Below are 114,852 nucleotides of genomic sequence, written 5' to 3'. Positions count from 1 at the left end.
CGATACGAACGTCATCAATGCGGGTCGTGTCTTGCGTGGAGTCGGCCTGGCCAACTTCACGGTCGTGGTGAGAATCGTCGATACGGGTCATTATTGTCTCGGGAGGAAGAGCCGCGCGCTCAACGGCTACTGCGACGGAGTCGGCAGCGGATCGAGCGGAGCGTGCAGGCGGGCTATCTGATGTGCGTTAATCGTATTCGGGTCAATCTGCGACGGGCGTGCGCAGCGTGACGAATTCCTCGGCGGCTGTCGGGTGGATGCCGATGGTCTCGTCAAAGACCTGCTTTGTCGCGCCCGCTTTCAGCGCGACGGCCAGGCCCTGCACGATTTCACCCGCGTCCGGGCCCACCATGTGGCAACCCAAAACGCGGTCGGTATCGGCGTCGACCACCAGTTTCATCAAGGTTTTTTCCTGGATACCGGTCAGCGTGAGCTTCATCGGGCGGAACCGGCTTTCGAAACGCTTGATGCGATGACCGGCCTCGAGCGCCGCCTCGGTCGTCAGGCCGACGGTGCCGATATTGGGCAGGCTGAATACGGCCGTAGGAATCAGGTCGTAATCGACCTTGCGGTACTCCTCGGGTTTGAACAAGCGGCGCGCGACTGCCATCCCCTCGGCCAGAGCGACTGGGGTCAGCGGCACGCGGCCGATCACGTCGCCGATGGCCAGGATCGACGGTTCGCTGCTGCGATATTCGTCGTCAACCCCGATAAAGCCGTCGTCGTTGAGTGTCACGCCGGTGTTTTCCAGCCCCAGATTGTCCAGCATGGGGCGGCGGCCGGTGGCATAGAACACGCAATCGGTTTCGATGACCTCGCCGCTTTTCAGGGTGACGCTCAGGGTGCCGTCATCGCGTTTGTCGATGCGGGCAATATCGGCGTTAAAGCGTAAATCCAGGCCTTTTTTTATCAGTTCGTCGCGCAGGTGCTCGCGTACGCTGCCGTCAAAGCCGCGCAGAAACAGGTCGCGTCGATACAGTTGCGTGGTTTGGGCGCCCAGGCCATTGAAAATCGAGGCGAATTCGACCGCGATGTAGCCCCCGCCCACGACCACGACGCGGCGCGGCAGTTCCTGCAGGAAAAAGGCCTCGTTCGAGGTAATGGCGTGTTCTTTACCTGGAATATCAGGGACTTGCGGCCAGCCGCCAGTGGCCACCAGGATATGCTCGGCCGTGTGGCGCTGGCCGTTGATTTCCACGGTGTGAGGGTCGACCAGCCGGGCATGGCCTTCGTGCAGGGTCACACCGCTATTGACGAGCAGGTTGCGATAAATGCCATTGAGACGTTCGATTTCGCGGTTTTTATTGGCGATCAGGGTAGTCCAGTCAAAACCCGGGGTCCCGACGGTCCATCCAAATCCGGAGGCTTGCTCGAAGTCTTCGTGAAAATGCGCGCCGTACACCAGCAGTTTTTTGGGTACGCATCCAACGTTCACGCAGGTGCCGCCGAGATAGCGGCTTTCCGCAATGGCTACACGAGCACCGAATCCCGCGGCAAAGCGCGCCGCGCGCACGCCGCCTGAACCTGCGCCTATGACGTATAAGTCGAAATCGAAAGCCATCACGAATCCTTGTTACGAGTCTGCTTGGTGGGACGCAGCCGCCCACATAATTTCTGAAAAGAACGGTATTAAACCGCTAATCTTAAACCGCCGTCCGGCGGGTATGCTGCGACCTGGCTTGTGGTGCCCTCAGCACAGGCCCCGCATATGGGATACATTCTGACGGTGGTGCCGCCGTATCGGGCGGCGTTCGGGGTGATTCCGTGATGGGAATGCATGCAGACTGAAACTAGTTTCTTTGGCTCGGTGGGCGCCGTGTTGGGCGAGGTGATCCGTGCCATTGTGTCAGGCATCCGCTATGTCTTTAGCGGCCTGGGCTCGGCGATCGGGGATTTTTTCTCGGGCCTGGCCGGCGCATTGGGCATGAGCTCGTCGATATTTCATTTCGCGCTGCTGCTCCTGGGCCTGGTCCTGCTGTGGTCCGCGGTCAAGGCCTTTATGGGGCGTTCCATTGTGGCGGGATTGTTCTGGCTGCTATTGGCCATGCTGTTGTTGTCCGGCCTGATCAGTTAGCGGGGCAGGGGGGCTGCCTCCGGCAGCCTCGGTTCTATCGGTAGGTTGAGCTTTCCCTCTATGCCGGGCGCCGCGCAGTGGTTTGCGCGATCAGCATGGTGAGCCGCTTGATGAGCGGTTCGAACAGATCCGCCGAGGTGTTGCCATAGCCCAGCACCAGGCCGTTGTCCTCGGCGGTCGGTTGCAGGGCAAAGGCCGACAGGGCGCTGGGCGCCATGCCCGCCTGCCGCGCTGCAGCGGCCAGTTGCCGGTCCTGAATTTCAGGCGGCAGTCTCACGGTCAAGTGCAGGCCGCCTTGTCCGCCTAACACCTCGTGCGAGACGGACAGGTGGCGCGCTAGGGCTGATCGCAAGGCGGATTGCCGGTCGCGATAGAGACGCCGCATGCGGCCCAGATGGCGGGCAAACTGTCCGCTTTCCATAAACTCCGCCAAGGCGAGTTGCTCATGCCGATGGCCGCCGCGCAGCAATTCGTGCACGGCCGTGTGTAACGAACCTGTCAGCCCCTCGGGTAATACCAGGAATCCAATGCGCAGGGCGGGAAACATGGTCTTGCTGAACGTACCGATGTAGACCACGGGTGCATTATCGGCGAGCCCTTGCATGGCGGGGATCGGATCGCCCTGGTGCCGGAATTCGCTGTCGTAGTCGTCCTCGATGATCCAGGCGTTGTTGCGCCGGGCGCGTTCCAGCAGGTCCAGGCGGCGAGCGGCGCTCAGCACGGCGCCCGTCGGATATTGATGCGAGGGTGAGGTGTAGATCATGCGTGGCGCATGGGTGTGCCAGAGCGTGGCAGGCGCCGCCAGGCCCTCGTCGTCAACGCGCACCGGTATCACCTGCAGGTCCCCTGCCTGGAGCGCGGCCTTGACACCCCGATACCCCGGGTCTTCCATCCAGGCGATATCGCCTGGATTACTTAGCAGCCGTACACATAGAGACAACGCCTCTTGGGCCCCCTCGGTAATCAGGATCTGTTCCGCGTGACAGCGTACACCGCGAGACAGACCCAGATGGCGGGCGATGGCGTCGCGCAGCGCAGGTTCGCCAGCGGGGTCGCCGTAGCCCAGCGTGCTGATGGGCATGTCGCGCAGCGTACGGTCCAGCGTGCGGCGCCACGCGCCGAGGGGAAAATGGCTGAGCGCCGGTGTCCCCGGGCGCAGCGCCACGGCGGCCTCGATGTGACGGGGAGACGCTATCAAGCGGCTGACGCGTTGTGCGGCACTGGCGTCCATGGGGGCCGGGCTGATAGGTTTGGGGAGGCTGATGCGGGCGGCTGGGTTGATGCCTGTGGCGGGGGCCATAGGCAGGAAGGCGACCCATGTCCCTTGGCGATCGGCTCGCACGTAGCCTTCCGCCGTCAACTGGCTGTACGCCAGCAGCACGGTATTGCGCGAAATGCCGAGTTGCTCCGCCAGCGCCCGCGAGGCGGGTAGCCGGCTGCCCGCGGGTAGCCGTCCGTCCAGAATGGACGCCTTGAGCCGTCGCAACAACTGACGTTGCAGTGTATTGCCGTCCTGGGGCGGCGACAGCGGGCTGTCCAGCAAGGGGGCTGGCGTATCCATGGCACCATCAAATAGTCTGATATTGGATCTTTTTACCATGCCACGATTCGGCTAGGCTTATGGCTTGTATTCGCGTAATGCCATTTCCCCTGAGCCTCAGAAGGATGTTTCGTATGCCGTCGACCAGTGCCGTGACTCAACAACCCGTGGGCGATTCCCTCCCGCATTGGACGGCGCGTCCGCGGCCCCCGCATGAGGCGATCGCGGGACACTACTGTCGGCTCGAACCGCTGGACGCGGCGCGTCATGGCGCTCAACTGTATGCCGCGTTTCGTCAGACGCCGGACGATGCCGATTGGACGTATACCCTGGCCGGGCCATTCGCCGACGAGGCCAGCTATCTGGCGTATGCGCGTACGGTGCAAACCTCTGAGGACCCACAGTTTTTTGCCGTTATTGACTCGGCTACAGGACAAGCAGTCGGCACTTTGGCCGCCATGCGCATTGATCCGGCCAATGGCGTCATCGAGGTAGGCAACGTGGCGTACTCGAATCTGCTCAAACGTACGCCTGCCGCCACCGAGGCCCAGTATCTGCTGATGCGCCGGGCGTTTGATCAACTCGGCTATCGCCGCTATGAATGGAAGTGCGACAGCCTGAATGCGCCGTCGCGCGCCGCTGCGTTGCGCATGGGATTTCAGTTCGAGGGGATTTTCCGGCAGGCCGTGGTTTACAAAGGGCGCAATCGAGATACCGCCTGGTTTTCCATCATCGATTCGGAATGGCCGGCCGTGCGCAGAGGCTTTGAGCAATGGCTCGCGCCGGATAATTTCGATGCGGACGGACGGCAGCGCCGCCGGCTGTCGGATTTGATCGAGTCGGCGCGGACGGCGTGACCGTCCGCGCTACGGGGTAACTGCCAGCCTGATCGTCACGGTAACTCCGCGGGGTAACTATCCAGCGCCAGACTGATCTGCTGGCGCAGATCCCATTCCGCCAGCGAGGCATTGACAGCACCGTAATAGGCGCCGTCGCGCACCAGGAACAGGGCGGGCAAATGAAAGACCTCGTAGCGCTCGACCAGCCCGCCGTTATCGCCCGCATCGATCCAGCACAGGCGCTCGACCGGCAGATCCAGCTCGGGTAACTGTTCCCGCGCCACGCGGCACGTGCCGCAGGTACGGCTATGAAAGGCCAGCAGCGACAAGCCGGGGGCATCCAGCAAGTAGCGGTCGGCAGTACTGTCGTTGAGTTCGATTTGTTGCATGGGATGCAGGCGGCTGAAAATCGATATGTTATCGGGGTTTACCCTGTTTTCGCGAAACGAACACAGCGGAATGCAGTACGCTCGACGACTTCTGAATTCGCGTCAAGACACTCGTGCATCTGTTCATCCTATCCTCGTTGACGATACAACAGACATACGATGTTGCATTCCTGATGCCCCGAATTGGTTCGGCGGGCGTGCGGGCAAGTAATATTGCGAAATCAGATAAATAGATGAAATGCGGGTCCTCATGGGGGACCCGCATCGTTTTTTTATTAAAGGAGATGGTCCCGATGAATAAGCCGTTCGACGGAGAAGTCGCCTCGCTTAACGTACCCGAATACGTCAAGCACAAGGGGTTGGTCGAGTGGGTGGCGCATGTGGCTGCGCTGACAAAGCCGGACAATGTGGTCTGGTGCGATGGTTCCCAAGAAGAATACGACCGACTGTGCGAGCTAATGGTGCAAGCGGGCACCCTGCGACGATTGAATCCGGAAAAGCGGCCCAATTCGTATCTGGCCTGGTCCGATCCCTCCGATGTGGCGCGGGTCGAAGACCGCACCTTTATCTGCTCGCAGCGCGCAGAGGACGCCGGTCCTACGAATAATTGGGCTGATCCCGCTGAAATGCGCGCCACGCTGGATGGCTTGTTTGATGGCGCCATGCGTGGACGCACGATGTATGTGGTGCCGTTCTCGATGGGCCCGTTGGGCTCGGACATCGCCCACATCGGTGTCGAGCTGTCTGACAGCCCCTATGTCGTGGTCAACATGCGCATCATGACCCGCATGGGCCGCGCCGTGTTTGACGTGCTGGGCAGCGATGGCGAATTCGTGCCTTGCGTGCATAGCGTGGGCGCCCCGCTGGCAGCAGGTCAGGCCGATGTGGTGTGGCCGTGCAATCCGACCAAATACATCGTCCATTATCCCGAAACGCGCGAGATCTGGAGCTTTGGCTCGGGTTACGGCGGCAATGCCTTGTTGGGCAAAAAATGCTTTGCCTTGCGTATCGCATCGACCATGGGCCGCGATCAGGGCTGGTTGGCCGAGCACATGCTGATCCTGGGCGTGACCTCGCCCAAAGGCCGCAAGTATCACGTCGCTGCGGCATTCCCGTCGGCTTGCGGCAAGACCAACTTTGCCATGTTGATCCCGCCCGAGGGCATGGACGGCTGGAAGGTCTCCACCATCGGCGACGATATCGCCTGGATCAAGCCGGACGCCGAAGGCCGCCTGCGCGCCATCAACCCCGAAGCGGGCTATTTCGGCGTAGCGCCTGGCACCAGCGAAAGGACCAACTTCAATGCCATGGCGACGTTGAAAGCCAATGTCATTTTCACCAACGTGGCGTTGACCGATGATGGCGACGTCTGGTGGGAAGGCATGACCGATACGCCGCCCGCGCATCTGATCGACTGGCAGGGCCAGGATTGGACGCCCGCAAGCGCGAAGGAAACCGGTCGCAAGGCTGCGCATCCGAACGCGCGCTTTACTGCACCCGCCTCGCAATGTCCGTCCATCGACCCTGAATGGGAAAACCCCAAAGGTGTCGTCATCGACGCGTTCATCTTTGGCGGCCGTCGTTCCACCACCGTGCCGCTGGTCACCGAAGCCCGTAATTGGGTAGAGGGCGTCTACATGGCGGCCACTATGGGCTCTGAGACCACGGCAGCGGCCGCAGGCCAGCAGGGCGTCGTGCGCCGCGATCCGTTCGCCATGTTGCCGTTCTGCGGCTACAACATGAGCGACTACTTTGGCCATTGGCTGAAACTGGGCAAACGCCTGCAGGATGCGGGCGCCACGCTGCCTCACATTTACTGCGTCAATTGGTTCCGTAAAGGGCCGGATGGCAAATTCGTCTGGCCGGGCTTTGGCGACAACATGCGTGTGCTGAAGTGGATGCTGGGCCGCATTGACGGCACGGCCAACGGTGTCGAGCAAGTGTTCGGCGTATCGCCCACGTATCAGGACATCGACTGGACTGGCCTGGAATTCAGCCCGGATCAGTTCCAGCAAGTCATCTCGGTCGATGTGAAATCGTGGCGTGATGAATTGGCGCTGCACGATACCTTGTTCCAGCAGTTGGCTCAGCGTTTGCCGGGTGAATTGCCTGGTGTGAAGTCGTCGATCGAGACGCGTCTGGCCGCTTGAGGCAAGGCGTGTTTTGGCATTAGCCGGGCTTGGCGCTGATTGCTGACGTAATCAAGCGCTGAGCCAAGGACGCGGCCATCGGGCTCTGCCGGAGTCAGATGGCCGCGTTTTTACGTGTTGATTGAAGGTTTTAACGGTGTCAGTTTTTCCTGACCAGATTGAGCCGATTGCCCCTCGTGTGCAAGGGTTCGCTCCGTTGATGGCATCGGGCGCACGCATCGTCGTGCTCGGCTCGATGCCTGGCGTCGCGTCGCTGCGGCGACAGCAGTATTACGCACATCCTCGCAATGCATTCTGGCCGATTGCTGCCGAGGTTTGCGGTTTTGATGCGCAGGCCAGTTATGACGCGCGCAGCGAGGCATTAGTATCGTCGGGGATCGCGCTGTGGGATGTGCTGCAGGCCTGCGAGCGTCCTGGTAGCCTGGATGCGAATATCGATATCCATAGCATCGTGCCTAATGACTTCGAGTCGTTTTTCCGCGAGAGCCCTGGCATCGTGCGTGTCTGTTTCAACGGTGGCAAAGCTGCAGCGTTATATCGACGCCACGTGTTGCCCGCATTGACGCTCTCGCGTGAACTGCAATACGTTGATTTGCCGTCTACGAGCCCGGCTCATGCTGCGATGAGGCGGGAAGAAAAGTTGGCGGTGTGGGAGCGTGCGTTGACGATTTCGCGGTGAGCTTCGTGCGTGGTGGGGATGAGTGCCATTGGACGTCGAGGCAGGGCAGTGACCGTGTTGCCCGGCCTCGACGTCCACAAGCACGCCAACGTCACCTTCACGCAAACACCTGATAATGTCCCCAACCCCATACCGCTTAACAGCAACAACGCTGTCAACAATCCTTCATCTACACCCGCTACGCTGTCAAAAACGGGCAAAGGACCTGACATCATGAATTTTGAAGACCGCGACGAACTGCGACGCCGCATCGAAAACGATTTGCTCGACAGCCTGGACGAAGAGCTGGAGCTGGAAATCGAAGATCGCGCCTATGATCTGGCACAGCAGGAGGGCGGTGCTGCGCCGGGAGGCGAAACTCACGCGCAGCGCGTAGCCTATTTCCGTGAGCTGTTTCGTCTGCAAGGCGAGTTGGTCAAACTACAGAACTGGGTGGCATCGACCCGGCAAAAAGCAGTCATCATTTTCGAGGGGCGTGATGCGGCAGGCAAGGGCGGCGTGATCAAGCGCATTACACAACGCCTGAATCCCCGCGTATGCCGCGTAGTGGCTTTGCCGGCGCCCAATGATCGCGAGCGTACACAATGGTATTTCCAACGCTATGTGGCGCATCTGCCCGCTGCCGGCGAACTCGTGCTGTTCGATCGCAGTTGGTACAACCGCGCAGGCGTCGAGCGCGTCATGGGGTTCTGTTCAGACGAGGAATACGAGGAGTTCTTCCGTTCGGTGCCGGAATTCGAACGCATGCTGGTGCGTTCGGGGATCAAGGTCATCAAATACTGGTTCTCGATCACCGACGAAGAACAGCATCTACGCTTTTTGGGCCGCATCCACGATCCGCTCAAGCAATGGAAACTCAGCCCCATGGATTTGGAATCGCGCCGTCGCTGGGAGGACTACACCCGGGTCAAAGAGGCGATGTTGGACCACACACACATCGATGACGCGCCATGGTGGGTCGTGCCCGCCGACAACAAGAAGCAGGCACGACTCAATTGCATCCACCATTTGCTGTCGCAATTTCCTTACCAGGAAGTCGAACGTGCCGAGGTGATCTTGCCAGAGCGCGTGCGCAACGAGGACTATATTCGTCATCCGGTGCCGACCGAGATGATGGTGCCGCAGGTGTATTGAGCTGGGACTTTAGTCCGGTTGGCGGCATTTGGGCCACCATCAGGGTTCTATCGGCGGCAGTTCATCCGCAATCAAATCGAGCCCTGCGCGCAGTAGCCGATCATAGCGCGCACGCTCAGCAGCGATGCTTTCGGGTGTCCACTCGTAAAAGCCTTGGCCCGCCTTCATCCCGTGCCTGCCGTCCGCGGCGCGTTCGGTGAGACAACGCGCGGGGGTATCGCTATTGCAAAACGAGGGATACATCGTAGCGCCCGCTGCCGCGTGTACCTCGATACCCGCGTGATCGCGCTGCAACACCGGGCCGGCGGCCAGAAACCGGAACCCAAAACCGAATCGCACGGCTGCATCGACATCCTCGGGCGAGGCGATACCGCGATCGATCAGATCAAATGCCTCGCGTGACAACGCGTGCTGCAAACGATTGGCCAGAAAGCCAGGCAAGTCTTTCAACACCTTGACCGGCACCATGCCGCAGCGGCGCATGAACGCAATCAGCGCATCGGCCTGCGCGGGATCGCTGGCGTCGCACAACACTACCTCGACCAGGGGCACGAGGTGCGCAGGCATGAAAAAATGCAGGCCCAACATGCGATCACGTGTCTTGAGCCCCTGGCCGATCGCACTGATTGGAAAGCTCGAGCTATTGCTCGCCAGAATGGCACGCGCAGGCGCACGTTGCTCCAGTTCGGCAAACAGGGCCTGTTTCAGATCCAATCGTTCGGGAATGCATTCGATCACCAGCCCGACGCTATTCCAGTCGACGCTATCCAGATCGGGCGCGGTTTGTACATAATCCGCCGCCTCTGCACGTCCGGCCGCAGCCAGATTGGCGGCGACGCGTGCAGGCAGGGCCTGGGCGCGCGTAGCATCGGGTTCAATGACCGTCGTGCGGCAATGCGCACGTGCCAGGACCACGGCAACGTCAGCGCCCATCGTGCCGCCACCCACCACCACGGCGTGCGCGGCGGCAGGGTTACTGAGCAGAGGTTGAGGTAATGAAGACATCATGTTTCCTTTGACGGCGCCGCGCTGAGTCATTGCGCACGTCTCGAATGCGTGGTGAAAGCAGGTGTGGTGAGAGGACTAAGCCTTGCCAGGCACGCTTTCCTTCGTATCGGTCGCACGCAGAAAATCGAAATCCACGCCTTGATCGGCTTGCGTCACACTCTGCATATACAACTTGCGATAGCCGCGATCGCCAGTGGGGTGCTCGATGGGATGCGCAGCGGCGCGGCGGGCGAGTTCCTCATCACTGATCAACACCGCGATTTCGCGATTTTTCACCGACAGACGGATACGGTCGCCCGTCTGTATATGGGCCAACGGCCCGCCCACCGCTGCCTCGGGTGTCACATGCAACACAATCGTGCCCGCTGCCGTGCCGCTCATGCGGCCATCGGAAATACGCACCATGTCTTTGACGCCGGCTCGGGCGAGCTTGCGCGGAATCGGCATATATCCGGCCTCCGGCATACCCGGGCCGCCGGTCGGGCCAATGCGCTTCAAGACGAGCACGTCATCCGCCGTGACGTCCAAGGCATCGTCGTCAATGCGATTGGCCATGTCCTCGGCGTCCTCGAATACGACAGCGCGGCCTTCATGTTCCATGAGTTGGGGGTTCGCCGCCGATTGCTTGATGATGGCGCCGCCGGGGGCCAGGTTGCCGCGCAAAACGGCCAGGCCGCCGACGGGATAGATTGGCGAGTCGAATGGCCGGATCACGTCTTGCACGAAGGCGGCAGGCGCAGCGTCGAGCTCCTCGCCCAAGGTACGGCCGGATACAGTCAGGGTATCCAGATGCAGCAACGGCCGCAGTTCACGCAGCAGGGCAGGCATGCCGCCCGCTTTGTGAAAATCCTCCATGTAGTGCTGTCCAGAGGGCTTCAGATCGACCAGCACGGGGGTCTCGCGGCTCAGGCGATCCAGCCCGGCCAGATCGATATCGATGCCCAACCGTCCTGCCATCGCGGTCAAGTGCACGATGCCATTGGTCGAGCCGCCTACTGACAGCAGCACCCGCAACGCATTCTCGAACGCCTTGCCTGTCAGAATCTTGTCGGGCGTCAGGCGGTTGATCGCCATGGCCACAGCAGTGGTGCCTGTCTGCTCCGCCACACGCATGCGGTCAGCCGTGACGGCAGGCGCCGAGGCGCCACCAAAAACCATGATGCCCAAGGCCTCGGCCAGGCATGCCATCGTGCTGGCCGTTCCCATCACCGAACAGGTTCCGACGCTGGCCACCAGTTGATTATTGACGTCGGTGATCTCCTCGGCGTCGATCTCCTCTGCACGGTAGCGGCCCCAATAGCGGCGGCAGTCCGTACACGCGCCCACGCGTTCGCCACGATGCGAGCCCGTCAGCATGGCACCCGTGACCAATTGAATCGCCGGTACGCCTGCCGATGCGGCGCCCATCAATTGAGCGGGCACGGTCTTGTCGCAGCCGCCGATCAGCACCACGGCATCCATGGGCTGCGCGCGAATCATCTCCTCGGTGTCCATTGACATCAAGTTGCGCAGATACATGCTCGTCGGCTGCGAAAAACTTTCATGCACCGAGATCGTAGGGAAATCGACCGGCAGCCCGCCCGCCAGCATCACCCCGCGCTTGACCGCCTCGATCAGCTGCGGGGCATTGCCATGACAGGGGTTGTAGCTGCTGCCCGTGTTCGCGATGCCGATCACGGGGCGCGACAGGGCGTCCTCGGTATAGCCCGCACCTTTGATAAAGGCTTTGCGCAGGAACAGCGAGAAGCCCGTGTCTCCGTAATTGGTCAGCCCCTTGCGCAGGCCGGTGGCGGGGGAATCAGGTTTTTTTGAGGAAGCCATTGTCATCTCAATAATATTATTGATAATCTATGGGCGATCATATCCGGGCCTTCTCGCGTAATGCAAGTACCGGACGGTGAATCGGCGCCAGAAACACATTCAACCACTAACCTGGCAGGAGACAAACATGTTTTTATCGAGCAAGCGTCCCCCCGCAAGGCGGGCATTTCTAGCCTGTGCCTTGACCTTTTGTGCGAGCCTGGGTCTGCCCACCGTCGCTGCTGCCGCGGGCTATCCCGAGCGTCCCGTGCGCATGGTGGTGCCTTATCCGCCCGGCGGGGCGACCGATGTGATCGGCCGCGTGATGGCGCAGGAACTATCGCTGGCGCTGGGCCAGCAGTTCGTCGTCGAAAACCGTGCCGGCGCGACAGGCAATATCGGGGCCGATCAGGTCGCGAAGTCCGATCCCGATGGCTATACGCTGTTGCTCGGCGCGTTGACGAGCCATTCCATCAATGCAGAGCTCTACAAAGGCAAAGTCCCTTACGACATCGAAAAGAGCTTTGCTCCGGTTTCTATCGTTGGCTCGGTGCCGCTGGTGTTCGTGGTGAATCCTTCGGTGGAAGCGAAGTCGCTGCAGGAGTTCATCGATTTAGCCAAAAAGCGCCCGGGCTATTTGACGATGGCTTCATCGGGCAATGGTTCGCCCCAGCATCTGGCCACCGAAATGTTCAAAAGCATGGTGGGTGTGGACGTCCTGCATGTGCCATACAAGGGCAGCGGCCCCGCGATGACGGATTTGATGGGTGGACAGGTGCTCAGCATGATCGAGACCGTACCCGCGGCGCAGGGGCACGTGAAAGCCGGTAAATTGCGGGCTCTGGCAGTGGCGTCAGATCAACGCGCCGAGGCCTTGCCCGATGTGCCGACGACCGCCGAGGCGGGGCTGCCGAATTTCCAGGTCAGTTCCATGTTCGGGATCGTGGCGCCTGCCGGAACGCCGGACGCTGTCATTCAGAAGCTGAATGACGCGCTCAAACAGATCCTGGCCAAGCCTGCAGTCAAGGCTGCGCTGCTGAATCAAGGTGCGGTGGCAACGTGGACAACGCCTGCGGACGCGGCTGCGCGCATTGCCGCAGAGCGGGCCAAATGGGCGAAAGTGATTGCGGACGCCGGGGTGAAAGGCGAGTAGCGAGGCAAGGCTGGCGGAACCCGCCAGCCTGATACTGCATCAGTGAATCGCAGCCATTAAACAGTGTGCGGTCTGGCGCGATTCATGGGCTGCCGCGGTTGCTGCTATCGACCGCACGCACAAAATCCCGCCAGGCGATGCCTGCCTCGTTTCCAACCTGTTCAAGCGCGCTCAACGTGTCAGCCGGCAGCAGCAGGCCATTTGCGCGGTGACGAAGGTCGGCTTCGGCCTCGATTTCGCCTGGGTAATAGACCTTGTCGTGACCTGCGGCGACGGGGACGCTCTTGAGAGAAGCGATGTACGCCTCCATGCGCGTTTGAAATTCGGCGATCGGCTGAAACGCGTCGATATTCAGGGCCATGATGAAATGGCCGGCCCGGCTGCGATTGACCGGATCGTATGGGCCGTGCACTTGATCCTGAAATCCGCTGCCTGACAAGACCCCTGACATCACATCGACCATGACGCCAATGGCATAACCTTTATGGCCGGCCATGGGCAGGATGAAGCCTTTGAGCGCCTCTTTCGGATCGGTCGTCGGGTTGCCTTGCGTATCGACCGCCCAGTTGGCAGGGATAGGCTCATGACGATTGTTCGCCAGATAAATCTTTCCCCGGGCGACTCCGGAATTGGCGATGTCCATGACCATCGGCGCATGCTTGCCGGCCGGTACGCCGATAGACCATGGGTTCGTGCCGATTTTCTTTTGCAAACCGCCCCATGGGGCCATATTGGGCCCGCCATTACTCATCATCAGCATGGCGCAGTTCTGCAGCGCGCCTTGCCGAGTGAAGTACATGCACGTGCCAAAATGGTTCGAATGCCGGACCGACACAATACCCACGCCATGCGCACGCGCGCGCCGTACGGCTTCTTCGGTAGCCTGATGCGCAATGACCGGGCCGACGCCGTCATTGCCGTCCAGTACGCCGACAGCGCCCGCATCGGTCACGGTCTGCAGGCGAGTCACGCCTTTCATCGCACCGGAGCGCAAGCGGGCGTAATACCAGCCCAATCTGAGCAGGCCGTGTGATTGGTGCCCCCATAAGTCCGCCTGGACCAGGGCGTCGGCCGCCAGGCCGGCGTCGGCAGGCGGTACGCCCGCCTGCTGGTACACGGCGCAGGCAAAATCTTTAAGCGCCTCGGCCGACAATGGCGTGCGCGACAGTTGGTCGATAGATGAGGATTGCATCGCGTGACTCATTTGTTGAGATGGATATTGCGTTCGCGGATAAAGGTCTGCCACTTGTCCAGATCTGACCGGAACAAGGCATTGAATTGTTCATGGGACAGATTGCCAGGCCGCAGACCTTCTTCGGGAAAACGAGCCTGAATGGTGGGATCTTTCAGCGCCTGGAGCATGGCCGTGTTGAGCTTGTCGACGATAGCGTCCGGCGTGCCTGCGGGGACGAATACGCCGAACCAGACGCTCATTTCGAATCCCGGATAGGTCTCTGCAATCGTAGGAACGTTGGGCAGCACACTGATTCGCTCACGGCTGGCGACGGCGACAGGTTTGAGTTTCTTGGATTCGATAAAATTGATGAACCCGGGTACTGTCCCGAAAGACATCATGATCGTACCGCCGACCAGGTCGTTGATCGAATTGGCCGTGCCCTTGTAATGAACCATCGTCAGTTTGGTATCGCTGGCTTGGCTGACCATCTCCGCGACCAGATGCGACATTTGGCCGGCGCCCGGTGTGCCCACGGTCACCTCATTCGGATGTTGTTTGGCGTATGCCACCAATTCGGGAACCGTGTTAAAGGGAACTGAGGGGTGAGCGGCGAGCAAAGTCGGCGCATCAGCCAGATAAGTGACGGGTATCAGATCCTTGCGCGTGTCGTAGGGCAGCGTTTGATACAGCGAGGGGTTGCTGGTGATCGCACTGTTGGTCATCAGGATGGTATAGCCATCGGGCGATGCCTTGGCGACCAGGTCCGTACCGATGATGCTCGACGCGCCTGGGCGGTTTTCTACCACGACATTCTGTCCCAGTAACGGGCCCATTTTTTCCGCGACGAGACGAGCCACCACGTCCGAGCCGCCGCCCGGAGCAAAGGGGGCTATCATGCGGATCGGTCTTTCTGGATAGTCAGCCGCCGAGGCGGACATGCTGCAGCCGAGCAAGAAGAGGGCAGGAAATAAGCCGCGCAGTATGGTGATGGGTTTCATGGTTGTCTCCTTGAGTTTTTTGTCACCGGGCCGTCCCACGGCAAGAACGTCGCCTTGGGGCACAGCGAGCTAAGGTGCAGCGTGGGGCCTTCCTTTTTATTTGCTGCGCCTGCACTATAGGAAAACCTGCCTGCGTCACAGTGCGGGTTTTTGAGCCGAATACATTAGAAGCGCTTAACAAAAAATGAAAAGCCTGGACATCGATCATCTACGGACATTCGTCGCTGTCGTGGATCGGGAATCATTCGCCGCGGCTGCCGTCGAGGTGTTGCGTACGCAATCGGCAGTGACGCAGCAAATGCAGCGTTTGGAGGCATTGTTCGGCAAACGGCTATTCCAGCGTGTGGGGCGCAACAAGCAATTGACTCCGGACGGATTGCGTCTGCTGGATTACGCGAGGCGCCTGCTGGCGCTAAACGATGAGGCCTGTGCCGCTATGCTGTCCCGGGAGGAGAGCGGCGAGTTGAGATTGGGCGCGCCTCATGACGTGACCGACAGCATCCTGCCCAATCTCTTGGCGCATTTTTCTCAGGCGTTTCCCCGAATGCGGATCGCGATTCATGTCGGACGCAGTCCGCATCTATTGCAGCGCTTGCGGCAAGGGGAAATCGATATGACGATTGCGGGATCGGATGCACCGGATCTGCGGCACATCACATTGCGTACCTCGCCTATCGTATGGATGTGTGCCGCCCGCTATCGTTACGATGCAGAGCAGCCCTTGCCGCTGATCGTGGCGGCCGAGTCCAGCCAGTTTCGCCGCATCGCGATAGAACACCTGGATCGCGTGGGCATTCCGTGGCGGATCACCTATACCTCTCCGACGGTGGTGGGGGTGCGTGCTGCAGTGAGGGCAGGGCTGGGCGTGACCGCGCGCAGTGTGGAAATGTTGGGCAGCGATCTGCGCGTGATGAGCGAGGCAGAGGCCTTGCCGAGATTGCCCGACGTCAGTTTCAGGCTGTATTTGAGCCCGCTCAGTGCGAACAGCGCGGCGCAGCGGGTGTTCGATTCACTGGGGCATTTGAACTTGTAGCCCGAGGTGGTCGAAAAGGCCCCGCGCTGCAGGCACGCTGGACCATTGCCATCAACCGACCGGCGTCAGCACTTTACGCTGCTGAAACCATCCATCCAGATTACTCAACACCAGATCGGCCATGGCTTGCCGGGTTTCTTTCGTGCCGCTGGCCAGATGCGGAAAGAGCACGACTTGATCCATGTCCAATAGCGCTTGCGGGACTTGAGGCTCGTGCTCAAACACGTCCAGGCCTGCACCAGCGATACGGCCGTCTTGCAAGGCCTTGATCAATGCCGATTCGTCGACGACGGTGCCCCGTGCCACGTTGATGAGATATCCCTTTGGGCCCAGCGCATTGAGCACCGCATCGTTGATCAGATGACGCGTTTCTGCACCGCCTGGTACAACCACCACTAGAAAATCGCTGTTTTCGGCCAATTGGATCAGATCGTCGTAATAGCGATAGTGATCCGGCACATCGTTGCGCGCGCGGCGGTTGTAATACGCAATGCTCATGTCAAAGGCTTCGGCGCGCTTGGCGACCTGCAGGCCGATGCTGCCCAGCCCGACAATGCCGCAGCGTTTGCCGCTGGGTTTGATCGTCAGAGGAAAGGCTTCATTGAGCCAGTGGCCCTCGCGCACAAAACGATCCGCCAGGCAGAGACGGCGCGACACGTTCAAGACCAGTGCGAGCGCAGTGTCCGCAACGCAATCGTTCAACACGCCGGGCGTATTGGTCACGACGACGCCGCGTTTTTTGGCGGTGCCGATATCGATGGGATCGTAGCCTACGCCTTGGCTGAAAATGCCTTCCAGATTGGGCAGGCTATTGATCAGTTCTGCCGATGCCCCATGGCGTCCGCTGGTGACAATGCCACGCACGGTTTGCCCTTGCGTTTGCAGAAAGCCGGCTTGGTCTTTGATTTCCCACCAGCGGTGCAAGCGGTAATGGCGATCGACGTGTTCGGTGATGGCGGGTGGCATGGGGCCCACCATCAGTACGTCGATGAGGTCCGTGGAGACAGAGTCAGTCATGAAAAATCCAATCTATAGGGTTTCAAGAACCCGCTTTGCCTTCGACGGTCCGGTCATGAAGGGGCAGCGGGTTCTCGCGTATGAAACTTCTTATTGTGCTAGCAGGCCGCGCGCCTTGATGATCTCGCCATAACGCGCGCGCTCACTTGCGGCCAGCTGTGCCAACTCTTCAGGCGTCGAGCCATGAGCGCCCGCACCCTGAGCCAGCAGCTTTTGCTTGATGCTTTCCTCGTTGGCGACATCGCGGATGGCTTTCGAGAGCTTGTCGACGATGGCTTGCGGCGTGCCTGTGGGCACCAGCACGGCGGTCCAGGATCCGCCTTGGGCATTCTTGATGCCGGCCTCGTCGATCGTGGGCACGTCCGGCATCGCGGGCGAACGCTTGTCGCCCGTGACGGCCAGCGCGCGCAGCTTGCCGGCTTGTACGAACGAATTGGTTTCCAGCACCGAGGCGAACAACATATCGACGCGGCCGCCCATCAGGTCGCCCATGGCGGGGCCACCGCCTTTATAGGGGACGTGCAGCAATTCCGTACCCGTGGCCAGTTGAAACACCTCTGCCGTCAGGTGAGGCGCGCCACCTGTGCCCGAACTGGCAAACGTATGCTGGCCGGGCTCGGCCTTGGCCAAGGCCACCAGGTCTTGCACCGTTTTGACGTTTAGCGAAGGCGGCACGACCAGCACAAAAGGCAGGTCCGAGAACAGCGACACCGGGGCGAACGCCACCGCCGGATCGGTTTTCAGCTTGTAGATCCAGGGATTGATGGACAGCATGCCCGAGTTTGCAAACAGCAGCGTGTAGCCATCAGGGTCAGCACGCGCGACCAAATCGGCCGCGATTTGCCCGCCTGCGCCCGCCTTGTTATCGACCACGATGGTCTGGCCCAACGTTTGTCCCAGGCGTTCGGCCAGAATGCGGGCGGAAATGTCAGTCCCGCCACCGGGCGAGAACGGGACGACCAGCGAAACAGGACGATTAGGGTAATCACCCGCCGCTTGGCTGGCGACGGGAAAACATGCTGCGACCGCCAGGGTCAGGGCGCCCATGACCTGGGCGCGAATACGAGAAATCCGCTTTGCTTTCATGCGTTTGTGTCTCCGCAATACCGTTTTTGAATTGATCTTTAACTGAGCCGCTCTCGCTGGGGTGCAGCGGGCATGCTGTCTGGTTTACGGCATCTTTGAATGATGCCAACGGCAAAAGTATAGGGGCGGGGGCACCATTCAATACCAATTGAGCTATAAATAACATTACCCGATACACATATTGAATGGATGGATGCGGCAGTATGGAACTGCGTCAATTGGAATGTTTTGTCGCCGTGGCCGAGGAATTGCACTTTGGCCGGGCAGCGGCGCGCTTGCGCATGACACAGCCGCCGCTCAGCAGGCAAATACAGTTGCTGGAACAGGATCTGGGCGTAACGCTGCTCGAACGCCATAGCCGCGTCGTGAGGCTGACCGCGGCCGGGCAGCGTTTGCTGCGCGACGCACGTCATCTGTTGGATTATTCGGCACGTGCAGCCCTTGCGGCGCGGCGAGCTGCGCATGGCGAGGCGGGGCATCTGACCTTGGGATATACCGCGGTGGCAGCCTATCGTTTGATGCCGGCGATGCTGATGCGTGCGCAACAGGTGCTGCCCGACGTCAATATCCAGTTGCGCGAAATGGTGTCCAGCGATCTGGGCCGCTTGCTATTGGCGGGCGAGCTCGACGTTGCGTTGACGCGGCATGTGCCTATGCATCAAGGGTTGGAAAAACGGTTGATGGAACGTGAAGCGCTGATATTGGCGCTGCCTGCCGGTTCTCCGCTGTGTGCGATGGATACTGTGCCGCTGCGTGCCTTGCATCAACAGCCGCTGATACTGTATTCGCCAGGGGACAGCCGATATTTCCATGACCGCATTGTCGGCGCCATGGGTCTGGCCAATATCGCGCCGCGCTATGTACAACGCGCCAGCCAAACGCATACCTTGGTCGCGCTGGTCAGGGCAGGGCTGGGATATGGCATCGTGCCGGATTCGGCGCGAGAGCTGCATTTCGAGGGCGTGGAATACCGCCCCATCGCGCAAAAGAACCTGTACGCCGACATCTATCTGGCGTGGCGGCAGCAGGCGGACAACCCTACGGTAGAGGCGTTCCTGGATCGCGTCGCGGGGCGGGATGGGATGAAGGACGGGCCCGATGCCACGCTGGATGAGGATTGAATCTGTCACGCAAAAAATAACGCCGGATTCGTTGGCGAACCCGGCGTTATCGTGGCGCTGTACAGCGTTTCTATCTAGGATCAGGGCTTTTGCGGCGCGCCGTCGACCAGACGCCACAGGCCCAGCGGATTGGCCTGTTGAACCGCCTCGGGCAGCAGCGCATCAGGCAGATCCTGATAGCAGACCGGACGCAAGAAACGATCGATCGCCGTCGTACCCACGGACGTGTACATCGCATTGGATGTCGACGGGAACGGACCGCCGTGCACCATGGCGTAGGTGACTTCCACGCCCGTGGGGAAGCCATTGGCCAGAATGCGGCCAGCCTTGCGTTCCAACACCGGCACGAGCGTACGAGCCGCCTCGACGTCGCTCGCTTCGATCTGCAGCGTGCTGGTCAACTGGCCTTCCAGGTGTTCGGCGATCTCGCGCATTTCCGCGACGTCGCGCACGCGGATCAGCAACGAGGCCGGGCCGAATACTTCGGCCTCTAACGCCTTGTCCTTCAAAAAGCGCTGTGCATCGGTGCTGTAAAGCGCGGCTTGAGCGCTGTTGGGGCGGCCTTCGTTGCTTTGGCCCTTGGCCACGCACGACACGCCTTCGACGGCGCTCAGTTGCGCCACACCGGAGTTATAGGCGTCAGCGATGCCCGGGGTCAGCATGGTGCCGGCCGGTGCGGGTTGCAGCGCTGCCGTCACCGCGGTCTCAAAGCGCTTCAGATCCGGGCCGTCGATCGCAATGACCAGACCAGGATTCGTGCACAGTTGGCCCACGCTGCCGGTCAACGAGGTCGCGAAGCCTTGCGCAATGCTTTCCGCGCGGGCAGACAACGCACCCGGGAACAGGAACACGGGGTTGATGCTGCTCATCTCGGCGTAGACCGGGATCGGCTCGGGGCGGGCATTGGCGGTGCGCACCAGCGCCAGGCCGCCTTGGCGCGAGCCGGTAAAGCCCACGGCCTTGATCGCGGGGTGCGCAACGAGCGCATCGCCCAGGGTGCGGCCTGCGCCGAACAGCAGCGAGAACACGCCCTCGGGCAGATTGTTGTCTTTGACGGCTTTTTGAATGGCACGGCCCACAAGTTCCGACAGACCGGGGTGACCGCTATGCGCCTTGACCACAACCGGGCAGCCCGCGGCCAGTGCCGAGGCGGTATCGCCACCGGCGACCGAGAACGCCAATGGGAAATTGCTGGCGCCGAACACGGCGACCGGGCCGAGCGGCACGCGCGCCAGGCGCAGGTCCGAGCGGGGCAGGGGCTTGCGTTCCGGTTGGGCCGGATCGATGGTGGCGTTCAGGAACAAACCATCACGCACGACTTTTGCGAACAAACGCAGTTGGCCGACCGTACGGCCGCGCTCGCCTTGCAGGCGGGCTTCGGGCAGGCCGGTTTCGGCCATGCCGCGGGCGATCAGTTCGTCGCCCAGCGCCATGATATTGTCGGCAATACTTTCCAGGAAAGCGGCGCGCTGAGCCAGCGGTGCGGCGCGATAGGGATCGAACGCCGCGGCGGCCAATTCGCAGGCGCGATTGACTTCGTCCTTGCCGCCCATGCCGAATTCAGGCTCGATATGTTCGTTACGAGCCGGGTCAAACGCGCGCTGTGCGCCCAGCGTGCCGCGCACGGCGCTGGCGCCGATGAGCATCTCACCAGTGATAGACATGGAAAAGTCTCCTGAAGCTGAATTGAATGGATTCCGGAGGGGAGTCCGTATAAACGTTCTAGTATAGGGAAAGATGGTGGCCGGCCTGAGGTTTCTTTTCTGATTCAGTCAGAAAAAACATCGATCTATATAAAAATTGGATTAAAGGCTGGCGCAAGCCCGGGAAAAGGAGGCGTTCCGCGCAGGAACTATTTGTCGTGCCGTGGTTACTTCACATGGCCGGCTGGTGATATGCCGACGGTACGTTTCCTTAATTCGCACAATGCGATTTCTTATACGAGTGAGCTTTCCATGGACTTGAATCCACCAACTTCAGCGGGCGCGCAGCCATCCGCATTGGGCACTAAGCCGCTGGCCGCCTATAGCGACAGCGAGGTCAGGGCCGAGTTCTTCGACGCGCTCGAAGACGGGAATATCAACCTCTGCCTCGAACTGTATGCCCATCCCGCTATTCATGGTGAGATTCGAAATGGTCAAGGGGAGACCATGCTTCACGTTGCCATACGGTCGGGCCATACGATGATCGCGAGGCGATTAACGCAGGAGTGTGACGGCGCTGTCGATTATCTCGACGCTATCGATGATCATGGATATACGCCATTAATGCTCGCGGTCCGGCTCGGTCAGCTCGAGCTGGTCGACGCACTGCTCGAGGCCGGTGCCAGCGCTGACGTGCCATTGACTGAGCAACGCGCCGCACTCGTCGATGAGGCCTCGGGCAAAAACTCGTCCATTGTTCCGTCTGCATTGCACTTGGCGGTGCATTTCCGCGCGTATGCAGAGAATTCTGATGATGTCCAGAAGGGCAAGGACATGATAGCCTCATTGACCAGGGCGCGTGCCGACTGCGCCGATGCGTTGATGAGGTCCATATCGATGGGAACGATAAAGGCCACACGAATCCTGATAAATGAACTGAAGGCCGATCCTTCGCGTGCGTTCTATCATGCTGCGATGGCAAAGCTGCCGAAGACTGCATACGCGTTGCAGTTCCTCGGCGCGGACGGCATCGCGGATCTGGCCGCTGCGGCGCAGCGCGGTGATGAGCGTAGTATCGGAGCCCTGCTGGGCCCCGTGTTGGCACGGAACATCGCCACTGCGGTTAACACCGTTGCGGCCACGGGAGATATCGCGGCCGTGCAATCGATACTGCTCGATAGGGGCATTTACTCGTATGCAGTCAGGCAAGCCATAAAAGCCGGGAAACCTGAAATTGTAAAAGTACTGATCGAGGCAGCAGTGACCTCTCCGTACGAGGGCCTGAACGACGCTGGAGAAGCAGACGCTGCGAAAGGTCATACTTTGTTTGATCCGATCGAAGACGACAACCCGCCTGATACCGATAAGTATGAGGAACTAGTTGAACACACGGTCAGCGGAAACCTCGAAGCGCTCACAGAGTTGAGCCGTGCACGCATATATGACGCTGATGCGTTGACCTATTTCGCCGAGACGGGCAACGCGGACAAAGGGAAAGTATTGCTGAACGTGCACAGGGGGGAGACCATTGGCTTGACGGCACTGGCGCAAGCGATCGTAGATAACAAACTCGACTCGGCAAAAGCGTTGATTTCCGTTGGTGCGAATGGGGAAAAACTGTTGATGCAGACGATCAACGGATCAAATGTGTGGATTGCGATGCCATTAATCGACCTGGGCGTCGATCTGTCGGCAGCGCTAATGTACGCGGTAGAATCCAAGAGCCAACGGGCGGTGGATGTGTTGTGCCTGCTCGGCGCCGAGTTCCCCGATGCGCTGCTATGCGCGGCAAAGCGTGAGAATACCGCGGTGGCAAAAACACTAATCGCCACCGGGAGCGTCAACGTTGCAGACATCGTAGAGCTCGTAGAGCTCGCGCGGAACAGCGGTGATGAGCGCGCGGCCAATTTCTTGCTGAGCCTGAACAACCCCATCGGCAAGCTTAGCAAGGCATAATCTGTCCGCAAACCAAGGCGCCCGAGGTCGGTGTGCTGCCGGGCCCTGGCGCCGAGGTCTTAGCATTAGTATTGGCCGACACCATTGTGAGAGGCACTGTCGAGCGGCTATCGAACAATCAATAGCCCCGCGACAATCTGCTTATCGGAAAGTCCGCCTATTTATTTCTTGGCATCGGCCGCGACCAAGGGGCATTCGCTCTTTGATAATGGGCGATACGCTTCGTCCCCTGGGATCGTGTCCAGGATTTTCAGGAGGTCCCAGTCGCTTTTGGACTCGCCCGGCGTTTTGGCCTGCGCCAAATACATGTCATAGACCATGCGGCCGTCCGCGCGAATTTTGCCGTTCTTGGCGTAGAAGTCATTAATCGGCGTTTCTTTCATTTTCGCAGACACGGCATCGGCATCGTCCGATCCGACGGCCTGGACGGCGTTCAGATAATGCAGCGTGGCTGAGTACGCGCCGGCTTGCACCATGGACGGCATGGACTTTTGCCGTTCAAAGTAGCGTTGCGACCATTTACGGGTTTCATCGTTGCGATCCCAGTAGAACCCCGTCGTGAATTGCAGCCCCTGTGCGGCTTGCAAACCCATTCCCTTGATGTCGTGCAGGAACACCAGCAATGTGGCGAGCGCCTGCCCGCCTTGCGTGATGCCGAACTCGGACGCTTGGCGTACGGAGTTCTGGGTATCGGTGCCCGCGTTGGCCAAGCCAATGACCTTGGCACGGGACGCCTGCGCCTGCAACAAGTAAGACGAGAAATCGGGGCTCGAAAGCGGTGCGCGTATTTGACCGAGAACCTTGCCGCCGTTTTCTTCGATGACCGCTTTGGTGTCGCGCTCCAGAGAATGACCGAATGCATAGTCGGCAGTGATGAAAAACCATGTATTGCCGCCAGCACGAGTGACGGCGCGGCCCGTGCCATGTGCCAGGGCGTACGTGTCATACACATAATGCACGCCATAGGGCGAGCATGATTTTCCTGTCAGATTGGAGGTGGCCGATCCGGCGAAGATGGTGACTCGTTTTTTTTCTTGTCCCAGGGCCTGCAGTGCCAGCGCCGATGCGGAGTCCGTCGATTCGATGATGGCGCTGACATTTTCTCTGTCATACCATTCGCGTGCTCTTGTCGCGGTGATATCGACCTTGTTCTGATAGTCGGCCGACAAGACTTCTATCGGACGGCCCAGGACTTTGCCCCCAAAATCTTCCACGGCCATTTTTACTGCGGTCACCATCCCCGGCCCGCCATGAGCCGAATAGACACCGGTCATGTCGACAATGGCTCCCAGGCGGAATGGCTGGTTATCTTGAGAATGGGCGGTCAGTGCAAACAGCATGCTGCCCGTCAGCGATACCAGGCGCAAGACGTTTTTCCTCATTGTGCTCCTCCTTATATTGGCATTCTTTTTGGTCTGGACCGAGTGCCGCTGCGCGTACTCGATGGTTGACCGACTCGTTACGGGATTCGTCCCTGGGAGGAGTCAAGCAACTTCTATGCCAATTTACATACGCGGAGGAGAGCCAGGAAAAGGCCGTTCAAACAGTGTGCATAGTGTCTTATGTTTGGACACTTGCCAAAAATACGGGACACTCCTGAGTACAGGTCAGGGGCGTGGGGGTGGACAGGGCTTCACTGATGTGCAGCAGAGCTGCGGACCAGTTGGGCGCCTTTTTCCCCGATCAGGATCGCGGCCGCATTGGTATTGGCCGACACCATGGCCGGCATCACCGATGCGTCAATGACGCGCAGCCTGTCCACGCCTTGCACCCGCAGCGCCGGATCGACGACGGCCTGTGTGTCGCTGCCCATACGGCAGGTCCCCGAGACGTGGAATACCGTCCCCCCGCGTTCGCGCGCGAACTGTGCCAGGTCCTGCTCTTTTTTTAATCCGCTGCCAGGCATGTACTCCTCGCCGGTGGCGAATTGGCGGAAAGCGGGTTGGTGATAGATGTCGCGCAGCATGCGCAGCCCTGCGATCAGGACTTTGATGTCGTGCGGTTCGGTCAGATAGTTGGATACGATGCGCGGGGGATCGAAGGGATCGGCCGAACGGATTTCGACCGTACCGCGAGAATCGGGCCGGCATTGGGTAGCAGATGCGGAAAAACCGGAAAACCCATGCAAGGGGTCGCCGGGCTTGTCTACCGATAGCGGCATGACATTGAACAGAATATCGGCCCGGCTATCGCGCGCATGCTCGGTACGCACCATGCCACCGACCTGTCCGGCGCCGACAGTCAGAGGGCCTGCTTTGTTGAACAGCCACTTCGCGCCCATGTTCGCGAGCTTGAACGGATTGCGCACGTCGTCATTGAGCGAGAGTTTGTCCTTGACCTTGACGATGACGCGCGCCTGGTAGTGATCCTGCAAATTGCAGCCGACTTCCGGTGCATCGACCTGGACGGGGATCTGATGCTTTTGCAACAAGCGGGCAGGGCCGACGCCGGAGAGTTGCAGCAGATGTGGCGATTGCAGCGCACCCGCGGCCACGATCACTTCGCCCGCTGCATGAGCACGCATGACTTGTCCGTGGTGCAGCCAGGTGACGCCGTGGCAGATGCCCCGTTCTATCAGTAATCGGGTGACATGGGCATCGGTCAATACCGTGAGGTTGCGACGTGCCCGCACCGGCCGTAAAAAGGCCGTGGCCGCACTGTCGCGCCAGTGCCCTCGCAGTGTCAGTTGGTAGCTGCCCAGGCCGCTATCCTGTGCGCCATTAAAGTCGGGACTGCCAGGCAGGCCTGCTTCGGCGCCCGCGCGCAACCAGGCCGCGCAGAGCGGGTGATCATTACGCAGGTCCGAGACATGCAGCTCGCCCTGATCGCCGTGATACTCGCTCGCGCCGCCCGCATAGCACTCGGATTGCTTGAAAATGGGCAAGACATCCCGATAGCTCCAACCCGTCGCGCCCAGTCGCGCCCAGTCATCATAGTCCGCGTGTTGGCCGCGGATATAAATCAGCCCGTTGATCGAACTGGACCCGCCCAGCACGCGGCCACGTGGCCAGACGATGGCGCGATTGCCCGTTTCGGGCTGGGGCTCAACGTCAAACTGCCACGAATAGCGAGGGTCATAGATCGAGCGGAAATATCCCACGGGCAGCTTCAACCAGAATCCCGTGTTTGCGCCGCCGGCCTCCAGCAGCAACACACGGCAGGCCGGGTCCGCGCTCAGGCGATTGGCCAGCACGCAGCCGGCGGAGCCGGCTCCCACAATGATGTAGTCATAGGTTTGGGACATGGCGCGTTGCGGCGAGGTTAGGCTTTCACGATGTCTAGGTAGGGCTTGGGATCGAAATAGGTGCTGGCGGGCACGGGGTTGGAGATATTGGCGGTCTTGACGAAAAAGTCCGTGACCTGCTGCAGCCATTTTGTGACGGTGCCATCGGCGTATTTTGCCCGCCATTCGCTGGAGGTGAAATACTTCGACGCCTTGAATTGATCCTTGAGATCGGCCAGGGGGACTTCGGGGTAGTGCTTTTTCTGCAGTGCCGCGATGGCCTCGTCGGTGTGAGATAGCAGGTGATCGTTGGCCTTGACCCAGCCTTTGATCAGGGATTGGATCAACTGCGGATTTTTTTCGTAGTAATCATTGCGCGCGGCCCAGCCGCCCACGATGGCGGCCTCGGGATAAAAGGCCGAGGCATCGACCAGCATGCGCGCGCCCTCGGCTTTTTGTTTGACGGTCACGTCAAACGGCACCCACAACGCCACGGCGGGCACAGCGCCCGAGATGAACGACGTGACGGCTTCGGTCATGCGTTGATTCACGATCTGCACGTCTTTGCCTTCTTGCAGATTGGCGCCTTGCAGTACCCGATTCAGGAAAACGTGTGCCGTGGTGCCGGCCGTGGTCGAGATTTTCTTGCCCTTGAGATCGGCGGCGCTCTTGATGCCGGAGTCGGCCCGTACCCAGAGTTGGGCGGTTGCATATTCCACGTTGTTCAGCAAAAAGACTTTGCCTTGGCCGCGCGCCGGGAAATTGGATACCACCGCGCCGGTGGACAGTACGTCGAGACTGCCGCCAATCATGGCCTGGAATAGTTCAAGCCCGGTGGTGAACTTGATCATCTGCAAATCCAGGCCTTGCTCGGCAAACGCTCGGGTTTCCAGGCCCGTCCAGATTTGACCATCTACGGCAGGGGTATGCAGGTAGCCCACGCGCACGGTCTGCGCGGCACGAGCCAACATTGGCATGCCTATACCCGACATGGCGGCCGCAAGGGCGCCGGTTTTCAATAAGGTTCTGCGCTGCGGATTCATGTGGAGGCTCCTTTTAGCAGGCGAAACGACGAAATAACAGGTTAGGGAAAACGACAGCAGTGAGGCACGTGAGACTCGCGCCAGCATTATTCAGATAGACGCACCGCCTGGCTAGCCTGCCGGGCGTATTCCTCCATGACCAGGCTGCGGATATGCGAACGCAGCTCCCCAAAGCGCGGGTCTTCGTGCAGATTCTCCGCGCGCGGATAGGCAAACGGCACGTCGATCACCGTGCGTATCCGCGCCGGCCTCGCCGTGACCACCACAATGCGCGATGACAGGTAGATGGCTTCTTCGACCGAGTGCGTGATCAGCATGACAGTCTTGTTTTCGGCCAGCAGCACTTGCAGCAATAAATCCTGCATCGCGCTGCGCGTCTGCGCGTCCAGCGCACCGAAAGGCTCGTCCATCAGCAAAAATTGCGGCTTGACGGCATAGGCGCGCGCCAGCGCCAGGCGCTGGCGCATGCCGCCAGATAAATGCTTGGGATGATGGTTTGCAAAATCGGCGAGCCCCATCAGCGTCATGTAGCGCTGGCAGATCTCGTCGCGTTCGGCGCGACTGACTTGATTGGCGCGCAGCGTCAGGCCGAAGGCGATGTTCTCTTTCACGGTCAGCCAGGGAAAGACGCCATACTCCTGGAAAATCACACCCCGGTCCGGTCCGGGGCCGGTAATAGGCGTTCCGTCCAGTTGTACTGTGCCCTGGGTAGGCTGCAAAAAGCCCGCCACCATATTCATCATGGTCGTCTTGCCGCAGCCCGATGGGCCGATAATCGAGACGAACTCGCCTTGGTGGATGTCGAGGTTGATACCGTCGAGCACCCGCATTGGCCCATGTGCCGTCGGATAGTCCACCGACACATCGGAAAATCGCAGTCGTACAGGCGTGTTCGATGTCATGCGATGCGCTCCTGCCATGCCACCAGACGGCGCGCCAGCGCGCGCAGAATCAGATCCATGATCAGCGCGATGACGCCGATGCAGATGATGCCGACGTAAATGATATCGAGCTGAAAGAACGACGACGCATCCTGAATCAAGGCGCCCAGTCCCTGCTGCGCAGCAATCAGTTCCGAGGCGACCAGCGTGGCCCAGGCGACACCTAACGCTACGCGCAATGCCGTCAACATATGGGGGATGGTCAGGGGAACGATGACCTTGCGAAAAATCTCACCATCGCTCGCGCCCAGGGTGCGCGATACACGCACGAATATGGGATTGATCTGCGCAATGCCTTCGTACATGACGATGACGCCGGCAAAGAATGACGCATAAAACAGGATCGCGATCTTTGCCGACTCGCCTATCCCAAAATACACAATCACCAGCGGAATCAACGCAATCGGCGGCAGCGCACGGAAAAAGTTGATGACCGGATCGACAAAACTGCGTATCGATTGATACCAACCCAGGACAAAGCCGACAGGCACGGCCAGCACAATTCCCAATACGACCCCGACCAATACCCGCTGGGTCGACATCAGGATGTCGTGAGGCAGCCGGGTTTGCATCAGTTCCAGGAATTTCGCCAGGACCTCGTGTGGGCTGGGGACCAGGGCAGGGCTGACCAGGCCGCTGGCTCGCACCGCATACCACGCCAATACGATGAGCAGCCAAGGGGCGGCAATCAACGCCACGCGTTGCACCACGGAACGATTGCGCAAGATGTCTCCTCCGTAAATAAAAGCGAAGGCGCTTGACCTTTTAAAGGTCAAATCGTACTGTAGACCATACGTTCAGCAAACAACATATGGCTATTTGTTTATGGCTATCAATTTTCACGACAGCCCTATTCCTCGCTATCTCCAACTGGCAGACCTGATGCGTCAGCGCATCGGCCGTGGTGTGTGGGAGCAGGGGCAAAAAGTCCCCTCGCTGGAGGAACTGGTCGCGGAGTTCGGAGTCGCACGGGTGACCGTCCGCCAGGCGGTAGATGTCCTGACTCGCGAGGGACTGGTCTCTCCCCAACAGGGGCGAGGGACCTTTGTGACGGGCCTGCCGCCCAATGACCGCTGGCTGCGGGTACAGACCACTTTGGCCGAACTGGCCAATATGTACCGGGATACCAAACCCAAGATCGTGACGATCGACGAGTCCATCCATCGTGCGCCGGTCACGCCGCAGGACGGCACGGCGGCCGAGCGCTATGTCTTTATGCGCCGCGTTCACGAACGCCAGGACCAGCCGTATTGCGTGATCAATATCTATCTGGCCGAGGATGTCTTTCGCCAGCACCCTGAGCGCTTTCGCAATGAAACGGTGATCCCTTTGCTGGTCTCCATGCCCAGCATCACGATTGCGCAGGCGCGACAGGCGTTGACCATCGGGACTGCCGATACCGAGGTCGCCCAGCATTTGCAGGTGGCGGTGAATACGCCCATTGCCGAGGTTCGCCGCGTCTTTGTGGATGCGGACGGGCGCGTGATTTATCTGAGCGAGGTCTCCTACCGGGGGGATTTCATCCACGTTGAAATGAACTTGATTCCCTGATTGTTCCAGAGCCATGACGAATAACGACCGCAGTGTCCATCCCGCCAAACTCAGCGTGCACGTGCTGCGCTACCCCTTGGAAAGCCCCGTGCGTACCTCGTTCGGTACGATGTATAGCCGTCCTGCCGTCTTTGTGCGTATAGAGGATCGTGACGGCGCGCATGGCTGGGGCGAGGTCTGGTGCAATTTCCCGTCGTGCGGGGCCGAGCATCGGGCATTGCTGGTCGAGACGGTATTGCAGCCTTTGCTGCTGGATCGCGAATACCAAGATCCCGCCGCCGCCTTTGCACATCTGACGGCAGCAACGGAAGTCCTGGCCCTGCAGTCCGGCGAACCGGGGCCCATGGCGCAGGCCATCGCAGGCATTGATCTGGCGCTGTGGGATTTATGTGCTCGCCGTGCTGGTCAGCCGTTGTGGGCTTTTCTGGGAGGCACGCATGATCAAGTCCAGGTCTACGCGAGCGGCATCAATCCCGATGATCCGGCCAGCATGGTGCGAAAAAAGTACGCTGAGGGTTATCGCGCCTTCAAGCTAAAACTCGGCTTCGGCCAGGAGCGCGATCTAAAGAACCTGCGAGATGCCCGCGATGTGATCGGCATGGATATGCCGTTGATGACGGATGCCAATCAAGGCTGGGACGCGCCGACAGCCGCCACCATGATGGCGGCGATGGCCGAATTCAATCTTGCCTGGTTAGAAGAGCCGCTGCGCGCGGATCGGCCATTCGAAGAGTGGCAAGCGTTGTCTCGCCACAGCGCGATTCCCCTGGCCGCGGGCGAGAACTATCTGGGTCTGCCGATGTTTCAGGCAGGCATCGGTGCGGGGTTCTTGCAAGTCGTTCAGCCCGACCTGGCTAAATGGGGCGGTATTTCGGGGTGTTTGCCCGTCATTCAGGCGGTGCGGGCCGCGGGCCTGCGTTATTGTCCGCATTACTTGGGGGCGGGCATCGGCCTGATGGCATCGGCCCATCTGCTGGCGGCTGTCGATGGTATTCACCACGGCGGCTTGCTGGAAATCGACGCGAACGACAATCCGCTGCGTACGCTGCTCAGCGAACCGTTGCTAAAACTGGATAACGGATTCGCCCATTTAGGCCAGGCCCCCGGCATAGGTGTCGAACCCGATTTGCAGGCGTTGCAAACCCGCTGTGCGAGATAGCTTTGCACGGTTGGCGCAGCGATTGTTTACGGGATCGCGGGCTGTGTGCCATTGGCGCGCAGCGCGGCATGAGCCCGGTATGTCGTACTCGTGACAATCCGGTTCGAGGTGTTACCACGCTGGCGTGCCGATGATAGTTCTCGTGGGAGAGAGCCTCATGGTGCAAGCTCCTCGATCGTCAAATTTTGTCGCACTCGCGTTGCCGTCTTTGCGTTGTTTGTCTTGTTGCTTGCTGCACGTGCCCGCTAGGATGACTGTGGTTTTATCAGCCTGGAGCACCGAATGAAACTGAATCATCGATATCTCATCAGCGCTGCGGCCCTCATCGCCGCACCGTTTTTTGCGACCGGCGCGCATGCGCAATTGATGGACGCTGTCAAAGGTCAACTGGGCGGCGACGCTGCACAGACCGGGTCTTCGACTGGCGGCGCGACGCAAGGTCTGGGCAGTGCTCTAGGCGGCGATAGCAGTTCGGCGTTGTCGGCTCTGGGCGGCTCGGCGGGTTCCGGCACGGCGGGCAATGCTGCAGGCGTGCTCGAGTTTTGCATCAAGAATAATTACCTGAGCGGCGGTGACGCGTCGTCGGTGAAAGATAAATTGGTCGGAAAGTTGGGTGGCTCAGAAAAGGCCTCGTCCGACGAGGGCTACACCAAGGGCGCCTCTGGCGTATTGACGGGTAGCGATGGCAAATCCCTGGATTTGAGTGGCGGCGGGATGAAAGAAGAAATCACCCGCAAAGCGTGCGATCAAGTCCTGGAGCACGGCAAATCGTTCTTGTAAGCGATCGACGCCCGAGCAGACCGAGGCTTTTGCGGTAACTACGAATAGCCGCCATTCTTCTCAACCAGCACAATCATAGGTTGCAGAAAAGGAATGGAAATGGACTTGGGAACATTTGCGTCAGCCGCTGTTGCATGTAACGGCTTTAAGGGCTACCATGTTGCATGTAACAGGGAGCATGTCGACATGGCTGACGTTAATTCACGCGTACAAAAGCACCGCGCCGCGCTGCGGATGGCTGGATTGCGTCCAGTGCAGATCTGGGTGCCGGACACACGGCGCCCAGGGTTTGCCGACGAGTGCCGCCGTCAGTCTCGGCTAGCCGCGCTGGCAGATCAGACCGACACTGTGCTGCAACATCTCATGGACGAGGCGCTGGGCGAGATCGAGGGTTGGACGGAATAATGCGCGGCGATTTCGTGAGTGTCGCGATGCAGGGCGATTTTGGAAAACCACGGCCGGCTTTGGTCATCCAGGCGGATCAGTTTGACGAGCACTCGTCAGTGGCGGTATTGCCCGTGACGAGCACACTGGTTGCCGCGCCTCTGCTGCGCATCACCATCCCACCGAGCCCTGAAAACGGTCTGCAGAAACCTTCTCAAATCATGGTTGATAAGTCGATAACCGTGAAACGCGACAAAATAGGACCCGCCTTTGGGCGGATTCATGCCGATGCGTTGCTGGAGGTAGAGCGTTGTCTGGCGGTGTTTCTGGGCATTGCCAAGTGATCCTCGGTACGCCTGTATATCGACGTACCGGGTAGCGGCTCGAGGGTATCAACTGTTATCGCGGATATCCGCCGTCGCGCCATTTTGCCTGACGGACTCGATACCGCCATCGCGCGCGGCCTCGGACGCATACATCTGACTGTTGCCGATGACCTGATTATTAGCGGCCCGCAACGAGAAATAGAATTTGCCATTCGATGATGTCGCCGATTTGTACCGGGCGCTGTCACCGCTATTCTTTTGTACCGAGGCGATGCCGTTCGAGGCCGAGGCCTTGGTCTCGTACATCTCACTGGTCAGGATGATTTCCCCATTTCCGGCTTTCAGGGAAAAGTGGAATTGTCCGTTGCTTGCTTTTTTTAGTTCAAACCAACCTGCCATGATGTGACTCCTTGGGTTGAAAGCGATGAGCGAAACGATACGTGCCGGGGGGGATCCCCCGCAGCGCTTCCCGATCATAGGGGAACGCAACGGGTTTTGCCTAGGCTCGGATCGCTGTTTTTGCGAGATTCGAGCCCTGGTTTTGCATTGCTTTACGTTGCCTGCTGCAGCGTGTTGCGTTGCCGATCCATTGAGACCGAAATCAACCAGAGTAAAAATCCGCCCAGAGCGAGCAGGGCGCCGACCCAGCCTGGTGCGTGCCAGCCGTAGCCCTGGGACAATGCCAGTCCGCCCAGCAGCGGCCCCAGCGCGTTGGCAGTATTGAAGGCCGAGTGGTTCAGCGCAGCGGCCAGGCCTTGGGCGTGTTCTGCCACATCCATCAGGCGTGTTTGCAATACCGTACCCAGTGCACCGCCGACACCGACCAGGAAGACGGCAGGCGTAATCGTCCAGATGCTGTCGATGCTGAACGTAAACAGCACCAGCGAGACCGCGCTGAATACCAACAACCCGCCCGCGGTCGGCATCAACGCACGATCGGCAAATTTGGGAATGATCAGATTGCCCGCGGTCATGCCGATGCCAAATACCCCCAATACCAATGGGACGGCATCGGGCGAGACGTGAGTCACCTCCAGCAGAATGTCGGCCAAATAGGTATAGACCGCAAACAAGCCGCCAAAGCCGATTGCGCCTATGCCGAGTGTCATCCAGACCTGAGCATGGCGTAACGCGCTCAATTCGCGCAGCGGGCTGGCCTTGGGGTCGGCGGGCGTGGCTGGCGCAAACAAGGCAACGAGCAATACGGTGAGCAGGCCGGTCGCGGCTACCAAGGCAAATCCCCAACGCCAGCCTACGACGTGTCCTAGCCAGTTGGCCATGGGAACACCAATGATGGTGGCTACCGTCAGACCCAAAAACATGCGGCCAACTGCTTGGGTACGGCGGTTCTCCGGCACCAGTGACACGGCGACCAGTGAGGCAATGCCAAAGTAGGCGCCATGCGGCAAGCCGCTCAGAAAGCGCAGCACCATCATCCATTCATAGGTAGGGGCAAAGGCGCATAGCCCGTTGAACAGCGCGAAACTGCCCATCAACAACAGCAGCAGTGCACGTCGAGGCAGCCGGGCCGCCGCCACGGTGATCAACGGTGCGCCGACCACTACCCCCAGCGCATACGCGCTGATGACGTGGCCCGCCGTCGGTGCATCAATACCGAGCGCGGGCGCAAAATACGGCAGCAGGCTCATGGTGGCGAATTCGGTGGTGCCAATGGCAAATGCGCCGATAGCGAGCGCAAACAGCACCAGGCCGGGCGAACGCGGCCCGGAAACAGAGGAGGTCATGGAGTGAATCTTGGGAAATGAAAAGGCGGAGGGGCGCCATGGCCCGCGGCCGAAAAACGCTTAATTGTAGCGCCCCTCATATGACAGCAATACAACGTCCTAGTGGGGACGATATAACGAGGACGATATAACGAGCAGAACTGAGCGGCAGTAGGGCGGGGCGTGGCCCCGCTTGCGCCGAAAAATTTTCAGCTTTCGGTCAGTATGGCATCGTCCTCCGTGTCCAATGCCCTGAGCGGGCGGCGTTGCTGCGCGCCATCGGGCAAGGTCAGGCCTTTGGTCAATTCCAGGGCTTGGCGCTCGAGCAAACGGCGATACAGGCCGCCTTCGCGTCGCATCAGGGCGTGATGATTGCCTTCCTCGACGATGCGGCCTTTATCCATGACCAGCAAACGGTCCATGGTACGTATCGTAGACAACCTGTGTGCAACCACCAGCGTCGTGCGCCCGGCCATCAGGCGTTCCATGGCTTGCTGGATCAAGGCTTCGCTCTCGCTGTCCAGGCTCGATGTCGCTTCGTCCAGTATCAGGATAGGCGCATTGGCCAGAAACGCGCGCGCAAGGGCCACTCGTTGGCGTTCTCCGCCAGAGAGTTTGACACCACGCTCACCCACCATGGTTTCATAGCCCTTTGGCAATGCCATGATGAAATCATGGGCACTGGCCTGGCGGGCGGCCTGTTCGATTTCCACACGCGTGGCGTCCGGCCGGGCATAGGCAATGTTTTCAGCCAGCGTGCGGTGAAACAGCACAGGCTCCTGCTGTACGATGGCGATCTGGCTGCGCAACGAGGCCTGCTGTACCTCAGCAATATCCTGGCCGTCGATGGCGATGCGGCCGCTGTTGATGTCATAGAGACGTTGGATCAGCTTGATGAACGTCGTCTTGCCAGAGCCTGAATGGCCTACCAGGCCCACGCGTTCGCCGGGCTTGATGCGCACCGAGAAATCGTCGTATAGCGCGACAGGATGTGCGCCATATCGGAACGTGACGTTTTCAAAACGGATCTCACCCGCCTGGATCGCAATAGGATGCGCATCGGGTTTGTCGCTCACGCCTAGCGGCTGTGCGTGCAGCGAGACGAGCTCTTCCATATCGTTGACCGAACGCTGCAGGTTACGAATGTGCATGCCGATATCGCGCAGATAGCCCTGCAGGATAAAGAACATCGTCAATGCAAAGGTGATGTCACCGACGCTGGCTTGTCCTTTGGCCCAGAGCAGCAGGGCAGAGCCCAGAATGGCGGCTTGCATGGCTGCGAGCATGAGGCCCTGTACGCCACCGTTGAGCGTGCCGCGCACCCAGCCCCGCCGGGTACGGTGGCGCCATTTGCCTAGGATGCGCTCCAGTCGGATCTCTTCGCGCGACTCCGCGCCAAAGGCTTTCACGACCGCATTGCAGGTCACGGCATCGGCCAAGGCGCCGCCCAGCCGCGTATCCCAGGCATTGCCCAGGCGTGCGGCGGGCGCGACAAAACCCAATGACAAGGCGGCCGTCACCGAGATGTACACCAGTGATCCCACGCCCACCACCAGCCCCATGATGGGCCATTGCACACCCAGCAGAATGGTCGCGCCCACCAGCATGCCTATCGATGGCAATAACGCTATCAACAAGGTGTCGTTGAGCAAGTCCAGCGCCCACATTCCGCGCGTGATCTTGCGCACCGTCGAGCCGGCGAAGCTATTGGCATGCCAATCCGTAGACAGTCGCTGTACACGATGAAATGCGCGCGAGGCAACCGCGGTCATCATGTTCAGCGTGAGCTTGATGATGTTGAAGTACACCAGTTGCAGAAAGATCGTGCTGCCTAGCGCCAACGCGGCCAACGCCCAGAATGCGGTCGTTGCCATATCCCAGGCGCCAGGGCCGCTGGAGATGCCCGCCGCCACTGCGTCGACCAGCCGTCCGGCAAACATGGGCGTCAACACATCCGCTGTGGCCGAGAGCAGCACCAATAGAATGATCAGCAGAACGCGCCAGGGCTGCTCGCGCCAATGCCGGAACGTAAAACCTAAAACGTCCTTAAACGCTTGTCCGCGAAAATCGATTTTTCTTCGAGCCATTTTTTATTGCCCGGTATCGTGAGGAATGCCGGGGCTTTCAACAAAAGCAATAGAAAGACACATTGCCGCGCGTCCGTAGAGGCGGATAGGCCGAGCAAAATGTCTGGAATGGGCGATAGGCTGCCGCAAGTGCGCAGAACGCGTACTTACAAGCGAAAAGAGCTTGGCGGGCGGCCCAGCGCCAGCGACGACTTAAAGGTGTCGCGGGTCCACGCTGGGGATAGCATTGCGAACGATGGACATCAGACGCCTCCCTGGTGGTGAGTGAAATGGTGGAAGAGGGGGTACAACAAGATGGGCGGCAAACACCCAAGGACAAATGATATCAGCCAAGGCTTGACAATGGCAATTCATTCAGTCCTGTTTCTGTGGTGGATGCAACACTGCCTCGCCGTGCCGGCGGGTCAGCAGCGCAGCGCTGGCATCAGCGAGCTGCGACGACCAGCACTTCGGCGATTTCCCGGCTGACGGTACGCATGCGATGGGGGAGTTCCGAGTCGAAATATACCGAGTCGCCGCAATCCAGCCGGAACTGCCGTTCGCCGACGTGGACCTCGACCGAGCCTTTCAGGACCAGCATGAATTCCTCGCCTGGGTGCGGGAATACGGCTTTATCTGCGGGAAACTTGCGCGGCGGGCGCACGACAAAGGGCTCCATCGTGCGGATCTTGCGCCGGCCGGCCATGGATTGGTAGTGGTAGCCGACATGGGTGCCATCGCGCACCAGAGGCTCCCGGTCTGCCACGCGCACGATGCTGGTGGTTTCTTCTTGTGCATCCATGTCTGCGCCGACCAGCTGCGACACACCGATATCGTAGGCCTGCGCCAGGCGGAGCACCGTGGAAATGGAGGGCTCGCTCAGGCCGCGCTCCAGTTTGGACAGGTAGCTCTTTGTCAGGCCCGTACGCTGGGCGAGTTGCTCCAGCGAGAGGTCTTGTTGGCGGCGCAGGGCGCGAAGTCGGTGTGGCAGGTCTTGCATAGGCAATTCGGATCAGGTCAGCACGTCAGTATGGGTGCGCAGGGCTCGACGTGCATAATACGCGAAGCCGATCTGTGACCGTTTTGGCGTCAAGATCCAATCGTGGGCCTCCGCGCCGAGCTCCGGCGGGATGGGCCGGATCGTGCCGGCGCTCATGGCCAGCAATTGCATGCGGGCTGCGCGCTCGAATTGCAGTGACAGCACGCAGGCTTCTTCGATCGTCGTCGCTGCTACCAACATGCCGTGGTGCGAGAGCAGGATGGCGCGCTTGTCGCCCAGGGCTGCCGAGATGATTTCGCCTTCTTCGTTTCCAACGGGCACGCCAGGCCATTTTTCCAGAAACGCGACATCGCCATACAGCGTGCAGTTGTCCATGTGCGAAACCTCGAGCGGGACCTCCAGCATCGACAGCGAGGCGACATGCAACGGATGCGTATGAATAATGCACTGCACGTCAGGCCGGGCGCGATAGATCCACGAATGAAAACGGTTAGCCGGGTTCGGCATGCCGTCGCCTTCTTGTACGTGCAGGTCTTCGTCGACCAGCAGTAGATTGCTGGCCGTGATTTCGTCAAAGCCCAGCCCCAGGCGCTGGGTGTAATAGCTGCCCGAGGTTTCTGCGCGCGCGGTGATTTGTCCGGCCAGCCCGGAATCATGGCCGCCGTCAAACAAGATGCGGCAGGTCAGCGCGAGACGTTCGCGCGGTGTCCACTGCGAGTCGGCGAATTGACGGCGCATTTCGGCCTGGGCTTTCTCGATCAGTTCTTGTTTGGACAGGTGCATGGTGTCTGCCATGGTGCTTCCTTTCGTGTGATGTTTTGCGTTGTGCGTTATGACTGATAGGTCGTGCTGCGCGATCGGCCATCCCTGATGCGCACGATGACGTGTGCCATGTCTCGGGACCTCAAGCGCGGTACGGCCATCAGTCCAATCGAATATGGGCCCGTTGGATGATGTCGGTCCATTTCGCTTTTTCGGCGGTGATGAACTGTTGATATTCCTCGTTGGTTCCTTTGTACATCTGCGTCCCCTGCGAGGCCAGGCGTTCACTCAGCGCAGGCGAGGACAGGGCCTTTTGCAGGGCTGTATTTAACGTAGCGGCAATCGGCGCCGGGGTGCCGGCCGGGACATACAGCCCATTCCAGGAACTGATTTGCAGTTGGGGAACATGCACGTCTGCGCTGGTAGGCACACCAGGGGCCGAGGGCAGGGGGCTGGGATTTGCCAGTACCAGCGCTCTGAGCTTGCCGGCCTGGACCTGCGGCATGATGACAGGGATAGCGTCCATGACGACGTCGACTTGGCCGCCCATCGCTGCGTTGACGGCTTCGATGCCGCTCTTGAACGGCACATGCGTAATGTCGACGCCGGACGTGAGTTTCAGCAGCTCCAGACCCAGGTGCGGTGAGCTGGCGTTGCCCGCGGAGCCGAAATTCAGCTGGCCGGGATGGGCCTTGGCATATGTCACAAACTGCGCAAAATCCTGAGCCTGGACGCTGGGATGAACGGCGAGCATAAACGGTGAGCTCGATACCATGCCGACCGGCAGAAAATCGCGATTCGGGTCATAGGAGATCTTGTCGCGCACGAGCGGATTCACGATCTGTGTGCCGACCGTACCCAGGAACAGGGTGTAGCCGTCCGGGGCGGACGTGGCCGCGAGTTGCGCGCCGATCACGCCGCCAGCGCCAGGGCGGTTTTCAATGATCACACTCTGTCCCAAGGCGTCTCCCAATTCCTTGCCCACCTGGCGCGCCACGATATCGGTGATGCCGCCCGCACCAAAAGGCACGATGAGCCGCACGGCACGCTCCGGATAGGGTTGCGCCGCGACGGTGCTGCAGCTGACCGCAAAAAAAAGGGCGGAGATAAGAAGCCTGGATATACGCATGATTTTTCCCTGATGCTGATTGTAGTTAAAAACGATTCCTTAATGACACGAAGTGTCCTATAGATTTATGTGTGTCATCAAGGCCCAATGCGTAGGGGATTTCCCGGAAGGGAGTGGGCAGGCTGGCCGCTTATGCCGATGCGCACGTCTCAGGGTTATTACTGATGTGCTCGTCTACGTCATTTCCGTAGGATTGACTTATTGTCATACAATCAGATAAAAGGAGACGGTCTTGGAAAACCAGGAAATTGGCTTTGTCGGGTTGGGGCGCATGGGTCTGCCCATGGCGCGGAATCTGCTGAAAGCCGGATATGCGGTGCATGCATTCGACGCCTCCGAGCAGGCTCGGGCCGCTGCGAAAGACAGCGGAGCTGTCTTGGCAGACAGTGTCAGGGCGCTGGCGGATCGAGTCGGGACGATATGTTTGAGCCTGCCGACACCGGCGATCGTGGAATCTGTCTTGCTGGAGTTACGGCAAGGCGCAAAGGTCCGCCGGGTGATCGATCTGTCGACGATAGGTATCAGGGCCGCGCGACGCGCCCAGGAGATCGTCAGTGAGCGCGGCATCGAGTGGATCGAAGCCCCGGTCAGCGGCGGTGTCACCGGCGCTGCGGCAGGGACGTTGACCTTGATGGTGTCGTGCGCTACGGGCGTTCGCCATCAGGTCGAGCCGATATTCCAGGCACTGGGCAAGGTGCTTTACGCCGGCGAGGCGGCGGGTCTGGCGCAAGCGGCGAAACTGGCCAACAACATGTTGTCGGCGGCGGCGTTGGTGGCCTCGTCCGAAGCGCTTTCCATGGCAACAAAGGCAGGCGTCGACCCGGCCGTCGCGCTGGAAATCATCAACGCCAGCAGCGGCCGTAATACGGCGACCACGCACAAGATCCCCAACGAGGTTCTGACCCGCCGTTTTCAAGTGGGATTTGCCAACAAGCTGTCCCACAAAGACGTGACGCTTTGCATTGAAGAGGCTGCGTCCATGGGCATTCCCATGCCTGTCAGCGTCGCGATACGCGAGATGCTGGCGATCACCACGGCGACCTTTGGCCAGGACGCCGATATTTCGGACGTCGCCCGTGTCATGGAGCAATGGGCCGGCATCACGATCCGCGGGCACGCAGATCCCCAGTAAATACCGGTGCGTTCGTGATTTTCACGATCTGCCGGGCTTGACGCCGCAGGCATTTCTTTCTGCGTGTCAGGCTGTTCCTTTTTGATTAACGCTTTTCTCACTGTCAAGGAAGACTATGAACAATGAACTGTACGAAAAAGGCCTGAAAGTCCGACGCGAAGTGCTGGGCGCCGAACACGTGGACAAGTCGATCGCCAATGCGACCGATTTCAATCGCATCGCTCAGGAAATCACGACGACGGCGTGCTGGGGATTGTGCTGGGCCAATGATGACCTGACGCGCCGTGAACGCAGTCTGGTAAATCTGGCCATGATCAGCGTGCTGAACCGTCCGCATGAGTTGTCGTTGCATGTCAAAGGTGCCTTGCGCAACGGCTTGAAAGAGTCGGAGATCCGCGGCGCGCTGACTCACGTGGCGATTTATGGCGGTATTCCGGCGGGGATGGATTCGTTCCGGATCGCCTCTGAAGCGATCAAGGAATATCGCGAAGCACAAGCCGCCGGGACCGAGAAATAGGCGTATCCGGCGTCTGAGGCCGGGGATGACAGCACAACAATAACTGAATTGGCCCCCTGCATAGACCAGCGCGATATGCAGCGTTGAACGGGGCCGTTCAGATCCGGCCGTTCATTTTTAATGCTGAACTGACATCCGCCTGAGACAAGGTGGAGGGAGACACTCATGCGTAAATTTCTTCGCCCCGTGCTGGCGACGACCCTGGTCGTCCTCGCGAGTGCGGCACACGCGGCGTATCCAGAGAAACCAATCACCATGGTGGTGCCTTATGCGCCAGGAGGCTCTACCGACGCGCTGGCCCGCATTGTCGCCGAGGCCATGGGCAAGGATCTCGGCACGACCGTTATCGTTGAGAACCTGGGCGGTGTCGGTGGCGTGCCAGGGGTACAAAAGTTCTTGCGCGCGGCCAACGATGGCTACACGATCATGTTCAGCAACATGGGTTCGTTTGCGATTGCGCCGACCCTGTATCGCAGCATGAAGTTCGATCCCAAAACGGAAATGGAGCCCATAGGCCTGGTTGCAGAGGTGCCGATGGTGCTATCGGTCAGTGCGGCCAGCGGCATCAAGAACCTGCCGGATTTGCTCAAACGATTGCGCGATCAGTCTAAGCCCAGCGTGAACCTGGGCAATGGCGGCCCGGGCAGCACGGCGCACATCGGGGCGGAATATTTTCTCTATCTGACGAAGACGAAAGCGCAGATGGTTCCGTATCGCGGCACTGGACCCGCCTTGGTCGATCTGATGGCCGGCACGGTCGACATGCTGATCGATCAGACCGTCGCCATGATTCCAGCCAGCAAAGGCGGGCGAGTGGTGCCTTTGGCGGTCGCCAGTCCCGAGCGTATTTCGCAAATGCCTGACACGCCGACGTTTGCCGAGGGCGGCGTGCCGGAGTTCGATATCGCGGTGTGGAACGCCTTGGCAGCTCCGAAAGATACGCCCAAGGATCGGGTGGACAAGCTCGTCAATGCCCTGAATTATGCGCTGGACGATCCAAAGGTAAAGGCCTCGTTGGATTCATCGGGAGCGTTGGCGCCGCAGGGCGAGCGGCGCGGCCCCGGCGAGATGGCGCGCTTGACGAGCAAAGACCTGGACCGCTTTGCTAAATTGATTCATGACGCGAATATTCCTATTAATCCCTAGGAATCGGATTTATTGGCTTGGGCAGCATGGACAAGCCGATGGTTTAGTGCTTGTTGCTTAAGCGCTGACTGGCGTTTTTTAATCGCTGTTGGTGTTGTGGGCGTTTGCTGCTGTTGATTGTCTCTCTGAAGGCGTCCCTGTCGCGTGCCTGGGCGTGGTGCCGGGCCTATCGCACGGACTCGGCCCGTGACCAGGGGCCTCGGTCCGCTGCGCGGACTAAATCCGTGCTCAACGGCCCGGCACCACGCCCAGGCACGCGACAGGGACTCATGATGAGGGAATGCAACGAGGGCTGATGGCCATCAGCTGTTTTTTGAAACCGGCTTTGGCAATGCGATGGGTTGAGCTAGCGCCATCCGGGTATCGTGAACGCAACTCAACAGCGTTGATGCAGCAAAGCGCATGACATCCGTAAATGGCAGCCATTGCGAGCAGGAGGTCGGCGTGTAAAAGCCCCGCCGGGCCGTTGAGCCGCGATTTAGCCCGCGAAGCGGGCCGAGGCCCCTGCTCATGGGCCGAGTCGCGGCGATAGGCCCGGCGGGGCTTTTACACGCCGACCTCCTGCGCCAAAAGAACTCCGCACTACGCATGCCACAGCCAACAACCACGGCAAAAAAAGCCCCCACGCCTCGACCGCAATGAACAACTCCACGCAAAAGAAATTCAAGCAATAATGAGGCCATGAGTATTCAATTTGAACGTGCCGAAGTCTCGCTGAAGAAACAGGTCATCGATAGCATGCGTAACGCTATTATCGATGGCACGTTTCTGCCAGGCCAGAAACTGGTTGAACGCGAGTTGTGCGAGCTATTCGATGTCAGCCGTTCTCTGATGCGCGAGGCCTTGCAGAAGCTGGAAGCCGAAGCGCTGATCACCATCGTGCCGCATCGCGGGCCTGCCGTGGCAGAGATCACGCTGGCAGAGGCCAAGTCCATTTATGCGGTGCGCCAGGCGCTGGAGGCATTGGCTGGCGCAGGTTGCGCGCAGCATGCGTCGGAGCAGGACATCGCTGCTCTGGAGGTCAGTTTGCAGCGTGTGGCCGCCTGTCAGGGAAATGTAGATCAGAAAGCCCTGGTTCAGGCCAAAAATGAGTTTTATCGTGTGTTGCTCAAGGCTTGTGGCAATCCGATTGTTCAGGAAATGCTGACAGGATTGAATAACCGCATTAATTCGCTGCGCCGGTTTTCCATGAGCCAGCCTGGGCGGCTGGACCATACCGTCAAAGAGCTGCAGGAAATCATCGCCGCTATTCGCAGCCATGATGCCGACCTGGCATCGAAGCTGTGTGCCGAGCATGTCGGCAAAGCGGCGGTGATTGCGCTGCGCGTGATGGCTGAACAGAAGCAACAGGTTTCGTCGGCACAAACCTAGTGGTATTGAGGTGACGTAGCGAGTGGCATCGCCATTGTCATCGTGCGGGCTGCATTTGTTAATGCAAATAAAAAACATTATCATGTTCGATCTTATCGATCCTCTGTCATGTCAGCCCGCCGATCTCGCCCGCAAGGTTTTCTCGCCTATTACGAAGAGCTGCTCGCGGTCTGGACCCGGAAATTGGGGTGCCGGGAGGCGGCGCGGGATTTGACGCATGACGCTTTGGTAAAGTGCCTGGAGACAGGCTCTGCAGACGTGGCCCAGCCACGGGCGTATTTGCACCAGGCAGCTCGCAACGCCGCCGTCGATGCGTTTCGACGCGATCGCGCCAAGGAATGGGTGCCGCTTGATACCATAGCGACCTATGCCGATCCATTACATGACCCAGTCTCTCAGGCCCGCGCCAGCCAACTCGGCCATGCCCTGGAGGCCGCGCTCCAGGAGTTGCCGCTCAAGTGCCGCCAGGTATTCGTCTGGCAGCGCGTGGAGGGCTTGACGCAGGCCGAGATTGCTCAACGCCTGGGTTTAAGCAAAAACATGATCGAGAAATACATGATTCGTACTGCCTTGCATTTGCGAGAGCGATTGGGGGCCTATGCGCCGGATTGAGTGTCCGCTCGTGATAGAGGTTTTGCTGTGAGCGCTGCCGTCGGGTCTGATCCCATTCGTGCCCAGGCGGCCCAATGGTTTGCGCGCGCCCATTCCGGCGAGTGGGACGATACGGCGCGGGCCGAGCGGGATGCGTGGCTGGCGGCCGATCCGCGTCATGCTTATGAGTATCGCGTCTTGGAATCCATTTGGCAGGTGGCGGCTGACATACCTGAGGAGCGCCTGCAAGCGTTGGCCACGGCGCGGCCACGCCGTTCGGGCGTGAATCGGCGTCAGGCTGCCGCGGCGTTCTGTACGGGCGCACTTGTGCTCGGACTGGCGATCTGGCATTGGCCGAGCCGTGTGATTGAGATGGAATATCGCACCGCTTTAGGCGAGCGGCAAAACGTGACCTTGTCAGACGGCTCTGTGGTGGAGTTGAACAGCGGCAGCCATATTCAGGTGCGATTTGATGAGACCGCGCGGCGTGTGAAGTTGCTGGCTGGCCAGGCGTTGTTCTCGGTGGAAAAGGACGCCAAGCATCCATTTCTGGTTGATGCAGGCATTGGCACGGCATTGGTTACGGGGACGCGGTTCGATGTGCGCCGCGATACTGATCAGTTGTCAGTGGTGGTCGAGTCCGGTTCGGTCAATGTGGCCGGGCGCGATGATACCGAGCCTGTCGCCGTGGTGGCGGGTAGCGCTGTTCGCATAGGCGCCAATGGCCGTGCCGGGGCCCCGCAGCACGTGGACGTGGCGGCGGAATTGTCGTGGCGCAAAGGGCAGATCGTGTTTCGCGGGACAGACTTGGCCAGTGCGGCGCGCGAGGTATCGCGTTATCGTCAGCAGCCCGTCGTCCTGGCCGCGCAGCCGTCATTGGGAAAACTGCAGGTCAGCGGCGTTTTCCGGACGGATGATACGGACGCGTTCCTCGCTGCCTTGCCGCATTTTCTGCCTGTGCAGGTACGTCAACTGGCCGACGGCCGTCGGGAAATCGTTGCTGCCACCGCTGTTACAAAATAACCGGCCCGGCGATTCAGGTTTTTTTCTGGAATTTCGTCTTCTCCCTGATTGAGCTAGGCGGCGTGGTTGCCGTCGTCAAATAGTATTGGAGTCGACAAGGTGAAGCGAAGGAAATCGGGGAGCAGGGCGCGGGTGAGTCCATACCTGGGGCCTGTGGGGGTGGCATTGATGTTGAGTCTGGGGGCCGTCAATGTCCAGGCACAGCCAGCGCCGGTCGAGATCAATATGCCTGCTCAATCGATGGACCAGGCGTTGCGGGATCTGGCCCAGGCGCATGGCCTGCAGATTTTCTACGCGCCGCAAACGGTGGCTGGTCTGAACGCTCCCGCGGTTTCAGGGCGCATGTCGCCGCAGCAGGCATTAGATGCCTTGCTCAAGGGAACTTCCTTGCATGCCCGGCGGGAGGGAGCGGCGATCATTGTCGAGGCTAATGCGGCTCCCGAGTCTGCAACGGCAGCGGATGCGGCGGTCATGGCGCCCATTGAAGTGTCCGCCTCGCGTACGTCGAGCAATCTGGTGAGTCCCGTGCAGCAGACGATTGTGCTGGAGCACGATGCTCTGCAAGAGCTGCGTACGGGATCGGGCAACTTGGCAACGGTGCTGGCAAAGGCAGTGCCGGGTATGGCGGATTCGAGCCGTACGATCACCGATTACGGGCAGACGTTGCGCGGCCGTGGCATCCTGGTGTTGGTAGATGGAATCCCGCTCAATACAAATCGGGATTCCTCCCGGAATCTGGCCAATATCGACCCCGCTACGATCGAGAGTGTCGAGGTATTAAGGGGCAGCAGTTCCATCTACGGTGCTGGTGCGACGGGCGGGATTGTGTCGATTACGACTCGTCCGGCAGGCGGGGAGTTTGTCTCGGAGACGACCCTGACCGGCGTGAGTCCGTTGACGCGTCTGCATGCCGATGGACTGGGCGGGCAGCTGCAGCAGCATTTCGCGGGCAGTGAGGGGATGCTGGATTATTCCTTTGACTTGGGCGCGCGTCACAATGGGGCCTCGTACGACGCTCACGGCCGACGCATTGCACCCGAGCCCAGCCAAGGTGATCTGTTTGATTCGAATATCTATAGCGTCGGCGGCAAGCTGGGGCTGCGCATCGACGAGAACCAGCGTGTGCAGCTTTCCGCCAGCTATTACAACGCAGACCAGGACTCTGACTACACCTCTGATCCATCGGTAGCGCGGCTCCCGCCGGGGACTGCGCGGGCATTACCCATGAGCGGTCTGGAGCTCGCCGATCAGAATCAGATCCGCAATACGTTGGTGAACCTGGAATACCAGCATTTGAATCTGCTGGGCAGCAAAATCACCGGGCAAATGTATTACCGCGACTACTTTACGCGTTTCACGCCGTTTGATGCTCGTGCAGTGGTCACCCGGGGAAATCAGGTCGATCAGGTGACGCAAAATTCCAAGGTGCTAGGCGGACGTTTGACGGTCGATACGCCTTTGGGGGATCAATCCAAAGTTCTCTGGGGCGCTGATTTCAATCAGGAACGCAGCGATATGCCGCTCGATATTTTCGATGCGTCGGCGTATGACGCCAGCGGTGGCCGGGTCTTTCGCAAGACGGGCCAGTTGACCTATATGCCCGAGTTGACCACGCGCAGCACGGGCGTGTTCGCCCAGTTGGAGCACCGTTTCAATGAGCAATGGTCGGCTCAAGGCGGCATACGTTATGAATATGCCACCGCAAAGTTCGACGATTTTGTGCCGCTGTCTCAATTGCGCGTGCCGTCGCCTGCAACCGTGGATGGTGGCTCGGTCAGCTACGACGCGTTTCTATTTAACGCGGGCTTGGCCTATGCACCTGTAAAGGGGCAGGAGTTCTATGCCAATTTCAGCCAGGGATTCCAACTGCCCGATATCGGCGTGCAGATGCGCAATGCGCGGCCGGGATTCGATATCGAATCGTCGGACCTGCAGCCAGTCAAGACCAATAACTACGAGTTAGGATGGCGCGGCGGCATAGGTAGCAACACCTCGGCCTCGTTGGCGGTGTTTTACACGACGTCAAAACTGGGGGATGTGCAGAGTTTCAACAATGGTCTGATCCTCACGCGTACGAAAGAGCGCATCTACGGTATCGAGGGGACTGTCGATTACCTCACGGACGACGAGAAATGGGGCGCAGGCGGTACCTTTACCTGGATGAAAGGCCGCGAACAGCCCGAGAATGGCGATTGGCAGGATATGACGGGTTTTCGTATTCCGCCGATCAAGCTCACCGCGTATTTACAGTACCGCCCCACTGAACGGTGGAGCACCCGGGTACAAGCGAACTACTTCGGCGCCGAGGACTATCGTCTGGATGGAAACGAGGGCTTTGGGCGCCGTGACGTGAGCAGCTATTTCACGGTGGATCTGATGAGCCGGTATGAGTTCACGCCCAAGGACACCTTGATCGTCGGCGTGGAAAATCTGTTCAATCGCGATTACTACCCGCTCTATAGCCAACTGATGCGCAGCAGCACGAACACCAGCCGTCTACCGGCATCGGGAGCGTTGTTGACGCTGACGTATCAGCATCGTTGGTGATACGAGTTCAATGCCCGAACCGTTCCGCGTCCAACATGTTCGGATCGGGACGATCCAGCGCGTTCAGTGCAGCGATTTCATCGTCTGATAGCTGAAAATCAAAAATATTCAGGTTCTGCGCCTGCCGAGCCGGGTCGGAGGATTTGGGCGCGGGCACGAAACCGCGCTGGGTATGCCAGCGCAACACGACCTGAGCCGGCGTGCGGCCGTGACGTTTTGCCACGGCGGCAATCGCCGGGTCGGCCAGCATGTCACCCCCGCGGCCGATCGGGCTCCACGTTTCCGTGACAATGCCGTGGGCTTGGTGCAGCGCGACGATGTCACTGCGTAGATGATATGGGTCCAGTTGGATCTGATTCACATGCGGTACCAAACCCTGGCCCAGCAGACGCTGTAAATGCGGCACAGTGAAATTAGACGTCCCGATGGCGCGTACCAGACCGGTTTCCAACAGTCGGGTCAGCCCTTGGAAAGCCTCGACGTAACGGTCTTGTTTGGGATTGGGCCAGTGGATCAACAGCAGATCGATATAGTCCAGGCCCAGACGTTTCAAGCTCGCCTCGCAGGCCTGTCGAGGGCCTTCGACGCTATGCCATTCGCGGTTGAATTTAGTCGTGACGAATAGTTGATCGCGAGCAACGCCAGACGCACGAATGCCTGCGCCTACGCCGGCTTCATTGCGATAGTTCTCTGCCGTGTCGATGAGCCGATAACCCATCTGCAAAGCACCGGAGACCGCACGCGTTGCTTCTGCATCGTCCATGGGCCATGTGCCCAACCCTAATTGCGGCATGGCTACACCATTGCGCAGTGCTATGGTGGGGGCGATGTTGTTGCTCATGGGCGGCTCCTTTGATGAATGCTCGTGCCATGATACGACGAGTGGCCTGAACACGAAATGACACGCGTGTGATCCAGCGTAGGCAAAGGCGCGATAGCGGCGAGCAACGGCGTGACGTGTTCAAAGCCTGATGTCTGGTCTCAACGCCTTTGGGCTGCGAGCCTGACCCGGTTTGCCGCATTCACCTTTTCTCAATCAAACTGACGCCCGCAATCACAGGCGTGCCTGTCTGCGGGTCTTGCATCAAGGTGCAGCGTACGCCATAAAGCGTTTCGACCAGCTCGGGCGTCACGATATGTGCGGGTGGACCTTGGTCCACGATCTTGCCTTGCTTCATCGCCACGATGTGATCGGCGTAACGGCATGCGCTGGACAGGTCGTGGACCACCATGACGACGGTCTTGCCGACGTGCGCCAATTGGCGAATCAGTTCAAAGACCTCGATCTGGTGCCCGAGGTCCAGCGCAGAGGTCGGCTCGTCCAGCAGCAGTAAAGGGGTGTCCTGCGCGATCGCCATCGCGATCCAGGCGCGCTGGCGCTGGCCGCCGGACATCGATTCCAGGGGGCGATCGGCCAAGTTGTTCAGATCGGCTACGTCGAGCGCAGCCTGGACCACGGCCTGATCCTGATCGCTCCATTGACGCAGCAAACCCTGATGGGGTTGGCGGCCAAAGCGAATCAGTTCTGACACGGTCAGTCCATCGGGGGCGCTCGCGTCCTGGGGCAAGAGCGCCAATAGGCGAGCGACTTCGCGGCTGGGCAATGTGTTGATGGCTTTGCCGTTGAGCAATACTGCGCCGCCCAGCGGTTTCTGCAAACGCGATAGCCCGGCCAGCAAGGTCGATTTGCCGCAGCCATTCGGGCCCACGATGGCCGTGACCTGGCCGGTGGGCAGGCTCAGGTCCAGTGAATCAATGATGAGCCGTTGGCCGTACCCCATGCGCAAGGCTTGGGTGGCCAAGGTCGCGCGGGTGTCGGCAGATGCGTAGAGCAGGGGAGAAATCGGGGTGTTCATAGTCGAATCACGGGCGTTTTTGCGCTGATTGGCGCAGGATGATCCACAGCAAGTATGGCCCGCCAATGATGGCCAGGATGATGCCTACGGGCAGTTCAATCGGGGCCAGTATGGTGCGGCCGACCCAGTCGGCAAAGACGGTCAGGATGGCGCCGGCCAGTACCGAGTTCAAGACAGGCACGCCATGTTGTCCGCCGAGGTAGCGCGCGGCCTCGGGCGCGATGAGCGAGACCAGACCGACAGGGCCGCAGACAGCGACGGCCAGGGCGGTCAGGCAGACGGTCACGATGAGGGTGCCGATGCGCATGGCTTGCAAGCGTATGCCCAGGCCGATGGCCACACTGTCTGTGAACCGCATGGCGGCCAGGCCGCGTGTCAACATCAGGCTGAGGAATAACAGGACGGGCAGGCTGTAGCCCAGGAGATGGACGGTGGCAGCCGGGCGCGCGTTCAGGCTGCCTACGGTCCAGGGATAGGCGGCATTGGCGGCGTCAATGGCGGCTCGGGCGAGCATCAGGTTTGTCAGGGCGCCAAAGAGGGCGCCTACTGCGATACCCACCACGATGAAGCGATAGCCGCGTGCGCCTGCGCCCGACGCGAGTATGAACGTCATGGCTGCTGCCGTGGCCGCACCGGACAGCGCTAAAGTAGACGGGGCCAGGCTGCTGGCGACTCCTACGATCGACGCCACGGCAAAGGCCGTCGCGCCGTTGTCGATCCCGACGATGCCCGGGGTTGCCAGTCGGTTGCGGGCCAGTGTCTGCATGAGGCAGCCCGCAGCGCCCAAGGCTGCACCACTGAAGAGGCCCGCCAGAATACGCGGCACGCGCAATTCCATGATCAGCAGGCGCTGCATGGGCGTGCCGCCGCCCAGCAGCGTGGCAAAGGTCTCGCTCAACGCCAGGGGCTTGGGGCCGCCGGCGCTGAGACAGAACACGCATACGAATGCCAACAGCAGCGACAACAGCAGAAAGACCCACGTACTGCGCTGGTGCAACAGCAGTGACACGCCGCCCGCACGCAGCACGATATAGCCATGAGGGCGGTGGAGGGAGGCAGAGTTAGACATCGGGAATCACAAACCAGGCAGCCGATGGCCACGCACTACGGCAATCAAAATCGGCGCACCTATAAACGCGGTCAGTACGCCCACGGGCAGCTCGTACGGGCGCACTGCTACGCGGGACACAATATCGGCCAGCAGCAGCACACAGGGTCCGAGCAGGACGCATAGCCCGAGGAGTTTGCGGATGTCCGTGCCGACCAGGCGGCGCGCGATGTACGGCACGATCAGACCCAGAAAAGCGATAGGGCCCGCTGCGGCATTGGCGGTGCCCACCAGCAAGGCGACCGATAACAGCGTGGCCAGCCGTACTACGTGCGGGTGGTGGCCCAGGCCTTTGGCCACATGCTCGCCCAACGCCAGCGCAGCCAGAGGGCGAATCAAAGGCAACGCGATCAATAGGCCCAGGATGAGCCCTGGTAGTGTCCAGGAGAAAGTTTCGAGCGGGCGTCCTGCCACACCGCCGACGACCCAGAACCGGATCTCATCGGCGGTGCGTTGATCGGAGAGCAGAATCATGCTGCTGCCTGCCTGCAGCAGGCCAGTAAAGGCTGCCCCTGCAAGAACCAGACGAATAGGGTCATCGCCGACACCGCGCATGCGCATGACGACCATGACCAGCATGCAGCCGGCCATCGCACCGATAAAGGCGGCAGAGAGATAGGTGGCGGCCGCTGACGCACCCAGCAGTATCGCCAGCACAACAGCGAACGACGAGCCTGCACTGACGCCCAATAAACCCGGCTCGGCCAAGGGGTTGCGGGTCACGGCTTGCATGAGCAGGCCGGCGACTCCCAGGGACACGCCCACCAATAACGCCAGTTCGGTGCGGGTCCAACGCAGTTGCAGGACGGTAAAGCGGGCATTGTCGGTCCCGCCTCCCAGTAACGCACGCAGGCTATCGGCAGGGCCGACATCGCCGGCACCCACCAATAAGCTCAGCAGACATAAAAGCAGCAGGCACAGCGCGCTAACGCCGAGCGCCTTCAGCGGCATCGTAGATTTTGTCGGGACCATCAGTGCGCCAGTACGTCGTCGTTACTTCGCCAGCGATTTCTCCACATCGTCGAGGATGCGCTGTGCGGCGAAATAACCCGAGCTGCTGCTCCAGATCTGGCCGTCGACGCTGACGACGTGCTGGTCTTGGGCGGCTTTCAGGCGGGTAAAGGCGGGTTGATTGCGAGCCTCCTCGACGGCCTTTTTACCATCGGGATTCAGTGTGGCCAGGAAGATCCAATCGGCGTCGGCTTTATTCAGATTTTCCAGACTGAGGATGTCGCTGTGTGGGCGTTGTGTCAGGCTTTCAGCCAACGCATTTTGCTTTAGGCCCAGTTTGCTCAACAAGGCGCCTGCGAACAGGCGGCTCGACATCATCTGGGGTCCCTGCGGATTCCAGCGCAGGACGGATACGGTCGTGTCGGCTGGAAGACGTTTGCTCAGGTCGGCGATGCGCGTTTCGACTTCGGCAATGCGCTTTTCAGCTTCGTCGGATTTGTTGACGGTCTTGGCGTAGAGCCGCAGCGTGTCTTCCCACGGATCGAAGGAGCCGCCCGGAGGTACGACCGTCGGCGCGATCAAGCTGAGCTTGTCGTACATCTCCTTGGTCAGGCCGGTGGCAGACAGTATCAGGTCGGGCTGCTGGGCCAGGATGGCTTCCAGGTTGGGTTCGCGCACGGTGCCCACGAGCGGCAATTGGCCAGTTTTGTCCTTTAAATAATTAGGGATGTCGGTGCCGCCGCGGCTCGCGAGCGCGCCGACGGGCTTGACGCCCAGAGCGGCCGTTGCGTCCAGTGCGTTTTCCCCCAGGGTGACGACACGGGTTGGCGTGCCTTCGATCTTGACGTCGCCAAATGCGGTTTGCACGGTCTGTTCGGCGGCCAGGGCTTGCGTAGTGAGGGCCAGACTGGCGATCAGGGCTGCAGCAACAGCGGGCAGGGCGCGAACGGGGGATAAAACGGCAAAACGCATGAGGTTCCTTCGGGGTAGAGCGGTCCAAACGAGCTTGGTCAGGGCGCAGCTGAGGCAACTGCCGGTAGGTCTAAACCAGGAATAAGTCTTATTTCCCGAGTTTACCTTCATTTACATCAAGCTGAATGGCAGGCGGGTAGCCACAAATATTGCATTCGATTACGCGGACACCGGGAGCGATGGCAGCGGCAATGAGAACCAGCGGCTTTTTGCACTGATATGGTGCGCGATCCATTCGCGCACAGTAGCGGTGCGCACGGTTCGTGTGCGTCAGCGGAATAGACGGGACTGGGTTGCAAAGGGGGCACCGGGTATTTCCTAAGGGCGACTCGCCATCTCGGCCATATGGCACGGATTTTGCATGACGGTATACAAGCCTGGATTCCCAACGAGTCCGCCCCTTGTTCGCTGTTATTGGAGTTCCCCATGAGTAAAGCTTGTTCCGCTACCCTGTTGGCCAGTGCCAGCCGTCGCCGCGTGTTGCGTTCCAGCGCCGCGTTGTTTGGCGTGCTGGCTGCTCCTGCGCTGGTACGAGCTCAGACCGCTCCCAAAATTCGCATCGGCTTCTGGCCGGTCGCATCAGGGTTGCCGTTTTATGCCGCGCTGGAAAAAGGCTATTTCAAAGAAGCGGGTCTGGATGTCGAAGGACAGAAGTTCGCCGGTGCTCAGCAGGTCATGGAAGCCATGCTGGCCGGCCGCTGCGACGGCAGCTCCAACGGTACCGGGTCGGCCAACCTGGGGATTGGCGAAATCGCGCAGCCCGGTCTGTTCAAAATTTTCTGCACCAATCCCACCAACGTCAAAGACGTATTGGATGAATTCATCGTCGCCAAGGAAAGCCCCTATAAAACCGTGGCGGATTTCAAGGGAAAGCGGATTGCGTGCGGTCCGGGAATTCAGAACGTGACGCTGGCCAAGACCATGCTCGAGCGTGCTGGAGCCGAGGGCGCGTCGGTGATCGAATTGCCCATCGGCCAGCACGTGGCAGCGGTTGCGGCGGGGCAGGTGGAAGGATGCTATACGCTGGAGCCTACCGGTACGGTAGGGCGGCTCAATGGCACAACTCGCGTGCTGGAGGCTGGTGTCGTGGCGCACTACATCCTGGGAGACCCCATGGCGCCTTGGCATGGCGGCTCGGCCAGCCTGACCAGCGAATTCCTGAAAAAGAATCCGGAAGTGGCGACCAAATTCATCGCGGCCTATCGCCGTGGCATCGATCTCGTGCGAAACCAGCCTGACGAGGCTCGGCAGTATATGAAAGGCTACACCGCGATCGAAGGCGCATTGACCAAGGAAGTCCCTCTGGCTGCCTACGTCATGTACGACGAATTCAAAGCCAGCGACGTGGAGTATTTCCAGAAATACTTCGATCTATTTACCGAGAAGCAGATCTTCGCGCGCAAGATCGATGTCGTTGGATTGATTTACAAGGCCTGACCTCATGGAAAAATCTGCAGTGTCTCCGGGAGCGCGCACGTGGGCTCCGCCTGCCTCGCATGATGCCGCGCCACCGCGTGCGCCATTTGGGGATCGGCTATTGCCCTTTGTCGGGCCGATCGTATTGTTCATCATTTGGGACCTGGTCGTGCGGATGGGCTTTATCAAGCCAATCTTGTTGCCAGGGCCTGTGGACACGCTCGTGGCGCTGGTGCAGGGGCTGGCCGGCGGCGATTTGTTGACGGATTTTCTCGTGACTGTCAGCCGCACGCTGCAAGCCTTTGCGATTGCCGCCGTGATCGGTATGCCCCTGGGTGTTTTGCTGGGCAGCAACGAGCGCGCTTATCGCAGTGTGGAGTTTTTGGTGGACTTCTTTCGGTCTACGCCGTCCTCCGCGTTGATTCCGCTGTTTCTGTTGATTTTCGGCGTGTCCGATTTCAACAAGGTGGCGATCGCGGCATTTGGTGCATTGCTGATCGTGATCTTTAACAGCGCCTATGGTGTGATTAATGCGCGTAAACAGCGCGTCATGGCGGCCAAGGTCATGGGTGCCTCTCGTTGGCGCATCTTCAAGGATGTGTTGGTATGGGAAAGTCTGCAGCCCAGTTTTGTCGGGTTGCGCTCGGCAGTGTCGATGGCGCTGGTGATCGTGATCGTGGCCGAGATGTTTATCGGTTCTGAAAACGGTCTGGGTCACGCCATCATCGATGCCCAGCAAATCCTGAATGTCAAAACGATGTATGCCGCGATTTTGGCAGCGGGCGCGTTGGGGTATGTCCTCAACATCCTGTTCCTGGTGATCGAGCGTCGCGTCGTACATTGGAGCGGACGATAATGAGTGCTGTATTGAATGTTCCGGCTTATGCCGACGTGCCTGCGCCGCGATTTACCCCTGGACCTGCGGGCACGCATATCACCATACGCGGTTTGACCAAGTATTTTGCGGGTTGGCCGCTGTATGAGAATTTCGATCTTGATATTCCGAAAAACCGCATCGTGTCGGTGTTCGGCCCCAATGGCTGCGGCAAGAGCACGCTGATCAATATGATCGCGGGCCTGATTCCCATTGATCGCGGTGAGATCCTGTTCGATGGCAAGTCGCTGAAAGACACTCGCATCGGTTATGTGTTCCAGAACTATCGCGAAGCGATGTTTCCCTGGATGCGCACGATCGACAATATTGCCTATCCCTTGATGCTGGAGGGCAAGACCAAGGTCGAAGTCGATCGCCGGATGGAGGAGCTGATCGCGTCGTTTGACGTGAAGTTCGATTTAAACCGCTATCCTTACGAATTGTCGGGCGGTCAGCAGCAAACGGCATCGATCATGCGTGCCTTGGCGCCAAAGCCCGAGGTCTTGTTTCTGGATGAGCCGTTCTCTGCATTGGATTTCGAGATGACCCTGTTCATTCGGGAAAAATTGCAGGAAGTGTTCATGCAAACGGGTACGACCATGCTGTTGGTGTCGCATGATCTCGAGGAGGCGGTCTATCTCGCCGATCAGGTGCTGCTGCTGACCAAACGGCCTACCCGCGTTGCCGAGATTCTCGATTATCGCGACGCACGGCCGCGTACGATCGAGACGTTGTCGCAGCCCAGTTTTATCGAGACCAAAAAACTCAGTCTGGAAATCTTTCAACGTGAGGTACGACGGTAATGGAAATCAACCTGCCAGAGGTTGTGGCCGAGGTGAAAGTGCAATTCGACCGCTATGAAAAGGCCCTCACGGGCAATGACGTCGCGGTGCTGGACGAATTGTTCTGGGACAGTCCGCATACCTTGCGCTATGGGGCAGGTGAAAATCTATACGGCTATGACGAGATCCAGGCCTTTCGTGCCGGCCGGCCGTCAAAGGGGCTGGATCGAGAGGTGCTCAAAACGGTGATCACGACGTATGGCCGGGATTTCGCCACGTGCAATATGGAGTTCCGGCGGGAGGGTGTCGCCGGAACCGGGCGCCAAAGCCAGACGTGGGTACGCACGCCTGATGGGTGGCGTGTGGCGGCGGCACATGTCAGCCAGTTGAAACCGTAGCAGCATTATTCTGTAGCAGATGGACAAAGGCATGGGCGATGGTGCTCAACGGGGCACGTTTGCGGTAGAGCACGCCTATCGTGCGGCGGCAATCTTTTCCCGGGAGGGCTTGCGCCTGCAAGCCCTCCATGTCGACTCCTTTCAGGGCACTGCTGGGTAGGATCGTGATGCCCATGCCGTTGCGCACCATGCTGACGGCGGTGCCCATATAAGCCACTTCGATGGTTGGCGTGATGCCGGGACGGTTGGCGAGAATCGCGCGATCTGCGGACCCCATGGTCAACATGATGAGTGGGTAGTCGCCAACGCGGTTCCATTTCAGCGGCTCGTCGAAGATCGCGTGCCGTATCGGGGCGACGACGACCAGGTCGTCGTGAAACAGTTGCATGAATCCCAACTCGGGGTCGCCGTTCAGCTCGGAGCCGACGCCCAGCTCTACCTCGCCACGCTTGACCGACTCGATGACCGCGACGTTCAGCTCCTCGCGCATGCGGATACGTACATTAGGGTAATCCTGATTGAATCGGCCCAGCACTTCTGTCAGCAGGCCAAAAGACAGCGAAGGCAAGGCCGACAAGAGCAGCTGGCCGCTGCGGCCGGCGCCCACGTCGATCGCACGGCCATAGGCCTGCCGCAGGTCATGCAGGATGGGCGCGATTTCTCGGTGAAAGGTCGTGCCTGCGGGCGTCAGCCGGCAAGAGCGCGTGGTGCGCTCGAATAATTGCAGGCCGAGATCATGCTCGAGTTCGCGTATTTGCACCGAAAAGGACGGCTGGGTAATGCATAGCTCCTCTGCCGCCTTGGCAAAGGATCCCAGTTTGGCGGCAAGCGTAAAGGCCTGCAGTTGCCGGTACTTGATGTTCATGCCCATTCCCCGTTTCAAGCGTCCGCATCAGCACAGGTCTTTGCTGCAGTGGCAGCGGCTAATACTCCGATATTCGAGACCGACTTGGGACTTAGTTTTTTTCGAATAATGCATGGATATTATCCAATAGTTATTTATTAAGTAATCCGGTTAACTACTCCCATGTTCACTAACTGGGAATGCAATCATGGCGTCGTCAGGTGCGGCCAGTCGGATCAACCCCTTGTATCTGCTGATGGCGCGCGATGCGGGCCTGGATGAAATCGTAAGCGCCTTTGAACAGGATCTGCTGGCTGCCGTGCAGTCGGCGATGCAGTTGCGCAACGTCTTGTTCACGCTCGATGATGTGAAGGCCGAGGTATGGCCACCGATGCAGGCGAGGAGTTGCCCGTGAACGATATTCATTGGATGACTGCCGGCGACCTGTCGCGTGCCTACCGTAATGGCGCCTTGACCCCTGAAACTGCCGTGACGGCGCTACTCTCGCGCATTGAACGCTATGACGGCGGCATCAACGCCTTTGTATCGCTGGACGCAGAGGGGGCGCTCGCACAAGCCCGGCAGGCAGGACGCGAGATCGCTGCGGGGAATTGGCGGGGCCCATTGCATGGCGTGCCGGTTGCACTGAAGGATCTGATTGACATGGCCGGGCAAGTCACGAGTTGCCATTCCCGTCTCATGCTCGATCAGGTGGCCGAGCGCGACGCGACGGTCGTCAAACGGCTGCGCGACGCGGGTGCGATCAGCCTGGGTAAGCTGGCGCTGCATGAGTTCGCTATCGGCGGGCCCAGCGACGATGCCGCCTATCCGCCAGCCCGCAACCCCTGGGATCCAGAACACCAGACGGGAGGGTCGTCTTCGGGTTCAGGCGCTGCGGTGGCGGCGGGGTTCGTGCCACTGGCGCTGGGGACGGATACGGGAGGTTCGATCCGTAATCCGGCGGGACATTGCGGGGTGGTGGGATTGAAACCCACCTATGGCGCTGTGTCGCGCCATGGCGTGTTTCCGCTTTGCTTTACCTTGGACCACGTGGGGCCTATTGCGCGCTCGAGCGAGGATCTCGCCATCGCCATGAACGTGATCGGCGGTCACGACCCCGAGGACCCAGGCAGCGCACGAAAAACGGTGGACGACTACACCGCCGAACTGACCGGTGGCCTGCGCGGCCTGCGGTTCGGTCTGGTGCGTCATTTTCATGAGCAGGACATGCAGGCCAGTCTCGAGGTGGTCGGCGCCATCGACGACGCCGTTCAGGTGTTGCGTCAACACGGCGCATCGGTGACGGACGTGAGCCTGCCGCCTCTGGCTCGCTTTACCACCGCGCAACGCGTGATCTTTCATGCAGAGTCCTGGGCGGTGCACGCGAATTGGCTGCGCGAGCGGCCGGCTGACTACTCGTATATCGCCCGGCGAAAACTGATTGTCGGCGCATTTCTCGGCGCGGGGGATTACGTCCAGGCGCAACGCTGGCGCTTGCAACTGATCGAGGCGGTTGACCGAGTACTGCGTGATGTTGACATCCTGATCGTCGCCAATTCTCTGGAGCCGGCGTCGGCGCTCGACGACGAGGTCGAGTTTGCTCGTACTTATGCTCGTCAGGCGCGTTCGCCGTTCAACTTGACCGGGCATCCTGCGTTGGCGGTGATGTGCGGCTTGTCCGGTAAAGGATTGCCTTTGTCGCTGCAATTCGTTGGCCGTTGCCATGAGGACGCCAAAGTACTGCGGGCAGGAGCAGGATTCGAACAGGTTACAGCGTGGCGCGGACAGCATCCCGCTATCGACCAGGAGGCCGCCTAGCGACCGCACACGAGACGCTTGAAAAGTGCGGGGGGAGCACTTTCAGGAGGGCATATCGACAAGAGGAAGATCACGACAACAAGCTGAGGCAAGTCAAACCAAATTGTTCAAGGGGAACGCGCATGTTTAAGCAGATCAAGGTACTGTCATTCGTCGCAGCGATGATGCTGGCCTCTACGGCTGGCGCCCAGGAAGAATTGAAAATCGGCGGCATCGGACCACTCTCGGGCGGCGGCACCGCCTGGGGGCTGGCCCTGCAGCGTGGGATCCAGATCGCGTTCGACGAGGTCAATGCGGCGGGCGGTCTGAAGGTAGGTGACAAAGTCTACACGCCGAAATTGGTCATGTACGATGATAAATACACCGCAGCGGGAGGGCGATTGGCGGCTGATCGGCTGATCAATGCCGACAATGTCAAGTTCATCATCGGTCCTATCGGGTCGCCATCGGTGTTGAGCGCGGTGGCGGTGACGAACCCGGCCAAGGTGCTGTTGTTGTCCAATGGCTTTTCGCCCACCATATTGAAGAACGAGTCGAAATCGCCCTACAACTTCCGTGCGATGAACAGTACGGTCGAGTTCGGGCCGCCGATGGTGAAGTGGTTTCATGAGACACATCCCGACGTCAAGAAAGTCGCATTGATTGCACCCAACGATGCGGTGGGACAATCGGTCGTGCCTCAATTGGCCGAGTACTACAAAGCCAATGGCATCGAAGTCTGGACCGAGCTCTACGATCGCGGCGCAAAGGAATTCACCCCCTTGATGGCGCGCATGATCGCTCAGAATGTCGACGCACTGGACTTGAACAGCAACGCGCCTGGCGAGGCGGCATTGCTGCTCAAACAGGCGCGCCAGAGCGGCTTTAAAAAGACCATCTGGCAGGTGGGGGGACCTTCGGTCGACGAGATCGTGGATATTGCCGGCCCCCTGGCGAACGGCTTTATTTCGCTGAATGTGTTCGACTTCGATTCGCCTGATGCAAAGGGTTTTATCGAGGCATACCGTAAAAAATATGGTGATGGCGTGATCAACGCTCAAGCGCCAGGCTGGTACAACGCCGCGAAAATCATGCTCGAGGCGATTCGCCGTGCCGGGACGACAGAGGTCACTGCGGTGCGTGATTCGCTGGAGAAACTCGACGACTACGACGCCGGACTGTTCGGGCCGGTGCGTTGGGGCGGGATGAAAGACTACGGCGTCGAACACCAATTGCTGATGAAGTTCTGGATCGTCGAGGTCAAGGACGGCAAGCAAGTCACTATCCAGGCATTGCAGCCCGAAAAGCGCTAAGCCGTCTTTGCAATGAGGTTGTGCCCGCGCGCCGCTTGACCCCTCAGAATGGTGGCGCCGGTATCTACTCGTCCGACCTAGTGAGATCCGCCGATGTTCTCTTTACCGATCCTGAGCCAGGTCTTCATCAACGGCCTGAGCCTCAGTTCCATCTATATCCTGGTTGCGCTGGGATTTACGCTGTTGTTCGGCATCATGCGAGTCGTCAATTTTGCGCATGGCGCCTTTGCCATGTTGGGCGGCTACGCGTTGTACTACTTGTACGGGATTTACGGTTTGCCGTATCCGATCGCCGTGGTGGGCGGCGCGCTGATCGTCGCGCTGTTGGCGCTGGTGCTTGAGCGCCTGGTATTCCGCTGGTTCTACCACAAGATGTTCCAAAGCATGATTGCACTGCTGGGCCTGAATATGGCGCTGGTCTATGCGGCGGTGCTGATCTGGGATGTCAACGAGCGTTCGTTGCCCGCTGTGACGGATACCATGCTCGATGTGCATGGCGTATTGCTGCCGATGGATCGATTGATCATCATGGGCATCGCCGTCGTGGTGCTGGGCTTGTTCTGGTTTTTCGTGACCCATACGCGGCAAGGCCTGGCCATGCGCGCGGCGGCGCTCGATTCCGATATCGCGGCTACACAAGGCATCAATACGCGATTCATCTACATGTTGGCTTTTTTCATCGCGATCTTTATGACGGCATTGGCGGGCGGTCTCTATGCGCAGACCTATGCACTGTCGCCATTCATGGGTGACCGTCCGCTGATGGTCGCATTCATCGTGGTGATTTTAGGGGGAATGGGCAGCGTATCCGGTGCGGCGCTGGGAGGCGTGCTGCTGGGCTTTGCAGAAAGTTTTCTGTCCACTTTCTATGGCGCGTCGGTGTCGTCGTTCGTCTCGTTCGGTGTGGTCGTCGCGTTGCTGATATTCCGACCCTGGGGGCTCCTTGGCAAACCTGAATGAATCCTTGCCCCTCGGCGGGCGAAGCACTATCCGAGCAGAGGGAACCATGCCCAAGCTACGTAAACACGGCCTCTCGCATATCGGCTGGATCACGATAGTGATTCTGGTGGTGGCGTTGTTGTGGCCCATTGTGGTCAGTAACTCCTTTTACATCACGTTGGGGACCATGGTGGTGCTGGCGATGATAGGCGCAGCCAGTCTGAACCTGATCATCCGTACTGGCCATGTGTCGTTGGCGCATGGCGCTTTTATGGGGGTCGCGGCGTATACGTGCGTCCTGTTGCAGGTCGAGATGGGATGGCCATTCCTGTTGGCGATGTTGGCAGGCTGTGCCGCTTCGGGCTTTCTGGCGCTGCTGATCGGTCCCATTGTGCTGCGGCTGACGGGTAAATATTTTGTGCTGGTTACCTTTCTGTTGGGCGAGATACTCCGTTTGGTCTTTGTGGAGTGGCAGTCGGTGACGGGCGGGGCCAATGGCATACAGGAAATCCCATTGGGACTGCCGTTTTTTGAGTCGCCGGTGGCGTTCTACTATTTCTCGCTGTTCATTACGGTGCTGTGCATTGGCATCGTCTGGCGCATTCTGTGCTCTGAAATCGGGCGCTCTATGGACGCCGTGCGCGAGGCGGACCGGATTGCCGAGAGCTCGGGGGTCCCCGTGATTCGGCTGAAGGTCATGATCTTTGTGATTGCCTGCGCGCTCGTGGGGTTGCAGGGTTCGCTGTCGGCGCAGTTGGTTCATGCGGTTGATCCGACGGGCTTTGACATGAATATCTCGTTGGGGATGGTGGTGATGAATGTGCTGGGAGGCATGTATTACCTGTTGGGCCCGCTCGTCGGCACGGTCTTTATGGTGGCCTTGCCGGAGCTGTTGCGAGGCTATGTGGAGCTGCAGCAAATCATCTTTGGCGTGATTTTGATCGTTGTCATGGCGGCATTGCCTGGGGGCATGATTGGATTGCTGTCCTTGATTCGTCACGGGCTGACGACGGTTTTCCGACGGAGGCAGACATGAGCCGATTGCTCGAGGTTTCCAATCTGTCGCGGCGGTTCGGCGGGCTGGTGGCGGTCAATAATCTCAGTTTCAGCGTCGATAAGGGCGAAATCGTGGGACTGATCGGCCCCAATGGTGCCGGCAAGACCACAGTCGTCAATCTGGTCAGCGGCATGATCCTGCCCAACACTGGAGAGGTTCGTTTCGATGGCCAGGACGTCACGCGGACGCCACCGCATGAGCGCGCCAGCCGCGGTCTGGTGCGCACGTTCCAGTCGACGGCGGTATACAAGAGCCAGACCGTACGTGAGAACGCCATCCGCGGGACTTATCTGCAATCCTACCCAGGCCATTGGGCGACCTTTCTGTCGACGGCTCGTGCGCGGCAGCTGCGAGACGAGGCCGCAGCACGCGCGGACCGTCTGCTCGCTTGGCTGGGGCTTGATGCGCTCGCTGATGCGCAAGCGGATTCATTGCCTTACGGTCATCAGAAGACCTTGGGTATCGTCATCGCACTGGCTGCCGAGCCGCGCATGATCATGCTGGACGAGCCAGTCGCCGGCCTGAGTGCCGAAGAAACCGACCACGTTCGCGAGACCATCTCGCGTGTGCGTGACCGCGGTATTTCGGTCATGGTGATCGACCACAACATGCGCTTTATCTCGGGACTATGCGACAGGCTCTTTGTTACCTCACAGGGGACAAAGATCGCCGAAGGCACGCCTGACGAGGTGCTTGCCGATCCACAAGTCATCGAGGCTTATCTGGGGAAGGCCTATGCCGCTACTGAACGTCAGTGATTTACAGGTGCGCTACGGCCATATCCAGGGCACGCAGAGCGTGTCGATGGCGATCTCGCCAGGCGAGACGGTCGCGTTGATCGGGTCGAATGGCGCGGGCAAGAGCAGTACCTTGAAAGCCATTCTGGGCATGGTGCCCTATGCCCGTGGCGATATCCAGTGGGAAGGGCACAGCCTGAAGGGCCGCAAACCGCACGAGATCCTCAGGGCTGGTATTGGTTTTTCGCCTGAAGGCCGCCGTGTGTTTGGGCAATTGACGGTACGCGAGAATCTGCGGGTAGGCGGCTATAGTCGCTCGGCCCACGAAATCTCGGCCCGTACGGAACAGATCTACCAGTATTTTCCGCGGTTGAAAGAACGGTACAAACAGGATGCGGGCAGTCTCAGTGGCGGAGAGCAGCAGATGCTGGCGATCGGCCGCGCATTGATGTCTTTTCCGAAACTGTTTTTGCTGGACGAGCCGTCGTTGGGACTGGCGCCCATCATCGTGGAGCGTATCGGCGAAATCCTGATGGAGATTCAACAGACCGAGAAACTGGCCATCGTCCTGGCCGAACAGAATGCCAATTGGGCGCTGAGCGTGGCGCACCGGGGGGTCATTCTGGAGATGGGGCGCAATGTCGACGCCGGTGATGCTGCCGCACTGCGCGACAGTCCAAAAATCCGCAGCGCTTATTTGGGGGTGTGACGATGAGCGAACAGAAATTGCGGGGCAAGGTTGCTGTGATTACGGGGGCTGCGTCAGGCATAGGGGCGGCATCGGCGCAGTTGTTTGCAGCACACGGTGCCCGCGTAGCGCTGGTAGATGTGGATGCGGAGGGATTAAAGGCGGTAGCCGCCGCTATTGAGGCGGACGCAGGCCACTGCGTGATCGAGGTGTGCGATGTGACGCAATCGGCGCAGGTCGATGCCGCGGCGTCCCGGATTGTCCAGACGTGGGGCGGGGTGGACGTCATGATGCCGTGTTCGGGCGTCTCAGTTGGCGGCACGGTCGTCACGATAGACGAGGCGCTTTGGGACCGCGTGTTCGATATCAACGTGAAGGGCTCGTACCTGTGGCTGCACGCGGTGCTGCCCTCGATGATCGCCAGAGGTGGGGGCTCGGTAATTTTGCTGGGATCGCAACTGGTGGCTTCCAGCGGAGGCAACAACGCGGCCTACATCGCATCCAAGGGCGCGATCGCGGCATTGGCAAAAACCATGGCGGTGGATCATGCGGCGCAAGGTATTCGCATCAACGCGCTGATGCCGGGAGTGACTGACACTGCCATGCTGCGCCGGTCATTACAGCGCTACGACAACCCGGAAGCTTGCCGGCAGCGCTGGATGGCTCGGCACGCCATGGGACGATTAGGGCGCGCCGAAGAGGTGGCGCGCGCAGCGCTGTTCCTGGCCAGCGACGATTCTTCTTTTACGACAGGCAGCCATCTCTACGTCGATGGCGGCTGGTCCGCAATGTAGCAAAGACAAGGTGCGACGCGATCTCTGTGCCGCGCTTTATTCCTATCACGCAGCATCGTAATTCTGGAGATTCGACATGGGAAAGAAACTCACGCAGGCGATGGTGGATCATTATGCTGATAAGGGTTTCGTTTGTCCGGTGGACGTTTTCAGCCGCGAGCAGGCCGGGGCCTATCTCGCCAAGCTCGAGGCGTTTGAGAACGCGCAGGGGCAGCAATTGACCAAGGGGTTTAATTTCAAGCCTCATCTGTTGTTTACCTGGGTGGACGAGATAGCCCGGCATCCGGCGGTGCTGGATGCCGTCGAGGACCTGATTGGCCCGGATATTCTGCTGTTTCACCTGTCTGTCTGGCCCAAGAACCCGCATCATTCGGCCTATATCAACTGGCACCAGGACGCGACTTATTTCGGTCTCGATCCCTCGACTCAAGTCACGGCATGGGTGGCGTTGTCGGATGCGCCTATCGAGGCGGGTTGCATGGAAGTGGTGCCGGGGTCGCATAAACTCGGCCAACTGCATCACGGTCAGAACCACACCGACAATATTCTGCTCTCTAAAGGGCAGACGGTAGATGTGCCCTTTGATCGTTCCCACACAGAGTTCATGCCGGTGAGGGCGGGCCAGATGTCGCTGCACGATACTTTCCTGGTCCATGCATCGGGGGCGAATAATACCGATCACCGGCGTGTGGGATTGGGCTTCAGCTATATCCCCGCCAGTTCGCGCTGTATCAGCAAGACGCGGCTCACCGCCTCGTTGGTGCGCGGCAAGGACTACGGTAATTTTGATCTGGAGCCGCCGCCACGGGTCGATGACGGCGAGCAGGAGCGTACATTTCACCAGGATGCCGTGGCGCGTTTTCGTGCCGCCAATGACGAGCTCGCCGCCAGATATTGAGTTTTGATCGAGAGGATCTCACTATGTTTGAACTGCCGCATCACGGTCGCTATGGGTATTCAGCGATCACCCGTCGTCCAGACTATTCCTGGCCAGAGGGCCGACGGTTGGCCATATATTTTGCGCTGAATATCGAGCATTTCGCTTATGGCGGCGGGCTAGGCCATGCGATGACCAATGAGTTGCCCGGACCCGATGCGCGCACCTTCGCGTGGCGCGACTACGGTAATCGGGTAGGGGTGTGGCGCATGTACGATCTGTTTGATGAACTAAAAGCGCCGGCCTGCCATCTGGTGAACACCGCGATATTTGACTACTGTCCCGAAGTGATTGAGCCCATCATGGCGCGGGGGGACGAGATCATCGCGCACGGCCGGACGAACGCGGAGCGTCAGGGGCAATGGTGGGAAGCTGACGAAAAGCGCTTGATCGAAGACGTACGCGACAAGATTGCCAGCCACACGGGGCGGGCTCCCCGGGGTTGGATGGGGCCGTGGATGTCGCAAAGCCGTGTGACGCCAGACCTGTTGCAAGAGGCCGGCTACCATTTTGAAATGGACTGGCCCGGCGACGATCAGCCGATATGGATGCAGACCCGGAACGGCCGGCTGATGTCTATGCCGTATTCGCTGGAAATCAACGACTCTCCGCAGATCCTGGTGCGTCATCACACTGGTGAAGAGTTCGCGACCATGATCGTGCATCAGTTCGAAGAGATGCTGCGTCAATCCGAGCGCCAACCGCTCGTATTGGGTATCGCGCTGCATACGATGATTGTGGGGCAGCCTTATCGCTTGTATGCCTTGCGGCGCGCCCTGGAGCATATCGTCAACCACCCGCAGGCGGATAAGGTATGGATCACGCGGCCCGGCGAGATCTATGACCATCTGCTTTCGTTGCCCGAAGGCACGGTGGTCTGAGCGTCGGGAGGTGATGATGGAGTCAGATGCGAGCAGGGGCCGCACACGCATACTCATTACCGGAGGCAGTGGATTTGTGGGGCTGGCGTTGGCGCAATCCCTGCTTGAACGAGGCGTGCAGGTGCGCTTGTTCGATCGGCGTCCACCGCCTGCTGCGTTCTTGTCGGCAATCCAGGCACTGAAGGGAAACCTGCAGATTCTGCAGGGGGACGTGTGTACGGACGCCGATGTGCGAGAGGCATGCGCAGGCGGTATCACGCACGTTTTTCATGGGGCGGCGATCACTGCGGGGCCAGAGCGAGAGGTGGCGCAGACCTTGCAGATCATCGAGGTGAATGTACAGGGCGCATTGCGTGTGTTGCGGGCCGCGGCCGACGCAGGGGTAAAGCGTTTTGTCTATCCGAGTTCCTTGACTGTCTATGGCGAGGCCGTCCATGGCGCGTCGCCGCTTACCGAGTCGGGGACTCCGCCTGCTCCGGATACGCTGTATGGCATCACCAAGTATGCCGCGGAGTGTGCGGTACTACGTCTAGGCCAGTTGATCGGCCTGCCGGTATGCGTGGGCCGAATCGGCTCGGTTTTCGGCCCTTGGGAAGGTGAAACGGGGGCACGCGATATGGTGAGCCCGTTCGCGCAAATCGCGGCAGCCGCTGCGCGTGGCGAGCCCGTTGTGCTGCCGGGACAATACCCGTCCCGGGAAATGATTTATGCGCCAGACCTCAGCGCTGGGTTGACGGCGCTTTTGTTTGCGACGAGGCCGGCCCATCCGTATTACAACTTGTCGGCCAATTTCGATTGGGATGGCGCGTTGATCCGCTGGTGCGAGACATTGGCGGCATGTTTGCCCGATTTCAACTGGCGTTATGCCGAAGCCGGGTATCCTTCCACGATTTCGTTTCACGGCGCGCGGCCGCGCGTGTCGATGAATGCCTCGCGCGCTCGCGGCGATCTTGGTTTCCGGCCGAGCTTTGCCCGTGATGACGCCTTGAAGCATTACGCAGACTGGGTTGCCGGGCATACCGAATTTTTCGCACATCGCGCTTGATAGAACACAGGACAAATATGGACATTGATATTCAGGCCCTGCCTCCCGCGGATCAGTATCGCTTGTTGTCGTCGACGGTGGTGCCACGGCCTATCGCGTTGATCTCTACGTATTCCGAGGAGACCGGCCACAACACGGCGCCGTTCAGTTTTTTCAATGTCATGGGCGAGGCCCCTCCTGTGATGGCGATCGGTCTGGAGGATAAACGCGGCAGCGGTGCATTGAAGGACACGACGATCAATATTCGCGCAACCGGCGAGTTTGTCGTGCATCTGGTCGATGAGGCGCTCGCGCAGGCGATGAATGTGTGCGCGATCGATTTTCCCCGCGATATCTGCGAGGCAACCGAGGCCGGCTTGACGTTGGTGCCATCCAGCGTAGTGCAGCCTCAACGCATCGCAGAGGCGCCCGTTGCTTTTGAGTGCCGCAAGATCGCGATGATCGAGATCAATCCACATCGGCATATCACCCTGGGCGAGGTCGTGCGGATGCATGTGCGCGAAGGCCTGTTCGATGCGGATCTCAAATATATCGACCCCGAGAAATACCATCCGATCGGGCGAATGTTTGGCCGGCTTTACACCACCACGCGTGGGCATTTCGAGATGGTCGTGCCTGAATATGATGTTTGGCGTGAGCGCGAGCGGTGATGATAGGTTCGATGGAACGGAGTATAAATAAATACGATCGTCAGCCAACGTTCGTTCGTAACATTGACACCGCCAAGTCCACAAATGCCCTGACTTTCGCGGGCGCCTGCCGCCCCTCTGTATAGAGTACGTGGATGGGCAAAGGCGGGTCTTCATGTTCGGCGAGTACGATCCGCAATTTGTCTTCGCGCAACGCCGGAGCGACCTGGTAATGCAGCACTCTGGTCAGGGCCAGGCCCGCTACTGCGGTCGCAATGGCCGCTTCGTTCGAGTTGGACTGCAGCCAGTTATGTATGGTCACCCGCTGGTCATTGGCGAAACGCCATTCCGGTGACACCCAGGCGGCGGTCGAGGCGGCGATACGGTGGTTCTTGAGATCGGCGGGGGTTCCGGGGAGACCGTGCTCCTGAAAATAGTCAGGAGAGCCACATACCACGCGCCGAACTGTGCCGACCTGGATCGCTGAAAACCCTGAATCCTGCAGCCGTCCGATGCGAATTGCGACGTCGATGCCCTCGTCGACGAGATTGACAGGGCGATCCAGGAATAACAGCCGTCCGTTGACTTTGGGATAGCGTTTCAAAAACTCATGCACGATGGGTAGGACGTACATCTGCCCGAACAGCACCGAAGCGGTAATCGTCAAGGTCCCGGAGGGCGCCGCATAGGACCCGGCCGCTGCGGCCTCGGCTTCGACGATGTCTGCCAGGATACGTTTGCAATCGTCCAGATAACGCTTGCCGGGTTCTGTCAGTTTGACTGAACGGGTCGTGCGCACGAATAGCCGTGCGCCGATCACGTCTTCGAGCGCGGCGATGGCGCGAGTCACGGCTGGCGGGCTCATGTGCAGCTCGCGGGCTGATGCCGCGAAGCTTTCAGTTTCCGCAACCTTGACGAATATCTTCATTGCCTGCCAACGATCCACCTTTTCGCCTCCCATATCTCGAGTTTATTTCTATAGCACGAGTTTCGGGAATCGTCACGGCTTTGAACTCGGTTTTAAAGTGCGAGGTGAATACGTTCGTCCGAGCCCGTTTGCTGTGCAGGGACGGCACAGCAGATCAGGACCTCGTCATCGGCAACGACTGCTGTCGGTGTCTTGATGTACGTGATGGCGCCTTTGACCAGTTTGGTGCGGCAGGTGCCGCAATTGCCTGCACGGCAACTGTAGTCCGGATTGAGGCCGCGTGCCTCTGCCAGGTCGAGAAAGGTCCCCGACTCTGGCGTCCAGCGCGCTTCTTTCAATGAATTGAGGAATGCAACAGGGACTGGCGTTGTCGCGGCGGGCAGGCGCACTGGTGCGGATGCTGGGGCGCCTGCATCGGGACTGCGTGTGAGCGAAGCCGGCCCGAATGCTTCCGCATGAATGCGGCGATCAGCCACACCATAGCTCCTGAGCCCGTCGTACAGCGCTTGCATGAACGCAGCCGGGCCGCAAAGGTAAAAATCATAGTCGTTGAACGACAGAAATCGGGTGAGTAATGCCATGTCGATGCGGCCTGCTGCGTCATAGTCCTGGCCGACGGTTGCGTCGGCGGTATCGCCCAGGACGCGAACGAGCCCTACTGCGCCGTTGGCATTGCCGAGCAGCTGGGACAGTTCTGCATCGAATGCGCGTTCAGCCTTTGACCGGGCAGCCTGAAATAGCACGGTGGGACGCACGCGCTGTTTGCGCAGTCCTTCGTAGACGACATGCCGCAGCATGGCGAGCATCGGCGTGATACCGACGCCACCCGCCAGTAATACGGCGGGGCGTGTTTCGTGCGCATCGATGGTGAATTCGCCAGCGGGCGCACGGGCCTGGACCGTGTCGCCTACCCGAATATGGTCGTGCAAGTAATGCGATACCGCGCCTTCGCGCTTGACGCTGATGCGATAGACGTTATCGGAGGGTGCGGCCGACAGGGTATAAGTGCGAATGAGCGGCATGGGGGTGTCAGGCATCGCAACGCGTATTGGCAGATGCTGGCCTGCCTCGTGCGCCAGCAGACTCAGTCCGTCGGCGGGCTGCAGATGAAATGACCGGATCGATGCGCTTTCGTCGACGATGCGCGTGACGGTGAACGGCCGCCAGCGCGTGGCCAATTCGCTTGCCTGCAAGCGGCCGGCCGCTTGAGTCCAATCGCCGGTCATCAGCGAGTTGGGCGACCAGCCGTCTTGCTGAAGCCGCCAGCGCAGTGCGAGGGCGCCCGGGCGGCGCACAATGCGGCGAGGACGGAACGTCCAGAGACGCTCTGCGCCCTGGAATGCGGCGATTTCCGGCGAATCCAGGATGACTTGTGCTTCGCCGGTCATCTGTAATACATCGCCGCTCTCATAATCGACAAAAAGGAGTCCGGCCTGATGGTTCAGGATAAAGTTGCCGAGCGTCGCAAAAAACAAATTGCCGTCGAAGTCAGGAATGGTGAGCATCCCGTCATCGTCGACGCGGACAAAACCGGCCTTGCCGCCGCGATGCGAAACGTCGACCTGCCGGCGGTCTTCCCGGTCGGCATACGAGGCGACAAAGAAAGTATCTGCGGTATCGATCATGGATCGAGCGGCGGGGTCGAGCTCGGACAGCTCTTCGCGTGCCGCTACGAACGGAGCATGAGGGTCGCGAACAAAATTGAAGTCGCGTAGCTGGATGTACCGCGGGCAGTTGCCAAAGCTCTGATCTACCTCGACGTGCAAGCCGTTGTCCGTGCTGGTTACGACGCCGTTCATCCGATTGCGCCGGCGAGTGTGCATTTCGATACCGAGCAGTCCGATCGGTGACTGCGCGTGTATGCCGCCATTCGCGGGATCGCTCGTGTCCGTATGAGTCTTGATGTCCAGCGTTGTCGGTGTAGGAGAACTCATGAAACCGGGCTCGCCGGACAGAATCGTGGCCCAGGCATTGTCATCCGAATCAACACTGCCCAGGACGATAAAGGGTAGCTGCGCATAGAACTCACGATGCTGGTCGGGCATGTAATCCCGTACGACCCGTTGACCGACGACGTGCATGCGTTCGGCGACGCCTACCTTTTCCTGTAGGTAAACCTCGCCCGCATGCCATACCGGTAGCCCTGACAGTTTCTCGGCCATTTCGGTTTCCTTGATAGTTCGTGACGCTGTGGACAGTGTTGATGCGGTGATCACAAGCGTGGATCCGGGCCTCGAACGCAAAGCCCGAGGTCGGCACTCTGACGCCAAGGTTTGAGCACTCAGGCCGTGAGTCCGGCCGAGGTCTGGACGAAAGGCGTGAATCCAGGCAGCGCTTCAATCCTGCGCAAAAAGGCATTGACTGTGGGATAGCCCGAGAGATCGACATTGCCCTCAGGTGCGCGCGCCACATAGCTGTAGAGGGCGACATCCGCGATCGTCGGATGGGTACCGACTAGCCACTCGTGATCAGTCAGATGATTTTCCACGCGGACGAGCAGGGTATGTGCTCGTGCAATGACTTCCTCGGGGTTGAATTTGGCGCCGAAGACGGTGATCAGGCGGGCAGCACAGGGACCATACGCCACTTCGCCAGCCGCGACGGACAGCCAACGCTGCACGGCAGCGGCACCCTGTGGGTCTTCAGGCAGCCATTCCGTCCGGCCCGATTTCTTTGCCAGATAGACGAGGATCGCGTTGGAGTCGGCAATGACGACGCCGTTGTCGTCCAGGACGGGCACTTGTCCAAACGGATTGAGCGCCAGGAATTCCGGGGTCTTGTGCGCGCCAGCTTTCAGGTCGACTTCGACGAGTTCGTGAGGCAGGCCTAGCAATGAGACAAACAGCTGGGCACGATGCGCGTGGCCGGAAAGCGGGTGGTAGTAGAGCTTCATATGTATCTCCTATGAGGGCCGGACCATGTGCCGCGCCGTTCACGAAGATTAATGAAGGACTGCTTTATACAGAATCCATTGATTTGGTACTTCACAATTTCAGTCGGAGGAATAATCTCTGCCGTGTTATTGCGGGATAAGGCGGCAGTTCAGGCGGTAGTTCATCGCGTTGCTTTAACACTTCGTACACAAAAATCCAGATAGACCTTCGCGGTCGTGATTTACCAAGCTGTGGTCGCTTGGTACCAAGACTCAAGGCCGGTGTTGACCGCAGAATCCGTCCTAGTATTTCCGCGTTTCCTTCCCCTACCTAGGTGATTGCCGGCTCGCAAAGGCAGGCAGCCTCATTATTCTGATAACAGCATGGCTAATCACGCATTTCCCTATTCGCTCACCACGCTTGCTGCGGCCATTGCGGGCGCATTGTTAAGCAGTGCCGCTGCGGCAGACACGACACTCTATTGTCCCGCCGCCAACGGCATGATCAGTTGCACCTATACCGGGACGAACTATTCAGAGCCCGTGGGGATCATGCGCAACAATACGGGTAGCGCGTATTCCGCACCCATGTACGTGACGACGAATTTCGACGTTAACGCGACGATCGTGCCTGAGTCGCAGGCGGGGCTGTGGATAGAGGCGATGGCAGGGACCGGGACGTTTAATAGCCCTAATGACGGCAATAACGCCGATGGCCTGACGCCAAATACGTCCGGAAACATCACGTTGACGGGTGGCGATATCGTTACCAATGGGGCGATTTACGGCCTGTTGGCAAAAATGAACGGGGGCAATGCGACGACTTCTGATGGTGGAGACGTCGGTGGCAATGGCGGCGTGGCGGGTGCCCAGGAAATACTGTATCTCGCCAACCAGGCCAACATCGACATGACGGGGTTGGCCCAGACGCAGATCCAAGGCGGAGCCGGCATTGCCGTGTTGAGCAAGGGTGGCAACGGAGCGAGTACGAACGATGATCACAACCCGTCGGGGGCGGGCGGTTATTCCAGCGGCTCGCGGCTCAAGAACGTCGGGCAGGTGTCGGCGACCGTGCAAGGGTCGACACGATTCTCGGGTTTGCAGGCCGCCAGCAATGGCGGCGAGGGCGCCACCCAGTACGACGGCGGGGCCAATTCGGGCGGCGACTCCGGCGACGTGTCGCTGCAGAACAGCGGGAACATCGTCGTTGACTGGACGTGGCGCAACGGGAATACCGCCAGCAATTCCAACGCGGCGGTATACGGCATCCTCGCCGAATCTCACGGTGGAAACGGCGGGGACACGACGACCGACGGATTGGGCAATGGTGGCGCGGGAGGCTATGCCAGCAGTGCGGTGATTACGCTGGAGACAGGCGGTTCGGTGCGCGTCATGCAACGCGGGACGCCGCCCAACACGGTTCAAGGGTCGCAGATTTTTCCCGGCGCTGGCGTGGCGGCTATTCTGCTGGGCGGTGACGGTGGTAACGGCTATGCGGATGAGGATCAGACGAGCGGCGGCAATGCCGGCGACGCCGGTACGATCGGCAGCTCGTCGCCCTCTTTGCAGATCATCAACACGGACACGAGTGTGTCCACCTCGGGCGATCCGTCTGCGGGCAGTTTTTCCCCGTCGGGGGATAAGCTGCCGGCCTTGCTCTTGTGGGCGAAAGGGGGAGAGGGGGCTGGTCTGTTCAATGACGATCCGCACTATTCCCGGCGTGATGGCGGCAATGGCGGCATAGCTGGTGACGCGAGTTTGACCGTCACTGCGCAGAATGCCGCAATCACCCTGTCGACCAATGGCAATTACTCGTCGGGCATACAGACGCGGCAGCAAGGAGGCGCAGGTGGTGCCGGAGGCCAATACAACGGTGACACTTTAGGGCTTGGCGACACGCATCCGTCCGGCATCGGGGGGGCGGGAGGCCAGGCGGGAGGCTCGACGATCTCTCTGACGGGGACGAGCGCATTACCGATCGCCATCACGACGCAAGGCCAAGAGTCTCATGGCATTTACGCCAGTCTGCTCGGCGGCGACGGAGGCGCAGGTGGTATATACGATGTCAACGTGGGCGGGCAGATAGCTGGAACGGCAGGGGCTGGCGGCTCCACCGGAAACATGAAAATCACGCTGAAGGGGACATCGATCTCTACGGTGGGCAGCCAGGCGTTCGGTATTCTGGCGCAAAGTCGCGGCGCAAATGGGGGCGATGGCGGCGAGGCGACTGGCGACGATGTGACGGGCGGGGCCGGCGGAGCGGGTGGATCGACGGGAACGGTCGACGTGTCGCTGGACGCCAATTCGAGCATTTCCACGCAGGGCCAGAGTGCCATCGGGATCCTGGCCCAGACCGCCAGCGGCGCGGGCGGTGACGGCGGTGGGGCGACGGGAGAGGGCTCCAGTACGGGAGGCGCGGGCGGCAGTGGTGGAAACTCCGGTGACATCACCGTCAACAACGCCGGCCAGATCGCAACGCGCGGCGTAGACGCCATCGGCATTTTGGCGCAGTCAGTGACAGGCGCCGGGGGAGCCGGCGCCGAATCCTATGGCATCCTGGATAGCAGCGGCGGCAGTGGCGGTTCGGCCGGTGTGACGGGGACCCTCACCGTGTCGAACTCGGGCCAGATCAGCACAAGCGGCGATATGGCGATCGGCGTCGTGATGCAATCCATTGGAGGCAGCGGCGGCACGGGCGGCACGGCGAGCGGCCTGCTCGTGGCCTTGGGTGGCAGCAGCGCCAGCAACACGTTGAGATCAGATGGCAGCAGCGTGAGGATCAATGGGTCGGCGTCCGGCTCCGTCACGACCAGCGGGGCAGGTGCGATCGGCATCCTGGCGCAGACCATCGGCGGTGGGGGTGGCGTAGGCGGCGGCTCCGAAGGCGCGGTCAGCATCGGCGCAACGGGTGGAGAGGGCGGATCGGGCGCTGTCGCCACCGCTGATCTCGATAGTTTTTTGATCTCGACCGGTGGCATGAACGCACATGGACTGGTGATTCAGTCGATCGGTGGCGGCGGCGGCAACGCCGGCAATGCCGGCAGCCTCGGCGTATTTGCTTCCGTGGCCATCGGCCAGGCAGGGGGCAGGGGAGGAAGCGGCGGCGCCGTTACCGCCAATCTTTCCAATAGCAAGGTGATTACCCAGAGTAGCAAGGCGGCGGGCATCGTGGCGCAGTCCATCGGCGGAGGCGGCGGAACAGGCGGCAGGGCGTTTGCGACCTCGGTGGGGGTGGGGGCCGACGGTGATGTCGCCATCGGTGGCTCTGGGGGCCTTGGCGGTCATGGCGGGCAGATCGGTTCTCAACTGGTGGGCAGCTACATTGCGACTGGTCAGGCGACGCAACTGACCACGGGCGCATGCAGCGGGACGTGCCTGCCATCGAATCAGTTGCCGGTTGATGCTTTCGGGGTAGTGATTCAGAGCATAGGGGGCGGTGGTGGCCTGGGCGGTAATGCCAGTTCGTCCGCGATCGCCACGGGGCTCGATGTCAGCGAGGATGCGCAAATCGCGCTAAGCATGACCGCATCGATAGGCGGATCGGGAAAAATCGGCGGCAATGGGGATTACGTGACCTTCGCTGCCTCGGACGGTACACAGATCACGACATCGGGCCAGGGCTCGCATGGCGTACTGATCCAGAGCATCGGTGGTGGGGGCGGCGCGGGCGGGGATTCCTCCGCCATGGCGGCCGCAGTGGATTCGGGTGATACCGCCTCCCTTTCCGTAGAGGGGAGTTTCGCATTGGGTGGCACGGGGGGCGCCGGGGGCCACGGCAGTTCCGTGTGGGCAGCGGTAGGGGGATTGATCAATGTCTCGGGCGGCACGGCGACGTTCACAGCCGATTCCAGTGGTATGTCTCCCAGCAATATCACGACCTATGGCGATTACGCCAATGGCATTACCGCTCAATCGATAGGCGGCGGGGGCGGCAACGCTGGGTTCGGCAGCGCCACTACGCACTCATTTGGCAGTGGGACCAATCTTGCCCCTACGGTCAGTTTGGGCGGATCCGGAGGAAACGGTGGTAGTGGCGGACTCGTGCAAGTCGAAGTCATGCCGCTGGGACAAGTGCAAACCTGGGGCTCCGGCGCAATTGGGGTATTGGCACAGAGCATCGGCGGCGGGGGCGGCGCGTCGCAGGGTGGCTCGTTCACGATCTCGGGCACGACGTCCGCCAAGACAGGAGGAATGACGCTGACATTTGGTAACGACGGAGCCGCTGGCAATGTGGGCGGGTCTGTGGTGGTCGACGTCGCAGGCCAGATCGCGACGCATGGTGGCGATGCACCGGGCGTCCAGGCGCAATCGATCGGTGGCGGAGGCGGGCAGGGTGGCTCCGCAGGGTCTGATGCCTCGGCCGACAACCCCATCATCGCCGCCGAGGAGGCCAGGTCTGCAACGAGCAATGTTGCTTCACAGTTGGCCAAAGTGCTCGCCGACGAGGATCCCAGCGCGCCTTCCCCCGTCTTTCAGGCGAACGTGACCATAGGTGGCACCGGCGGCTCGGGCAATACTGGTGGATCCGTCGGCGTGACGACGGCGTCCCCAGCCAGCATCATGACCGGGGGCGATTGGTCCACCGGCATTTTTGCCCAGAGCGTCGGGGGCGGCGGCGGCAAAGGCGGCAATGCGTTGGCCACGGGAACGGGATGGGTCGATCCCGGCAAATTCCGATTGAGCGCCGAATTGGCGTTGGGCGGTGACGGCGGCACAGGCGGCGATGGCGGCGCGGTGACGGTCAAACTGGGCGGCGGCTCGATTTCGACAAAAGGTTTCGGCGCGGCAGGTGTCCTGGCTCAGAGCGTCGGCGGCGGTGGCGGCCATGGGGCCGATGGATCCGATGGCTATATTGGTTCCGTGACGCTAGGCATGAGCGAGGGCGGTTCCGCGGGACCCGGCGGCGCGGGCGGGACGGTCGATGTCAGCGTTGACAACAGCCCTGTCAAGGTGACGACGAGTGGCGAAGCGGCGTTTGGCATCATGCTGCAATCGGTGGGCGGCGGGGGTGGCTTTGCCGGGGTCGGTTCCAGCGTCTCTGCTGGGGTGGGGGATTTCGAGATCGCGAAGATCAGTTTGAACACCTCTAGCGCCAATAACCAGATTGGCTCCAACGGAGGCACGGTCGAGCTGACGGGCGGCGGCACGGTGAATGTCGTGACCTCGGGCAACAACGCATATGGCGTCCTTGCGCAAAGCGTTGGCGGCGGCGGCGGGACGATCATCAATTCTCAAAGCCATCAGGCTGCGGCCGGCATCGAGGTGGGTGTACAAGGCTCCGGCATGAGCGTCGGTCAGCTCGGCGAAACCGACGGCGGAAACGTCACGCTGAATCTTGCCGCAGCCTCGGGTATCCGTACCTCCGGGACGGGCGCGCATGGGATCGTTGCACAATCGGTCGGCGGCGGTGGTGGCGTTGTGGGGTTGCCAGGTACCGGGGCAACATTGACGGTGGATGGGAGCAAAGCGCCGACTTCTTATGGAGGTACTGGCGCGGGTGGGAATGTGTCCATCACGGCCAGTGGCGGTATCTATACCGACGGAAATGGGGCGATCGGTATTCTGGCGCAAAGTGCCAGCGGCGCCGGAGGATTGCTGCTTTCGGATGATGGCCAGACGGTATATGCCGGTAAGGCAGTGACCGGCGGTTCGGCCAGCAATATGGGCTCTGGTACGGTCGACGTCACGGTTAATGCGAGTTCGGTCATTTCTGTCAACGGGACGAATGGCGTAGGCATCTTTGCGCAGAATGCCGGCTCGACCAATGGGGCAACTATTACGGTTAACGGCTCGGTCACGCTGGGCGCGACGGGCAATGTCGGCACGGCCATCTGGATGGACAGTGATCACAGCAGCACGCTCACCGTGGGCGAGACGGGCATCGTGCAAAGCTACGAAGGAACCGCGATACTCGGCACGGGCGGGCCACTGAATGTCACGAATAGTGGCTCGATTCAGGGCTCTGCGACATTGAATGGCGGCAAGATGACCAACGATGGTCAATATGCAGCAGGCGCCGTATTCGAGGGCGATCTGCTCAATAGCGGGCAGTTCATGCTTGGTGGATCAGAGGGGTTTTTGTCGGGATTGGATCGCACACGTTACGCCACCACGACGCTCACGGGTTCGTTTACGCAGACGTCGGCCGGTACATTGCAAGTGGGGGCGGATTTCAATGCCATGGAATCTGACGCGTTGATTATTAACGGCCCTGCCAATCTCGATGGCGCATTGCTGGTTGCGCCCCGGGCCTTGCTGCCCGAACGCGAGTTGGCGGTATTGACCGTCAACGGCGCGCAATCGGGTAGCTTGGCTGCTGATGACTCTCCCATTTTTGACTACGCGACACGGCAGTCCGGTAACACGACACATGTGCGTGTCGCTAAGGCAGACTTTAACGCCAGCGAGATGCAATTGAGCGCCAACCAGCGTAACGTCGCGAGTCATTTGCAGTACGGGTGGGACGATGGAGGGTCATCCGCGCTGGCGTCTTTGTATGCGCAGCTGGACACGGCGTCCCGCGCGGGGGCCGACGAGTATCAGCAGCGTGTTTCAGACCTGTCGCCGGGCGTCACGCTCGCGCCTGCTGCACAGATGCAGCTGGGCATGGCGCGCTTTACCAATTCAATGATGTCGTGCCCGGCTTTTGACGATGCGGGGGCGCTCACGACAGAGCAGAGCTGCTTCTGGGCAGAGGTGAGTTCGCGGCATACGAATCAGAATGGCGGTGACGGGACGGCAGGTTTCTCTCTGGACAGTGTGACCTATCAATTCGGCGGACAGCGTGAGATTGCGCCTCACTGGTTCTTCGGCGGTTCGATGGCCTATCAGAATTCCCATTTGCGCGGTGATGACCGCCGGGTCGGCGGGTCGGGCGATTCCGGATACGCCGGCATCGTGCTCAAACGTGAAATGGGCCCTTGGACGTTTTCTGGGGCGCTGGGTGGCGGCTACGGGTCTTTCGATCTGGACCGCAATCTGAGCATCGCGGGCTACGACAGCCAGGCGAAAGGTAAACCCGATGTGTATAGCTTCAGCGCACGGCTGCGTGCGGCACGCACCTTTGTACAGGGCGATTTCTACCTCAAACCCTACATGGATTTGACAGCTACCTACTCGCGCATGCCCGCTTATACGGAATCGGGCGATGCCTTGCGTTTGAAGGTGGATAGCAGCGATCAATTCGTGCTTGGCCTCGCGCCCGCAGTCGAGATCGGCGGACGTGTCGAACTGCCCAGAGGGGCCGTGTTGCGGCCGTTTGCCTACGCCGGTGTGTCGTTCCTGTCGGAAAACGGATGGAAAACCAAGTCGCGGCTGGATGGCTCGCCCGATGGGGGCGGCAGTTTCAGCACCAGGATGCCTACCGACAGCGTCATCGGCCGTATAGGCGCGGGTCTGCTGGTGTCGAAGGCTGCTGGAATAGATTTCCGCCTGCAGTACGACGGTGAGTTTGCGTCGCGTGGAAACAGCCACTCGGGGACGTTGAAGGTCGCTGTGCCGTTCTGAGGCGCGGCGCAGGCCGACCTGCCTGCGCCGCCCGTGGTAGTTGCTTGATTGGTCGCCGCGACGGTGGGTGGTATAAATTGAGTTGGTTTCCCACAGCATCCCGACATGGCAAACACCGACGCTTCTACTTTCCAGGCACAACTGCTGCGTCCGGCGAATCCGGGCGCGGATGATTCATGGGCGTTTCTGGTGTTGCCCAAAGCCGCTAGCGACACACTGCCCAGGCGAGGCAGGACGTCGGTGGAGGGGACGCTCAATGGGCAGCCTTTTCAGGCGACGCTTGAGCCGGATGGTCAATTGAGTCATTGGCTCAACGTCCCCCATGCGCTTCAAGAGGCAGCCGCCGCGTCGTTCGGCGATACGGTCACCGTTCAAGTCGTTCCGGCTGATCCCGAGCCAGAGCCTGCGATGCCCGACGACCTGCAGCAAGCATTGGCTGCGTCCACCGCTGCGACCGCCACCTGGAAAGACACCACGACGCTCGCACGTGTTGACTGGATCCATTGGATCGAATCTGCCAAGCAGGCCAAGACCCGTGCGCGCCGGGTGCAAAATGCCTGCGAGATGCTCGCCGAGGGCGAGCGGCGTGTCTGCTGTTTCGATCAGTCGGGCTTCTATAGCAAAAGCTTGAGCGCACCGAAAGCCAAAGGGTGAACGCTGCGCTTAGGAGGCGTCTTCTATGCCAGATATTGTGCAACTTCGCCCCGAAGGCCTGTACTGCCCGGCAGGCCAGTTTTACGTGGATCCGTGGCAGCCGGTGTCGACGGCGGTAGTGACGCATGGCCACGGCGACCATGCCCGCTCGGGGATGGGCAGCTATTACACCAGCCGCGAGGGGCTGCCTATTTTGCAGTGGAGACTGGGCGAGCAGGACTATCGAGCCTATAACTATGGCGAGGCCTTCACGCTGGGCGATGCTCGCGTGTCCTTGCATCCCGCAGGCCATGTGCTGGGATCGGCTCAGGTACGTATCGAGGCCGAGGGGCAGGTATGGGTAGTCTCTGGGGACTACAAACGTCAACCGGATCCGACTTGCCGTCCCTTTGAAGTCGTCCCTTGCGATACGTTCATCACCGAGGCGACGTTCGGTTTGCCCATCTATCGCTGGCCGGCCACCGCCGATGTAGCCCGTGAGATCGTGCAGTGGCGTGACCAGTGCGCCGCCCGTGGCGAGGCCGCCATCCTCTATTGTTATGCCCTGGGAAAGGCACAGCGGGTGCTCGCGGAACTCGCGCCGCACATCGACCGGCCAGTCTATCTGCACGGCGCCATCGCTGCCGGGGTAGATGTATATCGGCAGGCAGGGATCGCCATGGCAAACACGGAATTGGTAATGGAAACCGATCGTGCGACGAGAACGGGCGGCACGAATTTTGCTGGTGAGCTGATCATGGCGCCTCCCTCGGCGGCAGGCAGTCCGTGGCTGCGGCGGTTTCGCAAGGCGCAGCAGGGTTACGTCTCTGGCTGGATGCGATTGCGAGGCAATCGGCGGCGGCGCAATATGGACCGGGGGTTTGTGCTTTCTGATCATGCCGACTGGCCGGGTCTGTTGCGTACGATTCGTGAGACGGGGGCATCGCGCGTGATTGCGACTCACGGGGATACGCGCGCGTTGGTACGCACGTTGAATGAAGCTGGTGTGGCGGCTGAAACGCTGATGACGCAGTTCGAGGACGAGGAATAGGGACGCTGATGTCGCGATTCGTCTTGTTTAGACCTTCGAGTGAAGACAAATAGGGCGTGTATGAAACGATTCGCGGCACTCTATCAGGACCTCGACCGATCTACAGCCATCTTGGATAAGCGGGCCTCGCTGGTCGCGTATTTCCGTGACGCGCCATCACGCGATGCTGCCTGGGCGCTATTTCTGTTGGCAGGGGGCAAAATCACCAGCGCGCGCCGCAAGATCGCAGCGGTAGGCGAGTTGCGCGCATGGGTGGCCGAGGCCTCGAATACAGCTCCGTGGTTAGTCGAGGCCAGCTATGAGCAGGTAGGCGATCTGGCAGAGACGCTGGCACTGTTGGTGCCGGACCCGGAACAAGCAATTGCCGAACGCAGCCTGGCAGAGTGGATCGAAGAGGTCCTGGTGCCAGTGGCCAATCGGGACGAAGCCGAACGTCGTGATGTCATCGTGTCAGCATGGCGGGGCCTGCCGTTTGACGAGCGTCTCGTTTTTAACAAACTATTGACGGGCGCGTTGCGCGTCGGCGTATCGCAGCGCTTGGTGCAGCAGGCGCTGGCAGAAATGTCGGGCGTCCCGATCGCGCGTATCGCTCAACGCATGATGGGCGAATGGGCGCCCAGCCCGGCGTTTTTGCTGGCACTCCTCAGTACCGAAGCGTTGCCGGGCGATCGTCAGCAACCGTATCCATTTTTTCTGGCGTCTCCGTTAGAGAGCGAGCCGGAGACCCTGGGATCTATCGACGAATGGATGCTGGAGTGGAAATGGGACGGCATTCGCGCTCAGTTGATCCGGCGTCATCGCGAGGTGGCGCTGTGGTCGCGTGGCGAGGAGCGTCTGGATGGGCGTTTCCCGGAAGTCGAGGACGCTGCCGCTGCGTTGGACGCAGATTGTGTGTTGGATGGCGAGTTGCTGGCTTGGCAGGACGAAGCGCTAGGGCCCATGCCATTCTCTGCGCTGCAGACGCGCATTCAGCGATTGAAGCCCGGGCCCAAATGGCTGGCCGAGGCGCCAGTGCGGATGTTGGCGTATGACCTGTTGGAGCTCAACGGCAAGGACCTGCGCGAGCTGCCCCAGCTAGAGCGGCGCCGTCAACTCGAATCGCTGTTGCAGCAGTACCCGGATCCTCGGTTATGTCTGTCGCCATTGATACCTTTGTCCAACTGGAACGCAGCGACAAGGTTGCGAGAGGAATCACGTGAGCGTGGCGTAGAGGGCTTTATGCTAAAGCGCGCCAGTGCGCCATATCAGAGCGGCAGGCGGCGCGGCGATTGGTGGAAATGGAAAGTCGACCCTCTGACGATCGATGCGGTGTTGTTGTATGCGCAGGCGGGCCATGGACGGCGCAGCACGCTCTACACCGATTACACATTTGGCCTGTGGGACGGTGATACCTTGGTGCCGATTGCCAAGGCGTATTCCGGTCTGAACGACAAGGAAATCTTGGCGTTGGACCGGTGGGTGCGTGCGCACACGCTCGAGCGTTTTGGTCCGGTCAGATCCGTCAATCCCGTTCAGGTTTTCGAATTGGGTTTCGAAGGCGTCAATATCTCCAAACGCCATAAATCAGGGGTCGCGGTGCGTTTTCCGCGTATCCTGCGCTGGCGGCACGACAAGCCGGCTGCCGAGGCTGATCAGCTGGACACGCTAAAGGCGCTGGCACGATGAAAAGGATGCCGCGTCATTGGGACGCGCCGCTAGCCGCGTGGTTTCAAGCACGTGGCTGGAAGGCCGCCGCGTTTCAGTGCGAGGTCTGGCAGCGCTATCTGGCGGGCCAATCGGGCGTATTGCATACGCCGACCGGCAGCGGCAAGACGCTGGCCGCATTTGGCGGGCCGGTGCTGGAGGCGTTGGCCGAGCCTGATGCGACGCGGCCTGCAGCGGCACAGGGTCCGCGTGTCTTGTGGGTCACGCCGTTGCGCGCGCTTGCTGCTGATACCACGCAGGCACTGACCCAGGTCGTGACAGATCTGCAGCTGAATTGGACTGTCGCCATGCGTACGGGCGACGCCAGTGCACGTGACAAACGCCTGGCGCGGCAGGGAAAAGCCGATGTGTTGGTGATCACGCCAGAATCCTTGGCGTTGCTATTGTCCTATGCGGATTCATCGACCCGTTTTCACGCGCTGCGATGTGTGATCGTGGATGAATGGCATGAATTATTAGGGAATAAGCGTGGCGTGCTGCTGCAATTGTGCCTGGCGCGCTTGCGGCATTTGGCGCCGAGCCAGCGTACCTGGGGGCTGTCGGCGACGCTGTGCAATCTGGACGAAGCGCGCGCCGTACTGCTGCCTCACGCGCCCGATAGCATATTGGTGGCGGGTGCGAGGCCGCGCAAGGTGACGTTGTCGACGATGTTGCCTGCACCTGATCGAAGGCTGCCGTGGGCTGGTCATCTCGGGTTATCGCAGCTCGCCAACGTCTATAAACGCTTGTTCAAGGCAGGCACCAGCTTGCTGTTTACCAACACCCGAGCACAGGCCGAACTATGGCATCGCGCACTGGAATCGATATGGTTGGATGATCCCGCCACACTCGCGCTGCACCATGGTTCACTGGACCCGAAGCTGCGTGCCAACGTCGAACAGGGATTGCGCGAGGGTACGCTGCGTTGTGTAGTGGCCACCTCCAGTCTGGATCTGGGTGTCGATTTTCCAGCAGTAGACCAAGTCCTGCAAATCGGCAGCGCCAAGGGGGTGGCCAGATTGTTGCAGCGTGCTGGCCGCGCCAAGCATCGCCCTGGTACGTCTGGCCACGTTATCTGCGTGCCGACGCAGGCCTTGGAACTCATCGAGTTTGCCGCTGCCCGGCAGGCCATCGCCCGTGGGGATATCGAATCGCGCCGGCCATTGAGCGATTGTTGGGATGTGCTGGCGCAGCATGCGGTTACCTTGGCGCTGGGCGGCGGTTTCGATGCCAGGGCGCTTTATGACGAAGTCCGGCAGACACATGCATACGCCTCGCTGAGTCCTGCCGCCTGGCAATCAGTGCTGGATTTCATAGAGCAGGGCGGTAATGCGTTGGCCAACTATCCCGAGTTTCGGCGAGTGCAGCGCGACGAAGACGGCTGGTATCGCGTACATGACCGGCGCATCGCATTGCGTCATCGTCTTTCGATCGGCACGATCACGGCCGACGGGGCGATCTCGGTCAAGTATCTGCGCGGTGGCAGTCTGGGCTCAGTCGAGGAAGCGTTTCTCGCGCGACTGCGCCCCGGGGATCAATTTCAGTTCGCGGGCCGTACGTTGCAACTGGTGAGGTTGGAGGGCATGACAGCCTATGTGCGGCGAACGAAGACGGGAATCGGTCCGGTTGCCACCTGGCAAGGCGGGCGTATGCCGCTGTCTACTCAACTGGGCCGCGAAGTCGAACGTGTTTTTGCGCACCCTGGTACTCACCCGGAAATGCGGGTGGCGCAGTCGCTCTTGCGTATTCAGGCTCGCGCTAGTGCTCTGCCTGATCAGGACCGTTTAGTCGCCGAGTGCATTACTACACGGCGCGGTATGCATCTTTTTCTGTTCCCGTTTGCGGGACGAGCCGTGCACGAGGGGATGGCGGCCATGATGGCATTGCGGTGGGGGCGGCTGCAGGGTAATACGTTTTCTTATACCGTGAACGATTATGGTTTGATGTTGACCTTGGCCGAGCCCGCAGCGGTGGACGACGCATTGCTGCGGCGACTGCTCAGCGCAGAGGGGGTGAGCAATGACTTGAGCGAGGGCATCAATCTGGGCGAGCTGGCACGTCGGCAGTTCCGTGAGATTGCGCGAGTCGCGGGACTGTTGACGCCCTCTATGCCTGGGCGCGAAATGCGTTCGTTGCGTCAGGTGCAGGCATCCAGCGGTCTGCTGTACGACGTGCTGAGGCGCTATGACCCAGGGCACCTGTTGTTGGCGCAGGCCGAACGCGAGGTCTTTGAACAGCAATTGGACATGCCGCGGCTCATGGCAGTATTGGAGGAATGCGCGGCACGTACGTTGGTCCTGTGCGAGCCGCATGCGTTGACACCGCTGTCGTTCCCGTTATGGACGGAGAGCCTGCGCGGGCAACTCAGCACACAGACCTGGCAGGATCGCGTGAAACGCGCCGCTGCGCAATTGGAGAAACGCTATGCCCGCATTGCCTGAGGGCGCGCTGAGTGTGCAGCTGGCGGGAGAGCCTATGTTGCTGTTGGGCGAACGCGCGATGTTCTGGCCGGCGCGTCGACGTTTGATTATTGCTGACCTGCATTTGGGCAAAGGACATGTTTTCCGGCGAGCAGGTATCGCCGTTCCCCGTGGCGCTACTGAGGATGACCTGCGACGCCTGGCAGGCCTGGCGGTGATGACGGATGCCCGGGAATTATGGATTGTCGGCGACGTGCTGCACGGTCCGGCTACACAGGCCCAATGGCGCGACAGTTGGAGCCGCTGGAGACAGGCGCACGCGGCATTGCAAGTCGCGGCATTGACCGGCAATCATGATCGCGCGCTGGATGGCGAGGCCTTGGATATCCGCCAACTAGGAGAGTTTCAGGCCGATGGTCCATTCGTATTTCGTCATTTACCTCAGCGCGATGCGGATGGCCGCCATGTTATCGCTGGACATGTGCATCCACAGGCTCGTCTGTCCGGTGTGCCGCGTAACTGGCCAGTATTCTGGTTAAGGCCCGGCATGACGATTCTGCCTGCTTTTTCAGCATTTACCGGAGGACAACGGCCCGATATCGAGCGCGGCGATACCTTGATCGCCTGCGTCGATGGGACGGCTATTCCGATCCCGTGATTAGGACATCTGTGTCCTGAGAACGGTCGTTGATTAGCCCGTATAGCACAGATGGACGATCTTCCTTATTGATTGGCCAGTACCTCTTTCATACGAGCATAGTCCTGTAGATACTGCCGCCCCAATCGGATTTTTTGCCTATCGTTAAGAATCTTTCCAGAGATCTGAAAGAACTTCTTTTCCTCTTCGCGTAGATGATGACGGACCTCATCTGATAGTTTTTTCGCTTTGGACAGCCAGCTGCCGCCGCGCGTTTCGGCTTTGCCGAGGTCCTCGACATACTCGTCGATCTCATGATGCTCGGCCAAGGCATGACGCGAAGGATCCAGACCCATGTCGTCCATCAGAATAGGCGCATACAGAAACCGTTCTTCTGCCGCTGCGTGAGCGGCGAGCTCGATCTTCAGCTCCCGGTAGATTTCGAGACGGCGCTCGCTATGAGGCGCTGCGCGTAGCAGCTTTCTGCATAGTGAACGCTGAATCTCATGACTTTCGCGCAGGGCGTCATAGATAGTGGCAGCAGCCATAGTGCCTCCTTTTTTAACGAAGAAAAGCCGATTCCACCGGTGTCCTCGACACTGGAACTTTACATCCACTATCGAGGAGCAACCGCGCCTTAGCGATCGCGGGAGCGTCCGCCGATCGTCGCGCAGAAGCTTGCGACAAAAGCGCCCACCAGTAGCGACGCGAACGCCCACAACGAGAATCCTGCGGCGGCCTTGCGCGTGGCATCGGCAGTTTCGCGGACTTTTTGCTCTGCTTCGCGCGCGGTTTGTTCGGCTTGGTCCTGGATCTCCGTCAGGCGTTGCTGCGCTGTCGATTCATCTACGCCTGCGCGTTGAGCGATCAGCTTGACGAGGTAGTCCTGGTCTGTGTCAGACAGTGCACCGGTAGCGAGGCTGCGGCCGAGAATGCGCGATGCCTCTTGCCGAATATCCCCCTGGGCCGTCGCGACCAAGGGATCATTGGGGCGCAACAGGGCATCGGTGAAATAGTCCAGGGAAAAACTGTCTGAGCCGTCTTGCCCGGCTGTTGCCGTGACGGCGCCTGCACCGGCGCCCGCAATAGTGGCGCCCGCTTTGGCCGTGCCCGAGACCACAGACGCCACGGTGGTGCCCAGCAAAATCAGTCCAACGACAGCGCTCAAGGCCCAGACGAGAAAGCCATGGGCAGTATCCCGAAAATAGATCTCGTCGTCGTGGACATCGGTCCATTTCGTACGCAGCCGCCCCGCGACATAACCCGCGATCCCGTAGGCGACGATGTGTGTGAAAAAGAGCCAGATGATGGATCCCACCGCGAGAGCCGGCCCGGAGGCGCCCTCATCCCGCCACGGAGACATCGAGACGAGCCCGAGTCCTGTACCACCGATGACCAACATCGCGGATACCGCTGAGGCGATAACGGCGCCGGCGATGACGGCGCCCCACGATACGGCGGAGTGCGGCGACTCTACGCCGCTCAAATCATGAGCATAAGAAGTCACGGACTGATCATTCTGCATGACATTTCCTTGTTTTGGTTGAGGTCACCCGCACTGAATAGTCAGTGCCAGAATAGGGCTAGCAAAATGATGATGGGGATGGGTACGCCCAGCAGCCACAAAAGTATGGATCGCATATGGTCTCCTTGTTGACGGCAGTTATTGCGACTTTTCCTGAATCTTTTCCCCACCGCGTTCAATATCCTGTCCGGCTCCGTGCATGGTGTTGCAACCGGCAGTGAGGCTCGCGGCGATCAGGGCCATGATCAGAATGAATTGCTGGCTTTTCATGGTGCGTCCTTGGCAGAGTGTTGACGTGCCGTGCGTCAGCAAGTCTCGTGCCTGACCTGCATTGGTTGGGACAGGAGGTAGAGCTGCGTTTCTGTTCGGGCAGGCCGATGTGCTTCGACGAGACCGGCGCGCAACTGATATTGGTAATTACCCGATAGAACAGCTATATCACCATTTGTTCTATTGACGATACATTGGGACATGGACAGAATCTTTGTCTATGGGAACCTCCTTACCGCTACCGAAATATCACCAGATCTACCTCATCTTGCGCGAGCAGTTGCAAGAAGGGCGTTTCGATCAGGATGGCGTGCCAGGCGAACTCGCGTTGGCCACGCAGTTCGAGGTGGCGCGCATCACCATCCGCAAGGCGATGGAAATGCTGGTGGCGGATGGGCTCGTATCGCGCCGCCCGGGATTGGGCACGTGGCCGACACGGCACGCGCCCGCGGCGAGCACCCGAGACACGAACAGTGCGACAAAGAGCCCGCGCCAAAAGGCCCATCTGGTGGGCCTGATGGAAAACATCGTCAATATGGGTTTGCGCACGTCGGTGCATGTGTTGGATAGCGAGCTGGTCAATGCCTCGCCTGCCGTGGCCGAGTCGTTGGAAATTCCTGTGGGTACCCCCGTGCACAAGAGCTTGCGCGTGCGCAGCACCGAGGCGGGGCCCTTATCCCACATCACTACCTATGTGCCGCAGGCCGTGGCGAATTTCAGCCGTGCGGATCTGGAGCGTCAACCGTTGTTGATGTTGCTGGAGGCTGCAGGGGTCGAATTCGGCGGCGCGACACAAACCATCGGAGCCCGCTTGGCGGATGCGCAGATCGGCCGCCATTTGGATGTGGCGGTGGGGTCGGCGTTGCTGTCGGTGGTTCGTTTGGTACGTGATGTGAATGATCGTCCGGTGCAGCTGTTGCATGGTTTGTATCGCCCGGATCGCTATCAATATCAATTGCAGCTGTCGCGCGTCGGGGACATCGACGCCAAGGTCTGGGTCAGCGAAGAGCTCTCGGCCCAATTTCATTAAGTCTCTTTCGGAGTTTTTGCCATGACGACGCGCCGTACTTTTTTGACGCAGTCCGCCGCCGCGGCTGCTGTGTTATCTGCACCCTGGATGGTGCGTGCCCAGTCCGCTACGCCGGTGAAAGTCGGAATTCTGCATCCGGTGACGGGCGCGTTGGCATATTCGGGCCAGCAATGCCGCTTGGGGGCTCTGCTGGCCATCGAGGACATCAACAAGGCCGGCGGTATCAAGGCGCTGGGCGGCGCCAAGCTGGAGGCTTTGCTGGGGGACGCACAATCGCGTCCCGAGGCCGGCTCCGCCGAGGTGGAAAAAATGAACGCCGCGGGCGTGTCGGCGATTGTGGGTGCGTACGCATCCGCCATCTGTCTGGCGACGACGCAGACGGCGGCCAAATATGGACTGCCTCATGTGGTGGATGTCGGTGTGGCGGATCAGATCGTTGAGCGAGGCTTGAAAAATACCTTCCGTTTTGGGCCGGGCTATCGTACGTGTACTGAGCGCGCGATTACCGATCTGGTGGCGTTGAATGACGCGGCAGGCAAGCCGGCAAAGACCGTAATGATCGTGCACGAGGATTCGTTGTTCGGTACGGGGACGGCAGCGTTGTTGTCCAAGGCTCTGCCAGAGCATGGTTTCGAGGTGAAAGAAGTCGTCAAACACCCGAACCCGACCCGCGACTTCAACAATATTGTGCTGCGCATGCGTTCGGTGAATCCGGACATCGTGATTCCGGCAAACTACTACAACGAGTACGCCTTGCTATTGCGTGCGATGAAGCAGCAAAAGGTGAGCCCGAAGGCAATTTATTCCGTATTGGGCGGCGCAGCATCGAGCTATAAATTCCTGAAAGAATTCCCTGACGTGGCTAACGGGATCATCGATTGCAATCACTGGTTCAATCCCAAGGATGCCCGCGTCGCGCCGCTGAAAGCACGTGTCGAGGAAAAGGGCGCGTACTTCAGCTACGAGGTCTTCATGACCTATGTCAGCGTCTACCTGTTGGCCGACGCGATCGAGCGCGCCAAATCCACGGATCGGGCGGCGATCACCGAGGCATTGGCCAGCAGCACGTTCTCGGATCATTTGATGCCGTATGGGCCCACGAAATTCGTGAATGGCCAGAATACCGGTGCGCAGCCTCTGCTGACACAGGTGATCGGCGGCGATATCAAGGTGATCATCCCTGAGGCATACCGTCAGGCCAACGCCCAGTTTCCGGTAAAGGCCTGAGCGATGTTGTGGGATCCTGCCATTCTGTTGTCTGCCGTGCTCAACGGCCTGACCACGGGCGCGGTGTACGCGCTGGTGGCGTTGGGCTTGACGCTGATTTACGGTGTTTTGCACATCATCAATTTCGCGCACGGCGCTGCCCTGATGGTGGCGCTGTACGCCGTCTATCTGCTGAAAGAGCGTTTGGGGCTGGATCCCTATATGGCGCTGCCGTTCGTGATGGCGGGCATGTTTGTGCTGGGGTATTTCCTGCAGCGCGTCATCATCAGCCGCGCCAGCCACGGCAAGGACGAGAACATTCTCTTGGTGACCTTGGGGCTGTCGATCGTGCTCGAGAATCTGGCGCTGGTGTGGTTCAAATCGGATACGCGCAGTATCGATACCGCCTATACCTTGTCCACGGTCGAAATCGGGCCGGCATTGATCGCCTTGCCGAAAGTCATCGCCTTTGCAGGGGCGATGGTTGTAGCGGCCGTGTTGCTGTGGGTGATCCGCCGCACTGACCTGGGCCGCGCCATACGTGCCGTGGCAAAGGAAAAGCAGGGTGCCAAACTGATGGGCATAGATGTCGAACGCGTATACGCCTTGTCGTTTGCGATCGGTATGGCCTGTCTGGGCGCTGCAGCGTGTTTCCTGTTGCCCGCGTATTACGTCAATCCGCAAGTGGGCAGTGGCTTTGTGCTGATCGCTTTCACGATCGTGGTGCTGGGCGGCATGGGCAGTTTTGCCGGAGCCTTGGTCGGCGGTTTGTTGATCGGGGTAGTGGAGTCGTTGGGCGGCTTGTTCCTGGGCGACTCGCTGGGCCAGATGGGCATCTTTGCCATCTTTATTCTCGTGTTGCTGTTTCGCCCGCAGGGGCTGTTTGGGGCGAGGGCGTGACCATGAAGGATTTATACGGGATCCTGATTTTTGGCCTGGCGGTGGCTGTGGCGACGATGTTCGTGCAATCCGGCGTATGGCTGACATTCATCATGATGTCGCTGTATGCGGCGTTGCTGGCGCAGGCGTGGAATATTCTGGGCGGTTATGGCGGGCAGTTATCGTTTGGCCACGCCCTGTTTTTTGGTGTCGGGGCCTATGCCCAGGCGTTAGGGCAACTGAACTTGGGCATTAATCCATGGGCGGTGTTGCCGGTAGCGATCGTCTGTGGCGCGCTGGTAGGGCTGATCGTGGGGGGATTGACCTTTCGCTACGGCTTGCGCGGCTCATATTTCGCATTGGTGACCTTGGCCTTTGCCGAGGTGTTTCGCATCATCGCCGGATCGGTGCCGTTCACGGGTGGCGGTGTGGGTTTGATGGTGCCGCTGAAAGAGGGCGTGGCCAATATGCAGTTTGCCTCGCGTCACGGCTATATCTATTTGATCCTGGTGTTTGTGCTGTTGGCGCTGGGTGTCACGGCGTGGCTGCGGCATTCGCGTTTCGGCGCGTATTTGCAAGCCGTGCGTGATAACGAGGATGCGGCGCGCGCCATCGGCGTAGACCCGTTGAATATCAAGCTCAAGGGTATTGCGATCTCGGCAGCGTTCATGAGCGCGGCAGGCGCGTTCTACGTGCAGGTGTTTCAGTACATCGATCCATCGATTGCTTTTGGACCGGCAGTATCGGTCGAGGCGTTGGTCGGGGCGATTGTCGGCGGCATCGGTACCTTGTGGGGCCCGATTGCAGGCGCAGTGGCGCTGCACGTGTTGGCGGACTTTACGCGCAATCTGTTTGGCGAGTTACCCGGTATCAGCATGGTGATTTACGGCCTTGTCTTGATTGCCATCGTGATGTTTGCGCCGCGAGGATTATCGGGCTATGGCCAGCCAGTGATGCGCCTGTTTAGCCAAAAGGGGCGTAGCCATGGCTGATATCTTGCTTCAGGCAGAGAATCTCTCGATTACGTTCGGTGGGGTAAAAGCGGTACAGGATGTGAGCCTGGCCGTGCCGCGCGGCAGTTTGACCGCATTGGTCGGGCCCAACGGTGCCGGCAAAACGACGCTATTTGGTCTGTTGTCAGGCTTTTTGCGTGCGCAACAAGGGCGTGTCCTTTTTGACGGAGCAGACATTACCGGGATGGCCCCGCAACGCTCGGCACAGTTGGGGCTGACGCGCACCTTTCAGGTGGTGCAGCCCTTTGGCGCGCAGACGGTGCGCCAGAACATTGCCGTAGGAGCGCATTTGCGAGTCGCCAATCGCGCCCAGGCGCTGGAGGCTGCCGAGACGATTGCGAGACGCGTGAATCTGCATCGCCAGCTGGACAAACCCGCCGCCGATCTGACAGTGGCGGGCCGCAAACGGTTGGAATTGGCTCGGGCCCTGGCTACGCAACCTCGTGTGTTATTGCTGGACGAGGTGCTGGCGGGACTGAATCCAGCTGAGATTGACGAGATGATTCCGGTGGTGCGTCAGTTGACGGCAGATGGCATCACTGTCTTGATGATCGAACACGTGATGCGTGCCGTGATGAGCCTGGCAGAACATGTCTGGGTATTGGCGCAGGGGCGATTGATCGCCGACGGCGCGCCGTCGGTGGTGACTCGTGACGCGGCGGTGGTCGAGGCCTATCTCGGTCACGGCGCTGCCGCGCGCATCGCCGCTATGGAGATGCGAGCATGAGCGCGTTACTGGAAGTCAATGGCTTGCGAGCGGGCTATGGCCGTATGGAGGTCCTGCGCGGCGTCGATCTGCATGTCGAACAGGGCGAGATTGTCGTATTGCTCGGCAGCAATGGCGCGGGCAAGTCCACGTTGAACAATACGTTATGCGGCCTCTATCGCCCTTGGGAAGGACAGGTGCGCTTCGATGGCCAGAACTTGACGGGAAAACATTACCGCGAGGTCGTCAAGGCAGGCTTGATCCAGGTGCCGGAGGGGCGCCGGGTATTTCCTAATCTGAGTGTGCGGGAGAACCTGGAATTAGGCTCTTTCACACGAGCGCGTGAACGCCGTGGCGCAAATCTGGATCGGGTGTTGACGATTTTCCCCCGCCTGGGCGAGCGTCTGACGCAGTTCGCGGGGACGATGTCTGGCGGCGAACAGCAGATGCTGGCGATCGGACGCGGCTTGATGGCAGAGCCGCGCCTGTTGATTTTGGACGAACCTTCGTTGGGCCTGTCGCCGTTGATGGTGGAAGAAATGTTCGGTTTGATCAGCCGTTTGCACGAAGACGGTTTATCGATCCTGTTGGTCGAGCAGAACGTGGGCCAGTCGCTCGAGGTCGGGCAGCGTGCGTACGTACTGGAAGACGGCGCCATTCGCCATAGTGGCGGCTGTGCTGAGTTGATGGCCAGCGATGATGTGCGTCGAGCATATTTGGGGATGTAATGATGAAACAGACCCTGGCACAAAAACTGATCGCCGCTGCGAGCGGTCGAGATACTGTCGCCGAAGGCGAGATTGTGACTTGCTCCGTGGATCTGGCGATGTTCCATGATTCCAGCGGCCCTCGCCGGCTGGAGCCCATGTTGCGCGAATTGGGCGCGACGATCTGGGATCGCGACAAAGTGGTGCTGGTGATCGATCACTATGTGCCGGAATCAGACGAGGAATCGCGCCGCATCGTGCGTATTGCCCGGGATTGGGCGCGCAGCGAGCGCTTGCCGCATGTCTATGACAACCAGGGCATCTGCCATGTCGTAGTGCCGCAGGGCGGTCATCTGCGTCCAGGCATGTTCTGTGTCGGCGGGGATTCGCATTCACCGACTGGTGGGGCGTTTGGCGCGTATATGTTTGGCGTGGGCAGTACCGAGATGCTGGGCGTGGTCGTCACGGGGCAGATCTGGGTCAAGGTGCCACGGACCCTGATGATGCGTTGGAACGGCCGCCTCGCCGATGGTGTGACGGCCAAGGACATGATGCTGCACCTGATTGGCCGCTATGGCATGAATGGCGGACAGTATCAGGCGGTGGAGTTCTGCGGTGAGGCGGTGCGGGCCTTGTCCATGCCGGAGCGCATGACCCTGTCCAATATGAGCGCGGAACTCGGATCGCAAGTCGGTCTGGTGGCTCCGGACGAGACAACTGCAGCCTGGCTGCGCGAGGTCGGTGTGACCGAGCCGCTGGACGTGCAGCGCTGGCACAGCGATGAGGGCTGCGATGCCGAATGGTATGACTTTGATGCCAGTGCATTGGCGCCTCAGGTGGCTGCCCCGCATAGCCCCGCCAATGCGCGCGATGCGGGCAGCTATCGCGATATCGCGGTGCAGGCGGCGTATATCGGTGCATGCACCGGCGCCAAACTGGAGGACCTGCGGGCCGCCGCCCGCGTGTTGCGCGGCAAGCGTCTGGCAGACGGCATGCGCCTGATCGTCGCGCCAGCCAGCATGAAGGACCAAGCCGCTGCGGCACAAGAGGGCGTGATGCAGGTACTGACAGACGCCGGGGCGCAAATATTGCCTACCACATGCGGCGCGTGTGCCGGCTATGGCGGTTCGATCCCGGATGGGGCCACGGTGATTTCCAGCACGGCCCGCAATTTCAAAGGCCGTATGGGCTCGGAGTCCGCGCAGGTGTATTTAGGCTCGCCGTACAGCGTGGCGGCTGCCGCCGTGGCCGGCCGCATTATCGACCCACGCGAGGTGATGCAGTGACGACGCAATACCGTGATGTGTATAAGCGCTTGTGCCAGCCCGCGCTGGCTCAAAGCAGGAGAATCCAATGAGCGCGCGCGTATGGCGTGTCGGTGAGGATATCGACACTGACGCCCTGGCGCCCGGCGCCTATATGAAATTTGGCATCGACGAGATCGCGCGTCACTGTCTGCAACGGGTGCGGCCCGATTTCGCATCGGCGGTACAGCGCGGAGACGTCTTGGTCGCCGGACCTAATTTTGGTATTGGATCGTCGCGCGAGCAGGCGGCAGCAGCCCTGGTGCATTTAGGTGTAGCGGCGGTGATCGCACCGTCATTCAGCGGCTTGTTTTTCCGCAATGCCTTCAATGTGGGGTTATTGCTGTTGACGTGCGCGCAGGCCGAGCAATTGGCCGAGGGCGAGCAGGTCACCTTGGACCTCGATCAGGGCATCGTCTGCAACGAGAAAGGCCAGGCGCTGGCATGTGAACCCGTGCCCGATTTTCTGCTGGATATGGTGCGCGCGGGCGGTCTTTTGAATCTACTGAAGACGCGCAGCCGGCCGTCTTGATCACGACAAACTGGAATCGAATCATGCTTGACCCCGTGACCTTGGCCGTCCTGAAGGGACGGCTGGAACAAATCGCCGATGAGATGGATGCGACGCTGTATCGCAGCGCGTTCAATCCCATCATCGCCGAGGCCCATGATGCATGTCATGGTCTGTACGACGCCGAGTCGGGCGCGACCCTGGTACAAGGAAAATCCGGATTGCCGGTATTTGTCGGCGCGATGTCCTTTGCCGTGCAGGCGGCCGCGCGTGCCGCCGCCGAGCGTGGCGGAATGGTCGATGGCGATGTGTGGCTGTTCAACGATCCCTATGACGGCGGCACGCATGCCAACGATTTCAAGTTGGTGCGCCCCGTGTTCCGGAATGGCAAGCTGTTTTGTTTTCTGGCATCGGCCGCGCACTGGCATGACATCGGCGGTGCCGTGCCTGGCAACTACAACCCATCGGCGACGGAGTGCTGGCAAGAAGCCGTACAGATTCCGCCGGTACGTATCGTGCGTGCAGGCACGCTGGACGCAGACGTATTGGCGATCTTGAAGGCGAATACGCGCTTGCCCGATAGTCTCTGGGGCGATCTGAATGGTCAGTTGGCTGCGTTGGAGCTTGGGGCAGGCCGGCTGGATGGTTTGCTGGACGAGTATGGCGACAGCACGGTCAAAGAGGCATTGGATACCCTGCGCCTGCGAGCGTTGCGTCTGATGCGTGACCACATAGAACGTCTGCCGGATGGCGAGTATGCCTTTGCCGATACGTTGGACAATGATGGGGTCCGCGATGAAACACTGACCATTGCGCTGAAACTGCGTGTCGCGGGCGACAAACTGACTCTGGATTTCTCCGAGACCTCGCCCTCATGTGCGGGGCCGGTGAACATTTCGCGCGCCACGGCCATTGCGGCCTGCTATGTGGCGTTGAAACACGTATTCCCCGATGTGCCGGCGAATGCAGGGGTGTTGGACGCGGTGGACGTGGTGCTGCCCGACGGTTTGCTGATCTCGGCCGCGCGTCCGCGGCCCGTGGGCGGTTACACCGAAACCATTCTGCGCATGATCGACGTGATTTTCTGCGCGGTGGCCCAGGCTGCACCAGAGCGCGCACCGGCCCAGGCTTACGGCACCATCAATGCGTTGTCGATCGCGGGTTACCGCAGCGACGAGGCGCGCAAGGGGCAGCGCTGGGTGATGTTCAGCTTCTTCGGCGGCGGACATGGCGGCCACAGTGATGGCGATGGCTTGTCGCATGGCAATGCACCGATTTCTACGGCCACCATTCCACCGCTAGAGATCCTGGAGGCTGCCTATCCCGTGCGGTTTACGCAATGGGCGTTGCGTCCCGATTCGGCAGGCGACGGTCAGCATCGCGGCGGTTTGGGCGCCATCTATGAAATTGAGCTGCTGGAAGACAGTGCCGAGGCTTTTATTTTCGGCGAACGCGGACGCAGTGCACCGAAGGGTATCGCAGGGGGGGCATCGGCCGTTCCCAATGTCTTCAAGTATGAAAACGACGGGCAGTGGCATACCCCGCCCATGACCTCAAAAATGCTGGGCATACGCCTGAAACGCGGTGAGCGCGTGCGCCTGGAGACGCCGGGCGGCGGCGGCTACGGATCGCCGCAGGCCCGTTCGGAAGAGGCTCGCGAGCGCGACCAGAAAATGGGGTATGTCAGTCAAGCAGAACAGGAGCAGGCAGCATGAGCGCCGCGCAGCAATCGTTGGTGGTTGGGGTAGACGTCGGTGGCACGTTCACCGATCTTTTTGTACTGGATGAAAAGGCCGGCAGCGCCCGTGTGGTGAAAGTGCCCTCGACGCGTGGCGAAGAGGCTCGCGGCTTCATGAACGGCATCGAGCGTGTCGCCGATGGCGCCGATGCGATTGCGACCATCGTGCATGGTACGACGGTGGGCACCAACGCCTTGCTGGAGCGCAAAGTCGCTCGCACGGGCATCATCACGACCGAGGGATTCCGCGATGTGCTGGAGATGCGCCGCCGTGACCGTCCGCAAACCTGGGGCTTGCGCGGCAATTACGAGCCTGTGGTGTCGCGCGATTTACGTTTCGAGGTCAGCGAACGGGTCTTGGCCGATGGGACGATTCACACGCCGGTCGATCTGGACCAAGTAGAGACCGCGGCACGCGAACTGCTGGCCCTGGGCTGCGAGGCCGTGTGCGTGTTCTTTGTGAATGCCTACGCCAATCCCGACAACGAGGCAGCCGCAGTCGCCCGTGTGCGCCAAATCTGGCCGAATGCCAATGTCACGGCTGCGACCGAAGTGCTGCCGGAGATCCGCGAATTTGAACGTTGCTCGACCGCGACGTTGAACGCGTCGTTGCAGCCCGTCGTAGGCAGCTATCTCTCGCGCCTGGAGACCGATTTGAAAGGTCACGGGTTCGAGGGTGAACTGTTGGTGGTGCAAAGCAACGGCGGTGTGATGTCGCGCCAAACGGCATGCGACGTACCGGTGCGTACGGCACTATCCGGACCCGCAGCAGGCGTGATTGCGTGCGCAGCCATTGCACGTGCGGCAGGTTTGCCGGATGTGGTGACCGGCGACATGGGCGGCACGTCGTTCGACGTCTCGTTGGTCGCGGGCGGAGAGGCATCGCTGGCTGCACAGACGTCGATTGAATTCGGTATGGTGGTTCGTGCGCCGATGATTCAAATCGAGACGATTGGCGCTGGCGGCGGTTCGATCGCCAGCGTTGATGCAGGAGGTTTGTTGCAAGTCGGGCCGGAGTCGGCAGGCAGCATTCCGGGGCCGGCATGTTATGGGCGCGGGAATACGCGTCCGACGGTGACAGACGCCAATGTCTTGTTGGGCCGCATTGCTGCGGATCGTCCGTTAGGCGGTGGTCTGCTGGCGCAGATGAATGCAGAGTTGGCGCACACGGCGATCGACACGCACGTGGGGCAGCCGCTGGGCTTGGACGCGTATGCCGCGGCCGAAGCCATCCTGACAGTGGCGAATGCCAAAATGGCCGGTGCGATTCGTTTGGTCTCGATTGAGCGCGGCCATGATCCGCGCAAGTTCGCCTATATGCCTTTTGGTGGAGGCGGCGCATTGCATGTCTGCGCGATGATGCGCGAGGTGGGCTGCACGCGCGGCCTGATACCGCGCTTTCCCGGCGTGACCTCGGCATTGGGCTGCGTGATGGCGGATATGCGTCATGACGGTGTGCAGACGTTGAACGTGACGCTGGACGGCTTGAACATCGACGAGCTGGTCGCACGGATCGACGCCTTGGCCGAAGCCTGCCAGGCACGCCTGGATTCCGCGGGCGTGGCGTTCGAAGGCGTGCGCGAGAGTATTGAGCTGGATATGCTGTATGCAGGCCAGAGCCATACAGTGACGGTGGAGGTCTCGCGCGAGGCGCTGGACCGTGCGGCTATCGGCGCAGCCTTTGAGGCCGCATATCGCCGCGCGTATGGCCGCAGCTTGCCCGGCATCGCGATCCGTGTCCTTAACCTGCGCTATGCGCGGATCGGCCAGCGGCCCAAATTCGATCTGGCCTTGTTGGCTCCGACTGCGACTGACATGCCCGCGTCATTGGGCACGCAGCGTGTTTATCACAGTGGTCAATGGTGGGACGCGGTGCGTTATGAACGGCTCGCCTTGCCAATTGGCGCGCACGTGGACGGGCCAGCGATCCTGGAGCAACCCGACACCACCATCTGGCTCGAACCCGGATTCCGTGGGCAGGTAGACGCCCTGGGCAACCTCTTGATCGCGCGCCAGGAATAAGGAGCACGCTCGTGTCACGTTCAACTGCACTCATCATTGTCGACCTGCAAAACGACTTTTTGACGCCAGGTGGCGCGTATGATCGGGGCGGCGCTGTCAGTCCCGAGGCTCGCGCATTGCCGCCACGTGTTGCACCCGTCGCGCAGGCCGTCAAGGCAGCCGGGGGATATGTGGCCGCCAGTCAATTCACGTTGTGGCCGGATGCTCAGGGCGAGCCAATGATCTCGCCGCACTTGCGCCGCCTGCGCCCGTTTTTAAAGCGGGGAGATTTCGTGGCGGGCAGTCCTGGCCATGGTTGTGTCGCCGAGTTGGATGGCCTGGTCGACGTGTCGGTCTGGAAAGTCGCCTATTCCGCGTTTTTCAATACTCAGCTGGATTGGGTATTGCGCCGCACGGGCATCGATCATGTCGTCATTTGTGGCATTGTCACCAATGGCGGCGTGGCCAGCACGGCCCGCGATGCGCATATGCGTGATTATCACGTGACGGTATTGGCCGATGGATGTGCGGCGCCCAGCCCCGAGATGCACGATGCCGCGTTGGCCGATCTGCGTACGGTCGCAGAGATCGCAACGTGTGCGGAATTTATCGCGAGTCTGTCGAAATGAGTGTAGGCCACGTTTCGCAGGCGCCACAGCCCGCTGGCGATGATTTGTCTCGCATTGCGCAAGATCCGGCGCTTATCGATGATCATGGCCCTCGCGTTACCCGAGGACCAGCCCCCGCCGGTGGGCGCGTGCCCGTTGTGATCATCGGCGCGGGCGCCTGCGGGTTGACGGCGGCCTGGCGGCTGGCGCGCGCGGGGATTGAATGCGTGTTGATCGAGCGGGACGCGGTGCCCAGTGGCTCGACCGCGCTGTCCTCGGGTTTTATTCCGGCGGCGGGCACGCGCGCTCAACAGGCTGCGGGGGTGACGGACAGCCCGGCTGATTTTGCGGCCGACATTCATGCCAAGGCGCATGGCCAGGCAGCGCCTCATCTGGTGACGGCCTATACCGAGGCGATTCCTCTGGCTATCGATGCGTTGCAAGAGGCAGGACTGACGTTTGAGGTGCTGGACGGTTTTCTGTATCCCGGCCATCACGCCCGCCGTATGCACAGCCTGCCAGAACGTACGGGGGCTGCTTTGGTGGGCGCGCTGGCCAACACGGCCAGCGAGGCGGGTGCCTATCTGTTGACGGATACCACTGCGCGAGAGTTATGGTGCGACGCCGATGGCCGTATCACGGCCGTGGGGTGCGAGCGGCCTGATGGCGGCACGGAGGTGATAGGCTGCGATGTGCTGTTACTCGCTTGCAATGGTTTTGGCGGCAATGTCTCTATGCGCCGGGAATATCTGCCGGCAATGGCCGACGCCGTGTACGGCGGGCACGTGGGCAACGATGGCAGTGCCGTGCAATGGGGCCTGCAACTGGGTGCGCGATTGGCCGATATGGGCGGCTATCAGGGTCATGGCTCGTGGGCGATTCCGCAAGGCGCATTGATCTCATGGGCGGTCATCATGGATGGCGGCGTGCAGATCAATCGTGCCGGAAAGCGTTTTCACGACGAAACACAGGGGTATTCCGAGGCTGCGGTACACGTATTGGCTCAACCGGAGGGCGTGGCATGGAACGTGTTTGACGCGCACACATTGGCGCTGCTGCGCGAGTTTCCCGATTTCCAGGATGCCGAGGCGGGTGGTGCATTGCGCTGTGCTGCAGATGCTGCGGCATTGGCGGATCTCATCGGCTGCGACAAAGCAACGTTGGCGGCCACTCTGGCATCTATTTCCCCCGATCTGGATGACGTATTGGGCCGGCGTTTTACGCGCCATCTCGCGGCGCCGTACTACGCGATCAAGGTTACTGGCGCGTTATTCCATACGCAGGGCGGACTGGACATCGATGCGCAATGCCGAGTGTTGAATACGAACGGCCATGCTTTTGCCAATTTGCTCGCTGCCGGCGGCGCTGCTCGCGGCGTGTCCGGGAATGAGGTATCGGGCTATCTCTCGGGCAATGGCCTGCTGAGCGCCGTGGCAGGAGGGCATATCGCCGCAGCGACAGCCGCGGAATTGCTGGGCCGGCCGCTGTAACGGATTTCAAAAAAAGCCTTCCCAAATTTGCAGTCGCATGGGCAATAACGCTTATATCCCTGGCATGACTACTGAAGTTTCTCGGAGCAATGGATGAAAAAACTTGCACAACAGCTGGCCGAGGGCTGCGTTCTGGCCCCTGGTGTTTACGATGCCTTGTCCGCGTTGATCGCGGAGCAGGCCGGTTTTGATGCACTCTATCTGTCGGGTGCCTCGATCGCCTATACCCGATTGGGGCGTTCCGATGTGGGGCTGACCACCTATACCGAGGTCGAGGATACCTTGGCCCGCATCGCTGAGCGTGTCTCGGTGCCGGTGATCGTGGACGGCGATACGGGCTTCGGAAATGCGCTGAACGTGCAGCGCACGGTGCGCGGTTTCGAGCGCGCCGGCGCGGCGATGATCCAACTCGAGGATCAGACGTTTCCAAAACGTTGTGGTCATTTGGATGGCAAGACCGTGGTGCCGGTCCACGAAATGCGCGGCAAACTACGCGCTGCTGTCGATGCGAGGCACTCTGCCGACACGCTGATCCTCGCACGCACAGATGCCATCGCCGTCGAGGGCCTGGAGGCTGCCTTGGATCGAGCCGAACAGTACCTGGAAGACGGCGCCGACGCATTGTTTATCGAGGCGCTGCGGACTCCAGAGCAAATGCAGGCAGCCTGCTCGCGCTTTGCAGGACGCGTGCCGCTGCTTGCCAACATGGTCGAGGGGGGCAAGACCCCAGTCAAAGCCGCCTCGGAACTGGCCGATGTGGGTTTCCGCATCGTGATCTTTCCCGGAGGAACCGCACGCGCGGTGGCACACACTTTGGCTGGCTATTACGGCAGCCTGAAGCAAAACGGCAGCACCGCGCCGTGGCGCGAACAGATGCTGGATTTTGATGGGCTCAATGCGGTGATTGGAACGCCGGAACTGCTGGCTGCGGGAAAACGGTACGAGGGTTGACTGCGATCACTGCCACGAAGGATGTTGGAACGCATTGACCAAGAAATCGAGCATCCTGCGCATCTTCAACGACATGTGCTTACGGCTGGCGTAGACCACATGTATGCCGAGGGTAAAGGCATCGTAGCCGGGCATCAGTTCGACGAGCGTGCCTTGTTTGAGATCCTCGCCAATGAGAAAGTCGGGCTGCAGAATGATGCCCTGATGGGCTAATGCAGCCAGACGGCAGGTGTCGCCGCTGTTGGTGCGAATCCGCGGATTGACTTTGACGCGCACTTCACCCTGAGGACCAGCGAACCGCCAGTCATCCTTGCTGGTCAGATAACTATAAGAAACGATGTGATGATTGGCCAGGTCCTCGGGCGTTTTCGGACGGCCGTGTTTTTTGACGTATTGCGGTGAGGCGCACAACGCCATTCGGGTGCACGCCAACTGGCGGCTGATCAGGCGTGAGTCTGGCAGATTGGTGATGCGTATTGCGAGGTCGTATCCCTCGTCCACCAGATCGACAATGCGGTCATTCAGATCGATGTCCAGTGACACATTGGGGTTTTCTGCGAGAAACCGCGGCCATAACGGTGCCAGATGCAACAGGCCAAATGAGAGCGGTGCATTGATGCGCAGCATGCCGACGGCATGGCCGCCGTGCGAGACGGTTTCGGTTTCCAGTTCATCGAGTGCCGCCGCGAGCTCGATCGCCCTGGCGTGAAAGCGCTGCCCGTCCTCGGTCAACGATAGACGGCGCGTGGTCCGGTGCAGCAGGCGCAGTCCCAGGTGCGCTTCGAGGTCAGCCACATGCCGGGAAATGGCGGCCTTTGACAGGTTGGTCGCCTCGGCAGCGCTGACAAAACTCCCATGGCGGACGACGGCGAGAAAACTGTTGATCTGCTGGAGGTCAAGCATGGATTGTCTCTATTTTTGGGACAAACTGTCATTTTATTCCCTATTTATCGCCTCTCGTATTGTCAATAAAGTGTCGCTATCCCGAAACGCGGGCAAACGAATAAGGAAGTCGTCATGAATGCAACGTTCTCTTTGTTGGGCCGAATCGGCCTGGCTCTTATTTTCATAATTTCCGGCTGGGGCAAAATCACTGGCTACGCAGGCGCCGAGCAATATATGAGCGCTATGGGTGTATCACCTGCCTTGCTGCCGTTGGTGATCTTGTTGGAGTTTGGCGGTGGCTTGGCGATTGCTGCGGGCCTATTCACGCGCTGGATTGCAATCGCGTTCGCGCTTTTTTCCGTAGCTACCGCTGTTGTATTTCATGCGAATTTCGGCGATGCCATGCAAGCCATTAATTTCTGGAAGAACATCGCCATCGCAGGCGGTTTCTTGAGTCTGGCTGCGCAGGGAGCGGGAGCGTGGAGCCTTGATGCATTGAGAGGTTCGCGCAAGGCTTGAGCGGCACACTCTCAATGAGTAATGGGCGGAACGCCGCCCATTGTCGTTTTGCGCCACGTGCACGGACTTGCCGAGCACGTGGCGCAAATAGCACATTATTTTTGGGGTTTGATCAGGCGCACTTGGACCGATGTACACGAGGGGGGCTCAGAGGGCGCGGCTCGCCGCCGCCGCAAATAGCTCATTACGCAACCAGGAATGCGCGGCATCGGCGTCATGGCGCGGGTGCCATGCAGCCGTGAGTCCAAATCCGCCTACCTCCACCGGCAACGGCAGTAAATCCAGCCGGTCCGAGAACCGTTGCAGGAAGCGTTCGGGCAGGGCGCACACATAGTCCGTGGCCTCGATCACAAGCGGCGCCAAGTGATACTGCTGAACGGAAACGGCGACGTTGCGGGTACGTCCGTGGCGGGCAATGACATCGTCCATGAAACCGTGAAAATTGCCGCCATCGCCCGACACAATCACGTGGCCCAAGGCGCAATAAGCATCGAGATCAGGAGGCGCCAGCCCTCTCGGGTGCGCTTTGCGTTGTGCCATGACATAACGTTCGCTCAATAACTGCTGGCGACGCGCATCCGCTGGCGTTGAAAAATCCGCAGCGATGAGTAAATCCGCCTTGCCGTTGGCGAGCCAGGCGCCCGCCGTGTCGGCAGGGACGGTATGAAATGCGAGTTGTACATGGGGCGCGCGGCTGGCAATGCGGCGGACCAGATCCAGGCCGACCATGACAAAGCCGTTATCGCTGGCCAGGATTTGAAAGCGGCGCGAATCACGCGCGGGATCAAAATCCATGCCGCGCGCGAGCGCGGCATGCAGCTCGTGCAATGCTGCCCGCAGGGGTTCGCGGATGGCCAGTGCACGGGCGGTGGGCGTCATGCCACGGCCGTGTTTCGCCGGAACCAGCAGAGCGTCATTGGTCAACTCGCGCAGCCGGGCGAGCTGCGCCGATAGCGCGGGTTGGCTGAGATGCAGCCGCTCCGCAGCGCGGGTGACATTGGCTTCCTCCAGCAAAACGTCCAGAGAGCCCAGTAACGCCAAATCCGCTCCCCGCAAAGGCGATGGCATATCAGCCATTTGGATAGCTCCGATATTAATAATCGATTTCAAATATACCAAGTTCTTGCTCACACTACGGCTTGAAACGAGGGCTGGGCAAAGAGTCCCGCTCGGCATGATTCGGAGTCAACAGTGCGGACGAGCAAAGCGGATGAACCTGAGCGGCATGCCCTGCGTGCCTTGGCCAGCGCAAATTTTGCAGTGGGCGGGATGTCGTATGGCGTGGTTGGCGCCTTGCCTGCTTTAGTGGGCGCCTGGCAGATTTCTCCTGGGGACGCGGCACTATTGATGACGGCATTCTCGATCGCGTTTGCTGTCGGGGCGCCGGTGCTGCAGGTGCTGGTGGGCCACTCGCGTCGGCGGACGTTGTTGTTGAGCGGTTTGGTGGTGATGCTGCTTGCGACACTGGCCGGGGCGTTTACGGCTAGTTTTGCTTGGTTGTTGATGACGCGGATCGTGGCGGGCTTGGGCGCGGCGCTTGTCAGTCCGGTCGCTAATGCGATCGGGGCAGGGTTGGCTCCGGCCGAACGGCGGGGTAAAGCGTTGGCCGTAGTGTTTGTTGGGGTCACCTTATCCAGCGTCGTCGCGGCGCCGGTTGCTGCAGCATTGGCAGAAGCCTTTGGCTGGCGTGCCGTATTCATCGGGCTCGCGATGATTGCCTTGGGAAGCCTCGGCTGGATTATCGCTACGGTACGCGATACGTCATATGGTGAGCCGATGCGGCTGAGAGGATTGCTGCAGTTGCTATTGCGGCCGGCTACAGCGGCTGGGCTCGCTGTGGTTGTGTTGCAGACTGCGGCCTTTTTTGCGACTTATACGTTGATCTTGCCCTTGATCACTAAACATTTCGGAGCGAGTGCGGCAGAGGGCGGCGTTGCCTTGCTGTTGTTTGGATTGACGGGCATCGCGGGAAACCTGATCGCGCAGCGAGTGTCGCTGCATCATGCTGCCGATAGGCTGCTGCGTATCGTGATGATGACCATGATGCTCGTCTTTATCGTGATTGCAGTGTTGGGAGTGCCTTTCTGGGGCGATGTGCTCAGGCTGGGATTCTTGTTCCTGTTGCTTGTCATCTGGGCGGTGATGCAGGACGTGTTCTATCCGTCTCAATTGCGCCGTGTCGTTGCCCTGGAGCCCGATTATCGCGGGATGGTGATCGCACTGAATTCATCGGGCATCTTTTTGGGGATTGCATTAGGGTCGGGCGTGGGGGGACGCGTTGCCGATTCCGTTGGTTTACAGTGGTTGGCCCCGGCCTCGGCGGCATTGACGGCGCTGGCGCTTGGCGCACTGATTGTGTCAAGGCGCCTACTCGCCAGGATGCCAGGTGGCCAAGCCACGGTTGGGCAAGTTCGTGAGTGCCCAGCTCCATAGCATTGCGCCCGGGCGCAGGTGAAAATGCACCGTAGTGGTGCATTGAGAGAGGCGGTTTTTGCAAAATGCACCCAAACAGCGCATTCAGGCCCCGATAGATTGACTACAATCCTGTCCGGCCTGGTTTTGTTGCCGGGCCGCCCCAAGACAAAAACGCCCCTTGGGGGGCAGCAAGCCGGGGGCGCAGCAAGGGGGGGCTTTGTGTGACAGGTCGTGCGGCACGAGCATGCGGCATGCATTTTGCTTGATTCCGGGCGACTTTCACTCTGACCCTCGGGTCACTAACGCCAGTAGCCCCGCTACGTCGCCTGATGCCTGCCGTTTTCCCTCGTTGTTCAGATGCGCTTCGACTTGTGCCGAGGCGCCTGTGCCACGCTCGGGTTGAGGGCTTTTAAATCGCCTAGGAGCCGAAACCATGATGTTTGAAAACCTCCCGTCCGTATCCGGACTTGCCCGTCGCAGCGTGCTGAAACTCGGCGTGGCGGCCGCGGGCGTGTTCGTGATGTCGGGCTGGGCCCAGGCACAGGACGCCGCCAAGATCAAAGTGGCGGCCGTCTATACCGTGCCGGTCGAGCAACAATGGGTATCGCGCATTCACAAGGCGCTGAACGCCGCCAAGGAAAAAGGCGAGATCGAATACGTGTTTTCCGAGAACGTCAGCAACGCCGACTACGAGCGTGTAGTGCGCCAGTATGCCGAGCAGGGCAACCAGCTGATCGTGGGCGAGGCCTTTGCCGTCGAGTCCGCCGCGCGCAAAGTCGCTAAAGACTATCCCGAGACCGCATTCCTGATGGGCTCGTCGGCCAAACCGCAAAAGCCGAATTTTTCGGTGTTTGACAACTATATTCAAGAGCCGGCGTACCTGACCGGCATGATTGCCGGCGGCATGAGCCAGTCGGGCAAGATCGGCTTGGTGGGCGGATATCCCATCCCCGAAGTCAATCGCCTGATGCAGGCATTCATGGCGGGTGCCCAGGAAATCAATCCAAAGGTCAGCTTCACCGTTTCGTTCATCGGATCGTGGTTTGATCCCCCAAAGGCTAAAGAAGCCGCCTTCGCGATGATTGATCAGGGTGCAGACGTGTTGTACGCCGAGCGTTTTGGCGTGTCCGACGCGGCCAAAGAGCGTGGCAAGCTCGCAATCGGCAACGTGGTCGACACCCAGCCGCAATATCCGGAGACGGTCGTGGCGTCGGCATTGTGGAACATGGAGCCCACGATCGAGCACGCATTGGCGCAGGTCAAGGCAGGCAAGTTTGCCGCGGAAGACTACGGTCAATATTCGTTGATGAAATTCAAAGGATCGGAACTCGCGCCGTTGGGCACGTTTGAATCGAAGATCCCCGCGGAGCTCAAGGCCAAGGTCGAGACCAAGCAAAAGGCGATCCTGGATGGCAGCTTTGAAGTCAACGTGAACAACAGCGAACCCAAGTCCAGCGCGAAATGACGGATACCCTGGCCCTGCAACTCGAGGGCATTACCAAGCGTTTTGGCAGCCTGACGGCGAATGACGCGGTCTCGCTGAGTGTGAAGCAGGGCGAGGTGCTGGCCCTGTTGGGGGAAAACGGCGCGGGCAAGTCCACGTTGGTGTCCATTCTGTTCGGGCACTACGTGGCCGATGCCGGCCGTATCACCGTCTATGGCCAGGCGTTGCCGCCCGGCCGTCCAGACGCCGCGCTGGCCGCAGGTGTGGGTATGGTCCATCAACATTTCACGTTGGCAGACAACATGAGTGTGCTGGACAACGTGATGGTGGGTACCCAGTCGTTGTGGCGGCTCGCATCCGGGCGCAAGCAGGCTCGGCAACGATTGGTCGAACTGGGCCAGCGCTTTGGCCTGGGCGTGGACCCCGATGCGCGCGTAGGGACGTTATCCGTCGGTGAAAAGCAGCGCGTTGAAATTCTCAAAGCGCTCTACCGCGGTGCACGCATTCTGATCCTGGACGAGCCGACAGCCGTGCTGACGCCTCAAGAGGTCGATGGGCTGTTCGCTACGCTGCGCGGTTTTGTCGCCGAAGGACTCGCGGTCATTTTCATTTCGCACAAGCTCGATGAGGTCATGGCGGTCTCGCAACGCGTGGCGGTACTGCGTCAAGGCAAACTTGTGGCCGAACGCGACACGGCATCGACCAACGCAGCGGAGCTGGCCGAGTTGATGGTCGGACGCAAGGTTGTCATGCCGCGTGTGCAGAACGCCGAGCCGCGCGCGCAGGCGACGCCTGTGGTCACACTCTCGCAGGTGACCGTGCGCAATAGCCACGGCGGCGCGCCGTTGCTCGATAGTGCGGATCTGACGATACACACGCACGAGATCGTGGCTATCGCGGGCGTAGCAGGCAACGGACAACAGGCGCTCGTGTCGGTGTTGAATGGATTACGCCATCCCGATGACGGCACGATACGCTTGGGGGCGGAACACTCGGTGGCGCCGCGCACCCCCGCGGGTTGGACGGCCGCAGGCGTGGGACGCATCCCGGAGGACCGTCACCACGAGGGCGTGATCGGCGATAGTCCCCTGTGGGAAAACGCCATCATCGAAGATCTGAACGACAAACGCTTTGCGCGTTTCGGCGTGGTGCGCGCGCAAGCCGGCCGTGCCTATGCGCGTGATCTCAGCAAACAGTTCGATGTGCGAGCGGCTTCGCAGGATGTACGTACGCGCAGCCTGTCGGGCGGGAATATGCAAAAGCTGATCCTGGGCCGCACATTGGCTCGGCAGCCGCGTTTCATCGTGGCCGATCAGCCAACCTGGGGGCTGGATATTGGCGCAGTCGCCTACGTCCGTGAACAACTGCTGGCCGCGCGCGAGCGCGGTGCGGGTGTTTTGCTGGTGTCCGAAGACCTCGAAGAAATCTTCGCATTGGCCGATCGCATCGCAGTCATGTGCGGCGGCAAGATCATTGCCGTAAAGCCCGTTGCGCAATGGACGCCGGCATCCGTGGGCCTGGCCATGACGGGTAGTGTGCCCGCCTGACGATTAAATAATGAAATCATGAACTTGTACCTGGAACGTCGCACCGAAGCCAGCCGCACAGCGTTGCTGTTGGCGCCTTTGGCGGCGATTATCTTTACCTTGTTGATCTGTGCGCTGTTGGTGGCATGGGCGGGCGCGCCAGTGGGGCGCACCTATGCATTATTGTTCGACGGCGCATTTGGATCGCGTTTTGCCTTGTCAGAAACACTGATGCGTGCGACGCCGCTGATGCTGACCGGCTTGGCCTGTGCAGTGGCATTCCGTGCACGTTTTTACAACATCGGCGCTGAGGGGCAGTTGTACCTCGGTGCGCTGGCCGCCGTGGCGGTGGGCGGTATGCATGATGGCGTGGGCTTTGATTTGCCGGTACCCGTGCTGTTTGCCGGCATGATGATCGCCGCGGCGTTGGCAGGCGCATTGCTGCTGTTGATTCCGGCTTTGCTGAAAACCCGACTGGGCGTGGACGAGGTGGTGACCACGCTGCTGGGCAATTTCATTGTGCTGTTGTTCGTGTCGATGATGCTCGATGGCGTCATGAAAGACCCCATGGCCATGGGATGGCCGCAATCGGTGGCACTGAACCCCGATCTGGAGTTCGGCAAACTCATCGCGAAAACGCGCGTACATACTGGGTTGCTGTGGGGGATAGGCCTCGCGGTCGGCTTGTGGTTGATCAACCGCTATACCGTCTTTGGTTTGCAGATGCGAGCGGTCGGCGCGAATGCGCATGCCTCGCGTTTTCTAGGATTGCCGGTGACACGCGTGATGTTGGGTACGGCGATGTTATCGGGCGCCTTGGCGGGACTGGCGGGCGCGATCGAAGTCGCGGGCCGTACGAGCTATGTGACGCTGGATATGTCGCCGGGTTACGGCTATACCGGTGTGGTGGTCGCCATGTTGGCGGGGCTGCATCCGTTGGGTGTCGTGGTGGCTAGCGTCTTTGTGGCGGGCATGTTGGTAGGCGCGGACAGCATGAGCCGCGCGATTGCCGTCCCCAACTACATTGCCGATGTGATTGTGGCTGCATCGCTGTTGTCCATGCTGGTGGCCACCTTGTTCGCGCAATATCGCTTGCGCCGCAAGCAGGCCTGAGGAGACGCGCATGGAATGGATGGATTTGTTGAGTTCGAGCGCGTTCTGGGTGGCGGTGTTGCGTCTGGCTACGCCGTTGATCCTGGGCACGCTGGGCGTGCTCTTGTGCGAGCGTGCCGGGGTGTTGAACCTGGGCATCGAAGGCATCATGGCGGCGGGAGCCTTTACCGGTTGGCTGGTGGTGTATCTGGGCGCACCGCTTTATGTCGGTGTGCTGGCAGCCGCACTGGCGGGCATGGTCTTTGGACTGCTGCATGCAGTGTTGACGGTGCCGTTAGGTCTGTCGCAGCACGTGTCTGGATTGGGCGTGACCTTGCTGGCGACGAGCCTGAGTTACTTCGCCTACCGGGTGACTTTCCCTAGTGTGAATACTCCGCCGACGATCACGCCGTTTGCCGAGATGACATTCTTCAAGGACATTCCCGTGATCGGTCCCGTGTTGGCGGGCCAGACGGTGATGACGCTGATCGCCTTGATTGCCGTGCCTTTGATCGCATGGGTGTTGAACCGCACACCGCTGGGCTTGGCAATCCGTATGGTGGGTGAAAATCCCGCCGCCGCCGAGGGGCAGGGCCTGTCCGTGACCAAGCTGCGCATGGGCGCTATCGTAGCGGGGTCGGCACTGATGGGCATTGCAGGCAGTTTCCTCACGCTGGCTGCGTTTAATGCCTTCTTTTTCAATATGGTCAACGGCCGCGGTTGGGTCTGTGTGGCCTTGGTGGTGTTCGCGTCGTGGCGACCGGGCAAGGCCCTGCTGGGCGCGTTGATTTTTGCGTTCTTTGATGCGCTGCAATTGCGGTTGCAGCAGGGTGGCACGAGCCTGCCGGGCTTGCCCGAGTTGCCGTATCAGGTTTATTTGATGTTGCCGTACGTGCTGTCCATTTTGGCGCTGGTCGTGATGGCGCGTCGTGCCGCGTATCCCCAAGCGCTGATGAAGCCCTATCGCAAGGGCGAGCGTTGAGCCCATACGGCACAGTCAATCAAAAGGTTTTTATATGCTCGATCTCATTATCAAGAACTGCAACCTGGCCAATGGCCAGACGGGTGTGGATGTCGGCGTGCAGAATGGCCGCATCGTGTCTATCCAGCCCGCCTTGCAGGCCGAGGCCGGCCAGGTGGTCGATGCTCAGGGCCAATTGCTGAGCGCGCCATTCGTCGATGCGCATTTCCATATGGATTCGACGCTGTCATACGGTTTGCCGCGCGTGAATCAATCCGGTACCTTGCTCGAGGGCATTGCGCTGTGGGGGGAATTAAAGCCGCTGTTGACGCAGGAGGCGCTGGTCGAGCGCGCGTTGGCGTATTGCGATTGGGCGGTGGCCAACGGCCTGTTGGCGATTCGTTCGCACGTGGATGTCTGTGATCCGCGTTTGCTGGCGACCGAGGCCTTGCTGCACGTACGTGAGCGCGTGAAACCCTATCTGGACCTGCAATTGGTTGCCTTCCCGCAAGACGGCGTGCTGCGCGCGCCAGGGGCGATGGACAATCTGAAGCGTGCCTTGGATATGGGACTGGACGTGGTGGGCGGTATTCCCCATTTCGAACGCACCATGGCTGACGGCGCAGAATCGGTACGCTTGTTGTGTGAGCTGGCGGCCGAGCGCGGGCTGCGCGTCGACATGCATTGCGACGAGACCGATGACCCCCTGTCGCGTCATATCGAGACACTGGCGTATCACACGCAGCGCCTGGGCCTGCAGGGCCGGGTCACGGGATCGCATCTCACGTCCATGCATTCGATGGACAACTACTACGTGTCCAAGCTGATTCCGTTGATTCGCGAGGCAGGGGTCTCGGCTATTTCCAATCCGTTGATCAACATCACGATTCAGGGACGCCACGATACTTATCCCAAGCGTCGCGGGATGACGCGCGTGCCTGAGTTGCTGGCAGCCGGCGTGACAGTGGCGTTTGGCCATGACTGTGTGATGGACCCATGGTACAGCCTGGGTTCGGGCGACATGCTGGAGGTCGCGCACATGGGGTTGCATGTGGCCCAGATGACGGGACAGGATGCGATGCATGCCTGTTTCGAGGCGGTGACCGGTGCGCCTGCCAAAATTCTCGGTTTGGATGAAACAGGCATCGAGGTTGGCAAGCGCGCGGACATGGTGCTGTTGCAGGCTCGTAATCCGGTTGAAGCGCTACGCCTGCGTGCCACGCGCCTGCATGTCTGGCGCGCGGGTAAGCAGATAGCCAGCACGCCGCCCGCGACGGCTGCGCTGTCGTTGGCGGGCCGGCCGCAAACGGTGGATTTCCGGGTGTAGGTGGGCTTGGAGCACGGCCTAATGCGAGTTAGGCCGCGTTGGATAGGCGATTCGCACTGTGGTCACGGCCGAATGAGTTGAATGCGGACAGTAGCGACTAATGCGGAATCCATCACAGTTAATCGTAATTTGGTCTGAAAAATTAGCTGTTCTCGATAGGAACAGTTACGGGAAGATAGAATTCGAGCCCTTTAAATGATCGCCGCCTAGCGGCGTGGTTTCGAATGGTATTTTCTTCTCGCAGCACCGCACTCGTGTTGCTGTCGTCTTTCATTACCCTTATTGATCTGCAAGTCTCGCCGGTACATGCGCACGCTGCCGGCAATCCCAGCGATCCGGAAACTTGGCGTACCCAAGAATACCGTGCGCAATGGGGATTGGATTTTATTAACGCCGCTAATGCTTATGCGCTGGGTCTGGACGGTCGTGGCGTAAAAATCGGCGTGGTGGATTCGGGCATTGATTCGCATCATCCGGAATTCTTGCATCGCACCGGTGGTGGATATGGTTCTGTGACCAACATCGCAATGCTGACTGATAGCGATGGGCATGGCACGATGGTGTCTTCGGTGATATCGGCAAACCGCAACGGCATTGGCATGCATGGCGTGGCGCCAGGTGCCACGATATTCGTGCCGAACCTTATCGCCGGCGGTGACGATGAAGAAGATCGCCTGTTTGCTGAGGCTTGGGATGAGATGCTCGACCAAGGCGTGCGCATCGTTAATAACAGCTGGGCGTGGCCGGATATACCGATTACTGACGAACCGGCCGATTACTGGAGAGCTTCGCAGCCGAATTTGATTGCGGCGGCACGCCGAGCAGTTAGTGCAGGCGCGTTGATGATTTTTGCAGCGGGCAATGAGAGCGGCTCAAGCCCCGAAAGCCCCGCCGGCCTGCCCTATTATTTTCGTGATCTAGAGTCGGGGTGGTTAGCCGTCGCAGCGCTCTCACCCGATGGAATGCCATCCTGGTCCAATCGCTGTGGCGTGGCCATGGACTGGTGTCTGTCCGCGCCCGGAGGCGGAGAGGGGTGGGTATGGGACGCCAGCGTTGAGGATTTGACCTACGTGGGGGAGAGCGATGATATTTTCATGGCGCGTGCAGGTGGCGGTTATACCACTGCCGCTGGCACGTCGTTTGCTGCCCCCCATGTGACGGGTGCCGCCGCGCTGGTAGCACAGCGCTTTCCTTATCTGACGATGGCACAAGTGCGCCAGGTTCTGCTGGGCACAGCCGCAGATGTCGGCGATCCGGGTGTGGACGAGGTATACGGGTATGGTGTCCTCGATGTAGGCAAGGCCGTCCTCGGTCCAGGAAAATTCGATTGGGGAGATTTCCATGTGTCGTTTGATCAGGGCTATAGCACCTGGGGTAACGACATTACCGGCGCAGGCGGGCTGATCAAATCAGGCACGGGATCGCTGGAGTTGACGGGCGACAGCACGTACGCCGGCGAGACACACGTCAATGGAGGCGAGCTTGCCATCGCCGGCAGTATTGCTTCGCAGACGGTTGTAGGCCGAGCCGGGATGCTTTCGGGTGGCGGCGCAATCATTGGAGATGTCGATAATCAAGGCATCGTGGCGCCGGGCTTGTACAGAAGCGGCGGAACACTGCTCGTCGATGGCGATTATGTTCAGCGCAGAGGGGCCGCTTTGCTGGTGGATGTCAATGCGTCGCAAGGGACGGGCTTGCTCGACGTTACGGGCGAGGCGCAAATCGATGGTGGCAAAGTCGCTGTTGCCCTGGCGCCCGGGGCTTACCGCGGTGATGAGCGTCATACGATTTTGTCCGCCGACGATGCGGTTTCGGGTCGATATGACGAACTGTGCAAGTGCTTTGCCTTTTTGGATGTGTCGTTAGCTTATGACCCACAGAATGTCTATCTGGATATCGAGCGCAACGGCGTCGCGTTCACCGAGGTGGCAGCCAGCCATAATCAACGCGCCGTCGGGGCAGCGATTGAACTTATGGACGGCGACGCGGCTGATACGCCCGAGTCGGGTCATGGGGCAGATGCAATAACTTCAAGATCTATAGCGACCTCCGTCATGGCAGGATCGACTGTGGCGGCAACGCTGTTTGATCACATTGTTGTGATGGGCGCGCCCGCGGCACGAGCCGCATTCGATAGTCTGTCAGGGGAGCTCCATCCCAGCGTGGCCTCGGCGTTGATAGACGACAGCCGCTACACGCGGGATGCGATTACCGGCCGTCTGCGCAAGGCGTTCAGTGTCGCGAGCGCGCCGCCCGTGTCATCCGCTCAGTACTCAGGCGTCAAGAGCGCTGCTGATGGCAGAACATCCGTTTGCGGCTTATACGGGGGCACAATACGGCGCAACGGCGCTGCGCTTTGGCGCCGCCCATACTTGGCATGACATCGATGCCAAACGTCGCGTGGCGTTCTTGGCAGAGCGTGCGAACAGCGACTATTACGCGCGTACCGCGCAGTTGTTCGGAGAGGCCGGGTACCAGTTTGATCTGTACGGTGTGCAGTTGGAGCCCTTTGCACAGCTGGCCTACGTGCATCTGCATACCAATAGTTTTGATGAGGGTGGTACCGTCGGTTTGAATGCGCGGAGCGCTAATCACGATACAACGTTCAGTACGCTGGGCTTGCGCGCTGAAACGGTATTGGGCAACACAGAAAAGAGCACGCTGTCGGTTCATGCCATGATGGGTTGGCAACACGCATTCGGTTCGCTATCGCCGAAGTCAATGTTTTCATTTACCGGTGGATCTCCGTTCACCATCGAAGGCGTGCCTTTGGCTCGAGACGCTTTAGTGCTGGATGCCGGGCTGAATATTGCCGCGGGCAAAGCGTTAAACATCGACTTTGCATACACGGGGCAATTGGCACAGAATTCCGCAAATCAAACGGCCAAAGTCAATCTGATTTGGCGGTTTTGAGTTCGTTGTCTGTCAGCCTGATTTTATTTAATCGTAATAGGGTCCGAAAATAGGCGCGTTCCCGATATAAGCAGCTCAAGAAAAATAGAATTCAGCCTGTTAAATAATTGCCCATAGCGGCATAGTTCGAATGGCCTGTTCTTATCGCGGCGCTGCATTAGCGCTGCTTTTTTCTTTCATTACCCTTATTGACTTACAGGCCTCGCCAGCGCTTGCGCAAGCAATCGGCGAGCCCAGTAACCCGGAAACGTGGCGCACAGAAGAATACTATGAGCAATGGGGGTTGGGTTTCATTCGTGCCGCAGACGCTTATGCGTTAGGCCTGGACGGCAGCGGCGTGAAAGTCGGGGTTGTTGATACTGGAGTTAATCCTCACCTCCCTGAGTTTTTGAATCGCATCGGTGGCGGGTATGACTATGTGAACAATACTGCCGTAATGACCGATAGCATCGGGCATGGCACGATGGTCGCGTCGGTGATCGCGGCAAACCGGGACGGTGTTGGTATGCACGGTGTTGCTCCCGGTGCGATGATTTACGCCGCACGCGCCGTTACGAACACTGATGACGATAGCGATGATTCCCGGGTCGCTGCGGCCTGGAATGATTTGCTTGGCCAAGGTGTACGCATCATCAACAATAGCTGGAGCCTCAATGAGCGACAGATTACCTACGAGCCCGCAGATTACTGGTTGACGCAGATGCCGGATGTGGTTGCGGCTGCACGCAGAGCCGTGGGCGCGGACGCGTTGATGATTTTCCCTGCCGGCAATACGGGTGGTTCGAATCCAGAAAGCCCCGCCGGTCTGCCTCTTTACGTGCCCGAGCTGGAACCAGGGTGGCTGGCAGTTTCGTCGGTTTATCCTATTTTC

The 114,852-nt window shown here is 60.0% G+C and carries 102 protein-coding genes (2 of these 102 running past the window's edge); 66 read left to right on the top strand and 36 right to left on the bottom strand.

Annotated elements, in window-relative coordinates:
• Together ACYVI2_RS00980 and gorA are read right to left on the bottom strand one after the other, a co-directional pair.
• Nucleotides 1–91: the beginning of a 3-deoxy-7-phosphoheptulonate synthase gene (locus tag ACYVI2_RS00980; RefSeq protein ID WP_415818142.1), read on the bottom strand. It extends 1,037 nt beyond the left edge of the window; 91 of the gene's 1,128 nt are visible here — the first part of the coding sequence; it begins with the start codon at nt 89–91; its stop codon lies off the left edge, out of view.
• Between the two features lie 111 nt (nt 92–202).
• On the bottom strand, nt 203–1,561 hold the full coding sequence (gene gorA / locus ACYVI2_RS00975; protein ID WP_415818144.1) for a glutathione-disulfide reductase: 1,359 nt from the start codon (nt 1,559–1,561) through the stop codon (nt 203–205).
• A 216-nt stretch (nt 1,562–1,777) separates the two neighbouring features.
• On the opposite strand from gorA, the gene ACYVI2_RS00970 reads away from it, so the two are divergent.
• On the top strand, nt 1,778–2,074 hold the full coding sequence (locus tag ACYVI2_RS00970; protein WP_415818146.1) for a hypothetical protein: 297 nt from the start codon (nt 1,778–1,780) through the stop codon (nt 2,072–2,074).
• Nucleotides 2,075–2,132: 58 nt separating this feature from the next.
• Here the strand turns inward: ACYVI2_RS00970 and pdxR are convergent, their stop codons facing one another.
• Entirely contained in the window at nt 2,133–3,674 is a 1,542-nt protein-coding gene (gene pdxR, locus ACYVI2_RS00965; protein ID WP_415818148.1) for a MocR-like pyridoxine biosynthesis transcription factor PdxR, read from the bottom strand.
• Between the two features lie 74 nt (nt 3,675–3,748).
• On the opposite strand from pdxR, the gene ACYVI2_RS00960 reads away from it, so the two are divergent.
• Nucleotides 3,749–4,471 (top strand): GNAT family N-acetyltransferase, encoded by a 723-nt coding sequence (locus ACYVI2_RS00960; protein WP_415818150.1) that lies wholly within the window; start codon nt 3,749–3,751, stop codon nt 4,469–4,471.
• 35 nt (nt 4,472–4,506) lie between these two features.
• Here the strand turns inward: ACYVI2_RS00960 and ACYVI2_RS00955 are convergent, their stop codons facing one another.
• Entirely contained in the window at nt 4,507–4,842 is a 336-nt protein-coding gene (locus tag ACYVI2_RS00955; RefSeq protein ID WP_415818152.1) for a thioredoxin family protein, read from the bottom strand.
• Nucleotides 4,843–5,135: 293 nt separating this feature from the next.
• On the opposite strand from ACYVI2_RS00955, the gene ACYVI2_RS00950 reads away from it, so the two are divergent.
• The 3 genes from ACYVI2_RS00950 (at nt 5,136) to ppk2 (ending at nt 8,805) form a co-directional block, all read left to right on the top strand.
• Nucleotides 5,136–6,992: a phosphoenolpyruvate carboxykinase (GTP) gene (locus ACYVI2_RS00950; protein ID WP_415818154.1), complete on the top strand. Its 1,857-nt coding sequence runs from the start codon at nt 5,136–5,138 to the stop codon at nt 6,990–6,992.
• 136 nt (nt 6,993–7,128) lie between these two features.
• On the top strand, nt 7,129–7,671 hold the full coding sequence (locus tag ACYVI2_RS00945) for a DNA-deoxyinosine glycosylase (protein ID WP_415818156.1): 543 nt from the start codon (nt 7,129–7,131) through the stop codon (nt 7,669–7,671).
• Nucleotides 7,672–7,884: 213 nt separating this feature from the next.
• Nucleotides 7,885–8,805, top strand: coding sequence for a polyphosphate kinase 2 (ppk2, locus tag ACYVI2_RS00940; protein ID WP_415818211.1), 921 nt, complete (start codon nt 7,885–7,887; stop codon nt 8,803–8,805).
• A gap of 39 nt (nt 8,806–8,844) precedes the next feature.
• Here the strand turns inward: ppk2 and ACYVI2_RS00935 are convergent, their stop codons facing one another.
• Both ACYVI2_RS00935 and ACYVI2_RS00930 read right to left on the bottom strand, forming a co-directional pair.
• Nucleotides 8,845–9,810, bottom strand: a complete 966-nt coding sequence (locus ACYVI2_RS00935; protein ID WP_415818213.1) for a 3-hydroxyacyl-CoA dehydrogenase family protein — start codon at nt 9,808–9,810, stop codon at nt 8,845–8,847.
• A 78-nt stretch (nt 9,811–9,888) separates the two neighbouring features.
• A complete protein-coding gene (locus ACYVI2_RS00930; protein ID WP_415818158.1) occupies nt 9,889–11,634 on the bottom strand; it encodes an IlvD/Edd family dehydratase in 1,746 nt (581 codons plus the stop codon).
• A gap of 127 nt (nt 11,635–11,761) precedes the next feature.
• Between ACYVI2_RS00930 and ACYVI2_RS00925 the strand changes: the two genes are divergently transcribed.
• The gene (locus ACYVI2_RS00925) at nt 11,762–12,766 is read left to right on the top strand and encodes a Bug family tripartite tricarboxylate transporter substrate binding protein (RefSeq protein WP_415818160.1); all 1,005 of its coding nucleotides are present in this window, start codon (nt 11,762–11,764) and stop codon (nt 12,764–12,766) included.
• Between the two features lie 82 nt (nt 12,767–12,848).
• On the opposite strand, the gene ACYVI2_RS00920 is transcribed toward ACYVI2_RS00925, so the two are convergent.
• Nucleotides 12,849–13,958 carry an Ldh family oxidoreductase gene (locus ACYVI2_RS00920; protein ID WP_460490249.1) on the bottom strand — a complete coding sequence of 370 codons (1,110 nt, stop codon included), beginning with the start codon at nt 13,956–13,958 and terminating at the stop codon, nt 12,849–12,851.
• 8 nt (nt 13,959–13,966) lie between these two features.
• Nucleotides 13,967–14,941, bottom strand: coding sequence for a Bug family tripartite tricarboxylate transporter substrate binding protein (locus ACYVI2_RS00915; protein WP_415818164.1), 975 nt, complete (start codon nt 14,939–14,941; stop codon nt 13,967–13,969).
• A 184-nt stretch (nt 14,942–15,125) separates the two neighbouring features.
• Here ACYVI2_RS00915 and ACYVI2_RS00910 point away from each other — a divergent pair, with 184 nt between their 5' ends.
• Complete coding sequence (locus ACYVI2_RS00910) at nt 15,126–15,974, top strand: LysR substrate-binding domain-containing protein (protein ID WP_415818166.1); 849 nt, start codon at nt 15,126–15,128, stop codon at nt 15,972–15,974.
• Between the two features lie 51 nt (nt 15,975–16,025).
• On the opposite strand, the gene ACYVI2_RS00905 is transcribed toward ACYVI2_RS00910, so the two are convergent.
• Together ACYVI2_RS00905 and ACYVI2_RS00900 are read right to left on the bottom strand one after the other, a co-directional pair.
• Nucleotides 16,026–16,991 (bottom strand): 2-hydroxyacid dehydrogenase, encoded by a 966-nt coding sequence (locus ACYVI2_RS00905; protein WP_415818168.1) that lies wholly within the window; start codon nt 16,989–16,991, stop codon nt 16,026–16,028.
• Between the two features lie 90 nt (nt 16,992–17,081).
• The gene (locus ACYVI2_RS00900) at nt 17,082–18,077 is read right to left on the bottom strand and encodes a Bug family tripartite tricarboxylate transporter substrate binding protein (RefSeq protein ID WP_415818170.1); all 996 of its coding nucleotides are present in this window, start codon (nt 18,075–18,077) and stop codon (nt 17,082–17,084) included.
• A gap of 203 nt (nt 18,078–18,280) precedes the next feature.
• Between ACYVI2_RS00900 and ACYVI2_RS00895 the strand changes: the two genes are divergently transcribed.
• Entirely contained in the window at nt 18,281–19,198 is a 918-nt protein-coding gene (locus ACYVI2_RS00895; RefSeq protein WP_415818172.1) for a LysR family transcriptional regulator, read from the top strand.
• 80 nt (nt 19,199–19,278) lie between these two features.
• On the opposite strand, the gene ACYVI2_RS00890 is transcribed toward ACYVI2_RS00895, so the two are convergent.
• Nucleotides 19,279–20,862, bottom strand: coding sequence for an aldehyde dehydrogenase (NADP(+)) (locus ACYVI2_RS00890; protein WP_415806097.1), 1,584 nt, complete (start codon nt 20,860–20,862; stop codon nt 19,279–19,281).
• Between the two features lie 231 nt (nt 20,863–21,093).
• On the opposite strand from ACYVI2_RS00890, the gene ACYVI2_RS00885 reads away from it, so the two are divergent.
• The gene (locus ACYVI2_RS00885) at nt 21,094–22,797 is read left to right on the top strand and encodes an ankyrin repeat domain-containing protein (protein WP_415818174.1); all 1,704 of its coding nucleotides are present in this window, start codon (nt 21,094–21,096) and stop codon (nt 22,795–22,797) included.
• A gap of 161 nt (nt 22,798–22,958) precedes the next feature.
• On the opposite strand, the gene ACYVI2_RS00880 is transcribed toward ACYVI2_RS00885, so the two are convergent.
• The 5 genes from ACYVI2_RS00880 to ACYVI2_RS00860 all read right to left on the bottom strand — a co-directional run bounded on the left by ACYVI2_RS00880 (nt 22,959) and on the right by ACYVI2_RS00860 (nt 28,729).
• On the bottom strand, nt 22,959–24,179 hold the full coding sequence (locus ACYVI2_RS00880; RefSeq protein ID WP_415818176.1) for an ABC transporter substrate-binding protein: 1,221 nt from the start codon (nt 24,177–24,179) through the stop codon (nt 22,959–22,961).
• A 251-nt stretch (nt 24,180–24,430) separates the two neighbouring features.
• Complete coding sequence (locus tag ACYVI2_RS00875; protein ID WP_415818178.1) at nt 24,431–26,041, bottom strand: GMC family oxidoreductase; 1,611 nt, start codon at nt 26,039–26,041, stop codon at nt 24,431–24,433.
• Nucleotides 26,042–26,058: 17 nt separating this feature from the next.
• A complete protein-coding gene (locus tag ACYVI2_RS00870) occupies nt 26,059–27,063 on the bottom strand; it encodes an ABC transporter substrate-binding protein (protein WP_415818180.1) in 1,005 nt (334 codons plus the stop codon).
• Between the two features lie 86 nt (nt 27,064–27,149).
• Entirely contained in the window at nt 27,150–27,965 is an 816-nt protein-coding gene (locus tag ACYVI2_RS00865; RefSeq protein WP_460490248.1) for an ABC transporter ATP-binding protein, read from the bottom strand.
• Nucleotides 27,962–28,729: an ABC transporter permease gene (locus ACYVI2_RS00860; RefSeq protein ID WP_415818182.1), complete on the bottom strand. Its 768-nt coding sequence runs from the start codon at nt 28,727–28,729 to the stop codon at nt 27,962–27,964. Before ACYVI2_RS00860 ends, ACYVI2_RS00865 begins: the two co-directional genes overlap by 4 nt.
• A gap of 100 nt (nt 28,730–28,829) precedes the next feature.
• Here ACYVI2_RS00860 and ACYVI2_RS00855 point away from each other — a divergent pair, with 100 nt between their 5' ends.
• The 5 genes from ACYVI2_RS00855 (at nt 28,830) to ACYVI2_RS00835 (ending at nt 32,222) form a co-directional block, all read left to right on the top strand.
• A complete protein-coding gene (locus ACYVI2_RS00855; RefSeq protein ID WP_094838431.1) occupies nt 28,830–29,555 on the top strand; it encodes a GntR family transcriptional regulator in 726 nt (241 codons plus the stop codon).
• Between the two features lie 13 nt (nt 29,556–29,568).
• Nucleotides 29,569–30,714 (top strand): mandelate racemase/muconate lactonizing enzyme family protein, encoded by a 1,146-nt coding sequence (locus tag ACYVI2_RS00850; protein WP_415818184.1) that lies wholly within the window; start codon nt 29,569–29,571, stop codon nt 30,712–30,714.
• Between the two features lie 282 nt (nt 30,715–30,996).
• On the top strand, nt 30,997–31,494 hold the full coding sequence (locus ACYVI2_RS00845) for a YjjA family protein (protein ID WP_415818186.1): 498 nt from the start codon (nt 30,997–30,999) through the stop codon (nt 31,492–31,494).
• A 186-nt stretch (nt 31,495–31,680) separates the two neighbouring features.
• Nucleotides 31,681–31,899: an antitoxin MazE family protein gene (locus ACYVI2_RS00840; RefSeq protein WP_415818188.1), complete on the top strand. Its 219-nt coding sequence runs from the start codon at nt 31,681–31,683 to the stop codon at nt 31,897–31,899.
• 14 nt (nt 31,900–31,913) lie between these two features.
• Nucleotides 31,914–32,222 carry a type II toxin-antitoxin system PemK/MazF family toxin gene (locus ACYVI2_RS00835; protein WP_460490247.1) on the top strand — a complete coding sequence of 103 codons (309 nt, stop codon included), beginning with the start codon at nt 31,914–31,916 and terminating at the stop codon, nt 32,220–32,222.
• A gap of 48 nt (nt 32,223–32,270) precedes the next feature.
• On the opposite strand, the gene ACYVI2_RS00830 is transcribed toward ACYVI2_RS00835, so the two are convergent.
• The 6 genes from ACYVI2_RS00830 to ACYVI2_RS00805 form a co-directional block, all read right to left on the bottom strand.
• On the bottom strand, nt 32,271–32,603 hold the full coding sequence (locus ACYVI2_RS00830; protein ID WP_415818217.1) for a YegP family protein: 333 nt from the start codon (nt 32,601–32,603) through the stop codon (nt 32,271–32,273).
• Between the two features lie 152 nt (nt 32,604–32,755).
• Nucleotides 32,756–33,949 carry an MFS transporter gene (locus tag ACYVI2_RS00825; RefSeq protein WP_415818190.1) on the bottom strand — a complete coding sequence of 398 codons (1,194 nt, stop codon included), beginning with the start codon at nt 33,947–33,949 and terminating at the stop codon, nt 32,756–32,758.
• Between the two features lie 188 nt (nt 33,950–34,137).
• Entirely contained in the window at nt 34,138–36,015 is a 1,878-nt protein-coding gene (locus tag ACYVI2_RS00820; RefSeq protein WP_415818192.1) for an ABC transporter ATP-binding protein, read from the bottom strand.
• Nucleotides 36,016–36,439: 424 nt separating this feature from the next.
• On the bottom strand, nt 36,440–36,994 hold the full coding sequence (locus tag ACYVI2_RS00815) for a helix-turn-helix domain-containing protein (protein ID WP_094820811.1): 555 nt from the start codon (nt 36,992–36,994) through the stop codon (nt 36,440–36,442).
• 12 nt (nt 36,995–37,006) lie between these two features.
• Nucleotides 37,007–37,789, bottom strand: coding sequence for an aldolase (locus ACYVI2_RS00810; RefSeq protein ID WP_415818194.1), 783 nt, complete (start codon nt 37,787–37,789; stop codon nt 37,007–37,009).
• Nucleotides 37,790–37,916: 127 nt separating this feature from the next.
• Nucleotides 37,917–38,885 carry a Bug family tripartite tricarboxylate transporter substrate binding protein gene (locus tag ACYVI2_RS00805; protein ID WP_415818196.1) on the bottom strand — a complete coding sequence of 323 codons (969 nt, stop codon included), beginning with the start codon at nt 38,883–38,885 and terminating at the stop codon, nt 37,917–37,919.
• A 232-nt stretch (nt 38,886–39,117) separates the two neighbouring features.
• Here ACYVI2_RS00805 and ACYVI2_RS00800 point away from each other — a divergent pair, with 232 nt between their 5' ends.
• The 7 genes from ACYVI2_RS00800 to ACYVI2_RS00770 all read left to right on the top strand — a co-directional run bounded on the left by ACYVI2_RS00800 (nt 39,118) and on the right by ACYVI2_RS00770 (nt 47,212).
• Nucleotides 39,118–40,017 carry an NAD(P)-dependent oxidoreductase gene (locus ACYVI2_RS00800; protein WP_415818198.1) on the top strand — a complete coding sequence of 300 codons (900 nt, stop codon included), beginning with the start codon at nt 39,118–39,120 and terminating at the stop codon, nt 40,015–40,017.
• 115 nt (nt 40,018–40,132) lie between these two features.
• On the top strand, nt 40,133–40,534 hold the full coding sequence (locus ACYVI2_RS00795) for a carboxymuconolactone decarboxylase family protein (RefSeq protein WP_094820814.1): 402 nt from the start codon (nt 40,133–40,135) through the stop codon (nt 40,532–40,534).
• 165 nt (nt 40,535–40,699) lie between these two features.
• Nucleotides 40,700–41,680 (top strand): Bug family tripartite tricarboxylate transporter substrate binding protein, encoded by a 981-nt coding sequence (locus ACYVI2_RS00790; RefSeq protein WP_415818200.1) that lies wholly within the window; start codon nt 40,700–40,702, stop codon nt 41,678–41,680.
• Between the two features lie 681 nt (nt 41,681–42,361).
• A complete protein-coding gene (locus ACYVI2_RS00785) occupies nt 42,362–43,051 on the top strand; it encodes a GntR family transcriptional regulator (protein ID WP_415822056.1) in 690 nt (229 codons plus the stop codon).
• Between the two features lie 108 nt (nt 43,052–43,159).
• Nucleotides 43,160–43,663 carry a sigma-70 family RNA polymerase sigma factor gene (locus tag ACYVI2_RS00780; RefSeq protein ID WP_415822055.1) on the top strand — a complete coding sequence of 168 codons (504 nt, stop codon included), beginning with the start codon at nt 43,160–43,162 and terminating at the stop codon, nt 43,661–43,663.
• A 27-nt stretch (nt 43,664–43,690) separates the two neighbouring features.
• Nucleotides 43,691–44,665, top strand: a complete 975-nt coding sequence (locus tag ACYVI2_RS00775; RefSeq protein WP_415822054.1) for a FecR family protein — start codon at nt 43,691–43,693, stop codon at nt 44,663–44,665.
• Nucleotides 44,666–44,833: 168 nt separating this feature from the next.
• Complete coding sequence (locus ACYVI2_RS00770) at nt 44,834–47,212, top strand: TonB-dependent receptor (RefSeq protein ID WP_415822057.1); 2,379 nt, start codon at nt 44,834–44,836, stop codon at nt 47,210–47,212.
• A gap of 7 nt (nt 47,213–47,219) precedes the next feature.
• Here the strand turns inward: ACYVI2_RS00770 and ACYVI2_RS00765 are convergent, their stop codons facing one another.
• The 5 genes from ACYVI2_RS00765 to ACYVI2_RS00745 all read right to left on the bottom strand — a co-directional run bounded on the left by ACYVI2_RS00765 (nt 47,220) and on the right by ACYVI2_RS00745 (nt 52,099).
• Nucleotides 47,220–48,053, bottom strand: a complete 834-nt coding sequence (locus ACYVI2_RS00765; RefSeq protein ID WP_415822053.1) for an aldo/keto reductase — start codon at nt 48,051–48,053, stop codon at nt 47,220–47,222.
• Nucleotides 48,054–48,234: 181 nt separating this feature from the next.
• Nucleotides 48,235–49,068, bottom strand: coding sequence for an ABC transporter ATP-binding protein (locus ACYVI2_RS00760; RefSeq protein WP_415822051.1), 834 nt, complete (start codon nt 49,066–49,068; stop codon nt 48,235–48,237).
• A gap of 7 nt (nt 49,069–49,075) precedes the next feature.
• The gene (locus tag ACYVI2_RS00755; protein ID WP_415822050.1) at nt 49,076–50,137 is read right to left on the bottom strand and encodes a FecCD family ABC transporter permease; all 1,062 of its coding nucleotides are present in this window, start codon (nt 50,135–50,137) and stop codon (nt 49,076–49,078) included.
• A 6-nt stretch (nt 50,138–50,143) separates the two neighbouring features.
• Nucleotides 50,144–51,148, bottom strand: a complete 1,005-nt coding sequence (locus ACYVI2_RS00750; protein ID WP_415822049.1) for a FecCD family ABC transporter permease — start codon at nt 51,146–51,148, stop codon at nt 50,144–50,146.
• A gap of 21 nt (nt 51,149–51,169) precedes the next feature.
• Nucleotides 51,170–52,099, bottom strand: coding sequence for an ABC transporter substrate-binding protein (locus tag ACYVI2_RS00745; protein ID WP_415822048.1), 930 nt, complete (start codon nt 52,097–52,099; stop codon nt 51,170–51,172).
• 426 nt (nt 52,100–52,525) lie between these two features.
• On the opposite strand from ACYVI2_RS00745, the gene ACYVI2_RS00740 reads away from it, so the two are divergent.
• The 4 genes from ACYVI2_RS00740 to hpxZ are packed head-to-tail and all read left to right on the top strand — an operon-like array spanning nt 52,526 to nt 55,569.
• Nucleotides 52,526–53,536 (top strand): ABC transporter substrate-binding protein, encoded by a 1,011-nt coding sequence (locus ACYVI2_RS00740; protein WP_415822046.1) that lies wholly within the window; start codon nt 52,526–52,528, stop codon nt 53,534–53,536.
• A gap of 4 nt (nt 53,537–53,540) precedes the next feature.
• Nucleotides 53,541–54,371, top strand: coding sequence for an ABC transporter permease (locus ACYVI2_RS00735; RefSeq protein WP_415822044.1), 831 nt, complete (start codon nt 53,541–53,543; stop codon nt 54,369–54,371).
• Complete coding sequence (locus tag ACYVI2_RS00730) at nt 54,371–55,192, top strand: ABC transporter ATP-binding protein (RefSeq protein WP_415822042.1); 822 nt, start codon at nt 54,371–54,373, stop codon at nt 55,190–55,192. Before ACYVI2_RS00735 ends, ACYVI2_RS00730 begins: the two co-directional genes overlap by 1 nt.
• Nucleotides 55,192–55,569 carry an oxalurate catabolism protein HpxZ gene (gene hpxZ, locus ACYVI2_RS00725; protein ID WP_415822040.1) on the top strand — a complete coding sequence of 126 codons (378 nt, stop codon included), beginning with the start codon at nt 55,192–55,194 and terminating at the stop codon, nt 55,567–55,569. Before ACYVI2_RS00730 ends, hpxZ begins: the two co-directional genes overlap by 1 nt.
• On the opposite strand, the gene ACYVI2_RS00720 is transcribed toward hpxZ, so the two are convergent.
• Nucleotides 55,550–56,434 carry a LysR family transcriptional regulator gene (locus ACYVI2_RS00720; RefSeq protein ID WP_415822039.1) on the bottom strand — a complete coding sequence of 295 codons (885 nt, stop codon included), beginning with the start codon at nt 56,432–56,434 and terminating at the stop codon, nt 55,550–55,552. The genes hpxZ and ACYVI2_RS00720 overlap by 20 nt on opposite strands.
• Before the next feature lie 187 nt (nt 56,435–56,621).
• On the opposite strand from ACYVI2_RS00720, the gene ACYVI2_RS00715 reads away from it, so the two are divergent.
• The 12 genes from ACYVI2_RS00715 to ACYVI2_RS00660 all read left to right on the top strand — a co-directional run bounded on the left by ACYVI2_RS00715 (nt 56,622) and on the right by ACYVI2_RS00660 (nt 67,251).
• Entirely contained in the window at nt 56,622–56,828 is a 207-nt protein-coding gene (locus ACYVI2_RS00715) for a hypothetical protein (protein WP_415822038.1), read from the top strand.
• Nucleotides 56,825–58,231 (top strand): amidase, encoded by a 1,407-nt coding sequence (locus tag ACYVI2_RS00710; RefSeq protein ID WP_415822037.1) that lies wholly within the window; start codon nt 56,825–56,827, stop codon nt 58,229–58,231. The genes ACYVI2_RS00715 and ACYVI2_RS00710 overlap by 4 nt, the downstream gene beginning before the upstream one ends.
• A 122-nt stretch (nt 58,232–58,353) precedes the next feature.
• Complete coding sequence (locus ACYVI2_RS00705) at nt 58,354–59,523, top strand: ABC transporter substrate-binding protein (RefSeq protein ID WP_415822036.1); 1,170 nt, start codon at nt 58,354–58,356, stop codon at nt 59,521–59,523.
• Between the two features lie 93 nt (nt 59,524–59,616).
• A complete protein-coding gene (locus ACYVI2_RS00700) occupies nt 59,617–60,483 on the top strand; it encodes a branched-chain amino acid ABC transporter permease (RefSeq protein ID WP_415822034.1) in 867 nt (288 codons plus the stop codon).
• Between the two features lie 46 nt (nt 60,484–60,529).
• A complete protein-coding gene (locus tag ACYVI2_RS00695; RefSeq protein ID WP_415822033.1) occupies nt 60,530–61,498 on the top strand; it encodes a branched-chain amino acid ABC transporter permease in 969 nt (322 codons plus the stop codon).
• Nucleotides 61,495–62,277: an ABC transporter ATP-binding protein gene (locus ACYVI2_RS00690; RefSeq protein WP_415822032.1), complete on the top strand. Its 783-nt coding sequence runs from the start codon at nt 61,495–61,497 to the stop codon at nt 62,275–62,277. Before ACYVI2_RS00695 ends, ACYVI2_RS00690 begins: the two co-directional genes overlap by 4 nt.
• Nucleotides 62,255–62,965 (top strand): ABC transporter ATP-binding protein, encoded by a 711-nt coding sequence (locus tag ACYVI2_RS00685; protein WP_415822031.1) that lies wholly within the window; start codon nt 62,255–62,257, stop codon nt 62,963–62,965. Before ACYVI2_RS00690 ends, ACYVI2_RS00685 begins: the two co-directional genes overlap by 23 nt.
• Before the next feature lie 2 nt (nt 62,966–62,967).
• Nucleotides 62,968–63,738 (top strand): SDR family oxidoreductase, encoded by a 771-nt coding sequence (locus ACYVI2_RS00680; protein WP_415822029.1) that lies wholly within the window; start codon nt 62,968–62,970, stop codon nt 63,736–63,738.
• Between the two features lie 76 nt (nt 63,739–63,814).
• A complete protein-coding gene (locus ACYVI2_RS00675) occupies nt 63,815–64,636 on the top strand; it encodes a phytanoyl-CoA dioxygenase family protein (protein WP_415822028.1) in 822 nt (273 codons plus the stop codon).
• A gap of 23 nt (nt 64,637–64,659) precedes the next feature.
• On the top strand, nt 64,660–65,556 hold the full coding sequence (locus tag ACYVI2_RS00670; RefSeq protein ID WP_415822027.1) for a polysaccharide deacetylase family protein: 897 nt from the start codon (nt 64,660–64,662) through the stop codon (nt 65,554–65,556).
• 13 nt (nt 65,557–65,569) lie between these two features.
• Nucleotides 65,570–66,601: an NAD-dependent epimerase/dehydratase family protein gene (locus ACYVI2_RS00665; protein WP_415822025.1), complete on the top strand. Its 1,032-nt coding sequence runs from the start codon at nt 65,570–65,572 to the stop codon at nt 66,599–66,601.
• Nucleotides 66,602–66,618: 17 nt separating this feature from the next.
• Nucleotides 66,619–67,251, top strand: coding sequence for a flavin reductase family protein (locus tag ACYVI2_RS00660; RefSeq protein ID WP_415822024.1), 633 nt, complete (start codon nt 66,619–66,621; stop codon nt 67,249–67,251).
• A 40-nt stretch (nt 67,252–67,291) separates the two neighbouring features.
• Here ACYVI2_RS00660 and ACYVI2_RS00655 read toward each other — a convergent pair whose 3' ends face one another.
• From ACYVI2_RS00655 to ACYVI2_RS00645, 3 genes are all read right to left on the bottom strand, one after another.
• Complete coding sequence (locus ACYVI2_RS00655; protein ID WP_415822022.1) at nt 67,292–68,176, bottom strand: LysR family transcriptional regulator; 885 nt, start codon at nt 68,174–68,176, stop codon at nt 67,292–67,294.
• A 74-nt stretch (nt 68,177–68,250) separates the two neighbouring features.
• Entirely contained in the window at nt 68,251–70,320 is a 2,070-nt protein-coding gene (locus ACYVI2_RS00650; protein WP_415822021.1) for a 2Fe-2S iron-sulfur cluster-binding protein, read from the bottom strand.
• A 119-nt stretch (nt 70,321–70,439) separates the two neighbouring features.
• Nucleotides 70,440–71,051, bottom strand: coding sequence for a glutathione S-transferase family protein (locus ACYVI2_RS00645; RefSeq protein ID WP_415822019.1), 612 nt, complete (start codon nt 71,049–71,051; stop codon nt 70,440–70,442).
• A gap of 363 nt (nt 71,052–71,414) precedes the next feature.
• On the opposite strand from ACYVI2_RS00645, the gene ACYVI2_RS00640 reads away from it, so the two are divergent.
• The 6 genes from ACYVI2_RS00640 to pdeM all read left to right on the top strand — a co-directional run bounded on the left by ACYVI2_RS00640 (nt 71,415) and on the right by pdeM (nt 84,981).
• Nucleotides 71,415–78,536 carry an autotransporter outer membrane beta-barrel domain-containing protein gene (locus tag ACYVI2_RS00640; RefSeq protein WP_460490246.1) on the top strand — a complete coding sequence of 2,374 codons (7,122 nt, stop codon included), beginning with the start codon at nt 71,415–71,417 and terminating at the stop codon, nt 78,534–78,536.
• 105 nt (nt 78,537–78,641) lie between these two features.
• Nucleotides 78,642–79,190: a YdeI/OmpD-associated family protein gene (locus ACYVI2_RS00635; RefSeq protein WP_415819295.1), complete on the top strand. Its 549-nt coding sequence runs from the start codon at nt 78,642–78,644 to the stop codon at nt 79,188–79,190.
• A gap of 25 nt (nt 79,191–79,215) precedes the next feature.
• Nucleotides 79,216–80,220, top strand: coding sequence for a ligase-associated DNA damage response exonuclease (locus tag ACYVI2_RS00630; RefSeq protein ID WP_415819296.1), 1,005 nt, complete (start codon nt 79,216–79,218; stop codon nt 80,218–80,220).
• A gap of 60 nt (nt 80,221–80,280) precedes the next feature.
• Entirely contained in the window at nt 80,281–81,885 is a 1,605-nt protein-coding gene (locus tag ACYVI2_RS00625; protein ID WP_415819297.1) for an ATP-dependent DNA ligase, read from the top strand.
• Nucleotides 81,882–84,344, top strand: a complete 2,463-nt coding sequence (locus ACYVI2_RS00620) for a ligase-associated DNA damage response DEXH box helicase (protein ID WP_415819298.1) — start codon at nt 81,882–81,884, stop codon at nt 84,342–84,344. The genes ACYVI2_RS00625 and ACYVI2_RS00620 overlap by 4 nt, the downstream gene beginning before the upstream one ends.
• A complete protein-coding gene (gene pdeM / locus ACYVI2_RS00615; RefSeq protein WP_415819299.1) occupies nt 84,328–84,981 on the top strand; it encodes a ligase-associated DNA damage response endonuclease PdeM in 654 nt (217 codons plus the stop codon). The genes ACYVI2_RS00620 and pdeM overlap by 17 nt, the downstream gene beginning before the upstream one ends.
• Before the next feature lie 65 nt (nt 84,982–85,046).
• Here pdeM and ACYVI2_RS00610 read toward each other — a convergent pair whose 3' ends face one another.
• The 3 genes from ACYVI2_RS00610 to ACYVI2_RS00600 all read right to left on the bottom strand — a co-directional run bounded on the left by ACYVI2_RS00610 (nt 85,047) and on the right by ACYVI2_RS00600 (nt 86,728).
• The gene (locus ACYVI2_RS00610) at nt 85,047–85,508 is read right to left on the bottom strand and encodes a hemerythrin domain-containing protein (protein ID WP_415819300.1); all 462 of its coding nucleotides are present in this window, start codon (nt 85,506–85,508) and stop codon (nt 85,047–85,049) included.
• A gap of 89 nt (nt 85,509–85,597) precedes the next feature.
• Nucleotides 85,598–86,485 carry a hypothetical protein gene (locus tag ACYVI2_RS00605; protein ID WP_415819301.1) on the bottom strand — a complete coding sequence of 296 codons (888 nt, stop codon included), beginning with the start codon at nt 86,483–86,485 and terminating at the stop codon, nt 85,598–85,600.
• 138 nt (nt 86,486–86,623) lie between these two features.
• Nucleotides 86,624–86,728 carry an entericidin A/B family lipoprotein gene (locus tag ACYVI2_RS00600; RefSeq protein WP_415819425.1) on the bottom strand — a complete coding sequence of 35 codons (105 nt, stop codon included), beginning with the start codon at nt 86,726–86,728 and terminating at the stop codon, nt 86,624–86,626.
• Nucleotides 86,729–86,975: 247 nt separating this feature from the next.
• On the opposite strand from ACYVI2_RS00600, the gene ACYVI2_RS00595 reads away from it, so the two are divergent.
• The 13 genes from ACYVI2_RS00595 to ACYVI2_RS00535 all read left to right on the top strand — a co-directional run bounded on the left by ACYVI2_RS00595 (nt 86,976) and on the right by ACYVI2_RS00535 (nt 100,899).
• Nucleotides 86,976–87,785: a GntR family transcriptional regulator gene (locus tag ACYVI2_RS00595; protein WP_415819302.1), complete on the top strand. Its 810-nt coding sequence runs from the start codon at nt 86,976–86,978 to the stop codon at nt 87,783–87,785.
• A gap of 21 nt (nt 87,786–87,806) precedes the next feature.
• Entirely contained in the window at nt 87,807–89,012 is a 1,206-nt protein-coding gene (locus ACYVI2_RS00590) for an ABC transporter substrate-binding protein (RefSeq protein WP_415819303.1), read from the top strand.
• A gap of 3 nt (nt 89,013–89,015) precedes the next feature.
• Nucleotides 89,016–89,891, top strand: coding sequence for a branched-chain amino acid ABC transporter permease (locus ACYVI2_RS00585; protein ID WP_415806143.1), 876 nt, complete (start codon nt 89,016–89,018; stop codon nt 89,889–89,891).
• Between the two features lie 2 nt (nt 89,892–89,893).
• The gene (locus tag ACYVI2_RS00580) at nt 89,894–90,862 is read left to right on the top strand and encodes a branched-chain amino acid ABC transporter permease (RefSeq protein WP_415819304.1); all 969 of its coding nucleotides are present in this window, start codon (nt 89,894–89,896) and stop codon (nt 90,860–90,862) included.
• Entirely contained in the window at nt 90,855–91,610 is a 756-nt protein-coding gene (locus ACYVI2_RS00575; protein WP_415819305.1) for an ABC transporter ATP-binding protein, read from the top strand. Before ACYVI2_RS00580 ends, ACYVI2_RS00575 begins: the two co-directional genes overlap by 8 nt.
• A complete protein-coding gene (locus tag ACYVI2_RS00570; protein WP_415819306.1) occupies nt 91,607–92,317 on the top strand; it encodes an ABC transporter ATP-binding protein in 711 nt (236 codons plus the stop codon). The genes ACYVI2_RS00575 and ACYVI2_RS00570 overlap by 4 nt, the downstream gene beginning before the upstream one ends.
• Nucleotides 92,317–93,582 carry a 3-isopropylmalate dehydratase large subunit gene (locus ACYVI2_RS00565; RefSeq protein ID WP_415819307.1) on the top strand — a complete coding sequence of 422 codons (1,266 nt, stop codon included), beginning with the start codon at nt 92,317–92,319 and terminating at the stop codon, nt 93,580–93,582. Before ACYVI2_RS00570 ends, ACYVI2_RS00565 begins: the two co-directional genes overlap by 1 nt.
• A 67-nt stretch (nt 93,583–93,649) precedes the next feature.
• Nucleotides 93,650–94,132, top strand: a complete 483-nt coding sequence (locus ACYVI2_RS00560; RefSeq protein ID WP_415819308.1) for a LeuD/DmdB family oxidoreductase small subunit — start codon at nt 93,650–93,652, stop codon at nt 94,130–94,132.
• Between the two features lie 23 nt (nt 94,133–94,155).
• Nucleotides 94,156–95,826 carry a hydantoinase B/oxoprolinase family protein gene (locus tag ACYVI2_RS00555; RefSeq protein WP_460490245.1) on the top strand — a complete coding sequence of 557 codons (1,671 nt, stop codon included), beginning with the start codon at nt 94,156–94,158 and terminating at the stop codon, nt 95,824–95,826.
• Entirely contained in the window at nt 95,823–97,871 is a 2,049-nt protein-coding gene (locus ACYVI2_RS00550) for a hydantoinase/oxoprolinase family protein (protein WP_415819310.1), read from the top strand. Before ACYVI2_RS00555 ends, ACYVI2_RS00550 begins: the two co-directional genes overlap by 4 nt.
• 11 nt (nt 97,872–97,882) lie before the next feature.
• Complete coding sequence (locus ACYVI2_RS00545) at nt 97,883–98,479, top strand: cysteine hydrolase family protein (protein WP_415819311.1); 597 nt, start codon at nt 97,883–97,885, stop codon at nt 98,477–98,479.
• Nucleotides 98,476–99,948 (top strand): FAD-dependent oxidoreductase, encoded by a 1,473-nt coding sequence (locus ACYVI2_RS00540; RefSeq protein ID WP_415819312.1) that lies wholly within the window; start codon nt 98,476–98,478, stop codon nt 99,946–99,948. Before ACYVI2_RS00545 ends, ACYVI2_RS00540 begins: the two co-directional genes overlap by 4 nt.
• Nucleotides 99,949–100,041: 93 nt before the next feature.
• Entirely contained in the window at nt 100,042–100,899 is an 858-nt protein-coding gene (locus tag ACYVI2_RS00535; protein ID WP_415819313.1) for an isocitrate lyase/PEP mutase family protein, read from the top strand.
• Nucleotides 100,900–100,905: 6 nt separating this feature from the next.
• Here the strand turns inward: ACYVI2_RS00535 and ACYVI2_RS00530 are convergent, their stop codons facing one another.
• Nucleotides 100,906–101,802: a LysR family transcriptional regulator gene (locus ACYVI2_RS00530; protein WP_415819314.1), complete on the bottom strand. Its 897-nt coding sequence runs from the start codon at nt 101,800–101,802 to the stop codon at nt 100,906–100,908.
• A 114-nt stretch (nt 101,803–101,916) separates the two neighbouring features.
• Between ACYVI2_RS00530 and ACYVI2_RS00525 the strand changes: the two genes are divergently transcribed.
• On the top strand, nt 101,917–102,303 hold the full coding sequence (locus tag ACYVI2_RS00525) for a DoxX family protein (protein ID WP_415819315.1): 387 nt from the start codon (nt 101,917–101,919) through the stop codon (nt 102,301–102,303).
• 147 nt (nt 102,304–102,450) lie between these two features.
• Here the strand turns inward: ACYVI2_RS00525 and ACYVI2_RS00520 are convergent, their stop codons facing one another.
• Nucleotides 102,451–103,380 (bottom strand): LysR family transcriptional regulator, encoded by a 930-nt coding sequence (locus tag ACYVI2_RS00520; RefSeq protein WP_415819316.1) that lies wholly within the window; start codon nt 103,378–103,380, stop codon nt 102,451–102,453.
• A gap of 114 nt (nt 103,381–103,494) precedes the next feature.
• Between ACYVI2_RS00520 and ACYVI2_RS00515 the strand changes: the two genes are divergently transcribed.
• From ACYVI2_RS00515 to ACYVI2_RS00475, 9 genes are all read left to right on the top strand, one after another.
• Complete coding sequence (locus ACYVI2_RS00515) at nt 103,495–104,736, top strand: MFS transporter (protein WP_415819317.1); 1,242 nt, start codon at nt 103,495–103,497, stop codon at nt 104,734–104,736.
• 415 nt (nt 104,737–105,151) lie between these two features.
• Nucleotides 105,152–106,183 (top strand): BMP family protein, encoded by a 1,032-nt coding sequence (locus tag ACYVI2_RS00510; RefSeq protein WP_415819318.1) that lies wholly within the window; start codon nt 105,152–105,154, stop codon nt 106,181–106,183.
• Nucleotides 106,180–107,709, top strand: a complete 1,530-nt coding sequence (locus ACYVI2_RS00505; RefSeq protein ID WP_415819319.1) for an ABC transporter ATP-binding protein — start codon at nt 106,180–106,182, stop codon at nt 107,707–107,709. The genes ACYVI2_RS00510 and ACYVI2_RS00505 overlap by 4 nt, the downstream gene beginning before the upstream one ends.
• An 18-nt stretch (nt 107,710–107,727) precedes the next feature.
• Nucleotides 107,728–108,801, top strand: a complete 1,074-nt coding sequence (locus tag ACYVI2_RS00500) for an ABC transporter permease (protein WP_415819320.1) — start codon at nt 107,728–107,730, stop codon at nt 108,799–108,801.
• Nucleotides 108,802–108,811: 10 nt separating this feature from the next.
• A complete protein-coding gene (locus ACYVI2_RS00495) occupies nt 108,812–109,762 on the top strand; it encodes an ABC transporter permease (RefSeq protein WP_415819321.1) in 951 nt (316 codons plus the stop codon).
• A 34-nt stretch (nt 109,763–109,796) separates the two neighbouring features.
• On the top strand, nt 109,797–111,068 hold the full coding sequence (locus ACYVI2_RS00490) for an amidohydrolase family protein (protein ID WP_415819322.1): 1,272 nt from the start codon (nt 109,797–109,799) through the stop codon (nt 111,066–111,068).
• Nucleotides 111,069–111,292: 224 nt separating this feature from the next.
• Nucleotides 111,293–113,449, top strand: coding sequence for a S8 family peptidase (locus ACYVI2_RS00485; RefSeq protein WP_415819323.1), 2,157 nt, complete (start codon nt 111,293–111,295; stop codon nt 113,447–113,449).
• Nucleotides 113,364–113,981, top strand: a complete 618-nt coding sequence (locus tag ACYVI2_RS00480) for an autotransporter outer membrane beta-barrel domain-containing protein (protein WP_415819324.1) — start codon at nt 113,364–113,366, stop codon at nt 113,979–113,981. Before ACYVI2_RS00485 ends, ACYVI2_RS00480 begins: the two co-directional genes overlap by 86 nt.
• Before the next feature lie 130 nt (nt 113,982–114,111).
• A protein-coding gene (locus ACYVI2_RS00475; protein WP_415819325.1) for an autotransporter domain-containing protein crosses the window boundary here: on the top strand, nt 114,112–114,852 show its 5' portion. It continues 2,199 nt past the right edge of the window; the window shows 741 of its 2,940 coding nt (coding positions 1–741); the start codon lies at nt 114,112–114,114; its stop codon lies beyond the right edge, outside the window.

It is taken from the genome of Bordetella tumbae (assembly GCF_054780995.1).
This window is presented reverse-complemented; position numbering and strand designations above follow the sequence as displayed.

Excerpts from the sequence above, each read along its gene's own strand:
- gorA (WP_415818144.1), bottom strand. The coding sequence starts at position 1,561 with ATGGCTTTCGATTTCGACTTATACGTCATAGGCGCAGGTTCAGGCGGC.
- ACYVI2_RS00970 (WP_415818146.1), top strand. The coding sequence starts at position 1,778 with ATGCAGACTGAAACTAGTTTCTTTGGCTCGGTGGGCGCCGTGTTGGGC.
- pdxR (WP_415818148.1), bottom strand. The coding sequence starts at position 3,674 with ATGGTAAAAAGATCCAATATCAGACTATTTGATGGTGCCATGGATACG.
- ACYVI2_RS00960 (WP_415818150.1), top strand. The coding sequence starts at position 3,749 with ATGCCGTCGACCAGTGCCGTGACTCAACAACCCGTGGGCGATTCCCTC.
- ACYVI2_RS00955 (WP_415818152.1), bottom strand. The coding sequence starts at position 4,842 with ATGCAACAAATCGAACTCAACGACAGTACTGCCGACCGCTACTTGCTG.
- ACYVI2_RS00950 (WP_415818154.1), top strand. The coding sequence starts at position 5,136 with ATGAATAAGCCGTTCGACGGAGAAGTCGCCTCGCTTAACGTACCCGAA.
- ppk2 (WP_415818211.1), top strand. The coding sequence starts at position 7,885 with ATGAATTTTGAAGACCGCGACGAACTGCGACGCCGCATCGAAAACGAT.
- ACYVI2_RS00935 (WP_415818213.1), bottom strand. The coding sequence starts at position 9,810 with ATGTCTTCATTACCTCAACCTCTGCTCAGTAACCCTGCCGCCGCGCAC.
- ACYVI2_RS00930 (WP_415818158.1), bottom strand. The coding sequence starts at position 11,634 with ATGGCTTCCTCAAAAAAACCTGATTCCCCCGCCACCGGCCTGCGCAAG.
- ACYVI2_RS00925 (WP_415818160.1), top strand. The coding sequence starts at position 11,762 with ATGTTTTTATCGAGCAAGCGTCCCCCCGCAAGGCGGGCATTTCTAGCC.
- ACYVI2_RS00920 (WP_460490249.1), bottom strand. The coding sequence starts at position 13,958 with ATGCAATCCTCATCTATCGACCAACTGTCGCGCACGCCATTGTCGGCC.
- ACYVI2_RS00915 (WP_415818164.1), bottom strand. The coding sequence starts at position 14,941 with ATGAAACCCATCACCATACTGCGCGGCTTATTTCCTGCCCTCTTCTTG.
- ACYVI2_RS00910 (WP_415818166.1), top strand. The coding sequence starts at position 15,126 with ATGAAAAGCCTGGACATCGATCATCTACGGACATTCGTCGCTGTCGTG.
- ACYVI2_RS00905 (WP_415818168.1), bottom strand. The coding sequence starts at position 16,991 with ATGACTGACTCTGTCTCCACGGACCTCATCGACGTACTGATGGTGGGC.
- ACYVI2_RS00900 (WP_415818170.1), bottom strand. The coding sequence starts at position 18,077 with ATGAAAGCAAAGCGGATTTCTCGTATTCGCGCCCAGGTCATGGGCGCC.
- ACYVI2_RS00895 (WP_415818172.1), top strand. The coding sequence starts at position 18,281 with ATGGAACTGCGTCAATTGGAATGTTTTGTCGCCGTGGCCGAGGAATTG.
- ACYVI2_RS00890 (WP_415806097.1), bottom strand. The coding sequence starts at position 20,862 with ATGTCTATCACTGGTGAGATGCTCATCGGCGCCAGCGCCGTGCGCGGC.
- ACYVI2_RS00885 (WP_415818174.1), top strand. The coding sequence starts at position 21,094 with ATGCCGACGGTACGTTTCCTTAATTCGCACAATGCGATTTCTTATACG.
- ACYVI2_RS00880 (WP_415818176.1), bottom strand. The coding sequence starts at position 24,179 with ATGAGGAAAAACGTCTTGCGCCTGGTATCGCTGACGGGCAGCATGCTG.
- ACYVI2_RS00875 (WP_415818178.1), bottom strand. The coding sequence starts at position 26,041 with ATGTCCCAAACCTATGACTACATCATTGTGGGAGCCGGCTCCGCCGGC.
- ACYVI2_RS00870 (WP_415818180.1), bottom strand. The coding sequence starts at position 27,063 with ATGAATCCGCAGCGCAGAACCTTATTGAAAACCGGCGCCCTTGCGGCC.
- ACYVI2_RS00865 (WP_460490248.1), bottom strand. The coding sequence starts at position 27,965 with ATGACATCGAACACGCCTGTACGACTGCGATTTTCCGATGTGTCGGTG.
- ACYVI2_RS00855 (WP_094838431.1), top strand. The coding sequence starts at position 28,830 with ATGGCTATCAATTTTCACGACAGCCCTATTCCTCGCTATCTCCAACTG.
- ACYVI2_RS00850 (WP_415818184.1), top strand. The coding sequence starts at position 29,569 with ATGACGAATAACGACCGCAGTGTCCATCCCGCCAAACTCAGCGTGCAC.
- ACYVI2_RS00845 (WP_415818186.1), top strand. The coding sequence starts at position 30,997 with ATGAAACTGAATCATCGATATCTCATCAGCGCTGCGGCCCTCATCGCC.
- ACYVI2_RS00840 (WP_415818188.1), top strand. The coding sequence starts at position 31,681 with ATGGCTGACGTTAATTCACGCGTACAAAAGCACCGCGCCGCGCTGCGG.
- ACYVI2_RS00830 (WP_415818217.1), bottom strand. The coding sequence starts at position 32,603 with ATGGCAGGTTGGTTTGAACTAAAAAAAGCAAGCAACGGACAATTCCAC.
- ACYVI2_RS00825 (WP_415818190.1), bottom strand. The coding sequence starts at position 33,949 with ATGACCTCCTCTGTTTCCGGGCCGCGTTCGCCCGGCCTGGTGCTGTTT.
- ACYVI2_RS00820 (WP_415818192.1), bottom strand. The coding sequence starts at position 36,015 with ATGGCTCGAAGAAAAATCGATTTTCGCGGACAAGCGTTTAAGGACGTT.
- ACYVI2_RS00815 (WP_094820811.1), bottom strand. The coding sequence starts at position 36,994 with ATGCAAGACCTGCCACACCGACTTCGCGCCCTGCGCCGCCAACAAGAC.
- ACYVI2_RS00810 (WP_415818194.1), bottom strand. The coding sequence starts at position 37,789 with ATGGCAGACACCATGCACCTGTCCAAACAAGAACTGATCGAGAAAGCC.
- ACYVI2_RS00805 (WP_415818196.1), bottom strand. The coding sequence starts at position 38,885 with ATGCGTATATCCAGGCTTCTTATCTCCGCCCTTTTTTTTGCGGTCAGC.
- ACYVI2_RS00795 (WP_094820814.1), top strand. The coding sequence starts at position 40,133 with ATGAACAATGAACTGTACGAAAAAGGCCTGAAAGTCCGACGCGAAGTG.
- ACYVI2_RS00790 (WP_415818200.1), top strand. The coding sequence starts at position 40,700 with ATGCGTAAATTTCTTCGCCCCGTGCTGGCGACGACCCTGGTCGTCCTC.
- ACYVI2_RS00785 (WP_415822056.1), top strand. The coding sequence starts at position 42,362 with ATGAGTATTCAATTTGAACGTGCCGAAGTCTCGCTGAAGAAACAGGTC.
- ACYVI2_RS00780 (WP_415822055.1), top strand. The coding sequence starts at position 43,160 with ATGTCAGCCCGCCGATCTCGCCCGCAAGGTTTTCTCGCCTATTACGAA.
- ACYVI2_RS00770 (WP_415822057.1), top strand. The coding sequence starts at position 44,834 with ATGTTGAGTCTGGGGGCCGTCAATGTCCAGGCACAGCCAGCGCCGGTC.
- ACYVI2_RS00765 (WP_415822053.1), bottom strand. The coding sequence starts at position 48,053 with ATGAGCAACAACATCGCCCCCACCATAGCACTGCGCAATGGTGTAGCC.
- ACYVI2_RS00760 (WP_415822051.1), bottom strand. The coding sequence starts at position 49,068 with ATGAACACCCCGATTTCTCCCCTGCTCTACGCATCTGCCGACACCCGC.
- ACYVI2_RS00755 (WP_415822050.1), bottom strand. The coding sequence starts at position 50,137 with ATGTCTAACTCTGCCTCCCTCCACCGCCCTCATGGCTATATCGTGCTG.
- ACYVI2_RS00750 (WP_415822049.1), bottom strand. The coding sequence starts at position 51,148 with ATGGTCCCGACAAAATCTACGATGCCGCTGAAGGCGCTCGGCGTTAGC.
- ACYVI2_RS00745 (WP_415822048.1), bottom strand. The coding sequence starts at position 52,099 with ATGCGTTTTGCCGTTTTATCCCCCGTTCGCGCCCTGCCCGCTGTTGCT.
- ACYVI2_RS00740 (WP_415822046.1), top strand. The coding sequence starts at position 52,526 with ATGAGTAAAGCTTGTTCCGCTACCCTGTTGGCCAGTGCCAGCCGTCGC.
- ACYVI2_RS00735 (WP_415822044.1), top strand. The coding sequence starts at position 53,541 with ATGGAAAAATCTGCAGTGTCTCCGGGAGCGCGCACGTGGGCTCCGCCT.
- ACYVI2_RS00730 (WP_415822042.1), top strand. The coding sequence starts at position 54,371 with ATGAGTGCTGTATTGAATGTTCCGGCTTATGCCGACGTGCCTGCGCCG.
- hpxZ (WP_415822040.1), top strand. The coding sequence starts at position 55,192 with ATGGAAATCAACCTGCCAGAGGTTGTGGCCGAGGTGAAAGTGCAATTC.
- ACYVI2_RS00720 (WP_415822039.1), bottom strand. The coding sequence starts at position 56,434 with ATGAACATCAAGTACCGGCAACTGCAGGCCTTTACGCTTGCCGCCAAA.
- ACYVI2_RS00715 (WP_415822038.1), top strand. The coding sequence starts at position 56,622 with ATGGCGTCGTCAGGTGCGGCCAGTCGGATCAACCCCTTGTATCTGCTG.
- ACYVI2_RS00705 (WP_415822036.1), top strand. The coding sequence starts at position 58,354 with ATGTTTAAGCAGATCAAGGTACTGTCATTCGTCGCAGCGATGATGCTG.
- ACYVI2_RS00700 (WP_415822034.1), top strand. The coding sequence starts at position 59,617 with ATGTTCTCTTTACCGATCCTGAGCCAGGTCTTCATCAACGGCCTGAGC.
- ACYVI2_RS00695 (WP_415822033.1), top strand. The coding sequence starts at position 60,530 with ATGCCCAAGCTACGTAAACACGGCCTCTCGCATATCGGCTGGATCACG.
- ACYVI2_RS00690 (WP_415822032.1), top strand. The coding sequence starts at position 61,495 with ATGAGCCGATTGCTCGAGGTTTCCAATCTGTCGCGGCGGTTCGGCGGG.
- ACYVI2_RS00685 (WP_415822031.1), top strand. The coding sequence starts at position 62,255 with ATGCCGCTACTGAACGTCAGTGATTTACAGGTGCGCTACGGCCATATC.
- ACYVI2_RS00680 (WP_415822029.1), top strand. The coding sequence starts at position 62,968 with ATGAGCGAACAGAAATTGCGGGGCAAGGTTGCTGTGATTACGGGGGCT.
- ACYVI2_RS00675 (WP_415822028.1), top strand. The coding sequence starts at position 63,815 with ATGGGAAAGAAACTCACGCAGGCGATGGTGGATCATTATGCTGATAAG.
- ACYVI2_RS00670 (WP_415822027.1), top strand. The coding sequence starts at position 64,660 with ATGTTTGAACTGCCGCATCACGGTCGCTATGGGTATTCAGCGATCACC.
- ACYVI2_RS00665 (WP_415822025.1), top strand. The coding sequence starts at position 65,570 with ATGATGGAGTCAGATGCGAGCAGGGGCCGCACACGCATACTCATTACC.
- ACYVI2_RS00660 (WP_415822024.1), top strand. The coding sequence starts at position 66,619 with ATGGACATTGATATTCAGGCCCTGCCTCCCGCGGATCAGTATCGCTTG.
- ACYVI2_RS00650 (WP_415822021.1), bottom strand. The coding sequence starts at position 70,320 with ATGGCCGAGAAACTGTCAGGGCTACCGGTATGGCATGCGGGCGAGGTT.
- ACYVI2_RS00645 (WP_415822019.1), bottom strand. The coding sequence starts at position 71,051 with ATGAAGCTCTACTACCACCCGCTTTCCGGCCACGCGCATCGTGCCCAG.
- ACYVI2_RS00640 (WP_460490246.1), top strand. The coding sequence starts at position 71,415 with ATGGCTAATCACGCATTTCCCTATTCGCTCACCACGCTTGCTGCGGCC.
- ACYVI2_RS00635 (WP_415819295.1), top strand. The coding sequence starts at position 78,642 with ATGGCAAACACCGACGCTTCTACTTTCCAGGCACAACTGCTGCGTCCG.
- ACYVI2_RS00630 (WP_415819296.1), top strand. The coding sequence starts at position 79,216 with ATGCCAGATATTGTGCAACTTCGCCCCGAAGGCCTGTACTGCCCGGCA.
- ACYVI2_RS00625 (WP_415819297.1), top strand. The coding sequence starts at position 80,281 with ATGAAACGATTCGCGGCACTCTATCAGGACCTCGACCGATCTACAGCC.
- ACYVI2_RS00620 (WP_415819298.1), top strand. The coding sequence starts at position 81,882 with ATGAAAAGGATGCCGCGTCATTGGGACGCGCCGCTAGCCGCGTGGTTT.
- pdeM (WP_415819299.1), top strand. The coding sequence starts at position 84,328 with ATGCCCGCATTGCCTGAGGGCGCGCTGAGTGTGCAGCTGGCGGGAGAG.
- ACYVI2_RS00610 (WP_415819300.1), bottom strand. The coding sequence starts at position 85,508 with ATGGCTGCTGCCACTATCTATGACGCCCTGCGCGAAAGTCATGAGATT.
- ACYVI2_RS00605 (WP_415819301.1), bottom strand. The coding sequence starts at position 86,485 with ATGCAGAATGATCAGTCCGTGACTTCTTATGCTCATGATTTGAGCGGC.
- ACYVI2_RS00600 (WP_415819425.1), bottom strand. The coding sequence starts at position 86,728 with ATGGCCCTGATCGCCGCGAGCCTCACTGCCGGTTGCAACACCATGCAC.
- ACYVI2_RS00595 (WP_415819302.1), top strand. The coding sequence starts at position 86,976 with ATGGGAACCTCCTTACCGCTACCGAAATATCACCAGATCTACCTCATC.
- ACYVI2_RS00590 (WP_415819303.1), top strand. The coding sequence starts at position 87,807 with ATGACGACGCGCCGTACTTTTTTGACGCAGTCCGCCGCCGCGGCTGCT.
- ACYVI2_RS00585 (WP_415806143.1), top strand. The coding sequence starts at position 89,016 with ATGTTGTGGGATCCTGCCATTCTGTTGTCTGCCGTGCTCAACGGCCTG.
- ACYVI2_RS00580 (WP_415819304.1), top strand. The coding sequence starts at position 89,894 with ATGAAGGATTTATACGGGATCCTGATTTTTGGCCTGGCGGTGGCTGTG.
- ACYVI2_RS00575 (WP_415819305.1), top strand. The coding sequence starts at position 90,855 with ATGGCTGATATCTTGCTTCAGGCAGAGAATCTCTCGATTACGTTCGGT.
- ACYVI2_RS00570 (WP_415819306.1), top strand. The coding sequence starts at position 91,607 with ATGAGCGCGTTACTGGAAGTCAATGGCTTGCGAGCGGGCTATGGCCGT.
- ACYVI2_RS00565 (WP_415819307.1), top strand. The coding sequence starts at position 92,317 with ATGATGAAACAGACCCTGGCACAAAAACTGATCGCCGCTGCGAGCGGT.
- ACYVI2_RS00560 (WP_415819308.1), top strand. The coding sequence starts at position 93,650 with ATGAGCGCGCGCGTATGGCGTGTCGGTGAGGATATCGACACTGACGCC.
- ACYVI2_RS00555 (WP_460490245.1), top strand. The coding sequence starts at position 94,156 with ATGCTTGACCCCGTGACCTTGGCCGTCCTGAAGGGACGGCTGGAACAA.
- ACYVI2_RS00550 (WP_415819310.1), top strand. The coding sequence starts at position 95,823 with ATGAGCGCCGCGCAGCAATCGTTGGTGGTTGGGGTAGACGTCGGTGGC.
- ACYVI2_RS00540 (WP_415819312.1), top strand. The coding sequence starts at position 98,476 with ATGAGTGTAGGCCACGTTTCGCAGGCGCCACAGCCCGCTGGCGATGAT.
- ACYVI2_RS00535 (WP_415819313.1), top strand. The coding sequence starts at position 100,042 with ATGAAAAAACTTGCACAACAGCTGGCCGAGGGCTGCGTTCTGGCCCCT.
- ACYVI2_RS00530 (WP_415819314.1), bottom strand. The coding sequence starts at position 101,802 with ATGCTTGACCTCCAGCAGATCAACAGTTTTCTCGCCGTCGTCCGCCAT.
- ACYVI2_RS00525 (WP_415819315.1), top strand. The coding sequence starts at position 101,917 with ATGAATGCAACGTTCTCTTTGTTGGGCCGAATCGGCCTGGCTCTTATT.
- ACYVI2_RS00520 (WP_415819316.1), bottom strand. The coding sequence starts at position 103,380 with ATGGCTGATATGCCATCGCCTTTGCGGGGAGCGGATTTGGCGTTACTG.
- ACYVI2_RS00510 (WP_415819318.1), top strand. The coding sequence starts at position 105,152 with ATGATGTTTGAAAACCTCCCGTCCGTATCCGGACTTGCCCGTCGCAGC.
- ACYVI2_RS00505 (WP_415819319.1), top strand. The coding sequence starts at position 106,180 with ATGACGGATACCCTGGCCCTGCAACTCGAGGGCATTACCAAGCGTTTT.
- ACYVI2_RS00500 (WP_415819320.1), top strand. The coding sequence starts at position 107,728 with ATGAACTTGTACCTGGAACGTCGCACCGAAGCCAGCCGCACAGCGTTG.
- ACYVI2_RS00495 (WP_415819321.1), top strand. The coding sequence starts at position 108,812 with ATGGAATGGATGGATTTGTTGAGTTCGAGCGCGTTCTGGGTGGCGGTG.
- ACYVI2_RS00490 (WP_415819322.1), top strand. The coding sequence starts at position 109,797 with ATGCTCGATCTCATTATCAAGAACTGCAACCTGGCCAATGGCCAGACG.
- ACYVI2_RS00485 (WP_415819323.1), top strand. The coding sequence starts at position 111,293 with ATGGTATTTTCTTCTCGCAGCACCGCACTCGTGTTGCTGTCGTCTTTC.
- ACYVI2_RS00480 (WP_415819324.1), top strand. The coding sequence starts at position 113,364 with ATGGCAGAACATCCGTTTGCGGCTTATACGGGGGCACAATACGGCGCA.